Genomic DNA, 114816 nt, shown 5'->3' on the forward strand with positions numbered 1-114816 from the left:
TCCATGGCACGCCGGCCGAGTTGACCAGCGGGGTGCCGGCGCCGTACAGCACCTGGGTGATGTGGCTGTCGTTGCCCGGGCCGGTAATCGCCTTGTACATGTCGGCTTCGCTGTCGACGGCTTCCGCCAGGCGGCCCTTGGCGCCCTTGTTCAGCATGGCGACGATGTGGCCGATCACCTCGAGGTGGCTGAGCTCCTCGGTGGCGATGTCGAACAGCATGTCCTTGCGGCCTGGATCGTCTTCCGATACGGCCTGGGTGAAGTAGCGCATGGCCGCGGCGAGTTCGCCTTGCGGGCCGCCGAACTGTTCCAGCATCAGGTTGGCCAGAGCCGGGTTGGGTTCGCTGACGCGGACCGTGTACTGCAGGCGTTTATTGTGTGCAAACATGGACAATTCCTCCCGTTGTGAGTCATTGGACGCCGGGGCGACGCCATTCCTTGGCTGCCTGCCGTGGCCGGCAACCGCATGTCTCATGTTGGCAGTTTGACCCTGCAGTGAGGATCAGGTGTTCGCGCGTGCCCTTGTAGGAATAGAGCGACAATTAATGAACTTGATGGAAATGTTGAAATTGATAAATAAGAGTATTTATCGGGCTGCTTTTGCCGGCGCTGACAGGATGCGGGCGGGCACGCGCGCTGGCCTGCGCTGCCGACCGACAGGTGCGCGGCGCGTACTCCTACAGTAAAGACGAGTGGCGCGGCACTACCATGTTGAATAACTGACCATAAAGGGGGTAACGATGTTTAACCTGAATAAGCTGAGCCCGACGATTACCAACATGATCCGCTTCGACCATTCGCACGTGATGGTCACCTTCCACCAGTACGAGAAGGACAAACCGGCGCGCGTCAAAAAGGCCCTGGCCGATACGATCTGCGACGCCCTCGAGATCCACGCAACCCTCGAGGAAGAGATCTTCTATCCGGTGATGCGCCAGCGCGACTCGGGCGAGCCCTTCATGCACAAGGCCGAACCCGAACACATGGAAATGCGCCGCCTGATCGCCGAACTGCGCCGCACCAGCGGCTCCGACCCGCGCCACGACAAGCTGGTGATGGAACTGATGCGCGACGTGATGCACCACGTGGCCGACGAGGAAACCACCCTGCTGCCGCATGCCGAGGCCAAGCTGAGCCGCGAGGCCCTGTCCGAGCTGGGCGCCCAGATGACCCGCCGCCGCATGCAGCTGGTGGGGCCGAAGGCCGGCAAGCTGGCCAAGGAGCACGCGGTCGGCTTCGGCGGCAGCGGCGCCGCCCTGGTGGTGGGCCTGGCCAGCGCGCTGTTTGCCGTCAAGGCCTTCGGACCGAAGAAGACCTGGAAGTCGAATCCGGCCTGACCGATCGGGCGCTACCCGCGACCGGCAGCCAGGCCGGTCTTTTTTTGCAGCCGGCGCCAGTGCGAAGCATGTTCGGCTTGCTCAGCCGAGCCAGCGCATCACCGCCGGCACCAGCCCAGGGGCGACCAAGGCCGTCAGCGCCCCGTTCAGTCCCATCGCCAGCCCGGCAAAGGCGCCCATCTCGGCGCTGGATTGGAACGCCCTGGCGGTGCCGATGCCGTGCGAGGCCAGGCCGAGGGCGAAGCCGCGCGCGGCGGGCGAGGCAATGCGCAGGCGGTCGAACAGCCAGGGCCCGGTGATCGCCCCGAGGATGCCGGTGCCGATCACCAGCGCCGCCGTCAGCGCCGGAATCCCGCCCAGGCGCTCCGACACCGCCATCGCGATCGGCGAGGTGGCCGATTTCGGGCCCAGGGTGGCGGCCAGCTCGGGACTGGCGCCCAGCAGCAGCGCGATCGCCACGCTGGAGACGATCGCGGTCACCGATCCGAGCACCAGGGCGAACGCCAGCGGCACAAAGGCGCGGCGCAGGCGCGGCAGCTGGCGCACCAGCGGCAGCGCCAGGGCCACGGTGGCGGGACCGAGCAGGAAGTGGACGAACTGGGCGCCGGCGAAGTAGCGCTGGTAGGACATGCCGGACAGCCACAGCACCAGCACCACCAGGGCGATCGAGATCGCCACCGGATTGGCCAGCGGGGCGCCCTTGAAGAAGGCGGTGATCCGGTGGGCGAGCAGGTAGGCGCACAGGGTCATGGTCAGGCCCAGCAGGGGCGAAGCCGACAGGTAGACCCAGAACTGGGAGAAATCGCTCAGCTCAGGCATCGCCGCCCTTCTTGCCGAGGCCGCGCAGCAGCAGGCCGGTGACGGCCAGGGTCAGCGCGGTGCTGGCGACCAGCGCGGCGAGGATGGCGAACCAGTGGCCGCTGCCGCTGGCGGCGGTGGCATAGACGCCGACGCCGGCCGGGACGAACAGCAGGGACAGGTGCGACAGCAGGGTATTGGCGGCGTCCTCGATGCGCTTTTCCAGCGCCGGCCAGGCGAGCAAGGCGGCCATCAGGAGCAGCATGCCGGCCACCGGGCCGGGAAGCGGAAGTTTCAGCAGGAAGACGATGCCTTCGCCGAGGCACTGGAACAGCAGGAGGATGGTGAAGGCGGCGAGCATGAGGCTTCTAGACGAGGCAAAGCGCTCAGGATAGCAAAACGGGGCGGACGGCGTGCGCCGCCCCGCCCCGCTTACGGAACTCAGGCCGGTGCGGTGGCGCCGGCGATCGCGCCGCGGCGCAGCTGGTCGCGCTCGATCGATTCGAACAGTGCCTTGAAGTTGCCTTCGCCGAAGCCGTCGTCGCCCTTACGCTGGATGAACTCGAAGAACACCGGGCCGAGCTGGGTTTCCGAAAAAATCTGCAGCAGCAGGCGCGCATTGCCGTCCTTGACCGCGCCGTCCAGCAGCAGGCCGCGGGCCTTCAGCTCTTCCGGATTCTCGCCGTGACCCGGCACCCGGCCGTCCAGCATTTCGTAATAGGTGTCGGGCGGCGCCTTCATCAGCGGCACGCCGGCTTCGCGCAGGCTGTCCACGGTCTTGATCAGGTCATCGGTGAGCAGCGCGATGTGCTGGATGCCTTCGCCGTTGAACTGCATCAGGAATTCCTCGATCTGGCCGCCGCCGGCCTTGCCCTCTTCGTTCAGCGGGATGCGGATCATGCCGTCCGGCGCGGTCATGGCTTTCGAGGTCAGGCCGGTGTACTCGCCCTTGATGTCGAAATAGCGGATCTCGCGGAAGTTGAACAGCTTCTCGTAGAAACCGGCCCAGAAGGCCATGCGGCCGCGGTAGACGTTGTGGGTCAGGTGGTCGATGATCTTCAAGCCGTGGCCGACCGGGTTGCGCTCGACGCCCTCGATGAATTCGAAGTCGATGTCATAGATCGACTTGCCGTCCTCGAAGCGGTCGATCAGGTACAGCGGCGCGCCGCCGATGCCCTTGATGGCCGGCAGGCGCAGCTCCATCGGCCCGGTCGGGATCTCGACCGCCTGGGCGCCCAGTTCGAGCGCGCGCGCATAGGCCTTGTGCGCATCCTTGACGCGGAAGGCCATGCCGCAGGCCGAGGGTCCGTGTTCGGCGGCGAAGTAGGCGGCGTAGCTCTTGGGCTCGTTGTTGATGATGAAGTTGATGCCGCCCTGGCGGTACAAGGCCACCTGCTTCGAGCGGTGCACCGCCACCTTGGTGAAGCCCAGCTTCTCGAACACTTCTTCCAGCACGCCCGGCGTCGGCGACGCGAACTCGACGAACTCGAAGCCCATCAGCCCCATGGGGTTCTCAAACAGGTCTGCCATTTCTTCTCTTCCTTGTGTCTCGTTGGTCAGGTGGGCCATGTGTCTCGGCATGGCCGCTCAATCAAACTAGGTCCTACTCTGCAAATACTTCCGCCAGTAACCCGCGCAGCCACTGGTTGCCCGGATCCTGGTTGTAGCGCCGGTGCCAGAACACATTGGTCTGCAGCGCGGGCAGTTCCAAAGGCGGCACGATCCATTCCAGGCCGAAGGGGACCGCCGCCCGCTCGGCCAGCTTCTGCGGCACCGTGACCACCAGGTCCGACGTTGCCGCCATATACGGCACCGCCGTGAAGTGCGGCACCCGGAACCGCACCGCGGGGCCGATGCCGGCGCGCGCCAGCAGCGCATTGATCCGGTCGTACGGGCTCTCGTTCGCATCGACCAGCATGTGCTCCGCCTTCACGAAGCGCGCCAGCGTCACCTCTCCCTTCCCCAGCGGATGGCCCTTGCGGAACATCGTCACGTAGGGCTGGCGGAACAGCTGGCGTTGGTACAGCGCTTCCGAGATATCCTCGAACGGCCCGACCGCCAGGTCCACCCGTCCGCCTTCCATCTCCTCCTTCAGCGACAGGCTGCCTGCGCGCACCGAACTGATCTCGACGAGCGGCGCCAGCAGCTTGCAGCGCTCGATCAGCGTCGGCATGAAATAAATCTCGCCCACGTCCGTCATCGCCAGCACGAAGCGCCGGCTGCTGGTGGCCGGATCGAAGCGGCTGCGCTGGTTCAGCGCCAGGGCCACCTGGGCCATCGCCACGCCGATCGGCTCGGCCATCTGCGCCGCCAGCGGCGTCGGCTGCATGCCCGAGGCGGTGCGCACGAACAGTTCGTCGCCGAAGGCGCGGCGCAGCCGCGCCAGCGCATTGCTGACCGCCGACTGGCTCAGCCCCAGCCTGCGCGCGGCCGAGGAAATCTGGCGCTCCCGGTAGACTTCCTGGAAAACCGAGAGCAGGTTCAGGTCGATGTCGTGCGGTTCGATCATGGCGCTTTCTGCCTGGGCTGCATTGTGGGCGCGGCCGCAGCGCGCGACCAGTAGTATTTAGATGGTGAATAGTCTACATTTTTCTATTCATCTCGTAAAACATGCGGGATTCTTCTAGAGTAGCGGCATCCAACCACCATGAGAGTGAGCATGAGCCAGTCCACCGCAGACATGAGCGCATACATGAGCGGATTCGGCAACGAGTTCGCCACCGAGGCCCTGCCCGGCGCCCTGCCGCAGCACCGCAATTCGCCGCAGCGCGTGGCCTATGGCCTGTATGCCGAACAGATCTCCGGCACCGCCTTCACCGCCCCGCGCAAGCACAACCGCCGCTCCTGGCTATACCGGATCCGCCCCGCCGCCGTGCACGGCAGCTTCACGCCGATCGACGCCGGCCGCATCGTGTCGCGCTTCGACACCCCGGCGCCGCCCAACCAGCTGCGCTGGAGCCCGCTGCCGATGCCCGACGCGCCGACCGATTTCCTGGAGGGCTGGGTCACCATGGCCGGCAACGGCTCGCCAGAAAGCATGAGCGGCTGCGCGATCCACCTGTACGCCGCCAACCGCGACATGGTAGGACGCTACTTCTACAGCGCCGACGGCGAACTGCTGGTGGTGCCGCAAGCCGGGCGCCTCGCGATCGCCACCGAGCTCGGACTGCTGGAAGTTGAACCGCAGGAGATCGCCGTGATTCCGCGCGGAGTGCGCTTCCAGGTGAGCCTGCCGGACGGACAGGCGAGCGGCTACATCTGCGAGAACTTCGGCGCCCTCCTGCAGCTGCCCGACATGGGCCCGATCGGCTCGAACGGCCTGGCCAATCCGCGCGACTTCCTCACGCCTTGCGCGCGCTACGAGGACCTGGAAGGCGACTTCGAGCTGGTGGCGAAGTTCTGCGGCGGCCTGTGGCGCGCCTCGATCGGCCACTCGCCGCTGGACGTGGTCGCCTGGCACGGCAACTACGCTCCTTACAAGTACGACCTGCGCCACTTCAACACCATCGGCTCGATCAGCTACGACCATCCGGACCCGTCGATCTTCCTGGTGCTGCAGTCGCCCAGCGACACGCCCGGTGTCGACACGCTCGATTTCGTCATCTTCCCGCCGCGCTGGCTGGTCGGCGAAGACACCTTCCGTCCGCCCTGGTTCCACCGCAACGTGGCCAGCGAATTCATGGGCCTGATCCACGGCGCCTACGACGCCAAGGCCGAAGGTTTCGTCCCGGGCGGCACCAGCCTGCACAACTGCATGAGCGGGCACGGGCCGGACGCCGCCACGTTCGAGAAGGCCAGCAGCGCGAACACCGCCGCGCCGCACAAGGTGGCGGACACCATGGCCTTCATGTTCGAGACCCGCCACGTGCTGGTGCCGACTGCGCATGCCCTGTCCTCGCCGCAGCAGCAAGCCGACTACCAGCAGTGCTGGGCCGGGATCGGCAAGCATTTCCGCCCCTCGGGGCAATGATGACAGCCTGACAATTCGTGTGGCGCAAACCCCTGCCGGCATGCGATGATGTGGCATACGCCATGTTCGCGCGTGACCGGTCGCGGCCCGGATAGTCCGACGGAGGCCCCGCGCCAGTGTTGACCGACATATTGATCATCTCCTTCCTCATTCTGATGAATGGAGTGTTCGCCATGAGCGAGTTGGCACTAGTCTCGGCCAAGCGCATGCGCCTCGAGCGGCGCGCCGAAGAAGGAAGCCGCGGGGCGCGCGCCGCCCTCAACCTGGCCGACGACCCCAGTCACTTCCTCTCGACCGTGCAGGTCGGGATCACCCTGATCGGCATTTTCAACGGCGCCTTCGGCGAGGCCTCCCTGGTCAGCCACCTGACGCCCGAACTGGCCACCCTCCCCGTCATCGGACCCTATGCGCGCGAAGCGGCGCTCGCCGTGGTCGTGATCGCGATCACGGTGGCCTCGATCATCTTCGGCGAACTGGTTCCGAAGCGCATCGCGATGGCCTTCCCGGAATTGGTAGCCACCCTGATCTCGCAGCCGCTGCGCATGCTGTCGGTGCTGATGGCGCCGTTCGTGAAGTTCCTGTCCCTCACCACCAACGCCATCGTGCGCGTGCTCGGCATCCGCGAAGCCAAGGAAGAGCCGCCGACCGAGGAAGACATCATCGGCTCGATCAAGGAAGGCGCCGACACCGGCGTGTTCGAGAAGACCGAATACGACATCGTGCAGCGCGCCCTGCGCCTGGACGACCAGCACCTCAAGTCCCTGATGACGCCGCGCGTCGACCTGGTGATCCTCGACCTCGAGGACGAGCGTCAGAAGAACCTGGAGGCGATCGCGACCAATCCCTACAGCCGCTACCCGGTCTGCCGCGGCGACCGCTCGCACATCCTGGGCTACGTGATGGCGCGCGACCTGTTCGCGCAGGCCGTGCGCACCGGCTCGCTCGACGGGGTCGACCTCGACGGCGCGGTGCAGGAACTGCTGTACGTGCCCGAGACCGTGAGCGCCATGGCCCTGCTCGAGATGTTCAAGAAGAACCGCGCCGAGCTGGCCCTGATCGTCGACGAGTACGGCGACATCCAGGGCATGGTCACGCTCAGCGACGTGATGAGCGCCCTGGTGGGCGACGTCAGCGTGGCCGGCGAGGAACACGACGCCGACGCCGTGCGCCGCCCGGACGGCAGCTGGCTGCTCGACGGCGGGGTCTCGCTCGACCGCTTCCGCGACGTGCTGGAAACCGCCTGCGAGTTTCCCGGCGAGGACGAAGGAGCCTATCACACCCTGGCCGGCTTCCTGCTGTACCAGCTCGGCTACATCCCCAAGCCGGCCGAGATCGTCGACTGGGAGGGCTTGCGCTTCGAAGTCATGGACATGGACGGCAACCGCATCGACCGCATCATGGTCTCGCGCTACGTGCCGGTGGAGCCCGAGCCCGAGCGGGATTAATCTTCTGTTAAGCCTGTTACGGTATCGTCGCGCTATCTCAACCAGGAAACGCGCGCAATGGACGTTCTCACCCTAGGCCCTCTGGTCCTGCCCACCGCCGTGCTGCTGGTCGTGGGCGGCATCCTGCTGGCCAACCTGCTGGCCGAGTGGTTCCGGCGCCGCCGCGGCCTCGATCCCGGCCCGATCCTGTGGAAGATGCTGCTGGCCGGCTTCGTGGCCGCGCGCGCCGTGTTCGTGCTGCGCCACCATGACCTGTTCGCCGACCATCCCTGGCGCGCGCTCGACTTTCGCGACGGCGGCTTCGACGCGACCGCCGGCCTGGTAGTCGCCTGCGTGGTGGGCGCCGAGCTGACCCGCCGCGCGCCGGCCCTGCGCCGCCCGCTGCTGGTCTCGAGCCTGGCCGGGATCGCGCTCTGGATGGGCGGCGCCATGCTGCTGCCGGCCTTCGCGCCGGCGCACGCGCCGTTGCCGGAACTGAGCGTGCGCCGGCTCGACGGCAGCGAGCTGCCCTTGAGGAGCTTCCAGGGCAAGCCCCTGGTGGTCAACCTGTGGGCCACCTGGTGTCCGCCCTGCCGGCGCGAGATGCCGGCGCTGGCGGCGATGCAGCGCAAGCGGCCGGACCTGGGCTTCGTGTTCGTCAACCAGCGCGAGAGCGCGGGCACGGTCCAGGCTTTCCTGACGGCCCAGGGCCTGCGCATGGAGAACGTGGTGACCGACCCGGCCGGACAGCTGGCCGCGCGCACCGGCTCGGTGGGCTTTCCCACCACGCTGTTCTACGACGCCCGGGGCGTGCTGAGGTTCCGGCACGTGGGAGAGCTGTCGGAGGCCACGCTCAGGGAAAAACTGGCGGCGCTGGAGCGCTAGGCGCCTTCCCCTGCGCGCGCCGCTGTGGTAAAACACAGGCCGCAACCAGGAGAGCCCATGCAAGTGAACCCGATCCAGCTGTTCGACGCCGAATCCTCGACCTACACCTACCTCCTGTCCGCGCCGGACAGCCGGGACGCGGTGATCATCGACCCGGTCGACCGCCACTGGCAGCGCGACCTCGCCCACATCGAGCGCCTCGGATTGAAGCTTACCCACGTGCTGGAAACCCACGCCCACGCCGACCACGTCACCTCGGCCGGCAAGCTGCGCGCCCTGACCGGCGCCAAGGCCTGCGTGCCGAGCGGCTGCGGCATTCCGCCGGCCGAGGTGCAGCTGCAGGACGGCGACCTGATTTCGTTCGGCGAGCGCGAGCACATCGCCGTGATCCACACGCCCGGCCATACCGCGGGCAGCATGTGCTACCTCTGGCGCGGCAACCTGTTCAGCGGCGACACCCTGCTGGTGGACGGCTGCGGGCGCACCGACTTCCAGGGCGGCAGCGCGGAAAACCTGTACGACAGCGTCACCCGCAAGCTGTTCGTGCTCGACGAGGCCACCCGGGTCTGGCCCGGCCACGACTATCGCGGCCAGTCGGTCTCCACCATCGGCTGGGAAAAGCGCCACAACGCGCGCCTGGCCGGCCGCTCGCGCGAGGACTTCGTGGCCCTGATGGCCGCGCTGAACCTGCCGCGCCCGACATTGATGGACGTGGCGGTGCCCGCCAACCGCAACCTGGGCCTGGCGCACAGCGTGTAAGGCGGCGGCTGAACTTTACTTCTAAAAAGCAACAAGCGAATTCGTCAGTTCCAGATATAATCTTGCATCCACAGAAACGATATTGCACCCACGGCAATTTTCTTGCCGGTGCACCAAGGCGGATGCATGAAACAGTTTGACGACCTGGCCCACTGGCGCGCGCGCATTTTCTCGACCCTGATGTCGGCCGTGCTGGTGCTCGGCCTGGCGGCGGCCGTGCCCAGTGCGATCCTGGCCATGGCCGACGGCATCTGGCAAATCGCGCTGATGGACGTCGTGGCCCTGGGCTGGGTCTTCGCGATCTGGTGGTTCGACCGCCTCCCCTACACGCTGCGTGTCCTGAACTTCCTCTCGATGCTGTTCCTGGTGGGCGTCGGCCTGATGCTCGGCGTCGGCGCGGTCAGCCAGATCTTCCTGATGGCGCCGCCGGTGCTGGCCGTGATCCTGCTCGGCACCCGCCAGGCTCTGACGGCCCTGTTCCTGAGCGGCCTCACCATCCTCGGCCTGGGCCTGGCCGGCCACGCCAAGCTGTATGTCGCCGGCCTAGGCCAGGATCAACTGCTGTCCTCGCTGGTCGTCACGCTCAACTTCCTGTGCGTCGGCGCCCTGATCACCATCACCTGCGGCGCCCTGGTCAAGGGCCTGGCCGCGACCCTCGGCGAGCTGCACGGTTTCGCCGAAACGCTCGAAACCAAGCAGGACAAGCTGCACGCGCTGAACGCCGAACTGCGCCTGACCTCGGCCGCGGTGGCGCGCCTGAACGACATGGTGCTGATCGCCCAGGCCATCGACGAACCCGGCGCGCAGCAGCCGATCATCTCCGCCAACGAAGCCTTCGAACGCCGCACCGGCTACCGGCGCGACGAGATCATCGGCCAAAGCATGCGCCTGCTGCACGGCCAGGACACCGATCCCGACGAAGTGGCGCGCATCCTGCGCGCAGTCGCGTGCAACGAACCGGTCAAGGCCGAACTGCTGCTGTACACCAAGGCCGGCGAGCCCTTCTGGGCCGAGATGGAGCTGGTGCCCTTCGCCAGCGACGGCGGGCGCAGCACCCACTGGGTCGTGGTAGGGCGCGACATCACCGAGCGCCGCAACTCGGCCAAGGCGATCCATCACCTGGCCTTCTACGACGTGCTGACCGGCCTGCCGAACCGGCGCCTGTTCACCGAGCGGCTCGACGCCCTGGTGAACGCGCGCAATGCCGGCGGCGCGCTGGGCGCCGTGCTGTTCATCGACCTCGACAACTTCAAGTACGTCAACGACGCCCGCGGCCACGCCACCGGCGACGCCCTGCTGCGCAGCGCGGCCGCGCGCCTGCTGGCCACCGTGCGTGCGCGCGACACCGTGGCGCGCCTGGGCGGCGACGAATTCGTGATCCTGCTGAACGACCTGGGGGACGATCCCGACACCGCGGCCGGCGCCGCGCTCAAGGTGGCGCACAAGGTGCTGGCGGCGCTGGGCGAGGAAGTCACGATCGACGAGCACGTGTACCGCTCGACGGGCAGCATCGGCGTGGCCCTGCCGCTGCGCGCCGGCCAGACCGCCCACGACCTGCTGCGCGAAGCCGACACCGCGATGTACCAGGCCAAGGCGAGCGGACGCAATGGCGTCGCCTTGTTCGAGTCCACCATGCTGGCCGAGGCCGAGCAGAAGCTCACGCTCGAACGCGACCTCGCCAATGCCCTCGAGCGCGGCGAACTGGCCATGCACCTGCAGCTGCAGGTCGACCGCGCGCAGCGGCCGGTCGGCGCCGAGCTGCTGATGCGCTGGCGCCGCGCCGACGGGATCCTGGTGCCGCCCGACGTGTTCATTCCGATCGCGGAAAGCACCGGCCTGATCGTTCCGCTGGGGACCTGGGTGCTGCGCCAGGCCTGCGAAGCCTGGCTGCGCCTGGAGGCGGCAGGCCATCCGCTGCCGCTGTCGATCAACGTCAGCCCGGCGCAGTTCCGCCAGCCGGACTTCGTCGAGACGGTGGCGCGGGTGCTGCAGGAAACCGGCGCCCCGGCCGGGCAGCTGATCTTCGAAGTCACCGAGGGCCTGCTGGTGTCGAACCTGGACCAGACCATCGCGCGCATGGACGAGCTGGCGGCCCTGGGCATCCGCTTCTCGGTGGACGACTTCGGCACCGGCTACTCGAGCCTGGCCTACCTCAAGCGCATGCCCCTGTACGAGATCAAGATCGACAAGAGTTTTATTCGCGACACCCCGAACGACGTCAACGGCACCGCCATCGTGCAGTCGATCCTGGCCATGGCCGACCACCTCGGCCTGCGCGTGGTGGCCGAGGGTATCGAGACCGCACAGCAGGCCGACTACCTCAGCGACAACGGCAGTCCGCTGATGCAGGGCTACCTGTTCTCGCGCCCGGCGCCGCTGGACGAGCTGCTCGCCGTGCTGGACGCTCCAGACTCCGCGCGCAGCGCCGCCTGATGCTAAGCTGTGCCTTGACGCAGACCCGGAGCACAGCGTGGCGCACCAGAGCATCCTCGACATCCATACACCAGGGCGCGGGACCCGCGACATCACCGAAGCGGTCGCCGAGGTGGTGCGCGCCGCGCAGGTCCAGTGCGGCCTGGCCCACGTGTTCGTGCAGCACACCAGCTGCTCGCTGCTCATCACCGAGAACGCCGACCCCGACGTGCGGCGCGACCTCGAGACCGTCCTGCGGCGGCTCGCGCCCGACGGCGACCCGGCCTACCGTCACGACGCCGAAGGGCCGGACGACATGGCGGCCCACGTGCGCACCATGCTGACCGGGTCCGGCCTGAGCGTTCCGGTCGGCGCCGGCCGCCTGCTGCTCGGCACCTGGCAGGGCATCTACCTGTACGAGCACCGCAGCGCGCCGCATCGCCGCAAGGTGGTCGTCACCGTCCTCTGAGTTTTGCGTGGACAGCATCGGCCGCTGCGGCTAGTCTGGAGCCTCGCGCTTTCGCAGGAGGTCTCCCGATGTCCCGCCTGTTCGCCCGGCTGCGCCTGAGCGCCGCCCTGCTGCTCGCCCTGCCCGCCAGCGCGTTCGCCGGCCAGGCCGCGCTCGTGGCCGCCGCCGACCACCACCAGCACCTGTTCAGTCCCGCCATCATCGCCTTCATCGCACCGGCGCCCGGGCCCGATGCGCTGCGCGAGATCCCGGTGACGACATTGATCTCCCTGCTGGACGAGGCCGGCATTGCCCGCGCCGCCGTGATGTCGACGGCCTACATGTTCGGCCGCCCCTCGCGCGTGGTCGAGGACGAGTATGCCAAGGTCAAGGCGGAGAACGACTGGACCGCCGCCCAGGTGGCCAGGTACCCCGGGCGCCTGCGCGCCTTCTGCGGCTTCAATCCGCTGAAGGACTATGCGCTGGCCGAGCTGGAGCGCTGCGCGGCGCACCCGCAGCTGCGCACCGGCATCAAGATGCATTTCGGGAATTCCGACGTCCAGCTGGACAAGCCGGAACACCTGGCCCGCCTCAAGGAAGTGTTCCGCGCCGCCAACCGGCACCGCATGGCGATCGCGGTCCACCTGCGCGCCTCGATCTCGCTAAAACGCCCCTACGGCGCAGCGCAGGCGCGCGCCTTCCTGGAACAACTCATGCCCGAGGCCACCGACATCGTGGTGCAGGTGGCGCACCTCGCCGGCAGCGGCCCCGGCTACGAGGATCCGCCGGCGCAGGCGGTGATGCGCACCTTTGCCGAGGCGGCCGTGCGCAAGGACCCGCATTCCCGCAATCTCTACTTCGACGTGGCCTCGATCGCCACGCCCGACATGAGCCCGGCGCAGGCGCGCGAGATGGTCGAGCGCATCCGCCAGGTGGGCGTCGACAAGATCCTGTACGGCTCGGACGCGGCCAAGCCCACCAACATGACGCCGCGCCAGGCCTGGGCGGCCTTCCGCGCGCTGCTGCTGACCGAGGCCGAAATCAAGCGGATCGCGGACAACGTCGCCCCTTACCTGCGCTGATGTTTCGCGCTCGTCCGGATGAGCAAACGGCGGTGTTGCCGTCCTCCCAACACAGCCTGCCGATATGTTGTATGATGTCAGATGACATTGAAACAGGACCGATTACGCATGTTCCCCGCATCATCCCTCGGCCGCGCCGCGCCGCGCGACACCGTCTTCTTTTCTCGCCCCCTGGTCGTGGTCTTGCTGGCCACGCTGTGCTGCCTGTTGTGGGGTAGCTCCTACCCCGCCATCAAAACCGGTTACGCCCTGCTGGGCATCACGCAGCAGGATATTCCGTCCAAGCTGGTCTACGCCGGCTACCGCTTCCTGCTGGCCGGGATCGGCGTGGCGCTCGCCGCCTGCCTGCTGCAGAAGAAGTTCCCCCTGCCGTCCCGCGACGGGATGCGCCAGGTGGTCGTGCTGGGCATCGCCCAGACCAGCCTGCAGTACGTGTTCTTCTACATCGGGCTGGCCTACACCACGGGCGTGCGGGCATCGATCCTGAACGCCAGCACGACCTTCTTCAGCGTCCTGCTGGCGCACTTCCTCTACAAGGATGACCGCCTGTCCGCGCGCAAGGCCATCGGTTGCTCGCTTGGCCTGGCCGGCGTGCTGGCGGTAAATGCCGACGCCAGCCTGCTGGGCGGCGGCATCAGCCTGCAGGGCGAGGGCTTCATCGTCCTGGCCGCCTTGGTGCTGTCGGCGGCCTCGATCTACGGCAAGCGCGTCTCGCAGCGCATGGATGCGATGACGATGACCGCCTGGCAGCTGGCGATCGGCGGCCTGGTCCTGCTCGTGGCCGGCTACGTGCCAGGCGGCAGCCTGGGGCGGCTCGACCTGGTTTCAAGCCTGCTGCTGCTCTACCTCGCCGCGCTGTCGGCGATCGCCTTCACCCTGTGGAGCCTGCTGCTCAAGCACAATCCGGTGGGACTGGTCAGCATGTTCGCCTTCCTGGTGCCGCTGTTCGGCGCAGCCCTGTCCGGCATCTGGCTGCACGAGGACGTCCTGACCTGGACCAATCTCGCCGCGCTGGTACTGGTATGCGGTGGCGTACTGCTGGTGACGCGCGGCCCGCGCACCAGCGCATCCGGTCCGGATGGGCGGCCTTAGGCCGGTCCTGGCGCGCTAGGGTGAAACGGTCGGCCACGAGCGCAGGCGATCGGATCATGAGGCATGCATATTTCCGCACGTCCGTGATTTTTGTTGAATTTCGGAGCCAGGCAGCGGTGGTATTCTCGCCGCCTTGCTTCCGATTCGACACGATGACTCCCAAGAATACCCTGTGGGCGCTGCTGGTGCTCATGTTTGCCTGCGGCATGACCGACGCCCTGTACGCCGCCACCCACGTGCGCATGCCCGCCTGGTGGATGGTGCTCTCCGCCTTCCTGCTGAGCTTCCTGCCCTATTACTGGTACCGGCTCGACAGCGAGGCGCGCCTGTACCGCCGTCCACGCTGGATGAGCATGGCCGTCGTGACGATCGCGCCGATCGGCATTCCACTCTACCTGCTGCGCAGCCGGCCCCAGGGCGGGCGCCTGGTGTCGCTGGCGCGCATGTCGGGCTTCCTCTTGATGATGCTGGGAGCCAGCGTGGCAGGCGTGCTGGCGTTCTTCATGATGCCAGGCTGAGCGGTTCATCCGAAGGCGGCGTGAGCCCTTCGGCTCAGGCTCGCGCCGCCTGAGACGTCCTTTTGTTAAGCTGGCTCTAATGCCACGCCAGGCGTGGCCCGTCCACTTTCATCGATGGGAGAACAGCGATGCGCAAAATGATCATGATGGCCATTGCAGGCCTGCTCTGGAAAAAATTCGGCGGCAAGATGGCGCAACGCTATCCGATGGGACGCCGCAGCTACCGCCGTTACTAAGCCTGCCGCGCGGCGGCCAGCGCGCTTTCGTCCGGTCCGCCGTCCGCAGCAGCCTTGCTTGCAGTAAAATCGCTGGCTTTAGGCAAATACGCTGAAGGCCGACGATGGACACCGCCAAGCATGAACTCAAACGTGGCTTAAAGAACCGCCACATCCAGCTGATCGCCCTCGGCGGCGCTATCGGCACCGGCCTGTTCCTGGGCGTGGCCCAGACCATCCAGCAGGCCGGCCCCTCCGCCCTGCTCGGCTATGCGATCGCCGGCCTGGTCGCCTTCCTCATCATGCGCCAGCTCGGCGAAATGATCGTCGACGAGCCGGTCGCCGGTTCCTTCGGCTATTTCGCCAGCAAGTATGGCAGCCCGATGGCCGGCTTCGTCTCGGGCTGGAACTACTGGGTGATGTACATCCTCGTCAGCATGGCCGAGCTGTCCGCGCTCGGCATCTACGTCCAGTACTGGTTCCCGGGGATCCCGACCTGGGTCTCGGCGCTCGGCTTCTTCGTGCTCGTCAACTCCCTCAGCCTGCTCAACGTGAAGGCCTTCGGCGAGCTGGAATTCTGGTTTTCGATCATCAAGGTGGCGGCCGTGGTCGGCATGATCGTGTTCGGCCTCTACCTCTTGATCAGCGACACCGCGGGGCCGCAGGCCGGCGTGGCCAACCTGTGGCAGCACGGCGGCTTCTTCCCGAACGGCCTGGTCGGCCTGGCGCTGTCGATGGCGGTGATCATGTTCTCCTTCGGCGGCCTCGAGATGATCGGCATCACCGCCGCCGAAGCCGACAACCCGGGCCGCACCATCCCGCGCGCCATCAACCAGGCCATCTGGCGCATCGCCATCTTCTACGTCGGCGCCCTGGCGGTGCTCCTGATGCTCTACCCGTGGCAGAAAGTCGTTACCGGCGGCAGCCCCTTCGTGCTGATCTTCGCGGCGCTGGACAGCAACATCGTCGCCAACATCCTCAACCTGGTGGTCTTGACCGCCGCCCTGTCGGTCTACAACGGCTGCACCTATGCCAACAGCCGCATGCTGTTCGGCCTGGCGGAACAGGGCAATGCGCCGCGCGCCCTGCTCAAGGTCAGCAAGCGCGGGGTGCCGCTGGCCGCCCTGGGCGTGTCGGCAGTTGCCACCGGCATCTGCATCTGCGTTAACTATTTCCTGCCGCGGGACGCCTTCGGCATGCTGATGGGACTGGCCGTGGCGGCGCTGGTCATCAACTGGGGCATGGTGTGCTGGAGCCACCTGCGCTTTCGCCGCGCCAAGCGCGCCGCGGGCCAGGCGACCGCGTTCCGCAGCCCCTTGTTCCCGCTCACCAACTACCTGTGCCTAGCCTTCCTGGCCGGCATCATCGTGGTGATGTACCTGACGCCGGGCCTGCAGTTGTCGGTGTTCATGATTCCGGCCTGGCTGGGCCTGCTGGCGCTGGGCTACTGGCTGCGCCAGCGCCAGCGCGCCGGCGCCGCGGCCGCCCCGGTGGTGTAAAGACGCGCCAAAACGACAGCCCGCCCCCGTTTCCCGACCGGGCTGCCGATTTCTCATGTTGCGCTAGCTCAACAGCCAGACTGTTGATAAAGTATTACTCCAGTGGAGGCCGCGTTCGCCCACCTGTCCGGGTAGCGACGCGCCTCCGGCCATTCCTTATCCATGAGCCGAAGGAGTCAACTTGAAGAAGATTGTCGCCAGTGTCGTCGCACTCGCCCTGTTCGCGACCGACGCCCACGTCGTCGTCGCCGCGCAGGACTACAGCAAATACAGCCAGGAAGCCCTGGAAAAGGAACTGGCGCTGATCGCCACGTCCCGCCTCAGCGTGATGGTGCCGATGCGCGACGGCGTCACGCTGTCGACCGACATCTACATGCCGAAGAACGCCAGGGGCAAGCTGCCCGCGATCCTGTGGAAGACGCCCTACAACGAAGGCAAGCTGAGAGGATCGACCCAGCGCTACGTGCTCGAATCGGTCAAGCGAGGCTACAGCTTCATCGTCCAGAACGAACGCGGCCGCTATTTTTCGGGCGGCAACTGGGAGATCCTGGGCAAGCCGCAAACCGACGGCTACGACACCCTGAGCTGGATCGCGGCGCAAGACTGGTCGAACGGCAAGGTCGGCACCCTGGGCTGCTCGTCCTCGGCCGAATGGCAGCTGGCGCTTGCCGGCCTGAACCACCCGGCGCACGCGGCGATGGTGCCGATGGCGGCCGGCGCCGGCATCGGCAAGGTGGGCCGTTTCCAGGAACAGGGCAACTGGTACACCGGCGGCGTGCCGCGCAACCTGTTCTTCGTCTGGCTGTACGGCGTCGACAATCCGCTGCGCGCCCAGCTGCCGGCCATTGGCGACGACAAGCTGCGCGCCCGCGTCGAGGCCTACAATGACCTCGATCCGGCCAAGCCGAAGGTCGACTGGAACAAGCAGATCAAGCACCTGCCGGTGGACCAGCTGCTGTCCTCGCTGGGCGAGCCGGCCGGCACCTTCGAGCAGCTCATCAAGCGCACGCCCGCCGACCCGGCCTGGCGCCAGGGCGGCCTGTACCACGAGGGCATGGGCTGGGGCGTGCCCGCGCTGTGGTTCAACAGCTGGTACGACGTGTCGATCGGCCCGAACCTGGAACTGTTCAACCATGCGCGCGCGGCCGGCACCGACAAGGAAGCGAGCAGCAACCAGTACGCGGTGGTGGCGCCGAACGTGCACTGCGCTTTTTCCCGCCTGGGCCCGAACAACACCATCGGCGAGCGCAACATGGGCGACACCAGTTTCGACGTCGACGGCGCCATCTACGGCTGGTTCGACCGCTGGCTCAAGGGCGATGCCAAGGCCTTCCCGGCCTCAACCCCGCACGTGCGCTATTTCGAGATGGGCGCCAACCGCTGGCAGAGCGCCGGCACCTGGCCGCCGGAAAAGGCCAAGCCGATGCGCCTGTACCTGCGCTCCGGCGGGAAGGCGAATTCGCTCTACGGCGACGGCCGCTTGACGACCGAAGCGCCGGGCGCGAACGAAGCGGCCGACCGCTACCGCTACGACCCGATGAACCCGGTGCAGACCATCGGCGGCGGCGACTGCTGCAATGGCGGCATCGTTGTGCCGGGCGCCTTCGACCAGCGTCCGGTCGAGGCGCGCAGCGACGTGCTGGTCTACACCAGCGACCCGCTGCCGACACCGGTGAGCGTGGCCGGCTTCGTCGATGCGGTGCTGAAGGTCTCGTCGAACGCCAGGGACACCGACTTCGCGGTGAAACTGGTCGACGTGGCGCCGGACGGCACCGCCTGGATCGTCGGCGACACCATCTTCCGCGCGCGCTACCGCAACGGCTTCGACCAGCCGGCGCCCTTGACGCCGGGTGAAGTCGTGACCATCCGCCCGAGCCCGATCGCCACCGCGATCCAGTTCGGCGCCGGCCACCGCATCCGGGTCGAGGTGAGCTCGTCGAACTTCCCGAAATTCGTGCGCAACCTGAACACGGGCGGGCCGAACGAAAGCGAGAAGACCGGCGTGGTGGCGGACAACGCCGTGCACCACGACAGCACGCACCAGAGCTACATCGAGCTGCCGGTCGTGCAATAAGCGGCGATCGTGTCAGCCCGCGGCGGGTTCAGTCGCTTCCCGCCGCGCCATCTGCTCCATGTAATGCACGACCTCGGCAAAGGACATCGGCCGGCCGAACAGCCAGCCCTGCGCATACTGGACGCCATGGCGCAGCAGGAAGTCGGCTTGCGCCTGGCTCTCTACCCCTTCCGCAATCATGCGCAGCCCCAGGTCCCTGGCCATCGAGATGATGTGCCCGACCACCTGGCTGGTCGGCGCACCGGTGCCGATCGCCTCGATGAAGCTACGGTCGATCTTCAGGTAATCGAGCTCCAGCGATTCCAGATAGGACAGGCTCGAATAGCCGGTGCCGAAGTCGTCGATCGCGATCGCGAAGCCGTGGCGCCGCAGCGTGCCCGAGGTTTCGCGCGCGACCACCGGGTCGAGCAGGCCGCGCTCGGTCACTTCGAGGATCACGCTGGAGGGATGCGCGCCCATCCGGTCGAGCGTGGCCTGCAGCTTGTCGTGAAAATCGGGCGAATGGAAGTCGGCGGGCGCGACGTTGATCCCGATATGAAAGCCGGGATGGGTTTCGAGGTAGAAACCGACATCGCGGCAGACCAGGTCCAGCACCTGGTGCGTCAGCCTGGCGATGGTGTCGTCCTGCTCGGCGATGGGGATGAACAGCTCCGGCATGACGACCTCGCCGGTGGAGCGGCGCCAGCGCACCAGCGCCTCGACGCCCATCCAGCGCCCCGTGCGCAGCTCCACCACGGCCTGATACTCGAGGAAGAATTCGCGGCGCCTGAGCGCCGAGCGCACCGCATAGGGCAAGGCCATCTGCTGGCGCGCCAGGTACAGGATCGCAAAGCTCAGCGCCGCCCCGGCCAGCATGCCCGCCGGCACCAGCCGGACCGCGAAGTTGCGCGAGCGGTCCGCCAGGTAATGCATGGGCACGGCCGCAATGCCGACCGTCTGGAAGGCCGAGGAACGCACCACCGCCACCACATGGCCGTCATCCTCGAACACCGCCTCGCGCGCGCTGCCCAGACGCTTCGCCCAGCCCGGGTCGATATGGCCGCGGGCACTGATCGGGGCGGCGAAGTCGAGCGGCATCACGGCCAGCGACACATCGGGCTCGCTCTTGGCCGTGTCGATTGGTAATTGCGCATGCAAAATGGCGGCAAAATTACCGTACTGCACAACGAGGAAGGCATACTCGGGCGCGAACGGAAAATGCACGTCGATGCGTATCAAGGCGCCGGATGCGCTGCGGTAAGTCGGTTCGCCCAGCTCGAGGACGCGCGCACTGCCGACGATGGACGAGCACAGCATCCGGTTGCCCTCGACGTAGCCGACCGCCTGGATATAGGTCGATCCCAGGTCGATCTCGCGCATGAGGTCGATGCTGGCCGGCACGCAAGGTGTCGCCGTATACGGCGCGAAGCGCCTGACGGCCGCGGCCACCTGCGCCGCCGTCTCGTCCCCGCGCATCACGACGTCGCGCGCATAGCCGAGCGCATGCGCACTTTCCGCCTTGAATGCCTGCCTTTGGGCCTCGTGGATGGCCAGCCAGATAGGACCGCCGATCGCAACGATCGCCAGCAGGAGCGTAAGCAGAACGACGCCAGTTTTTTTCATGATTCCCTGCGAACGGGCATGAACGGGATGCTGCGCCAGTCCATACTACAGACGCCGCCCGCGGCCCGCAATCCGAAGGCGTCGCCTGACACGGCCTTGTACCGCCTCCGCGACAAGCGCCGGGGCGCCGATCCGGCCGCCGCCATGGCCCGCTATGCTGCATAGCAATATGAAAATAGTTCGCCAGGGGCTTCGTGTGCGCGACGGTTCGCCTTATCATGCTTGCCGCAAGTCACCTTACAAAGGGGAAGCGTTTATGAGTCAGAGTAAGCCTCTGTCGCTGCATGTACCGGAGCCTACCGGCCGCCCGGGCTGCAAGACCGATTTTTCGTACCTGCAATTGAGTCCCGCCGGCGCCGTCCGGCGTCCGCCCGTCGACGTGGCGCCGCTCGACACGAGCGACATCGCCACCGGCCTGATCCGCGTCCTGGACGAGAACGGCGATGCCGTCGGTCCCTGGGCGCCCGAGGCCGATCCCGAACTGCTGCGCTTCGGGCTGCGCACCATGATGAAAACCCGCATCTTCGACGCCCGCATGGTCATCGCCCAGCGCCAGAAGAAGATGTCCTTCTATATGCTCTCGCTCGGCGAGGAAGCCCTGGGCACCGCCCAGGCCCTGGCCCTCGAAGACGGCGACATGCATTTCCCGACCTACCGCCAGCAGAGCCTCCTGATCGCCAAGCAGGTGCCGCTGGTCGAAATGATCTGCCAGCTGCTGTCGAACGAGCGCGATCCGCTCAAGGGCCGCCAGCTGCCGGTGATGTACTCGGTGCGCCGCGCCGGTTTCTTCTCGATTTCCGGCAACCTCGCCACCCAGTACCCGCAAGCGGTGGGCTGGGCGATGGCCTCGGCGATCAAGGGCGATACGAAGATCGCCTCGGCCTGGATCGGCGACGGCGCCACCGCCGAATCCGACTTTTCCACCGCCCTCACCTTTGCTCACGTGTACCGCGCGCCGGTCATCCTCAACGTGGTCAACAACCAGTGGGCGATCTCGACCTTCCAGGCCATCGCCGGCGGCGAGAGCGTCACCTTCGCCACCCGCGGCGTCGGCAGCGGCATCGCTTCCTTGCGCGTGGACGGCAACGACTTCCTGGCAGTGCTTTCCGCCTCGCGCTGGGCGGCCGAACGGGCCCGCTCGAACCTGGGTCCGACCCTGATCGAATGGGTCACCTACCGCGCCGGCCCGCACTCGACCTCGGACGACCCCTCGCGCTACCGCCCGGCCGACGACTTCCAGCACTTCCCGCTGGGCGACCCGGTGGCCCGCCTGCGCCAGTACCTGACCAAGCAGGGCTGGTGGTCGGACGAAGAGCACGAGCGCGTGCAGGCCGCGCTCGAGGCGGAAGTCCTCGCGGCCCAGAAAGAGGCCGAGTCCTACGGCATCCTGGGCGACGAGCGCGCCCCGAGCGCGGCCACGATGTTCGAGGACGTGTACAAGGACATGCCGGAGCACCTGCGCCGGCAACGCCAGGAACTGGGAGTATGAAGATGGCGCGAGACGATATCCCAAAAGAAACGGCAACCATGCCGATGACCATGATCCAGGCGCTGCGCTCGGCCATGGACGTGATGATGGAACGCGACAACAACGTCGTGGTGTACGGCCAGGACGTCGGCTATTTCGGCGGCGTGTTCCGCGTCACGGATGGCCTGCAGGCGAAATACGGCAAGTCGCGCGTGTTCGATGCGCCGATTTCGGAAGGCGGCATCGTCGGCACCGCGGTGGGCATGGCGGCCTACGGCCTGCGCCCGGTGGTCGAGATCCAGTTCGCCGACTATTTTTATCCGGCCACCGACCAGATCGTGTCGGAAGCGGCGCGCCTGCGCTACCGCTCGGCCGGCGAGTTCACCGCCTCGATGGTGATCCGCATGCCCTGCGGCGGCGGCATCTACGGCGGCCAGACCCACAGCCAGAGCCCGGAAGCCTTCTTCACCCACGTGTGCGGCCTGCGCACGGTGATGCCGTCCAACCCCTTCGACGCGAAGGGCTTGCTCATCGCCTCGATCGAGAACGACGACCCGGTGATCTTCCTGGAGCCCAAGCGCCTGTACAACGGCCCCTTCGACGGCCACCACGACCGTCCGGTGGTGCCCTGGTCCGGCCACGCGCTGGGCAACGTCCCGACCGGACACTATACGGTGGACCTGGACAAGGCCAACATCGTCCGCCCCGGCAACGACGTGACCGTGCTCGCCTACGGCACCATGGTGTGGGTGTCGGAGGCGGCGGCGCGCGAATCCGGCGTCGACGCCGAGGTGATCGACCTGCGCAGCATCTGGCCGCTCGATCTCGAGACCATCGTCAACTCGGTCAAGAAGACCGGCCGCTGCGTCATCGTGCACGAAGCCACCCGCACCAGCGGCTTCGGCGCCGAGCTGGCGGCCCTGGTGCAGGAACACTGCTTCTACCAGCTGGAGGCGCCGATCGAGCGCGTCACCGGCTGGGATACCCCGTATCCGCATGCGCAGGAATGGGCTTATTTCCCGGGTCCCGACCGTGTCGGCGCGGCCCTGAAACGTGCGCTGGAGGGTAAATAACATGGGCATTCATGTCATTAAAATGCCAGACCTGGGCGAAGGCATCGCCGAGGTCGAGGTCGTGGCCTGGCACGTGCAGCCGGGCGACACGGTCAAGGAAGACCAGGTGCTGGCCGACGTCATGACCGACAAGGCCACCGTCGAGATCCCCTCGCCGGTGGCGGGCACCATCACCAGCCTGGGCGGCGCGGTCGGCCAGTCGCTGGCCGTGGGCGCGGAGTTGATCCGCCTCGACGTCGAAGGCGCCGGCAATTTCTCCGGCGAGAAGGCGAAACAGGAACCGGTGAAATCCGCTGCCGCCACGGCGCCCGCCGAAGAAGTCGCGGAACCGCAGCTGGAAGCGGTGGCGCAGGCCGAAGCCACGCAGGGCGCGAGCGCCAAGGCGGCCGCGCCGGCCGCGCCGGCGCCCAGGGCAGCTGCCCCGCAGGCCCGCAGCTACCAGAACGGTCCGGCGCCGATGCGTGCCGACGGTGAAAAACCGCTGGCCGCGCCGGCCGTGCGCCAGCGCGCCTGGGACCTGGGCATCGAGCTGCAGTTCGTGCACGGCAGCGGCCCGGCGGGACGCATCCTTCATTCCGACCTCGACGCCCATGTGGCGGGCCGCCGCGCCAGCGCGCCGGGCGCCGGCCGCGACGAGCGCTACGCCAAGCGCGACGGCGAGCAATCGGCCCCGGTGATCGGCCTGCGCCGCAAGATCGCCGAGAAGATGCAGGAAGCCAAGCGCAACATCCCGCACTTCACCTATGTGGAAGAAGTCGACGTCACCGAGCTGGAGGCGCTGCGCACCCAGCTCAACGCCAGGTATGGCGCCGAGCGCGGCAAGCTGACCTTCCTGCCGCTCCTGATGCGTGCGGTGGTGCTGGCGCTGCGCCAGTATCCGATGATGAATGCGCGCTACGACGACGCCAACAACCTCCTCACCCAGTTCGAAGGCGTGCACCTGGGCATCGCCGCCCAGACCGAGGCCGGCCTGATGGTGCCGGTGGTGCGCCATGCCGAGACGCTCGACCCGTGGGCCGCTGCCGCCGAGGTGGCGCGCCTGGCCGATGCGGCGCGCGCCGGCCGCGCCACGCGCGAGGAGCTGACCGGCTCCACCATCACCATCACCAGCCTGGGCCCGCTGGGCGGCATCGTCACCACCCCGGTGCTGAACCGTCCGGAAGTGGCGATCATCGGCCCCAACCGCATCGTCGATCGCCCGATGATCCGGGATGGCGCCATGGTGGCGCGCAAGATGATGAACCTGTCGTCCTCGTTCGACCACCGCGTCATCGACGGCCAGGTGGCGGCCAAGTTCGTGCAGACCATCCGCGGCTACCTCGAAACCCCGGCCACCATCTTCGTGGAGTGAGCATATGGAGACACTGAACACCACACTCCTGATCATCGGCGGCGGACCGGGCGGCTACGTGGCCGGCATCCGCGCCGGCCAGCTCGGCGTGCCGACCGTGCTGGTCGAAGGCGCCGCCCCCGGCGGCACCTGCCTGAACATCGGCTGCATCCCGTCCAAGGCGATGATCCACGCGGCCGAGGAGTTCTGCAAGGCGCGTAGCTATGCGGCCGAAACCTCGCCGCTGGGCATCAGCGCGGCCTCCCCGCACATCGACCTCGAGCGCACCGTGGCCTGGAAGGACGGCATCGTCAAGAAGCTGACCGGCGGCGTCGGCGCCCTGCTCAAGAAGAATGGCGTCAAGCAGGTAGCCGGCTGGGCGACCATCCTGGACGGCAAGACCGTCGAGGTGCGCGCCGACGGCGACAGCCAAGCCTCGGTGCGGATCCGCTGCGAGCACATGCTGCTGGCCAGCGGCTCCGAGGCGGTCGAACTCCCCTTCATGCCCTTCGGCGGTCCGGTCATCTCCTCGACCGAGGCGCTCTCGCCCGATGGAATTCCACAGCGCCTGGTGGTGGTCGGGGCCGGCTACATCGGCCTGGAGCTCGGCACCGCCTACCGCAAGCTGGGCGCGCAGGTGACGGTGGTCGAAGCGGCCGACCGGATCCTGCCCGCCTATGACGCCGACCTGGTCAAGCCGGTGGCCGCCAGCCTGGCGCGCCTGGGCGTCGAGCTGCGCCTGGCGACCTCTGTGCTGGGCATGGACGGCGACGACGGCCAGCAGCGCGTGCGGGTGCGCGATGCGTCCGGCGTCGAAGCCCTGCTGGAAGCGGACCGCGTCCTGGTGGCGGTCGGCCGCAAGCCGCGCACCACGGGCTGGGGCCTGGAAAACCTGATGCTCGACATGAACGGGCGCGCGGTCAAGGTGGACGACCAGTGCCGCACCTCGATGCGCAACGTGTGGGCGATCGGCGACCTGACCGGCGAGCCAATGCTGGCGCACCGCGCCATGGCCCAGGGCGAGATGGTGGCCGAGATCGTGTCCGGCAAGCGCCGCCACTTCGCACCCGCCGCGATTCCCGCGGTGTGCTTCACCGATCCGGAAATCGTCGTGGTCGGGATGTCGCCGCTGGACGCCGACAAGGCCGGCATCGAGATCGTCACGGCCAACTTCCCGTTCAGCGCCAACGGACGCGCGATGACCATCGAAAGCACGGACGGCTTCGTGCGCGTGGTGGCGCGCAAGAGCGACCACCGCATCATCGGCTGGCAGGCCGTGGGCGGCGCGGTGTCGGAACTGACGGCCGGCTTCACCCAGTCGATCGAGCTGGGCGCCCAGCTCGAGGACATCGCCGGCACCATCCACGCGCACCCGACCCTGGGCGAGGCGGTACAGGAAGCCGCGCTGCGCGCACTGGGGCACGCGCTGCATATCTGAGCGCTGCTCCCCGCTACCCAAGCCGCCCACTCGGGCGGTTTTTCTTTCCCGCCACAATTTTCACCGGGGTCAGGTCTGACATTCAGACACGAACTCGACCGTAACTCTATCGTCTTGCTCAGCCCGTGTCCAAATGTCAGACCCGACCCTCGCTGCTTACTACGCGCGCTGGGGCATGCATTGCACGTCTGAGCGCTGCTTCTCCCTACTTAAGCCGCCCGCCCGGGCGGCAGATCTTATGTGCACTCGCCGAGTACGATTTGACCAAATTGAGCACAAGGCAAACAAAATATGCATACATAGTTACATTTGCAAACATTATTTGCACATTTGTGCATAGTGAAAAATTGCAGTTAACGTATCTAAGCTGCAATAATTGCGCCGTGCTCGGGAATCGCCCCAGCGCATCAACGACAGAAAGAGGCACATAATATGTTCAAGAAAATCGCAGCTGCCAGCGCCCTGCTCATCGCTTCCTCGGCCGCTTTTGCCGCCCAACCGAATACGTTCTACGCCGGTGGCGACGTCGGCAAGACCAAGGTCGACGACGTTTCCAAGCGCGACACCAGCGTCGGCGGCTTCGTCGGCTACAACTTCCACCAGAACTTCGCCGTGGAAGCCGGCTACCGCCGCCTGGCCGACTACGACATCTACGTCGGCACCCCGTCCATCGGTTTCGTGGACGGCAGCGCGAAGGTCGACCAGGCGCACCTGTCGCTGGTCGGCAGCCTGCCGGTGGCCCAGAACCTCAGCCTCTACGGCCGTCTCGGCCTCAACCGCCTGGAAGCCAAGGTCAGCTCGGCCGGCTACAGCGCCAAGGATTCCACCACCAAGGCCCTGTACGGCGTCGGCCTGAACTACGCCTTCACCCCGGCCGTGTCGGCGCGCCTCGAAGTGCAGAAGCCTGCCAGCGACGCGACCAACCTGAGCGCCGGCGTCGCCTTCCAGTTCTAAGCAGGAGATATGTCCATGTTCAAGAAGATCGCCCTCCTTGCCGCCCTGTTCGCAGCTTCCTCGGCCAGCTTCGCCGCGCAACCGGGCAGCTTCTATGCCGGTGCCGACCTCGGCCGCTCCAAGATCACCGATCTCGGTGGCCACGAGACCAGCTTCGGCGGCTTCGTCGGCTACAACTTCCATCCGAACGTTGCGGTGGAACTGGGCCAGCGCCGCCTGTTCGAGCGCGACTATGGCTGGGGCAACGGGAATGCGAACCTGCGCGCCGACCAGACCTCGCTCTCGCTGGTCGGCAGCATGCCGGTCGGGGAAAGCTTCAGCGTCTATGGCCGCCTCGGCGCCGCCCGCATCCAGGAGCGCTTCAGCACCGGTGGCTTCACCCACAAGGACTCGACCACCAAGGCGCTGTACGGCATTGGCCTGAGCTACGCGATCACGCCGGCGGTGACGGCACGCGTCGAAGTGCAGAAGATCTCCCAGCAGGCGACCAACCTGAGCACCGGCCTGTCCTACCAGTTCTGAGCGGCTCCGCCCTCGTCCAAAGCCCGGCACTGCCGGGCTTTTTTTTGGTTCTTCACGGATTTCCGGGAAACGCGGCTTTGATCTTCAGAAAGAAGAAGTCGCTGTCCCGGTAGCCGTAAGCCATTCGCTTCATCACTTTGATACGGTTGTTGATGCCTTCGAGCTGGCCGGTATGCATCGGCCAGCGCAGCCGTGCTGCGATGCCTCGCCAGTAAGGCTTGAGTTTCGCAGCGAACTTTCTTAACGGCTCGATGCCGCTATCGCGCGCCATCTTGAGCCAGCTGCGCCAGGCGAGGAGCCACTGCCACCCACCAGATGTCTGCCATAGTTCCTTGAGTGCCGTCTTCATCACGTACACCGTCATCAAGGCCTGGTTGGCAGCGAGCAGCTCGTCCAGATTGGCCTGCTGGGCCGGCGGGACGTTTTCCCGGTTGCGCAGCAACAGCCAACGAGAACGCTTGACGACTTTGCGCTGGGGCCGGTCGTCTCGCAAGCGGTTCGCCTCGTCGACGCGTACCCGGTCGATCACCTCTCGGCCGTACTTGGCGATAACGTGGAACAGGTCGTAGACCACACGCGCCTTCGGACATTGCTGACGAACTTCCAGGTCGAACGCAGTGTTCATGTCCATCGCGACGGCCTCGATGTTGGCGCAGCGTTCAGGGCCGAGCCATTCAAAGAATGGGCGGATGGCTTCGCGGCTGCGGCCTTCGCCAACCCACAAGACCTGCCTGCTGTCTGCATCGAGCACGACAGTGGCGTAACGATGCCCCTTGAACAGTGCAAACTCGTCCATGACGAGCCGAGTTGGTTGTGCTGCAGGCAAAGCGGCCAGTTCACGTTCCAGCTTGGCACGCTCGATATTGCGCACCGTTTCCCAGTGCAGCTGCACCAGTTTGCATACGTGGGCAACGGGCAGCTTCTCGCACCACAAGCCTACAAACTCGGCCAGGGAACGAGTCACCCGGGCATGGCGATCCAACCAGGCCACGCGCTCCGTACGAGTACCGCATTGACCGCAGCGCAGGCGCCTCAAAGGTACACGCAGCCACACAGGTAAGCCGAACATCGGCATGTCGCGGACGATGCGCACGCCTGCTTCATGTACCTGATGGCAGTGATGGTGACAGCCGCCACATACCATCGGCGCTGCCGGGTCCCGGCGTAGATCGATCCATACCGCGCCAGCCCGGCGCTCCAGTTTCGATGCAATGAACCCTTCCCAGAACGGGAGGGCGAGATTATGATTCGTCATGAAAGCGGTGGGAAAAGCAGGTTTTGTTGATCGCACAACAAGTCTAGCTCTTCTTCACCGCTTTCTTGTTTTTAGGATTGCTTCCCGCTAATCCGTGATGAACCTTTTTTTTTCGGGAGAACTAGGTGGCAGCCCGGCGCGTCCTGCGCTGCGGCGCCGACAGCACGGTGCCGAGCCGCAGCGCGGTATCGACCACGCTGTCGATCGCCGGCGCATAGCCGTCGTCGATCCAGCGCAGCGCGATGTGGATCACGCCGCCGACCACCCCGGCCTGCAGCAGCTCGTCGTCCGGCGCGCCCGGCGCGGCCACGATCCGGGCCACCTCGTGCCCGATCGCGCGCAGCGCGCCATCGAAGGCCAGGTCGACCGCGCGGCTGACGCCGCGGATCTCCAGCAGGAACACGCGCGCCGAGCGCGGCTCGCGCTGCAGGGCGGCGAAATAGGCATGCAGCATGGCGCGCGAGCGCGCGATGCGCCCGCGTCCGGCGTCCTTCGCCGCGCGCGTGATCTCCCCCAGCACGGCATAGGTGACGGCGTTGAAAGAGGCGATCAGGAGCGCCTCGCTGTTCGGGAAGGATTCGTAGAAGTAGCGTTCGGTAAGGCCGGCCGACTCGCAGACCGCCTTCACGGTGGCCTGGTGGTAGCCGCGCTCTCCATACACGGCAATGGCCGCGGCAATCAGGCGCGCGCGGCGGTCGGCGCGCCGCTCTTCCTGGGACAGCCCGCGGTAGGAACGGCTGGTGGTGAGCTCTGCTTTCATGACTACATTCTACACAGAAACTTCTTTCCAAACTTGCCACCGAGTTTCTGACAATGTACAGTGTCAAGATAAGAAAAGATCCCGAGACACCATGCATCCACCCGCGTCAACTTCTCCTGCGGCAGACGCCGCGCAGGAAGCCCCGCTGGACGTGCTCATCGTCGGCGCCGGACTGTCCGGCATCGGCGCCGCCAGCGCCTTGCAGCAGGGCTGCCCCGGCAAGCGCTACGCCATCCTCGAGGCACGCGACGCCATCGGCGGCACCTGGGACCTGTTCCGCTATCCCGGCGTCCGTTCCGATTCCGACATGTACACGCTCGGCTATGCCTTCCGTCCCTGGCTGGATGCCAAGGCGATCGCCGACGGCGCCGCCATCCTCGACTACGTGCGCGGCACCGCGCGCGAGCACGGCATCGAGCCGCACATCCGCTACGGCCACAAGGTGATCGGCGCGAGCTGGTGCTCGCAGGACGCGCTGTGGACCGTACAGGCGCGCCTGAAGGATGGCGGCACCCGCATCCTGCGGGCCCGTTTCCTCTACCTGTGCAGCGGCTACTACAGCTACGACGACGCCTACCGCCCGCGCTTCGAGGGCGAAGAGGAGTTCGCCGGGCGGATCGTGCAGCCGCAGTTCTGGCCCGAGGACCTCGACTACGGCGGCAAGCAGGTGGTGGTGATCGGCAGCGGCGCCACCGCCGTCACGCTGGTGCCGGCCATGGCCGGGCGCGCCGCCCACGTGACCATGCTGCAGCGTTCCCCAACCTACGTGGTGGCCCGGCCGTCGCGCTACCGCTTCGCGCAGCGCATGCAGGCTTTGCTCCCGCGCGATCTGGCCTATGCGCTGACGCGCTGGCGGGTGATCAGCGAAAGCATGTTCCTGTACTGGCTGGCGCGCCGCAAGCCGGAACTGGTCAAGCGCAAGATCGTCGAGATGGCCGGCCGGCAGCTCGGTTCGCCGCAGGCCGCGGCGGCCCACTTCACGCCCCGCTACAAACCCTGGGACCAGCGCATCTGCGTGGTCCCGGACGGCGACCTGTTCGAGGCGATCCGCGCCGGGCGCGCCTCGGTCGTCACCGATCACATCGTCCGCTTCACCAGGACCGGCATCCTGCTGCGGTCCGGGCGCGAGCTGGCGGCCGACCTGGTGGTGATGGCCACGGGCCTCAGCCTGAAGCTGTTCGGCGGCGCCACCCTGGTGGTGGACGGGCGCACGCTCGACCCCAGCCGCGCCATGTCCTACAAGGGCGTGATGCTCAGCGGCGTACCGAACTGCGCGCTGGCCTTCGGCTACACCAATGCGTCCTGGACCCTGAAGGCCGACCTGACCGCCGCCTGGGTCTGCCGCCTGCTGCGCCACATGGACGCGCGCGGCCAGGCCATCGCGGTGGCGCAGCGCGACCCGGCCGTCGCGGAAGCGCCCTTCCTCGACTTCAATTCCGGCTACGTCGAGCGGGCCCGCCACCTGCTGCCCAGGCAGGGCGCGCGCAAGCCCTGGCGGGTTCACCAGAACTACCTGCGCGACCTCCTGACCATCCGCTTCGGCCGCATCGACGACGGCGTGCTGCGCTTCGGGCGGCCGGGAGGCATGCCATGAAGCTCGCCAACCGCGTGGCCGTCGTCACCGGCGCCGGCGGCGGCATCGGGCGCGCCACCGCCTTCGCGCTGGCGCGGCGCGGCTGCCACCTGGCCCTGGCCGACATCGACGGCGCCGCCGCGGATGCTGCCGCCATGGAAGCCCGCGCGCTCGGAGTGCGCGCCTCCAGCCACCGGCTCGACGTTGCCGACCGCGGCGCCGTGCGCCTGCTGCCGGCCGCGGTACTGGACCTGCATGGCCGCGTCGACCTCCTGGTAAACAATGCCGGCGTCGCCCTCGGCGGCAGCTTCGAGCAGCTCGCCGAAGAGGATTTCGACTGGCTCATGGAGGTCAATTTCAACGCCGTGGTCCGGATGACGCGCGCCTTCCTGCCCCACCTGAGGCAGAGCGACGAGGCCCGCATCTTCAACCTGTCCAGCATCTACGGCATCGTCGCGCCGCCGGGCCAGAGCGCCTACGCGGCCAGCAAGTTCGCGGTGCGCGGTTTCAGCCACGCGCTGCGCCACGAACTCGAGGGCAGCACGGTGGCGGTCAGCGTGGTCCATCCCGGCGGCGTGGCGACCGCGATTGCGCACAACGCCCGCGCGCCGCGCGGCGCCTCCGAGCAGGAAGTCGCGCGTGGCCGCGCCGGCGCGCAGCGCCTGCTGCGCATGCCGTCCGAGCGGGCCGGCGAGCTCATCGTGCGCGGCATCGAGGGCCGCAAGGCGCGCATTCTGGTCGGCGCCGACGCGCGGCTGCTCGCCCTGCTCGAGCGCCTGAGTCCCGTCCATTACTGGCAAGCCCTGAAGAAAGCGAGTCCACGATGAAGTTGCACGCCCTGCTGGCTGTGCTTGGCGGCGTCGCGCTGCTGCTGCTCCTCTTGGGGGCGTTCAGCCGCCGCACGGCGCGCCGCATCGAAGCCTTCCTGCCGCCCGCCGGCAGCTTTGTCGAGGTGGACGGCGTGCGCCTGCACGTGCGCGACGAGGGCAGCGGCCCGGCGATCCTGATGATCCACGGCCTTGGCGGCCAGATGGCGCATTTCAACTATGGCGCCGTACGCGCGCTCTCAAGCCGCTACCGCGTGGTGGCGCTGGACCGGCCGGGTTCCGGCTACTCGACGCGCCCGGACGGCGTTCCTGCGGACCTGGCCGCCCAGGCGCGCGCCATCGCCGCGCTGATCGACAAACTGGGGCTGGAACGGCCGACCGTGGTCGGCCATTCGCTGGGCGGCGCCACCGCGCTGACGCTGGCGCTGGAACATCCGCATCGAGTGGGCGCCCTGGCGCTGCTGGCGCCCCTCAGCCACGCGCCCGATGCCGTGCCGCCGGTGTTCCGCTCGATGACGATCGAAACGGCCTGGCTGCGCCGGCTGTTCGCGGCGACCCTGGCGGTGCCGCTCGGAATCCTGGGCAGCAAGGCGATCTTGCGCGACGTATTCGGTCCGGAGAGCGTGCCCGCTGACTTCGCGACGCGCGGCGGCGGCCTGCTCGGCCTGCGCCCGCAGGCATTCCTGGCCGGCTCGGCCGACGTGCAGGCCCTGGCCCCCCACATGCGGGTCATCGAAGGCCGCTACGGCGAACTGGGCATGCCGGTCGCGGTGCTGTTCGGCCGCGGCGACCGCCTGCTCGACTGGCGCGCCAACGGCCAGGCGCTGGTGGACAAGGTCGCCGGCGCGCGGCTGGAACTGGTCGACGGCGGGCACATGCTCCTGGTAACGCAGCCGGATGTCACGGCAACGTTCATCGAGGACGTGGTCGCGGCGCGCATGACACTGGCAAGCTAGCATGCCCGCCATGAACCTCATCCAGACTCCACGCCTGCGGCTGCGCACCTGGGAGGCGGGCGATGCCCGTGCCTTCTGGGAACTGAACCAGGACCCGCGCGTGACGGAATTCCTGCCCGGCCCGCTCACGATGGCGCAGGCGCAAGCCTTCATTGCCTCCCAACAGGAACTGTACGCGCGCAGCGGGGCCTGCTATTTTGCCGTGACGGTCGCCGCGACCGGTGAGCTGGCCGGCTTCGTCGGCCTGAAGAAGCATGACGCAGGCCTGCCTTTCGCTCCCTGCACCGACATCGGCTGGCGCCTTGCGGCCAGGCACTGGGGCCAGGGGATTGCCAGCGAAGCGGCGCGCGCCTGCCTGCGCTTCGGCTTCACCCAACTGGGGCTCGAGGAAATCGTCTCCTTCACCGTCCCGGCCAACCTGCGCTCGCGTGCGCTGATGGAAAAGCTCGGCATGCGCGAAGACGTCCGGGGCGCGTTTGCGCACCCGGCCTTGCCGGCGGAACATCCGCTCTCGCAGCACGTGTTGTACCGCCTCCGCCGTACGGAGGCGCAGGCCGGCGCCTGAAGCGCCGCTCAGCGCTCGCGCGGCGCAGTCCCCTGGTCGTACTGGTCCGCATCGGTCTGGCCGCTGGGCACGTTCCCCTGTCGGCCCGCCTGCTGGCCGGACTGCTGCCCCGATTGCTGACCCGACTGTCGGTTGCCGGCGCTGCCCTTGCCGATTCCTTCCATCCCGGTCTGGATCTGCCCGCCCTGGCTGCCGCCGCTGAAGGCCTGGTCGGCCTCCTGGTGGGTGGTGTCGCCGGCGAGCAGGTCGTCGGAGCGGCTGGCCGACTGCTGGCCGTCCTGGTGTTGACTGCCCATGGCGCCGATGTCGCCGGTGCCGCCGGTGCCCATGCTGCCGGCGCTGCTGCTGCCGTCGCGGGTCACCTGGTCGTAGTTGCGTCCTTTGGCGTCCTTGCCTTCGCTCTGCATCGACATGCTGGTCTCCTTGTCATGAAATAGGCATCCCATGATAGCCGCGCCGGAGCCGCGCACGGATAGGCCCGCGCCGACGCGCGCTGTAGGACCCTGACCTGCCTTCAGGCAGCGACGCCCTGCCCGCCCAGCACCTGCACCAGGCTCTGCAGATCGTAGGGCTTGCGCAGGACCGCGGCATCCGGCCAGTTCGCCACTTCGCCATGGCCGGTGGCGAACACGATGCGCACGCCCGGCGCATTGCAGCGTGCCTGGGCCGCAAGGGCATCGCCCCACATCCCCGGCAGCTGCACGTCGGTGATCAGGATGTCGGTCCCGGCGCTGATCAAGGGCAGCGCCGTCTCGGCATCGGGCGCGGTCCGGACCCGGTGGCCGAGGTGTTCCAGCAGGGCCGCGGTATTGGCGCGGATGTTGTCTTCGTCCTCGACCAGCACGATCGACAGGCCGCCCGACTGCTGCGGCGTGGAGTCCACTGGCGCCGGCACTTGCGCCGTCCCCCGCTTCTGGCCGGCCAGCACCTGGCGGATCCGCCGCGCCAGGCGCTCCCGGGTGTAGGGCTTGCCCAGCAATTCCACGCCCGGGTCGAGGCGCCCGCCATGGACGATGGCGTTTTCGGTATAGCCGGAGGTGAACAGCACCGCCAGGTTCGGCAGGCGCTCGCGCGCCATCCGCGCCAGGTCGGGACTGCGCAGGTGGCCCGGCATGACCACGTCGGTGAACAGCAGATCGATCGGCACGCCGCTGTCGATCACCGCCAGCGCACTGGCGGCGTCGGGCGCCTTCAGCACCCGGTAGCCCAGGCCGGACAGCATCTCGACCACGGTGGCGCGCACCGCCTCGTCGTCCTCGGCCACCAGGATGGTTTCGGTGCCGCCCACCGCCTGCTGCGACTCGACCGGGCCGAGCGGCTCCTCGGCCGCGGTCGAACGCGGCAGGTAAAGCTTGACGGTGGTGCCCTGCCCGACCTCGCTGTAGATCTTCACGTGGCCGCCCGACTGCTTCACGAAACCGTAGACCATCGACAGGCCCAGTCCCGTGCCCTTGCCTTCTTCCTTGGTCGAATAGAAGGGCTCGAAGGCGCGGCTGACCACTTCCGGCGGCATGCCGCAGCCGGTATCGCTCACGGCCAGCATCACGTACTGGCCCGGAATCACGTCGCCATGGGTGCGGCAGTACAGGTCGTCGAGCACGGCGTTGGTGGCTTCGATCGTCATGCGGCCGCGCCCGAGCATCGATCCGCTCATCGCATCGCGCGCATTGATGGCCAGGTTCAGCAGCGCGTTCTCGACCTGGGCCACGTCCACCGCCGTATTCCACAGGCCGCCCGAGATCACCATCTCGATCTCGATCTCTTCGCCCAGCGAGCGGCGCAGCAGGTCTTCCATGTTCGCCACCAGGCGGCTGATCTTGATGACCTTGGGCTCGAGCGGCTGGCGGCGCCCGAAGGCCAGCAGGTAGCTGGCCAGCTTGGCGCCCTTGTCCACCGCCGAACGCGCGCTCTCGATCCAGCGCGCGCAGTCGGGCTTTGCCGCGCCGCGCGCCTGCTCGGCCATCTGCAGCAGCTGCAGGTTGCCCGAGATGATCTGCAGCAGGTTGTTGAAGTCGTGCGCCACGCCCCCGGTCAGCTTGCCGATGGTTTCCATTTTCTGTGCCTGCTGCAGCGCCAGCTCGGTGCGGCGCATGGTTTCCAGCTGCTCGCGGTCGGCCGTGATGTCGCGCCCGATCGCATGCACGTAGCGCTCGTCCGGGGCCGCGGTCCAGGACAGCAGGCACCAGTTGCCATCCTTGCGCCGGTAGCGGTTCTCGAACTTGTTGACGTAGGAGCCGCGGCCCAGCGCCGCCATCTGGGCCACCGTCGCGGTGCGGTCCTCGGGATGCACCAGGTCGAGGAAGTTCTTGCCGATGATGTCGGTCTCCTGCCAGCCCAGCAGCGCGCCGAAGGCCGGGCTGACCGCCTCCACCCGGCCGTCGAAGGCGCACACCAGCAGGATGTCCTTGGAGAGCCGCCACATGCGGTCGCGTTCGGCCGTGCGCAGGGCCACCTGGCCCTGCAGGTCGTCGTTCAGGGCGGCGTAGCGCTGCGCCGTGTTCTTCTGTTCCTCGATATCGGTGTTGGTGCCGACCCAGCCCGTCACCAGTCCGTCGGCGCCGCGCAGCGGCAGCGCGCGGTTCAGGTGCCAGCGGTAGCTGCCGTCGGCCCGGCGCAGCCGCGCCTCGGCCTCGAACAGCACGCCGGTGGCGACCGATTCGGTCCAGCGGGTGCGCAGCGCATGCAGGTCGCCCGGGTGGATCATGCGTCCCCAGCCGTCAGCAAGCAGATCCTCGTGTCGATAGCCGCTGTAGGCGAAGATCTTCTCGTTGAACCAGTTCAGCTGCCCTTTCGCGTCGGCGGCCCAGACCTGGGCCGGCATGGCCTGGGCAAAGGTGCGGAAGCGCGCCTCGCTCTCGCGCATCGCCCCTTCCGCGCGCACGCGCTCGGTCACGTCGTTGCCCTGCACGAAAATCCCGATGACGGCGCCGGCGTCGTCACGCACCGGCTGGAACACGAAGTCCAGGTAATGCTGGCGGTTCTCGCCGTCGGCGCCGGTGAGCCAGATCTCGGTGGCGGCGCCGGTATGCGGGCGGCCGGCGGCATACACCTGGTCGAGCAGCCCCAGAAAGCCCTGCGCGGCCACTTCCGGCAGCACCTCGCGCACGCTGCGGCCGATGATGTCGGCGCGCTCCACCAGCCCGAGGTAGGCCTCGTTGACCAGTTCGTAGCGGTGTTCGGGGCCGGTGAGCATGGCCATGAAGCCCGGCGCCTGGGCGAACATGGCGCGCAGGCGCTCCTGCTCGCCGGCCTGGTAGCGCTCGGCGCGCACCTTGTCGGTGGTTTCCACCACCAGTGCCAGCACGCCGGCAATGCTGCCGTCGGCGGCGACGATCGGCGAGTAGTCGAGGCTGAGCCAGACCTGCTCGGGTTCGCCGTGGCGGCACAGGCGCAGTTCGGCGTCGCGGTAGGACAGCGTGCCCCCGGCCATGCAGACCCGCATCACGTTGTCGTTGAAAGCCGCTTCGTCGGGCCAGCTCTCGCGCACCGGCACGCCCAGCTGCTGCGGATGGCGCTCGGCGGCGATGCGGGCGTAGCCGTCGTTGTAGATCATGACGCCGTCCTGGCCCCACATGGTCACCATCGGCGCCGGCGAGCGCAGGATCAGGTCGACCGTATTGCGCACCACCGGCGGCCATCCGCCGATGGGGCCCAGACTGGTGGCGCTCCAGTCGAATTCATCGATGAGTTTGCCAAGTTCGCCTCCGCCCTGGGCGAAGGGCCTGGTTACTGCAACTTCCGGGTGCGCCATGCTGATCCGACTCCATTTGTAGAACAGCAATTGTAATATCCCGGCACACACAATGAAACACGAATGTGTCCTGTCATTACGCACGCAAGACACAACTCCTTCAGTTATGAAATGTACAATCCTTCCATCGCCCCGCCGCCACTGCAGGAAGCATGCATGACAACCGATCTCCGCGCCCTGGTCGTGTTCGCCGACCCGTCCCTGCACCGCTCGCGCACCAGCCGCCGGGTGGCCGACGCCGTGGCCGGCCTGCCCGGCGTACTGGTGCGCGACCTGTACCAGCTGTATCCTGATTTTTACATCGACGTGCGGCGCGAGCGCGAACTGCTCAAGGCCGCGCCGCTGCTCGTGTTCGTGTTTCATCTCGACTGGTATGCGATGCCGGCCCTGCTCAAGGAATGGTTCGACAGCGTGTTCAAGCCCGACTGGGCAGAGCGGCAGCCGCGGCGCCTGGCAGGCAAGCGCGCCTTCGCCGCCGTCTCCTGCCCGGGCGGCGCCCTCGATTACCGGCCCGGCGGCGCGCACGGACGGCCGCTGGAAGACTACCTGGCCCCGCTCGCGCAGAGCGCCAGCGTGTGCGGCATGGAATGGCTGGCCCCGCAGGTGTTCCACGAAGCCGATGCGCAAGGCGGCAGCGCCGCCGACGGGCACGCGGACGCGCTGCGCGTGCGGCTTGCCCGACTGGCCGCCCTCGACATCGACACCCAGGGAGGCAGGAATGGAACATGACATGCTGCTCAATGCGCTGGTCTACCTGGCCGCGGCGCTGGTCGCGGTGCCCGTCGCCAAACGCCTCGGCCTGGGCGCGGTGCTCGGCTACCTGCTGGCCGGGATCGCCATCGGCCCCTGGGGCCTGGGCCTGATCCGTGAAGTCGAGGACATCCTGCATTTTGCCGAGTTCGGCGTGGTGCTGCTGCTGTTCGTGATCGGCCTCGAGCTCGAGCCGCGCCGCCTGTGGTCGCTGCGCCGCTCGATCTTCGGCTGGGGCACGGCCCAGGTGGCGGGGGTGGCGGCGCTGCTGCTGCTGGCGGCGCTCGCGGCCGGCGTCCCTTGGCAGACCGCCCTGATTGCCGCCCTCGGCCTGTCGCTGTCCTCGACCGCGATCGCGCTCACCACCATGCAGGAACGCAACCTGATTCCGACCCCGGCGGGCCAGGCCGGCTTCGCGATCCTGCTGTTCCAGGACATCGCCGCGATCCCGATGATTGCCCTGCTGCCGCTGCTGGGCGTGCCCGATTCCCACCCCGGCGCCGGCTGGAGCGGGGTCTTGCTGCCCATCGCCGTGATCGGCGGCCTGGTGCTGGCCGGGCGCTTCCTGGTGCGCCCGCTGCTGCGCTTCATCGCCCGCACCGGCATGCGCGAGATCTTCACCGCGTTTGCCCTGTTCCTGGTCATTGCGATCTCGCTCCTGATGGCATGGAGCGGCATGTCGATGGCCCTGGGCGCCTTCATGGCCGGCGTGCTGCTGGCCGATTCCGAATACCGCCACGCGCTCGAAGCCGACCTGGAACCCTTCAAAGGCCTGCTGCTCGGGCTATTCTTCATCGCGGTCGGGATGTCGGTCGACTTCGGCGTGCTGCTGGCCCAGCCATGGCGCATCGTCTTCATGGCGGCCGCTTTCCTCTCGATCAAGCTGGCGGTCCTGTGGCTGCTGGCGCGTTTCTTCGGCATGGCGGGACGCCAGCGGGTGCTGTTCGCCTTCCTGCTGTCGCAAGGAGGCGAGTTCGCCTTCGTGGTGTTCGGCGCGGCGGTCACGAGCCGGGTGTTCGCGCCCGAGACGGCGTCGGTGCTGGTGCTGATGGTGGCGCTGTCGATGCTGGCCACGCCGCTGCTCCTGATCCTGTACGACCGCGTGCTGGAGCCGCGCTGGCAGCGCCTGCGCCGGCGCGAGCCCGACGCCATCGACGCCAACCAGGGCCACGTGATTATCGCCGGCTTCGGCCGCTTCGGCCAGATCGTCGGCCGCCTGCTGAACGCCAACCAGGTGCCGCTGACCATGCTCGACCACGACCCCGACCAGATCGACACCCTGCGCCAGTTCGGTTTCAAGGTCTTCTACGGCGACGCCACCCGGATCGACCTGCTGCACGCGGCCGGCGCCGACCACGCGCGCGCCCTGGTGCTGTCGGTCGACGGCGTCGAGGACAGCCTGAAGCTGGCCGCCGCCGTGCGGGCCGAGTTTCCCGACCTGCCGATCCTGGCCCGTGCCCGCAACGTCACCCATTATTACGAGCTGATGGACCTGGGCGTAACCGTGATCGAGCGCGAAACCTTCGAGTCCGCGCTGATGCTGGGCCGGCGCGTGATGGAGGAACTCGGCTTTGGCGCCTATTTCGCGCGCCAGGCGGCCATGCGCTTTCGCGAGCATAACCTCAAGAGCGTGCTCGACGTTTACCCGTATTACAAGGACCGCGAGCAGTACGCCTCGATGGCGCGGCGCGCGCGCGGGGAGCTGCATGCGATGTTCGAACGCGACTTCGTGGCGATGCGCGAGCGCGAACCGGACGAATAGCCGGACACGGCGTTTTCCATCAGGCAAGGCGAACAGGGTATGATGGCGGCTTCCCCACCGCCGCGCCAGCGCCACCGAACCGCCATGAACAGGACCGCAGGCAGGACCCGGATCTCCACCCAGCTGATGCTGCTGTTCGTCGGGCTGGCCCTGGCGATCGTGCTGGTGCTCGCGCTGGTACTGAACCGGCTTGCCACCGAACGCTCGGAAGAAGAACTGGGACACCAGTTCGCCGAAATCGCCCTCCAGACCACCGACAAGCTCGACCGCACCCTGTTCGAACGCTATCGCGAAGTGCGCTTGCTGTCCACCCAGGCCGGGCTCGCCGGCCGCGCCGTCGACGTGCCGGCCAGGCGCCGCTTCCTCGAGGAGATGCAGAAGACCTACCCCTACTATGCCTGGCTCGGCATCACCGACACGGACGGGCGCGTGCTGGTCTCCGCCAACGGCCTGCTGGAGGGGGTGAACGTCGGCGCCCGCCCGTGGTACCTGAATGCACTCAAGGGCAAGCACCTGACCGACGTGCACGAGGCGGTCCTGCTCAGCAAGCTGTTGCAGCCCGCGGGCGGCGAACCGATGCGCTTCATCGACATCGCCTTTCCCTACCGGGATGCGGCCGGCCGGGTCGCCGGCGTGCTGGGCGCCCACCTGAGCATCGACTGGGCGCACGACATCGAGCAATCCGTCATGCGCCCACTTCTGATTCGCCGGCGCCTCGAGGCGCTGGTGGTCGGGCCCGACATGAACGTCATCATCGGGCCCAGGCACCTGGTCGGCACCCGGCTGGCCCCAAGTGGCAAGAGCCTGGCCGGCGCCGGCCGCAACGGCCATGCGGTCGACAGCTTTGGCGACGGCAAGACCTACCTGGTCGGCTACAGCAGGAGCCAGGGCCACAGCTTCGCGCCGGGCCTGGACTGGACCGTGCTGGTGCGCCAGGAAGTGGACCAGGCCTACGCCCCGATCGCCGAGTTCAGGCGCCAGGTGATCGTCATCGGCCTGGCGATCGCCCTGCTGGCGGCGCTGATCGCCACGCTGCTGGCGCGGCGCATCGCCGGGCCGCTGCGGCTGCTGGCCGAATCGGCGCGCCGCATCGAGGCCGGCGAGCTGCAGGACATCGAGGAGGTGCGCGGCGGCTACCGTGAGATCGCCATGTTGCGCATCGCGCTGCGTTCGCTGATCGGCAAGCTGCAGGCCAACGAAGGCGCCATGCGCCAGGCGGCACGCCGCAAGGATGAATTCCTCGCCACCCTCGCGCACGAACTGCGCAACCCGCTGGCGCCGATTTCGGTCGCCGCCGAACTGCTGTCGCTGGCGCCGCCCGACGCCGCCCAGCAGAAGCGCTACGGCGCCATGATCGGACGCCAGGTGCGTCACATGACCGACATGATCGACGACCTGCTCGACGTCTCGCGCGTCACCCGCGGCCAGATCAAGCTGGAACGCCGCCCGATCAGCCTGCAGGAAGTGGCGGCGGAAGCGGTCGAGCAGGTGATGCCGCTGGTGGCGTCCAAAAAACACCGCCTGGCGCAGGCGATCCCGGCGGCGCCTGTCATGGTGCAGGGCGACCGTACCCGCCTGGTGCAGGTGGTCGCCAACCTGCTGAACAACGCAGCCAAGTACACCCCCGAGGGCGGCCGGCTCGACCTGGTCCTGTCGACCGAGGGCGGGCATGCGCGCCTGAGCGTGCGCGACAATGGCATCGGCATGACGCCCGATCTGATCGAGCACGCCTTCGAGCTGTTCACCCAGGAAACCCGCAAGACCGACCTGAGCATGGGCGGCCTGGGCGTGGGCCTGGCCCTGTCCAGGCAACTGGTGACGCTCCACGACGGCGTGCTGACGGTCAGCAGCGCGGGACCGGGCATGGGCAGCGAATTTACCGTGGTGCTGCCCATGCTGGAAGCCGTTCCCGCTTGCGCCCCGGCTCCCGGCGCGCCGCTCGCTCCCGCCGCGGCGCCTTCCCGCGGCCTGGTGCTGGTCGTCGACGACAATACCGATGCCGCCGATACGCTCGGCCTGCTCGCCTCCTCGCTCGGCCATGAGGTGCTGGTCGAATACGGCCCGCTGGCGGCGCTGGAGCGCGCGGGCGTCCGTCCCCCGGCGATCTGCCTGCTGGACATCGGCATGCCGGTCATGGACGGTTACGAACTGGCCCGGCGCCTGCGCGCGCTGCCCGCGATGGAGGATGCCCTGCTGGTCGCCGTCACCGGCTACAGCCAGGACGAGGACCGCCGGCGCGCCCTCGCCGCGGGCTTCGACGCCCACCTCGCCAAGCCGGTCGACGTCGAGCGCCTCGCGGCCCTGCTGACGGCGCGCTCGCGGCCGGCAGCGCAAACCGTGTAGGATGCGCAGCTCGCAAACACGAACAGGATGAGGATGAAACCCGACATCGCGGTGTATGGAAATGTGTGGCCGCTCGATGCCTTGTCGGCGCTGCAGACCGAGTTCAACTGCCATGTGATGGGAAGCATGAGCGCGGCCGAACAGGCGCGCTTCTTCGATGAGGGGGCGCCACGCGTGCGCGGCGTCTTGAGCACCGGCATCCATGGCATCGACGCCGCCACCGCGGCGCGCTTCCCGCAACTCGAGATCGTCGCCGTGCACGGGGTCGGGCTGGACGCGGTCGACCTGCCGGCGCTGGCCGCGCGCGGCATCGTCGTCACCAGTACGCCGGAGGTGCTGACCGAGGACGTGGCCGACCTCGCCGTGACACTGCTGCTCGCGGCGTCCCGGCGCCTGCCCCTGCTCGACCGCTACGTGCGCGCCGGCCACTGGCTCGACAAGCGCCCCTTGCCGCCGGCGCGCAGCCTGCGCGGCAAGACGGCGGGCATCTACGGCTACGGCCGCATCGGCCAGGCCGTGGCCAGCCGCCTGCGCGCTTTCGGCATCGGGATCCGCTATTTCCAGCGCAGCGCCGGGCCGGAACCGCAGCTGCGCTGCGCCTCGCTGCGCGAACTGGCGGCCGCCAGCGACTACCTGGTCGTGTGCACGCCGGGCGGCGCCGCGACCCTGCACGCGGTCGACGCGGCGGTGCTGGACGCGCTTGGCCCCGAAGGCATCCTGGTCAACATCGCGCGCGGCAGCGTGGTCGACGAGGCGGCGCTGGCCGAGGCGCTGGCCGCCGGGCGCCTGGGGGCGGCCGCCCTGGACGTGTTCGAGGACGAGCCGCACGTCCCGGCCGCGCTGCGCGCCCTCGACAATGCGGTGCTGAGCCCGCACGTCGGCAGCTTCACCGTCGAGGCGCGCGAGGCGATGCGCACGCTGTGCTTCGACAACCTGCGCGCGCACTTCGCCGGCAGGCCGGTCCTGACTCCTGTCCTGACATAAACCAGGGCGCTAGAGCACCAGTCCCGCCGGCGCCGGCTGGCGGGTGAAACTCGGGCCCGCCGTGGTGGGCCGATCGCCTTCCCACACCAGCATGTCGATGCACATGCGCCGCCCCGTCATGGCCGGGTCCCAGGCGTGGTACACGATCCAGTCCTGGCTGCCGTCCGGCGAGGTGGTGAAGGAATTGTGGCCCGGTCCGATCACCTGGCCCGGCCGCGAACGCATCAAGAGGGCCTGGTCGCTGCCCCCGGGCCGCGTGAACGGCCCCAGCGGATGGTCCGCCACCACGTAGCTCAGCCCGTAGTTTTCCTTTTCCCAGGCCCCGCCGCTGTAGAAGCAGTAGTACCGGCCGCCGTGCACCAGCACCGAGGCGCCCTCGACCGTGTGCCAGTCGTAGACCGCGTCGTACATCGCGCGCTGCTTCTTGAACAGGTGCCAGTCGGCGTGCGGGCGCGCCACCGTGCGCGGCGCGCCCGCCAGCCGGTCCATGGTCACCAGGCGGTCGACCACGATGCCGGTGCCGATGCGGTGGTCGTCCTCCAGCGCGAGGAAGTCGACGCAGTAGTACAGGTACCACTGGCCGTCGTGGTCGCGAAACGGGTGGGCGTCGATCGAGAACGCCAGGTTCGGCACCAGGAGCACGCCCTGGTCGACGAAGGGCCCGACCGGATTGTCGGCCACCGCCACCCGCAGCTTCTGGTGTTTGCCCTCGGCGTCGCCGCGCGAATAGTACATCCAGAACTTGCCTTCGCTATGGGCCACTTCCGGCGCCCAGAAGTGGTCGTTGCCCGGATCGGCGGGCGCCGTCAGCGCGAAGCCCGCGCGGTGCCAGTCGACCAGGTCGTTCGACACCAGCACCGGGAAGCGCCCGCCCCCGGGGCCGTCGGGGGCGGTGCCGTAGGCGTAGTAGCGGCCTTCGTGCTTGAGCACGAAGGGGTCTGCCATGATTTCCGGATAGACCGGGTTGCAGTAGGTCTTCAGCATCGGGCCCTCTTACATTTGATAGCGCAGGCTCAGGCCATAGGTGGTCGGGTTGTAGCGGATGTCGCGTGGCCGGATCGGGTCGCCCAGGTAGCTCTCGTAACGTTCCTTAGTCAGGTTGATCGCGTCGAAGTTCAGCGTCAGGTTCGGCGTGAGCGCGTAGCCGAGGCTCAGGTCGACGTAGGTCGATGCCTTGACGATGCGGTCCTGGCCGAAGCGCGGCTCGGCGATCTGCTCGACGTACTTGCCGCGCCGGGTCGCCGCCAGGCGGCCGGTCCAGCCGCCGTACTCGTAGAGCAGCGTGAAGTTGTAGCTGCTCTTGGCCACGTCGATCAGCGCCGTGGTGCGGTACTCGCCGGTCGCGTTGCGGGTCTGGTTCTCGCCGTCGGTCCAGGTGTAGTTGAACTGCGCGCCCAGGCCGCTCCAGGCGCCCGGCAGGAAGTCGAAGAACTTCTGGATCCCGAATTCGGCGCCCTTGAGCGTGCCCTTGCCCGAATTCTGCGGACGCAGCACGCGGTAGTTGACGCCGTTGATCGATTCGTTGCCCTCGATCCGCTGCAGGTAGCCGTCGATATCGCGGTGGAACAGTGCGATCTGGGCGAAGCCGTTGTTCTCGAAGTAGTACTCGAGGGTGGCGTCGCTGTTGATCGACTCGGTCGGCGCAAGCCGCGGATTGCCCGCCGAGCCGGTGCCGGGCGCGTTCACCGTCGGCGGAATCAGTGACAGCGCCGGGTTCAGGTCGGTGAATGCCGGCCGGGTGATGGTCTTGCCGACGCTGAGGTGCGACTGCAGGCGGTCGGTCCAGTTCAACACGGCCGACACGTTCGGCAGGAAATTGGTTTCGTCACTGTCCTCGTTGATCGGGGTGATCGTGTCGCCGACCCGCAGGTTGCCTTCCAGCTTGCGGTCGACCTTGACCAGGCGCCCGCCGAGGTTGCCGGTCATGCCCACCGTGCCGAGCTGCGCCTTCCAGCGCGCGCCCAGGTGCAGGGTGGCGGTGCGCTCGCGCTGCTCGAACAGGCGCATCGGGTCGTCCGCGACCCGGCCGGCCGGCTGGCCATAAAAGGCGCGCACGGTGTCGGCCTGGTCGATCAGGAAGTCGCGCGAAGGCGTGTACCACGGGCCGCCCAGACGGTCCAGGCCCGACACCAGGCTCTGGAAAGATGGGCCGAAGGCGGCCACCGGCGACGGCCGTACGGCGCCGGGCAGGTCGTTGGCGCGTTCTCCGCCATGGAAGCTGACGTCGCGGCTGGACAGGCGGATGCCGCCGGTCAACGCGTTGATGAAGCCGTCCCCCAGGCGGTACACGGCGTCGGTACGGAACTGGGTCTGCTTGCCGCGCGACTCGCCCCAGTTCTGCACCATGCCGCGCAGGACGAACTGGCTGGGGTCGCGCAAGGCATTGCCACTGCTGGCCGTGGTAATGGCGTTGTAGCCGCCGTGACCGTCGCGCCCGTAGGTATAGACCGAGGAGCTGGCGCCCGGGATCTGCTGGTCGACGATCACGGTGTCGTTGACGTAGTCCGAACGGCTGAGCGCCAGGTTGCTGTCCACCGACAGCGGGCCTTCGCGGTACTTGGCGGCGAAATTCAGGTAGTGGGTGGCGGTATGCTCCTTCACGCCCCAGGTGCTGGTGGCGGTGTAGGGGTCCCAGTCGTAGGGGCCGCCGAAGCGGGCGGCGGGCGCGCTGGCGGCCTGGATCGGGCAGATCACGCCAACCGGCGTATTGCAGTAGTCGCCCTGCGGCGCGAGCACCACGTTGGTCAGGCGCGGCGTCCAGGTGGCGATGTTCAGGATGTAGTCGACTTCGTTCCGGGTGCCGTAGCCGGTGCCCAGGTACTGCGCGGACGCTTCGAGCCGCGGATTGACTTTCCACTGCAGCGCGGCATGGACGCTGCCGCGCTCGCGGTCGCCCGCGTTGTAGATGCCGCCGATGTTGGGCAGTTCGCCCAGCCGATCGCCCGGGCGCAGCGGCGCGATCGGCTGGTCGTCGTTCAGGCGCGTGGCGGTGCCGTCCGGGCTGACCGAAAAGATGCGGTCCGGGCGGTCCACCCATTGCACCGGCATCGCCCAGTTTTCCTTGTTGTAGGCGATGTCGACCAGCACGCCGATCTCGCCGATGCCGGTCTGCCAGCGGTTGCTCATCAGGATGCCGCCGCCCGGATTGGTCTTCTCCTTGCGTGCTTCGCTGCCCTCGACGTACTGGCGGCGGCCCTCGAGGAAGCCGCTGAGGGTATAGCCCTTGAAGTCGAAAGGCGCGCGCAGGCGCACGTTGACGGCGCCGGCGATGCCGCCCTCGAACTGGTTCGCGGTGGCCGACTTGTACACGTCCAGCCCGCCGATCGACTGGACCGGCAGGTCCTGGTAGGACAGGCGCCGGCCGGTGCCGGTGAAGATCTCGTTGCCCTCGAAGGTGGTGGCGACGTCCGGCAGGCCGCGAATGATCACGCTGCTGGTCTCGCCGCGGTCGCGGCCCACCTGCACCCCGGCGATGCGCTGCAGGGCGTCGCCGGCGGCGCGGTCGGGGAACTTGCCGATGTCGTCGGCGTTGATCGAGTCCACCACCTGTTCGCTGTCGCGCTTGATCTGCTCGGCGGAGCGGATGCTGCTGCGGATGCCGGCCACCGTCACCGTGGCGATGCCGCCCGCCGGCGCGGCCTGCTCCGCTGCTGCGCGCGCCGCGCCGTCGGCGTCCGGCCCGCTGGCCTGGCCGGGTGGGGGTTCCGAAGCGGATGGTGTCGTGTCCTGGGCGGCGGCGAGGCCGATGTGGGCGCACAGCAGCATGACGGCCGCGCAGACCGGCCGAACTTTCAAGGTGCTCATCGAGGTCTCCTGGGTCGATGGCCGTGCCTGCATCCCGGGTGGACGGGCCGGCCGATATTCGCGTTCTTATTAGTCATAATTTATGACCAATATGACAAAAGCTATCCGATTTCGCACCGCCATGGCGCACTCGAGACCGCCTTAAACCGGGCCGCGCAGAGCCACCGAATCACGCTCCACCAGAGGGCAATCCATCTTGAGGGCGGTCGGTCGGGAGATGCCTCCGTGCACTTGCGCAATCAAATTTTCTGCCGCCCAGCGGCCCATTTCGTAGTTTGGTAACAACACTGTGGTGAGCGGCGGCTGGGTGTAACGCGCAATATCCTGATCGTCGTAGCCAACCACCGACACCTGGTCCGGCACCTCCATGCCCAGTTCGCGTGCCGCTCCGATGGCGCCGACGGCCATCAGGTCGTTGGCGCAGAACAGCGCGCTGGGCGGATCGGGCAAGGCCAGCAGCGCGCGGGCGTGGGCATGGCCGCTGCTCACCTGCCAGTCGCCCTCGCGCACCAGCTGCGCGTCGAACGGGATGTCGCGGCTCGACAGGGCCTGGCGATAGCCCTTCAGGCGCTCGCCGGCGGCCTCGATCCAGCCTTCGCCATTGATGAAGCCGATGCGCCGGTGGCCGGCCTCGATCAGGTGCATGGTGGCCGCATAGCCGCCCAGCACCTCGCTCGGCACCACCGAGGAGCAGCCGCGCTCGCGCCGCTCCTTCTGGTGGCAGTTCAGGAGCACGGTCGGCACCTGCGCCAGCAGCGCGGGGACGGTGACCGCGCGCGTGAAAATGGTCGCGTAGATCACCCCCAGCAGCGTGGGGTCGGCCAGCACCCGGGCCAGGAGCGCGCCTTCATACTCGGGATCGTTGCGGGTGGCGTACACCGAGAGCAGGCAATCGTGCTCCCAGGCGCCGTCGCGGGCGCCGTCGATGGTGGTCATCGCATGCGGGCTGGTGGACAGCTCGTCGGTGAGGTAGACCACCAGATTGCGGGCCTGGGCCGCTGCCGGGCCGCCGTGGCCCGGGCGTTGCACCGGATAGCCCAGCTCGCGCGCGATGCGCAGCACCTTGTTGCGCGTCGCGCTCGACACCTTGGCGCCGCTCATGTGGTTGATCACCAAGGACACCGTGGACTGCGACACCCCGGCCAGCTTGGCGATGTCGGTCATGGTGGGCCGCCGCGTGCGGCCCGGATCGCTCATGCCGGCAAGGGCGCGCGCGGCAGCGCGGCGCCGTCGGCATCGAACAGGTGGCCGTGGCCCGGCTCGAAGGCGAGCGTCACGCGATCGCCGCGCGCCAGGCGGGCGCCGCCGGGGCGGTCCTTGAGCGAGACCATCTCCGCCACGCCGTCCACCTGGGCATGGACGATGGTCGAATCGCCCAGGTACTCGACCAGGGCCACCGTGGCCGGAATGCCGCCCCGCTCCACCGCTTCGACGCGCAGGTGCTCGGGGCGGATGCCCAGCGTCACGGCCGCGCCGGGCGCGGCGCGGGAGGCGTCCGCGGCCACGTCGACGAGGGTGCCGCCGGCCAGGCGCACGTGCACCGCCGGCCCCTCCTCGCCGGCCAGCATCCCGGGCAGGAAGTTCATGCGCGGCGAACCGAGGAAGCCGGCCACGAAACGGTTGGCGGGCCGCTCGTACAGCTCCAGGGGCGTGCCGGCCTGCTCGATGCGCCCGCCGTTGAATACGACGATCCTCTGGCCCAGGGTCATCGCCTCGACCTGGTCGTGGGTCACGTAGATCATGGTGGCGCCCAGCTCCCGGTGCAGGCGCGCCAGTTCCACCCGGGTCTGGCCGCGCAGCGCCGCATCCAGGTTCGACAGCGGCTCGTCGAACAGGAACACCTCGGGTTTGCGCACGATGGCGCGCCCGATCGCGACGCGCTGGCGCTGCCCGCCCGACAGCGCCTTGGGGCGGCGCTCGAGCAGGTGTCCGATCTGCAGGATCTCGGCAGCGCGTCCCACCCGCTCGGCGATCTCGGCGCGCGGGACGCCGGCCAGCTTCAGGGCGAAGCCCATGTTCTCGGCCACGGTCATGTGCGGGTACAGCGCATAGCTCTGGAACACCATGGCGATGCCGCGCCTGGACGGCTCGACCTCGTTGCAGATCCGGCCGCCGATTTCCACCGTGCCGTCACCGACGTCTTCCAGTCCGGCGATGATGCGCAGCAGGGTCGACTTGCCGCAGCCCGAAGGGCCGACCAGCACCACGAACTCGCCGTCCGCGATCTCGAGGTCGACGCCCTTGATGACGGGGTTGTCCTCGTATTGTTTGGTGATGCCCTGCAGGCGCACTGATGACATTAGCTCTCCGTTATTATCCTTTTAGTCCCGTGGCGGCCAGGAAGCCGTGGGTGACACGCCGCTGGAACAGCACGTAGGCCAGCGCAACCGGCAGCGCGCCGATCAAGGCCGCCGCCATCAGCTGGGCATAGCGCACCCCGAAGGCGTCGTAGGTCTGGGTCAGGCCCAGCGGGATGGTCATCATGTCGTTCGAGGTGACGATGATGAAGGGCCACAGGAAGTTGTTCCAGGCGCCGATGAAGGTGACGATTGCCATCGCCCACACGATGTTGCCGGAGACCGGCAGGTAGACGCTCCACAGGATGCGCAGCGGCCCGGCGCCGTCCATCACGGCCGCTTCGCGGAAATCGGCGGGGATGGCGTCGAAGAACTGCTTGAACACGTAGATCACCACCGGCGCCACCACCTGGGGCAGCACGATCCCGGCGTAGCTGTTGATCAGGCCCAGCTGGTTCATCATCCGGAACAGCGGCACCAGCAGCGCCTCGAAGGGCACCAGGAAGGCCAGCATGGTGATGCCGAACACCAGGCCGCGGCCCTTGAAGCGCAGCTGGGAAAACGCATAGGCCGCCATCAAGGACAGCGCCATGGTCACCAAGGTCACCAGGAGCGCCACCAGGGCGCTGTTGAACAGCCAGCGCCCGACGTTGCCGGCGGCCAGCACCTTGGTGAAGGCTTCCAGGGTCCAGTCGCGGGGCAGCCAGTGGAATACCGCGGACACCGTCTCGTGCTCGGGCCGCAGCGCGGTGCTCATGGCCCACAGCAGCGGGGCCACCCACATCGCCGCCAGCAGCAGCGCGGCGATGGCGCCGGTGACGGTCCAGGCGAGATTCGAACGAGAGCTCATGCATCCCTCCGCGCCAGCCAGCGCACCAGGCCCGCCTGGGCCAGCGACAGCGCGATCACGATCACCACGAAGGCCACCGCGATCGCCGCCGCGTAGCCCGCGTCGCTCTGGGTGAAGGCGGTCTCGTACATGTAGTGCAGGGTCACCCGCGTGGTGTTGAACGGTCCGCCTGTGGTCATGATGTAGGTCTGGCCGAAGATCTTCATCGAGGCGATCAGCTGCAGCACCAGCGCCATCCAGACCACCGGGCGCAAGGCCGGCCAGGTAATGCTGCGAAACAGGGTGAAGCCGCGCGCGCCGTCCAGGCTGGCCGCCTCGTACAGCTCGGCCGGAATGTTGCGCAGGCCGGCCAGGAACATCAGCATGTTGAAGCCCACGGTCCACCAGATGGTGCCGATGGCAACCATCGGCATGGCCCAGGTGAGGTCGGCGAGCCAGGCGCGCTGCATGCCCAGCACGTGGTTGACCACGCCCGACGAGGGCTGGAGCATCCAGTCCGCGATCAGGGTCATGACCGAGATCGGCAGGACATACGGCAGGAAGAAAGCGCCCTGCAGCCAGCCGCTGGCCCGGGTAAAGCGGTTCACCAGGAGCGCCATCAAGAGGCCGAGCGCGGTGAGCGGAATCACCGTCAGCAGCGCGAAATAGAAGGTGTTGCCGACCGCGGCCCAGAACGACGGGTCCTGCACCAGCGTGACGTAGTTGTCGACGCCGATGAAGGCATTGGTGCGCGTCAGGCTGCTCTCCGTCAGGCTCATGTAGAACGTGTCGAGCGCCGGCAGGAAGAAGAACAGCAGGAAGGCGAGCCCGAAGGGCGCCAGCAGCATCGCCGCCGGCACGCCATCGCCGCGCCGCGCTCCCCTCGAACGGACCAATGCCATGCCTTCCCCCCTTAGTAGCGCGGCGCGCGTTTCTTGATCATGCGCGCCGCTTCGGTTTCGAACATGCGCAGGGCTTGCGCCGGCGTGAGCTGCGACGACAGCGCCGCCGGCAGGTATTTCGAGGCCATCGCCTCGAGCGGCCCGGCGGCGCCCATGTACCAGGCGTCCGGGTCGTAGACCACGTGGCGCGGCACCTCGGCGTACAGCCGGTTCGGCATCAGGGCCAGGGCGGCGGGGGATTCCGCCACCGGCCGGTAGGCCGGCACGTGCCCGCCCTCGGCCCAGCCGAGCGAATGCTTGCTCACGAACGCAATGAAGCGCATCACGGCGCGCGCTTTTTCGGGCGAGAGCGGCCGCCCCTCGTTGGCGGGCATGGCGAAGGCGTGCGAATCGGCCCAGACGCTGTCGTTGCCGAACATGCGCGGCAGCGGCACGATGCCGTAGTCGAAGCCGAGAGTGCCGCCCTTGGCGGCGCGCACCATCTCCGGCACCTCCCACACGCCGTTGATCATGAAGCCGGCGTTGCCGCCCATGAACTGGCTGGTGGAGGCCGCGTAATCCAGCCCCGGCTGGGCGTAGCCCTGCTGGAACCAGCGCGCCACGCGCGCCAGCGAATCGACGCCGGCCGCGCCGTAGGCGAAGCGTCCGTTCTGGATCAGGGGCGCGTTGCGCTGCGCCAGCATCGAGATCCACAGGCGCCAGATCGCATAGGAGCTCTGGCTGCTCTCCATGGTCATCCCTGGCCGGCCGGTGGCCTCGCGCACCGCGCGGAAGGCGTCTGTGAGCGCGTCGATTCCCCGGATCGGCTTGAGGGTGCCGCCGGCGTCCAGCAGGCCGGCCTTCCCCACCAGTGTCTTGTTGTAGTACAGGACCAGCGGATGCAGGTCGAGCGGGATCGCGTAGGTCCGGCCGGCATGCTGGGATTTCTGCCATTGGCGCGGATAGAAGTCGGCGGGATCGAGTCCGCTTGCCGCCAGCGCCGAGGGCGCGATGGGCCGCAGCACGCCGCCGCCCGCCAGGTTGGTGATGCGCGACAGGTGCACGGTGGCGATGTCCGGCCCGGCCCCCACCACCGACGAGGTGATCAGCTTGGTGTAGAACGGCTCGCCCCAGTTCAGCGTGGTGCTGGTCACGCGCACGTCGCGCTGGCTGGCGTTGAAGCGCTCGACCAGCGCCGCCATGCGCGCGCCGTCCCCGCCGCTCAGCAGCGTCCACATGCGCACCTCGATCTGCGCATGCGCGGACGTGGGCGCGCACAATGCGCTGGCTAGCGCCGCGCCGGCGAGGCGCACCGTGAATGGGGTCAAGCCTGTCTCCTGGGTCGTTCTGGTGGGGCTGCCACTGTTTTATCATTAATACTAGCAAATAATTATTAACAAGGGCTGTCCTGTAGGCATCAGAGCCCAGGGTGTAGAATCGCTCCTTTGCTTGTGGATCGGATATGTGGATCGGGGTGTTGTGCGGCCTGCTGGCCGGGGCGATGTGGGGCCTGGTATTCATCGTGCCGGAGATGCTGGGCGCCTTCTCGCCGCTGGAGCTGGCGGTCGGGCGCTACCTCGCCTACGGCGCGATGGCCTTCGCCCTGCTGCTGCCGCGCCTGAAGTCCCTCTTCGGCACCCTGGTTCCCGGCGACTACGCCGCGCTGGTACGGCATGCGCTGGCCGGCAACATCGTCTACTACATGCTGCTCGCGGCCGGCGTGAAGTACGCCGGCCTGGCCCCGACCTCCCTGATCATCGGGATGGTGCCGGTGGTGGTCACCCTCATGGGCCGCAAGGACCACGGCGCGCTGCCGCTGCGGCGCCTGGCGCTGCCGCTGCTCCTGGTAGCCGCGGGCATCGCCTGCATCAACGTCGACAGCTTCCTGCATGCCGGCCCGGCGGCTTCTAGCGGGGAGATCGCGCTGGGCGTGGCCTGCGCCGCCGGCGCCCTGCTGTGCTGGAGCTGGTACGCCCTCGACAACGCGCGCTACCTGAAGCGCAATCCGCACTTCTCCAGCGCCCAGTGGTCGGCGCTGTACGGCCTGTCCACCGGTGCGATCGCCCTCCTCATCGGCATCGCGAGCTGGCTGTTGTCCGACCCGGTTCCGGCCACGCCCGCACGCGACTGGTCTTTGTTCTGGACCTGCAATGCCCTGCTGGCGCTGGGCGCGTCGGTGATCGGCAACCAGCTGTGGAACGTGGCGAGCCGCCGGGCCCCGGTTACCCTGTCCGGCCAGCTGATCCTGTTCGAGACCCTGTTCGCCCTGCTCTACGGCTTCCTGTACCGCGCCCAGGGCCCGCGCCCCCTGGAGCTGGCGGCGATCGTGCTGCTGGTGGCGGGCGTGACCTGGTCGGTGCACGCCCATTCGGCCGGGCGCGATGCCTCAGGGCGGGAGGCGCTCGACCCGGACTTCGGCGAAGGTGACGGCATGGCCGGCGCCGCCCATCGCCACCAGTCCTAGGCGCGCCTTGCCGCCCAGGCGGTGGGTCCAGGTGCTGCCTCCCACCCAGCCTCCGCCCTGCCCCATCGACCAGGCGGTATAGCGTTCTTCCTTCCCTTCACGCCGGATGTCGATGCGCAGCCAGGTCCATTCGCCCGGCGTGCCCACCACCGTGTTGCCGTAGCGCGGATAGCCGCGCGCCACCGGCGCCAGTTCCTTGCCGAATTCCACCTGGCGCAGGCCGTCGTGGGCCAGTTCCACCAGCTTCACGTAGTTATCGTCGTCGCGCATCACGACCAGCCCGCCCTGCACCGGTTTGGCGCAGCAGTCGAGGGGCGCATCGAGCCGGATGCGCGCCAGGATCCGCAGGTCGCCCTCGGGCAAGGCTGTGCTCAGCAGCGCCGCGTTGTTGGTGTCTTCATGCAGGTCGGTCTGCCGGGTGGCCATGCGCAGGCCCGGATGCCCGGTGGACCAGCTGCCGGCGGCCTGTGGCCGGATCCAGCGCCAGCGCGCATCGAGGTGCGGCTGCGCGAAGCGCTCGCTCCAGAGTGGCGTCGCGGCCACGGTCGACGCCTTCGCTGGCGACGGCGCCGGCGCCGGGGCCGGGGCCGCGACGATGCTCGGCGCGCGCTGCGGGGTGTCCGACGGGCCCTGGCCGCGGTTGATCACCGGCCAGCCGTCCACCCAGTCGATGCGGTCGAGCAGCAGCGGACGGCGGGTCAGCTTGTCCTCGACGCTGAAATAGCCCTGGTGCCGGTCGACCGCATGGTAGAAGGTCCACCATTGGCCGGCGGCGTCCTGGAACACGGTATTGTGGCCGGCGCCCACCCAGCGGTTGCCGTTCTGCGCCAGCACCGGCGTGCCGCCCACGCGCGCCGCCGCCATGTCATTGCCTTCACGGTCGAGGAAAGGCCCTTCGGGACTGGTGGCGCGTCCGACGAACAGGGCGTAGCCGGTCAGCGGCCCGCGGCAGCAGTCGGTGCTCGAAGCGAACAGGTACCAGTACTTGCCGGCCTTGACCACCTCCGCGCCCTCGTAGCGGTTGGCCGCGCCGATCCGCACCGGGTCGCCCTCGACCCGCAGGCCGTCCTTCGACAGGCGCTGCACGAACAGGCCGCCGCCATAGCTGCCGTAGTACAGGAAACGGTCGCCCTGTTCGTCCTCGACCACGTCGGGGTCGAAGGTCCAGTGGAAGTTGCAGCCCGCGCCGGCACGGCGCGGCGGCACCACCAGCTGCTCGGCCGGGCGCCAGGGCCCGGCGGGCGAGGCGCTGGTGGCCACCGCGATCCCGCTGTCCGACGCGCAGCCTGGTTCCGGGCTGTGGCGGTCGGCCACGTCGGTGACCGTAAAGTACAGGTAATAGCTGCCGTTCTGGTAGACCGGCTCGGGCGCCCACAATCCCGAGGTCGGACCGGCCAGACCAGCCGGGCGCTGGTCGAAGGAATCGCGCACGAAATACCAGTTGACCAGGTCCACCGACCGGTAGACCGGCATCATCCGGAACTTCCAGCCCTTGCCGTCGCGCTCCTTGTGGCTGACCGGGTCCATGGTGCAGTACATGTACCAGACCGTCGGGGTCGAGGTGCGGTCGCGCAGCAGGGACGGGTCGGCGCAGCTTTCGGCCAGGCTGCCGTCGGCCAGGCGCAGCGGCAAGGGATTGGTATAGGTGGCGGCTCCAGCCGCCGCCGGGGCCAGCGCCCGTGCCGACGGCGGCGCGGCCAGCTGGGTCGCGGCGAGCAGCAGCATCCCTGCCCAGCCTGGAAAGGATCGTGTCATACGGTCTCCTTGGTATGCGCCGAGCGCCGGCGAGTATGTTGTTGGCTGAAAATTAAGCCAAAACAAGTGCCCAGCGGCGCACGTGTGGACACGGCGTCCGGCAGGACATTGCCGAATGTGCCATAGATGAACGCCAAGCGTTGTAACAGCCTGATATTTTCGTTCAATTACGTTTTGTAGGACTATTGCCCGTGATCACTACCTGCTAGACTTCCCGAGCCGCATCCCATAGCGCAACTAAGTTGCCAGAATATAACAATAGGGCTGCGCGGCGGGATAATCCGCCAATAAGGAAACCAGGGGAAGTATTTCATGAAAGTGAAGCAGGTCTGTCCAGCGCAGAAGCTGCTGGCCGTTGCAGTATCGGGCATCGCCTGGAGCCTGGGCTGTGCCCATGCCGTCCAGGCGCAGGAAGCCCCGGCCGTCCAGGCACACAACAACGCCGTGCCGGAAGTCGTGGTCACGGCCCAGCGTACCGCTTCCGCCGCCTCGCGCACGCCGGTGGCCATCAGCGTGCTGTCCGGCGAGCAGCTGCGCGAGCTCGGCGCCGACAACCCGGCAGCGTTGGGCGCGCGCCTGCCGAACGTGCACCTCGACCAGGCTTTCTCGGGCCTGCGCGTGACCATCCGCGGCATCAGCAACAACGACACCACCGACAAGGGCGACCCTTCGGCCGCCTTCATGCAGGACGGCGTGTATATCGCGCGCCCTGCCGGCCAGGCCGCCAACTTCCTCGACGTCGAGCGCATCGAAGTGCTGCGCGGACCGCAGGGCACCCTGTACGGCCGCAACACCACCGCCGGCCTGGTCAACGTGATCTCGCATGCGCCGACGGCGCAGCTGGAAGGCCGCGTCGCTGTCGAAGCCGGCACCTACGGCAACCGCAAGCTCGAAGGCGTGGTCAACGTTCCGGTGAACCATGCCCTGGCGCTGCGCGCCGCCGTCAGCACCCGCAAGCAGGACCCGTTCCTGCGCAACGGCCAGGGCACGCGCTTCAAGCCCGGCATGGACCGCGACGACCGCGATGCGCGCCTGAGCGCCAGGCTGGCGATCGGCCGCGATGCCGCGCTGCTGCTGCGCTACGACCATAGCGAAGCGACCAACAACAATGACCGCTTCGTCCCGGACACCAATTTCTACAGCGGCGTCGCCGCCGGCGCGCCGACATGGCGCGACACCTCGACCGACGAACGCCTGACCATGGGCTTCCGTCCGGTGAACATCGCTCCGGTGCAGGGCATGCAGGACCGCCGCGCGCGCGGCCTGTCGGCGGACCTGAGCTGGAACCTGGGCCCGGCCACCCTCTACTACCTCGGCTCGCACCGCGAACTCGACCAGCAGATGGTGAACAACTACTATTACCGGATCTCGCCGGCGATCGCGCTTGGCGTGATCAACAGCTACGATGGCGCCAACATCCAGGACTCGCACGAACTGCGCCTGGCCACCGGGGGCGGCGGGCCGCTCAGCGCCCAGGCCGGCCTGTATTACTTCAGCGAGCAATCCGATACCCGCTACGCCTTCCAGGGCCTGCGCCCGGTCGGCCTGCCGCCGTATTACGCCTTCCCGCTGGTGACCGAGGCCGCCAGCCGCGCCGTCTTCGGCCAGCTCACCTGGCGCGCGGCCGGGCGCCTGCAGCTGACCGCCGGGGCGCGCCGCACCCTCGACCACAAGTGGCGCGTGGGCTCGACCGATTTCCAGCAGGCCCCCAGCTTCAATCCGGCCACCGACCGCCGCCTGCTGAACGCGGCCGACCTGTCGACCTCGCGCACGACCTGGCGCCTGGGCGCGCAGTTCGACCTGGCGCCTGCCAGCCTGGCCTACCTGAGCCTGGCGACCGGCTACAAGGCCGGCGCCTTCAACGACGGCTGCGTGGCCGGCACCTCCGCCCTCGGCATCCCCTGCCCCGCAGCCGCCGCGGTCACGCCCGAGTTCCTGTACTACCAGCCGGAAGAACTGCGTGCCTGGGAAGCCGGCCTGAAGTCGCGCCTCATGCAGGGCCGCTTGAGCGTGAATGCCGCCGTCTTCCACTACGACTACACCAATCTGCAGCTGACCGGCAATGCGATCGTCGCCGGCGCCCCGCGCCTTCTGACGCGCAATGCGGGCGCGGCGCGCAGCCGCGGCGTCGAACTCGATGGCGAATGGCGGGTCGGCAGCGGCGGCCGCCTCAACTACGGCCTGACCCTGCTCGACGCCCGCTACGTGACCTACATGGCAACGCCGACCGTATCCTGGGCCGGACGCAAGCTGGACCGGGCGCCGAGCCAGGTGTTTACGCTCGGCTACCAGCAGCGCGTCCCGCTGGCCGGCGGCCAGCTCACCGGCGGCCTGTTCGCCCGCGCCAGCGGCGCCTACGTGCTGGCGGTCCCGAGCCAGCTCTTGAGCTACCGCGTGCCTTCGCATACGAGCACCGACGCCACGCTCGCGTGGGCGCCTGCGAAAGGCAGCTGGAGCGTGCTGGCGCGCGTGCGCAACATCGAGAACAAGGTGCGGCCGTCCGTCATCGACAGCTTCGGCATGACCACGCCGACCGCGCCGCGCACCGCCGATCTGCGCCTCGACCTGCGTTTCTGAGGAAAGGCCCACACGCGTCCGGACTTTCTTTTTCGTGAACCATTTGCTGGAGCCTGAATGACACGCGATGCTGCGCACCCGCTGCCCCCGACGCTGCGGGCCGCCATGAGCGAAGCGGCCGAACCGCTGCGCGCCGCGCCCGCGGCCTGGCGCCGCGTCATGCTCCTTGTCGTAACGGCCCTGCTGGCCCTGGCGCTGGTGCTGGCTTCCCAGGGCGTCCGGGCGGCGGCTGCCGGGCCGCTCGTGCTCGGGCCGCAGACGCGCAGCATCGATGCCTGGCCCGCCGTCACGGTGCTGGTCGACGAAGGTGGCAGGCTCGACGCCGCGGCCGCGCTGGCCCGCGCTGGCGGCTATGCGCCGCCCGACACCGCGCACGGCGTCCTGAAGCTGATCCAGGAGCCGCACTGGGTGCGCATCCCCTTGCGCGTCGCACCGGATGCGCCGCACGACTGGGTGGTGCAGATCGACTTCGGCATCCTCGACCAGGTCGAGTTCTACCTGGAACACGGCGGCCGCCTGCGTAAACTTGCCAGCAGCGGACGCCGCCTGCTTGAGGACGGCGCGCTCAAGGGACGGGTGCCGGCCGTGGCGCTCAGGCTCGAGCCAGGGGCCGACTACACGCTGCTGGTGCGGGTGTTCGCCAGGGGGCCGCGCATTGCCCCGATCAGCATCATGCAGCCCGACGCCTACCAGCGCGCCGCGCTGGGCGAGCAGATGCTGCAGGGCCTGCTGCTCGGCATCGCCCTGTGCCTGGTCGCCTACAGCCTGGGCCAGTGCGTCGCCTTGCGCGAGCTGCTGTACGGCAAGTACGCCATGTACGTGGGTGGCCTCACCCTGTATGGCCTGGTCTGGTTCGGCCTCGGCGAGCAGTTCCTGTGGCGCGGCCACGAATGGTTCAGCAAGCACGTGATGGGACTGTCCTCGCAGATCGCCTCCGCCGGCGCCTACCTGTTCGTCGAGCAGATCCTGGCGCGCCCCGGGATGGACCGCCGCTTCAGCCGCATGATGAAGGGCGGCGCCGCCTTGTGCATCCTGGCCGGCCTGCTGTGGTGCCTGGGCCTGCTCGACCACCGCATCCTGATCGTGTTCACCATGACGGTCGGCGCCGCCCCGATGTTCCTCGGCCTGCCCGGCGCCTGGCGCCGCATGCGAAATGGCGACCGGATCGGCTTCTATTTCCTGTTCAGCTGGTTCTTCAGCGCCGGCGGCGCCGTGGTGCAGGCCCTCTTGAGCGCCGGTGTCGTGCCGGCGAACTTCTGGACCATGCACTCGCTGCAACTGGGCGTCACCATCGACATGCTGATGTTCATGCGCATGATCAGCCTGCGCAGCCAGGCGACCCGGCAGGCATTGCAGCGCGCCGAAGCGGAAGCGCGCATGAAATCGGCGTTCCTGGCCAACATGAGCCACGAGATCCGGACCCCGATGAACGCCATCATCGGCATGAGCCGCCTGGCCCTGATGGGCGAGACGCCGCCCAGGCTGCGCAATTACCTGAGCAAGATCCTGGGCGCCGGCGAACACCTGCTGGGCGTGACCAACGACATCCTCGACCACGCCAGGATGGAAGCCGGCAAGCTGTCGATCGAGAAGCTGCCCTTCGACCTGAACGAGATGCTCGAGCACCTGGCGAGCGTCATCAGCGTCAAGAGCGACGCCAAGGGCGTGGAACTGGTCTTCCGGATCGGCGCCGGGGTGCCGGAGCAGCTGGTCGGCGACCCGCTGCGCCTGCGCCAGGTGCTGGTCAACCTGGCCGGCAACGCCGTCAAGTTCACCGAGCGCGGCGAGATCGTCGTGGCGGTCGCGCTGCTGGAGCGCCACGACACCGGCGTGACCCTTGAATTCTCGGTCACCGACACCGGCATCGGCATGAGCCCGGACCAGGTGGGGCGCCTGTTCCAGTCCTTCACCCAGGCCGACAGCTCGACCACCCGCAAGTACGGCGGCAGCGGCCTGGGCCTGTCGATCTCGCGCCAGCTGGTCGAGCTGATGGGCGGCCGCATCGACGCCGCCAGCACGCCGGGCGCCGGCAGCCGCTTCGCCTTCACGGTGCCGCTGGGGGTGCACGACAGCGCGGCCGCCGCCCTGCGCCGCGGCGGCTTGCAGAACGTGCGCGCCCTGGTGGCGGACGACAGCGCCACCGCGCGCGCCGCGCTGGCCGACATGCTCGACAGCCTCGGCGTGCGCGTCGACACCGTGGCCTCCGGGGAAGCCTGCCTGGCGGCGCTGGCGCGCGCCGCGCAGCTTGGCCAGCCGTATGACATAGTCCTGATCGACTACCTGATGCCGGGCCTGGACGGGGTCGCGACGATTCGCCGCATGCGCCAGGGCGTGCGCGATGGCGGCCGTCATGTGCCGCCGGCCATCCTGATGGTCTCGGTGTGCACGCGCGACACCGTGCTGGGGCAGGAAGGCGAGCTGCCGGTCGATGCCTTCCTGCACAAGCCGGCCGGCCCGGCCCTGCTGTACCACAGCATGCTGCAGGCGCTGCGCCCGCAGCTGGCCGCGGCGGACGCGGACGCCATGGCCGCCGCAGGCATTGCCGCGCTGGCCGAGATCCCGCGCCTGGACGGGGCCCGCATCCTGCTGGCGGAGGACAATGCCGACAACCGCGAGGTGGCCCTGGATTTCATGGCCGCGGCGCGCATGCGGGTGGACGTCGCCTTCAACGGCGCGGACGCGGTGCGCATGGCCCTGGCGGGCGACTATGACCTGGTGCTGATGGACATCCAGATGCCCGGACTCGACGGCCTGGATGCGACCCGCGAGATCCGCAAGGACCCGCGCATGCGCGCGCTGCCGATCGTGGCGATGACTGCGCACGCCCTGCCGGGCGATCGCGCCAGGAGCCTGGCAGCCGGGATGAACGACCACGTCACCAAACCGATCGATCCCGACCTGCTGTTCTGCACCCTGCTCAAGTGGATCGATCCGGCGCGCCTGGCCGGCCGCCCCCTGCCGGACCGGGCAGCCGCGCAGGCCGGGAACGAAGCGTTCGAGGGCGCGGCGGCGCTGCCCGCCGTCCCCGGCCTGGACTGGCGCCAGGCGCTCGACAAGGTCGACGGCCAGCGCGGCCGCCTGGTAAAACGTGCCGCCAGCTTCGTGCGCGAATATGCCGAGGCCCCGCGCATGCTGCGTGAAGCGCTCGGCGCCGGCGACCACCAGGCCCTGGAGTCGCTCGCGCACAACCTGAAGTCGAGCGCCGCCTATGTCGGCGCCTTCGAGCTGGCATCCGCCGCCCACCGCCTCGAGCAGGACCTGCGCGGCGGCCAGGCCGAGCAGCTCGCGGCCCAGGTGCCGGGCCTGGTCGGCGCGGCCCAGACCGTGCTGGCGGCCCTGGCCGAGTTGGCCGATGCGGCGCAGCCGAGCCCGGGCATCCCAGCCGAACCGGGCGGACCGGCGCTGGGCGCTTTGGCGCTGCGCCTGCGGCTGCTGCTCGAGGCCGACGACGCCCGCGCCGAGGACGCGCTGGGCGAATTCGAGGCACTGCTCGCGGGCCGCGGCCACGACGCCATCCTGGCCACGCTGCGGCGCGCGGTGCAAGACCTGGAATACGAGGCCGCCCTGGCGCCGCTGGCGCAACTGGTCGCCGGCCTCGCGCTGAACATGGAGGACGCGGCATGAACGGTGTGGAGATGCAGAAGGTGCTGGTCGCCGACGACGACGCGATCAACCGCGACGTGCTGGGCGAACTCCTCAAGCCCGAGTACACCGTGCTGCTCGCGAAAAACGGCGCCCAGACCCTGGAGCGGGCCATGCGCCACCTGCCCGACCTGATCCTGCTCGACGTCCTGATGCCGGACATGGACGGCTACGAGGTGCTGCGCCGGCTGCGCGCCGACCCGCTCACCGAGCACATCGCCGTGATCTTTATCTCCGGCCTGGACCGGCCGGAAGACGAAGCCAATGGCCTGAAGATGGGCGCCTCGGACTACATCACCAAGCCGTTCAACCAGACCGTGGTGATGGCGCGCGTGGCCCTGCACCTGGAGGTGGTGCGCCAGCGCCGCATGCTGGAGCGGCTCGCGAACATCGACGGCCTGACCGAACTGGCCAACCGGCGCCGCTTCGACGAGGTCTTCGCGCTGGAATGGCAGCGCGCACGCAGGTCGGGCCGCCCGCTTTCACTGGCCCTGCTCGACGTCGACGCCTTCAAGCAGTACAACGACCGCTACGGGCACCCGGCGGGCGACCGCGCCCTGCGCGCGGTGGCGCGCCTGGCTGCCGCCGCGATGCGCCGGCCGGGCGACCTGGCGGCGCGCTACGGCGGCGAGGAGCTGGTGCTGCTGCTGCCCGAGACCGGCGCGGCCGAGGCATGCGCGCTGGTGTCGCGGCTGCTGCTTGCCGTGGCCGGCCTGTCGATCGCCCACGAGGCTTCCGGCGTGGCGCCGGTGCTGACCGCCAGCGCCGGCGGCGCCACCCTGGAGCCTGGCGGCACCGAGACCGCTTCTAGGCTGTTCGACGCGGCCGACGCCGAGCTGTACCGGACCAAGCAGGCCGGCCGCAACCGCGTCGCCTGGCGCGAGAGCCGGTACGACAGTGCGGAGTACGCGCACCCGCCCCACGCGCTGTAAGACCACCCTACCGACCTGCCCCACCCTTCGTCTCTTTACGTTTATGCAACACGCATACCGCACACTCTGCACCCTGCTGGCGCTCTGTCTTTCCCTGCTGGCAACGCTTCCCGCGCACGCCGCCACGGTCGTGCTCACCCGCGACCTCGAGCGCGCCGATGCCTGGCCGGCCCTGAGCATCCTGCGCGACCCCGATGGCAGCCTGGACGCGGCCGGCGCGCTGGCGCGCGAGCGCGAGTTCGCAGCGCCGGGCACGGCCTACGGCACGCTCGGCATGCAGCCCGGCACGACCTGGGTGCGGATCCCGGTCTCGGTCGCGCCGGACGCCGCCGAGGGCTGGATCATGCAGATCGACTTCGCCTTGCTGGACGAGGTCGACGTGCACCTGGCCGGCCCGCGGGGACTGCGCCGTGTCGCCAGCATGGGCCGGATGCAGGTGCCGGCCGGCGACAGCCTGAAGGCTCGGGCCCCGAGCGCGGTGCTGCGCTTTGCACAGGGAGGCGAGTACACGGTGCTGCTGCGGGTCGCCTCGCAAGGGCCGAAGATCCTGCCGATCAGCTTCCTGCGGCCGCACGCCCTGCTGTCGGACGCGCTCGGCGAGCAGATCCTGCAAGGCTTGCTGCACGGCCTGCGCATCACCCTGTTCCTGTATGCGATCGCCCAATGGTTGTCGCTGCGCGAGCCCCTGTTCGGCAAATACGCCCTGCAGGCGGGCGGCGTGACCGTGTATTCGGCCTGCTGGTTCGGCACCGCCGGCCAGTACCTGTGGCCCGGGAATGCCTGGTTGCTGGAGCACGGCGCCGGCCTGGCCTCCATCCTCGCGTCCTGCGGCGCCTACCTGTTCGTCGAACAGTCGCTGGCGCGGCCGGGACGGGACCGCATCTTCAGCCGGCTGATGAAGCTGCTCGCCGGCCTGTGCCTGGTGACGGCCGCGGGATTCGCGCTCGGCCTGATCGACCATCGGCGCCTGGTGCTGATCGTCGGCACCCTCGGCATCCTGCCGATGCTGTGCGGCTTGCCCGGCGCCCTGCGCCGGGCCCGTGCCGGCGACCCGGTGGGCGGCTATTTCCTGGTCGGCTGGGGTGTCGCCTTCGCCGCCGCTTTCGTCACCGCCCAGCTCATCAACGGCAAGCTGCCGGCCAACTTCTGGACCATGCACGCCCTGGTATTCGGCAGCACCTTCGACATGCTGGTCTTCATGCGCATCCTCGGGCTGCGCACCAAGGCCATGCAGACCGCGATGCTGCGCGCCGAGGAAAGCACCCGCATGAAGTCGGAGTTCCTGGCCAACATGAGCCACGAAATCCGGACCCCGATGAACGCCATCATCGGCATGAGCCGCCTCGCCCTGACGCGCGATCCTTCCCCGGCCCTGCGCAACTACCTCGACAAGATCCTGGGCGCGAGCGAGCACCTGATGGGCGTCATCAACGGCATCCTCGACTTCTCGCGCATCGAGGCCGGCAAGCTGGCGATCGAGAAGCTGCCCTTCGCGCTCGACGACCTGCTCGACCAGCTGGCCAGCCTGATCGAGGTGCAGCTGGACGCCAAGGGCATCGAGCTGGTGTTCCGGGTCGGCTCCGGCGTGCCGCAGCAGCTGGTGGGCGATCCGCTGCGCCTGGGCCAGATCCTGATCAACCTGGCCGGCAACGCGGTCAAGTTCACCCAGCAGGGCAAGATCGTGGTGGCGGTCGAGGTGGAGAGCCGCGGCGCGCAAGGCGTGACCCTGGCATTTTCCGTGACCGACACCGGCATCGGCATGACGCTCGAGCAGACCACGCGCCTGTTCCAGTCCTTCAGCCAGGCCGACAACTCGACCACCCGCAAGTATGGCGGCACCGGCCTGGGTCTGTCGATCTCGCGCCGGCTGGTGGAGCTGATGGGCGGCGAGATCACGGTCAGCAGCACGCCGCAGGCCGGCAGCTGTTTCCGCTTCACGGTGCCGCTGGGCCTGGACGCGGGCGATGCCCACACGCATGCGCCGCGCCAGGGACGGGCCCCAGGCAGGGCCGAACTGCCGCGCCTGGATGGCGCGCGCATCCTGCTGGCCGAAGACAATGCCAACAACCGCGAAGTCGCCCTCGACTTCATGGCCGCCGCGCGCATGCAGGTGGACGTCGCGTTCGACGGCGCCGAAGCGGTGCGCATGGTGCTGGCGGGCGACTATGACCTGGTGCTGATGGACATCCAGATGCCGGAACTGGACGGCCTGGGCGCCGCGCGCGAGATCCGCAGCCATGCGCGCCTGCGCGCGCTGCCCATCGTCGCCATGACCGCGCACGCGCTGCCCAGCGACCGCGCACTGAGCCGCCAGGCCGGCATGGACGACCACGTCACCAAGCCGATCGATCCGGACCTGCTGTTCTGCACCCTGCTGAAGTGGATCGACCCGGCGCGCACGAAGGGCCGCGCGCTTGCGTCCCCGGCTGCCGCCATGCCGCCGCCCCGGGCCGCGCCGGCGGATCCGGCCCTTCCCGCGCTTCCCGGCCTCGACTGGCGCCTCGCGCTGGACAGCGTCGCCGGCAGCCGCACCCGCCTGCACAAGCGCGCCGCCAGCTTCGTGCGCGAGTACGCGAGCGCGCCCGCCATCCTGCGCGAATCGCTGGCGCGGGGCGACTCCCGGCGCCTGCAGTCGCTCGCCCACAATCTGAAGTCGGGTGCGGCCTATATGGGCGCGGTCGACCTGGCGGACATCGCCAACCGCCTGGAACAGGACCTGCGCAGCAGCCAGCCAGAGCGCCTCGGGGCGCAGGTGGCGGCACTGGCGGCGGCCATCGAGACGGTGCTGGCCGGCCTGGCTCCGGTGGCCGCGGCCGCGTTGCCGGAATCAGGCGTACCAGGCGCCCTGGCCGCCCTGGTCGGCCGCCTGGAAGGCTACCTGCGCACCGACGATGCGCGCGCCGAGGATGCGCTGGCCGAACTCGAATCGCTGCTGGCCGGGCGCGCCCGGACAGCGCCGTTGGCCGAGACGCTGGCCGCGCTACGGCGTGCGGTGGCGGACACCGAGTACGCGGCGGCGCTGGCGCCGCTCGACGTGCTGGCGGCGCAACTGGTGCCGGACGCGGCCTGATGGCGGGCGCGGCTCAGCCGCGACAGACCAGCCCGAAGCGGGTCGCCTCGCAGCCGCGCTTGAGACAGGCGGTGGCGTGGTAGCCGGCCGCGCGGCACATTCGCAGGGTTTCGGCCAGCGGGCTTTCCGGATCGGGCTGATCGGCCGACACGCTACGTGCGGGCGGCGCCGGGGCACGGGCCACGGCCGGCTCGCGCACTGGCTTGCTCGGCGGCTTCTTCGTTTCCGGACGCGTCGACTTGGCGGGCGCGCTGGTAGCCACGCGGCGTTCCTGCACCCGTTTGGCCGCGGGCTTTGCCGCACGCTGCTGAGCGGCGGGTTTCGACGGTGCAGCGGCCGGTGCCGCTTGTTCCGGCGTTGTCGCCTTGTTCCCGGTACCGACTGGCGCTGCTGTCACGGGCGCATCGTTCAGCGTGGCAACGGCCGCGCCCGCAGCAATCGGCGGCGTGGCCTCAGCGGCGGGAGAAAGCAGCTTCAGCGGCGGCAAGGCTTCGCTGTCGGGTTCCGGCACGGGCACGGCTGCCGGGACCGCCGGCGCCGGCGCATCCATCCGGGGCGGCGTGTGATCGGCCACCACCGCCAGCGTGGTTTCCACCCGGGTTTCCTGCACCATCCACGCCGCCGTACCGGCCACTGCCACCACCGCGGCCAGGCCGACGGTCCAGCCCACGGCCTTGCGGCCCCAGCGCTCGGTCCAGGGCGGCGGTTCCGGCTGCAGCGGGATCGGCCAGTCCGGCTCACGGCTGGAGAACGAGGCGAACTCAGGTGAAACCCGGGGCGCCGCGCGCGGCGGTTCCGGTGCCGGCGATGGCGCCATGCTGGGTTCGACACGGGGCGGCACGACGCGCTGCGCCGGCGTTCCCTGGGGCGGTGGTGACGGCGGTGGCGCCAGTGACGGCAGCGGCGCCGGCGCTTCGGCTCGCGCACGGCTGCGCCAGACGCCGGCGCGCCGGCGAACGGACGTCGCCGCTGCGCCGGCCGGCGCCGGGACATGGGGTGGCGCGGCCTGGGGCGGCGGCGCCGGCGGCGCGGCCGCCTGGGCGCGGCGCACCGGGCGTAGCGGCACAGCCGACTGGCTGTCGCCGAAGTCTTCCAACAATCGGTTCTTCATGAGCGGGACCTGCTTGCGAACAGGCCGAGTGTAGCCGAATCGCTCGAATCCTGCGTGCTGCAGTGCGGCATGCGCACCACAGCCGTCCCGGCTGGCGCTCAGGCCTTGGCAGGCCTGTGCGTGATCACCCGGTAGAGGTACCAGGCCAGCAGAATGCCGAAGATACCCTTCGATACCGGATCGACGTACTTGCCCACCTGTTCGTAATTGCTTTCCAACACAAATCCCGCGCCGGTGAGGATCCCGGTCCAGGCCAGCGAACCGATGGTCGAGTACAGCAGAAACTGCCCCCAGGACATGCATGCCAGCCCGGCCGGCACCGAGATCAGGGTCCGGATCGCCGGGATCAGGCGCCCGAACAGCACCACCGAGCGGCCGTGGCGGTCGAAGGCGGCAATCGCCTTGTCGATGTCCTGGCTGCCGACCGTCATCCAGCGCGCGTGCCGGTCGGCAAATGCCTTCAGGCGTTCCTTACCATACTTGCGCGCGCCCCAGTACCAGGGCAAGGCCCCGGCGATCGAGCCCGCCGTGCCGGCGATCAGCACGCCCACCAGGTTCAGGTCGCCCCGTGCGACGACGAAGCCGGCAAAGGGCATGATCAGCTCGGACGGAATGGGCGGAAAGATGTTTTCGAGGGCCATCAGCAGGAATACGCCGATGTAGCCGCTCTTTCCCAGGAAGCTGGTGATGAACTCGAACATGGTAGATGGCCGGTGACGGGGTTGGATTTCACCCTACCATGTTGTCAAGAACCCTAGCGCTCGCCTGCGGCCAGGGACGCTACAATTGCATTAACAAAATAAAAGGACCGCAATTGCTCAAGCTCAGCCTGGACGCGCTCGACATCGTCGACACCATCGCCCGCAAAGGCTCCTTCGCCGGCGCCGCAAAGGAACTGTTCCGCGTTCCCTCCACCATTTCCTACACGGTGGCGAAGCTCGAGGAAGACCTGGGCGTGCGCCTGTTCGACCGCTTCGGCCCCAAGGTCGCCCTGACGGCCGCCGGGCGGGAACTGCTCAAGGAAGGCCGCTACCTGCTGCGCGCCGCGGGCGACCTGGAGTCGCGCGTGCGGCGCGTCGCTTCCGGCTGGGAGACCGAGCTGGCGATCGGCATGGATTCGATGCTCGCCCCGAGCGGCCTGCAGCCCGACATCGAAGCATTCTACGAAGTGGCCGACCAGACCCGGCTGCGCCTGGTAAGCGAAGTGCTGTCCGGCACTTGGGACGCGCTGCTCGACCGCCGGGTCGACCTGCTGGTGGGCGCGGCCGGCGAAGGTCCCTCGGGCGGCGGCTACACCGCCGAGCCCCTGGGCAGCAGCCGCTTCGTGTTCGCGGTGGCGCCCGGACACCCGCTGGCAGCCATCGACCGCCCGCTGCAGAAGGCCGACCTGCTCGACTACCGCGCGGTCGCGGTGTCCGATTCGGCGCGCCAGCTCGGTCCGCGCACGGTCGGCCTGCTGTTCGGCCAGGACACGCTGGCGGTACCGGACATGGAAACCAAATTCGCCTTCCAGCTGCGCGGCATCGGCTTCGGCTTCCTGCCCGAACCCTGGGCCCGGCCCGCCATCGAGGCCGGGCTGCTGGTGGAAATGGAAGTGGTCGAGCCCAAGCCGGACGAGACCTTCTACCTGGCCTGGCGCAGCGGCGAGGAAGGCGCCGCCCTGGCCTGGTGGCTCGAGCGCGTGCGCGCGCAATCGCCGTTCGCGCGCCTGATCGCGCGCCACTGCCATGAGGCGCAGATGAGACTTCAGCTTGGCGCTCAGGCCGGTCGGGCAAAATAGACGAAGGTACTCTTCGGGTACAGGTGGCGATACACCGGGCGCGCCAGGGTCTTGAGGGCCGTCTTCGCTTCCATCCAGCCGCTGCTGGCGTTGTACAGCTTGCGCAGCGAAGGGCGCAGCGGCACCAGGCCGGCCTCACAGCCCAACGCGCTCAGCGAGTCGCAGGTGAAGGCATTGATGTGTTCGAATGGGGCGATGGGCATGATCTCGCCCGGGCTCAAGGCCCCGAAGTTCCTGGCGCCGAGCAGCTTGCGGATCGACTTTGCGCAATTCGGCACGCTCACCTTCACCAGGCCGCCCGGGCGCAGGGCCCTGGCCAGCGTCGCGAGCGTGTCGCCCGGCTCGAGCAGGTGTTCAAAGACCTGCTCCGTGTTGATGAAGTGAAACTCTCCCTGCGGCAGCGCAGCGCCGTCGACCACCGGGATGCCGACCAACCTGGCATACTCGATCCGGACCTGCGACAGCTCGGCCCCGCACACGTCGACCCCGTAGGCGCAGGCCATCTTCGCCCATTCGGCCCAGCCGAAGCCGAAATCGAGGGCCTTGATGCCGGCGGGGCGCACGCGGAAATGGTCGAGCATGAATTGCACCTGCTCGGCCAGGTAGCGGTAGTCGTCCCGGCCCCAGCGCGCCGCCACCGCTTCGCGCTCGGTGGCCGGCAGCCAGTGGTCATAGATTTCCTCGAGCAGCGCGGGCGCCGGCACCTGGGCCTGGAAGGTCAGACCGCAATGCCCGCACTGGGCCAGTTCGTACTCGTAGCCGCTGAAGTCGCGCTCGACCCGGCGCCCGTAGTGCTCCTGGAGATAGCGGCTGATGCCCGGACTGTCCAGGGGTTCGTTGTACAGCCTCCGGGTGGACGTGCGCCGGCAAGCCGGGCATTGCCCGCGCTTGACCAGCAGGGGACGGGACGAATCGGGCATGGAGGCCTCCGCTGTCGGAACAGGTTGACTGCTGACAGCCGGATGGTATGCCAAACGCCGGGGCGCCGCCACGATGCGCCAATCGTGCGCGCCGGTTCAGGCGGCGCCGGTCACCTTCGTTTCACGGCAACTCAGCGGGGCAGGTCGAACACCAGGATCTCGGCCGCTTCGGCCTGCCCGAGGCGCACCGCATCCTCGTCGGTGATCTTGAGCGCGTCGCCGCCCTGCAGCTGCACGCCGTTCACGGTGGCGCGGCCGCGGATCACGTGGACGTAGGCCTGGCGCCCAGGGGCCAGTGGATGGTCGAGCGCATCGCCGCCGTTCATGATGGTGGCGTAGATCGACGCATCCTGGCGCATCGACACCGAGCCTTCGCGTCCGTCGTTGGAGGCGATCAGGCGCAGCCGGCCCTGCTTCGAGGCGGCATCGAAATGCTGTTCCTCGTAGCCCGGCGGCTCGCCGGTGGTGTTCGGCTCGATCCAGATCTGCAGGAAGTGCACGCCTTCTTCCTTCGAGTGGTTGTACTCGCTATGAACCACGCCGCTGCCCGCGCTCATGCGCTGCACGTCGCCGTAGCGCAGCACCGAGCCGTTGCCCATGCTGTCCTTGTGTTCCAGTGCGCCTTCCAGCACATACGAGATGATTTCCATGTCGCGGTGGCCATGCGAGTCGAAACCGCGGCCGGGCGCGACATGGTCCTCGTTGATGACGCGCAGCGGGCCGAAACCCATGTGCTTCAGGTCGTAGTAATGGCCAAACGAGAAGCTGTGCTGGGAGTTCAGCCAGCCGAAGCTGGCGGCGCCGCGTTCATTGCTTTTACGTACGTTCAACATGGTGTGCTCCTTTTTTTGGGTGAACATCGAACAGCTTGATGATAGCCACATTGCTCCCTGCGGGCCTTTGCGCTGCTGTCATTCGATGCGATGGAGCCATTATGCGCGCTCGCTTGGGGATTGAAAAACGAGTAATTTACCGCCCAATCATCGAAGTTTTCGAACCTTGCCGGGCGGGCGTGCTCCCCGTCTCCTCCCTATATGGTCTAATCGCAGGAGAACACGCCCTGGAGCCGACCATGCAGACTGCCCGCCCCGATCCGAACTCGCTGGACGACGCCACGCTCGCCTTCGTGCGCACGGTTTTCCAGCACGCGCGTGCCGGCGAAACAGATCCGTTGGCCACGCTGCTGGCCCAGGGCCTGCCGCCAAACCTGCGCAACGAACGGGGCGACAGCCTGTTGATGCTGGCCTGCTACCATGGCCACGTCGACACGGCGCGGGTCCTGCTCGGGCACGGCGCCGATCCGGAATTGACGAATGACGCCGGCCAGACGCCGCTCGCCGGCGCCGCCTTCAAGGGCGACCTGGCCATCGCCACCCTGCTGCTGGACCACGGCGCCGGCGTGGCCAGTGCCGGCCCGAGCGGCAAGACTGCCCTGATGTTTGCCGCCATGTTCAACCGCACCGAGATCGCCCGCCTGCTGCTGGCGCGCGGCGCCGATCCGCATGCGCGCGATGCCGACGGCATCAGTGCGCTGGCGGCGGCGCAGCGCATGGGCGCGCAGGACACGGCGGCCCTGCTCGCCAGCCTGGCCTGAACCTCGCAAGACAATGGAACGCCCCCGCATTCCGACCGACGAAGCACAGCGCCTGGCCGCCCTGCACGCCACCAGGCTGCTCGGCAGCCCACCCGAAGAAAGCTTCGACCGCATCACCCGCACCGCTGCGCGCCTGCTCGGCGTGCCGATCGCCCTGGTGTCCCTGATCGACAAGGACCGCCAGTGGTTCAAGTCGCGCACCGGCCTGGACACCTGCGAAACCCCACGCGCGATTTCCTTCTGCGGCCACGCGATCCTCAGCGACGAACCGCTGGTGGTGCCGGACGCCGCCCAGGACGCCCGCTTCGTCGACAACCCGCTGGTCACCGGCGACATGCATCTGCGCTTCTACGCCGGGGTGCAGCTGTATTCGGTGGAGCGCAAGAAGATCGGCACCCTGTGCGTCATCGACCGCAAGCCGCGCCGGCTCGGCCCCGGTGAACTCGAAGCGCTGCGCGACCTGGCGCGCATGGTCGAGCAGCTGATCTACCACCGCCAGCTGGCGATGGCGGCGCAGTCTCTCAGCGAGCGCCTGCGGGACTGCCCGCCGGCAGCGGGCGATGCGTCGGCCTCGGGCGAACTGGTCTGGCTGGTGGCGCACGACCTGCTCACCGGGCTGCCGAACCGCCAGGCGATGCTGCGCGCCATCCAGGGCAGCATCGCCGGCTGGCGCGCCGACGGCACGCCGGCCCTGGTGGCCTGCATCAACATCGACCGCTTCAAGCGCTTCAACGAGACGCTCGGCCACCGCGCCGGCGACGAGATCCTGGTGGGCCTCGCCACCAGCCTGCAGGCGCTGCTGCGCGAAGGCGACATGCTGGCGCGCGCCGGCAGCGACGAATTCCTGCTCCTGCTGCACGCGCGCGGCGAGCATCCGGAGCCGGAGCGCGCGTTCGACCGCATCATGGCAGCAAGCAACCGCGCCATCCCGACGCCGGACGGCGAGATCGCCCTCACCTGCAGCATCGGCACCGCCTCGCTGCCGCAGGACGGCGACGACGCCGACGCCCTGCTCAACAATGCCGTCACCGCGATGCGCCATGCCAAGGCCCAGGGCCGTGGCGAGATCGTGCGCTTCACCCCGGAGCTGCGCACCGAGCACGGACGCCGTCTCACCCTCGAGAGCCACTTGCGGCGCGCCATCGCCCAGGACGAGCTGTTCCTGCAGTACCAGCCGAAGGTCGACCTGCGCAGCGGCGCCCTGGCCGGCCTCGAGGCCCTGGTGCGCTGGCGCCATCCGGAATACGGCGTCATCCCGCCCGACGAGTTCATTCCGATCGCCGAGGAAAGCGGCATGATCGTGCCGATCGGCGAGTGGGTGCTGCGCAGCGCGGTCGGACAACTAACCGCCTGGCGCGCGCAAGGCCTGCCGCTGGCGCCGGTGGCGGTCAACCTGTCGGCGCGCCAGTTCCTGCAAAGCGACGTGGTTGCCATGGTGGCCGGACTGCTGGCCCAGTCGGAGCTGGCGCCTGGCCTGCTGGAACTGGAGCTGACCGAAAGCGTGTCGATGGCCGACCCGGAACGCAGCGTGGTGGTGATGCGCGGGCTGGGCGAACTCGGGGTCATGCTGAGTATCGACGACTTCGGCACCGGCTATTCGAGCTTCGGCTACCTGCGCCGCCTGCCGCTCGACAAGCTCAAGATCGACAAGTCCTTTGTGCAGGACATGGCGCACAGCGCCGAGTCGTCCGCCATCGTGCAGGCGATCGTCGCCATGGCGCACCGCCTGCAACTGGCCGTGATCGCCGAAGGCGTCGAGACGGCGGACCAGGTGGCGGCCCTGCGCAAGGCCGATTGCGACGAGATCCAGGGATACTATTACTCGCGGCCGTTGGCGGTGCAAGATTGCGCCGCCTTCATCCGCCAGTATGCGGCCGAGCCGGCCTCCGGATCATCCGCTTTGGCAAAGGCGTGACGGCGGCGGGCTTGCCGATATAATCCGACGCTTGCGTAACCACACCAAAGGATGACGATGAAAGCCCTGCCCCTCTCCCTGCTGCTGCTGTCCGGCGCCGCGCTCGCGGACGACGCCGCCATTGTGCAATGCCGGACGCTCGCCGACACCGGCGCCCGCCTGGCCTGCTACGACGCGATCCAGGTCGGCGCCCGGCCGCAGGTGGCGGCTGCGGCGGCCGCGCCGGCGCGCAGCAAGGAGGAAAACTTCGGCATCGAAGCGAAGAAGCAGCGCGAATCGGAACCGCAGTCGATCAGCTCGACCATCGCCGGCGACTTCCAGGGCTGGGGCCCATCCTCGCAGATCCGCCTGGCCAATGGCCAGGTGTGGCGCATCGTCGACGGCAGCGAAGCGGTGCTGGCGCCGATGCGCAACCCCAAGGTCAGGATCGAGCGCAACGTGTTCGGCACCCTGTTCCTGAAGGTGGAAGGGACCAACAGTTCGGCCAAGGTGCGCCGGGTCCAGTAGTCAGGAATCGAGGGCGCGCACCATGTAGCGCGCCTGGCCGGGATAGCTGGCCAGCGCGGCGCGCCCCGCCGGCCCGTCCGCCTCGGCTACCCGGTAGCCCAGGCCAGACCAGAACGCGGCGGTGTCCTGCACCGATACCAGGGCCGATGCGCTGAAACCCTGGCGCCGCGCCTGCGCCAGCAGGTGGCTGACCAGGCTGCGCGCCAACCCGCGTCCGTGTGCGCGCGGCGCCACCGCCAGGTCGTGCAGGTAGAGCGTGTCCGCGTCCGCAGCCGGGTCGAACTGCGCGCCCAGCGGCGTCACCTTGCCCAGCCTGCTCGGATAGGCGAACAGGTAGGCGCACACCCCATCCTCGTCTTCCGCCAGGACGCAGCTGTCGCCGGCCAGCGCCATGCGCGCCAGCACCACCCCGGCCGCTTCCTGCATCGCCGGCGGGTAGCAGGCCGCCTGCACGGCGAGGATGGCATCGAGGTCGGCGGGGCGCATGGCGCGGATCGCATGGTGATAGGCGAACTGCATGATCAACGTGGGATGAAAAACCCGGGATGGTAGCACGCTGCCGGGCGTCTCGTCGTTCGTCGCACCGCCTTCGTCGTTCGTCGCCGCGCGCTGTCGCGCCACGGCCGGCTTTCCTAGACTTGCCACATTGCCTTATATTGAACAACAAGGAGAACGACATGTGGCGCAAGATCATCGACTGGTACCAGGACCTCGAACGCGAACACCTGGCCATCCTGGAGCGGCCGGAACTGGCTGCGCAGGTGGCGCCGGGCTACCGCCGCAAGATTGCCGACAACATCGCGAGCATGTCGCCGGTCGAGCGCCAGCAATTGCGCGAGTTCTCGCTGACCTACCGCGGACGGCGCTTCTGGCTTGCGCTCGCCAAATTCGCCCTCGCCTTCACCCTGGTCGGCCTCCTGATGGAACTGGCTCTCGACAAGGGCAGCTGGATTGCTCCGGTCATGGTTGCCAACCTGTTGGGATTCGGCTTGCTGATGGGCGGGGTCGGCATCTGGTTCAACGCCACCCAGTCGTTCAAGAATACCCGCAAGGTCGCCGTCGGGATGGTCCTCGGCGTGCTGGGCGCCTTCGTCGGCATCGCCCTCGGCGACGGGCGCCCGCTGGTGGAGCAGATGCCCAGGCTCATGCGCATGGTTCCCTTCGTGGCCCTGATCAGCGCACTGGCCTTCGTACCCTTGATCGTCCTGGCGTTCTTCCGCCGCCGCCAATATGCCGCGCTAATGGAGCAGCTGCAGCGCGATGCCGAGCGCGAACGCCTGGCGCGCGAGCTGAGCGAGTCGAAGCTGCGCATGCTGCGCGCCCAGATCGAGCCGCACTTCCTGTTCAATACGCTCGGCGCGGTGCAGCAGCTGGCGGCGGACGGCGCCCCGCGCGCCGCCGCGCTCACCGCCGACCTGATCGCCTTCCTGCGCGCCAGCTTCAGCGACATGCGCTGCGAACAGGTCGGCCTGGCGACCGAGTTCGCCACGGTCGAGGCCTACCTGCGGGTGATGCAGGCCCGGATGGGCGCCCGGCTGCGCTTCGAACTGGTGCTGCCGGCGCCGCTGGCGCAGGTCGAGGTGCCGAGCATGATCGTGCTGACGCTGGTGGAGAACGCCATCAAGCACGGTATCGAACCGGCGCTGCGCGGCGGCGAGATCCGCGTCACCGCCGAAACGGATGGGGCGTGCGTGCTGGTCCGCGTCCACGATAGCGGGGTCGGCATGGGCGCCACGCCGGGCGATGGTGCCGGCCTCGACAACGTGCGGCGCCGGCTGGAACTGGCGTATGGTGGGCGTGGGGGCCTGAAGCTGCGCGATGCCGAGCCGGGACTGGTGGCCGAACTGAGCATCCCCGCCGCGAAGGAGTGCGCATGACCCGGGTCCTGATCGCCGAAGACGAACCGCTGATGCGCGAACGCCTGGCCGGCTTGCTGGCCGCGTGCTGGCCCGAAGCCGAGGTGGTGCTGCAGGCCGAGAACGGCAACGATGCCTGGGACGGCTTCCTCGAGCACGAACCCGAGGTGGCGTTTTTGGATATCCGCATGCCGGGGCTGTCCGGCCTGGAGGTGGCCGAGCGCATCGGCGACAGCGCCCACGTGGTGTTCGTCACGGCCTACGACCAGTATGCGGTCGAGGCTTTCGACGCCGGTGCGGTCGACTACCTGCTCAAGCCGGTCCAGGCTGACCGCATGGAACGCGCCGTGGCGCGCATCCGCGCAAAACTCAGCACGCCGCCGGCCGACCTGGGCGATCTGCTGCGCCACCTGAAGACCGCCCTGCCCGGCGCCCGCACCGAAAAGATGAAGTGGATCAAGGCCACCGTCGGCAAGCAGATCCGCCTGATCGACGTCGACGAGGTGCTGTTCTTCCAGTCCGACAGCAAGTACACGCGCGTGGTGCTGCCCGGTTCCGAAGCGCTGGTGCGGATCCCGCTGAAGGATCTGCTGGGCGGCCTGGACCGCGACCGCTTCTGGCAGATCCACCGCGCCACCCTGGTTAACGTGGGCGCCATCGCGGCGGTCGAACGACTGGACGCCGAACGCATGCAGGTGCTGCTGCGCGGCTGCGCCGAGAAACTGCCGGTGAGCCGGACCTTCACCCACCTGTTTCGTGATTGAGCGTCCGCGATTTCGTCACTTTTAGACTTGTAAAATTTCCTCTGTTATATAATTCACACAAGAAGTCCGGCCCGCGCGGCGTAATACCGTTCAGTTAGCGTAAAAATGTAGGGTGGTCGGCTTCGCCGACCGCGCGTCCAAGTCACCAATGCACTGTGGCAGAGCAAAATGGAGTCGAACGCGCGGCCGGGAAACCCGGCCACCCTACGCTTAACTGAACGGCATTAGCCCGCGCGTCGTTCTTTTCTTTGAACAGGGGGGTACATGGCAACTGGCAGCAGCAAGGAAGAACGGGAGCGCCTCCCGCACGACGACGCGTCCAGCCATGGCCAGAGCGAAGGCGTGCCCAGCGTGGGCCAATTGGAAGGCAGCGCCTTCAATCCACTGGGCGATCCGGGCATGCGCCACTGGCAGGCCAGCCAGATCTCGCGCCCCGGCTTCGAAGAGCGCGGCAACATCTTCTTCGCCGCCATCGAGATGACCCGCATGCCGATGGTGGTGACCGACCCGAATCAGCCAGACAACCCGATCGCGTTCGTGAACCGTGCCTTCCTCGACCTGACCGGCTACGAGGAAGAGCAGGTCCTCGGCCGCAACTGCCGCTTCCTGCAGGGCGAGCAGACCGACCCGCACACCGTAGAGGAAATCCGCGGCGCCCTGCGCGAGCAGCGCGCGGTGGCGGTCGACGTTCTCAATTACAAGGCCGACGGCCGGCCGTTCTGGAACGGCCTGTTCATCGGCCCGGTGTTCGATGAGGGCGGCAAGCTGCTCTACTATTTTGCCTCGCAGATGGACATCACGCGCCGGCGCGTTTCCGAGCAGTCCTACCTGCAGGCCCAGAAGATGGAAGCGATCGGCCAGCTGACCGCCGGCCTGGCGCACGATTTCAACAACCTGCTGCAGGTGGTCGCCGGCAACCTCGAACTGGCTGCCTCCGACCTGAACGACCGCGTCACCGTCGGCCAGGCCATCGACCGCGCGCGCCTGGCCAGCGAAAAGGCCGCCAAGCTCACCCAGCAGCTCCTGACCTTCGCGCGCAAGCAGCGCCTGGAGCCCAGGCGCCTGAACCTGAATTCGCTGGTGGTGGAATTCAGCGAGATGCTGGTGCGTACGCTGGGCGACAAGGTCGACCTGCACCTCGACCTGAAGCCCGGCCTGCCCTCCTGCACGCTCGACCCGACGCACATGGAGATGGCGCTGCTGAACGTCCTGATCAACGCGCGCGACGCCATGCCGGCGGGCGGCAAGGTCACGGTCGCCACCTCGACCATGGACGACCCGGAAAAGCTCGAACGCCTGCACCTGGCGCCTGGCCGCTATGTGGTCCTGTGCGTGATCGACCATGGCGAAGGGATGTCGCCGGAAGTCGCTGCGCGCGCCACCGAGCCCTTCTTCACCACCAAGGGCCCCGGCACCGGCCTGGGCCTGGCGATGGTGCACGGTTTCGTGCAGCAATCGCATGGCCGCCTCGAGATCGAGAGCGCGCCGCAGCAGGGCACCACCATCCGCATGGTGTTCCCGCAGGCCTCCAAGTCGGCGATGGAAATCATGGGCGAGCGCTCCGGTAATGGCGCCAAATGGACGCCCGAGGCGATCCTCGGCAAGCGCACCGTGCTGGTGGTGGACGACAGCGAAGAAGTGCGCGAACTGGCCGAAACCCACCTGCGCGCGAACGGTTACCGGGTCCTGGGCGCCCCGAGCGGCGAAGCGGCCCTGGAGATGATCGAGCGCTACGGCAGCGTCGACCTGCTGTTCACCGACATCATCATGCCGGGCGGGATGAACGGCCTGCGCCTGGCCGAACTGGTGCGCGAGCGCCAGCCCGACGTGCCGGTGCTGCTGGCCACCGGCTACATCGACGCGCTGCCGGCCGTCCAAGGCGAAGCCGCATCCTTCCCGATCCTGACCAAGCCCTACCGGCTGAACGAACTGACCGAGCGCATCCGCCAGGCGCTGAAGGTCGAGCTGCGCGTGAACCCGGCATCCGGCTTCACCCACGAAGGCTGAGGCGACCCATGACGGCGATGCACATCCTGCTGGTCGACGACGAAGAAGCGATCGTCTATGTGTTCAAGCGCTACCTGGAGCGCGCCGGCTACCGGGTGACGGCCGTGATCGATCCGAACGATGCGCTGGCCATCGGCAGCGCCGGGGGCATCGACATGCTCGTGACCGACTTCCGCATGCCCGGCATGACCGGCGCCAGCCTGCTCCAGCGCCTGCGCGCGCTGCATCCCGGGCTGCCGGCCCTGATCGTGACCGGCTATGGCGCCGAGGTCGGCGCGGCCGGCGCCGATGTGCGCGTGCTGAACAAGCCCTTGCCGCCGCAGCAACTGGTCGACGCGGTGGCCCTGGCCCTGGCTCCCGCCCAGCCGTCCTGAGGGAGCGTCACGCGCTGGGTCGCGCCGGCGCCTCGCATCGGTCGTGCGCTCCTTGACGGCGCGGGCCGCATCGGCCATGCTGTTAGAATAACAACGTCTGCATCGTCCACGAGGCTTGCACGGCGGCGCCACCGGCATGCGTCTACCCTTCGCACTGCTTGCCACGCCGCCGGCAACAGCGCAGGCGTCACATTGAAGACCGCTTCATCGTACCCAAGGACGACCGCATGACCCCGAACTCGACTCCCAACGAAGGCGCCAGGGCGCCGCACGCGCCAACCGAATACATCCTCAATGCCAGCTGCCGCGCCGGCATCGGCATCGTGGCCGCCGTCGCCACCTTCCTGGCCGAGCGCGACTGCTACATCTGCGCGCTGGAACAGTTCGACGACGATTCCACCGAGCGCTTCTACATGCGCGCCGTGTTCCGGCTGCAGGCCGGTTCCCCCAGCATCGAGAACATCCGCGAGCAGTTCGGCGAAGGCTGCGCCGCCCGCCTCGAGATGCAATGGAAGATCCACGACCCGCTCGATCCCGTCAAAACCGTGATCATGGTGTCGAAGGACGACCACTGTCTCGACGACCTGCTCTACCGCCGCCGCAACGGCGAACTGAACATGTCGATCACGGCGGTGGTGTCGAACCACCTGGACCTGCGCCCGATGGTCGAGCGCGAAGGCATCCGTTTCATCTTCCTGCCGGTGACCAGGGATAACAAGGCCCAGCAGGAAGCCCGGCTGCTGGAAGTGGTCGAGGAAACCCGCGCCGAGCTGGTGATCCTGGCACGCTACATGCAGATTCTCTCGGACGAGCTGGCGCGCCGCCTGGCGGGCCGCTGCATCAACATCCACCACTCCTTCCTGCCCGGCTTCAAGGGCGCCAAGCCCTACCACCAGGCCTTCGACCGCGGCGTCAAGCTGATCGGCGCCACCGCGCACTACGTGACGCCGGACCTGGACGAAGGCCCGATCATCGAGCAGATGGTCACCCGCGTCGACCACAACTTCCGCCCGGAACAGCTGGTGCGCGTGGGGCGCGACAACGAATGCATGGCGCTGGCGGCGGCGGTGAAGTTCCACATCGAGCGCCGGGTTTTCCTGCACGGAAATAAGACCATCGTCTTCCGCGGACCCTGATCAGCGCCCGGCATCCTTGTCCATGCGTTGCTGCAACAGCCACAGCCGCGCATACGTCCCCTTGCGGCGCAGCAGTTCGGCATGGCTGCCCTGCTCGACGATGCGGCCGCGGTCCATCACCACGATGGAATCGGCGCCCACGATGGTCGACAGGCGGTGCGCGATCACCAGGGTGCTGCGGCCGCGCGACAGCCGGTCGAGCTCGCGCGTGATCGCGTGTTCCGAGTCGGCGTCGAGCGCGGAGGTGGCCTCGTCGAAGATCAGGATCGCCGGATTCTTGAGGATCGCACGCGCGATCGCGATGCGCTGTTTCTCGCCGCCCGACAGGTTCACCCCGCGCTCGCCCACGGGCGTGTCGTACTTTTGCGGCAGCGATTCGATCACCTCGTGCAAGTGGGCGGCGCGGCAGGCCGCCACCACCTCCTCGCGGGTGCTGCCGCTGCGGCCGTAGGCGATATTGTTGCCGATCGTGTCATTGAACAGCGCCGTCTCCTGCGGCACCACGCCGATCGCCATGCGCACGCTCGCGGCCGTGCACTGGCGGATGTTCTGGCCGTCCACCAGGATGCGGCCACCCGCCGGATCGTAGTAGCGCAACAGCAGCCGCGCCAGCGTCGACTTGCCCGAACCGCTGCGTCCGACGACGGCCAGCGTGGTGCCGGGCGCGATGCGCAGGCTGACGTCGACCAGCACCGGCCGCGCCGGCTCGTAGTGAAAGCTGACGTGCTCGAACACGACTTCGCCGCGGCTCGGGCGCAAGGGCGGCGCGCCCGGCGGATCGAGGATCTCGGGCCGCTCGCGCAGCAGCTCGAACAGGCGCTCCGTGTTGACCCAGGCGTCGCGCGCTTCACGGTAGACGAAGCCGAGCGCGTTCAGCGGCAGGCAGACCTGCAGCGCGTAGGCATTGATCAGCACCAGGTCGCCGACGCTCATGCTGCGCGCCAGCACGGCCTGGCCGGCCAGCACCATGATGGCCGCCACCCCCAGCGCGATGATGGCGCTCTGCCCCACGTGCAGGGTGAACAGGGCGCGCTGGTTGGCGCGGCCCGCCTCCTGCCAGTCGCCCATGATGGCGGCGAAGCGCGCCGCCTCGCGCGCCTCGCCGCTGAAATACTTGACCGTATCATAGTTGATCAGGCTGTCCGCCAGGCGTCCCTTGGCGGTGGAGTCGAGCTTGTTGACGCGCCGCTGGTAGACCACGCGGCGCGCCGTGAACACCAGCGTGAAGCCGGCGTAAACCAGGAAGGTCAGCAGGATGATGCCGGCGAAGCCTGCCGCATAGCGGTTCAGCATGATGGCCAGCACCAGACCGATCTCGACCAGGGTCGGCACGATGGTGAACAGGCCGACGCCGAGCAGGAAGGCGATGCCGCTGGTGCCGCGGTCGATGTCGGGCAGCAGGCTGCCGAGCTTGCGCCGGGCGTGGAAGCGCGGCCCCAGCGCATGCAGGTGCGAGAAGGTCTTTTGCGCATAGGCCGACACGGCCTGAAGGGTGACCCGCACGAACAGCAGGTCGCGCCATTCGTTGAACAGGGTGGACGAGAAGCGCAGCAGGGCGTAGCCCACCAGCAGATACAGCGGCAGCGTGGCCGGCATGCTGACCTGGGAGAAGGCGTCGATGATCCGCTTGAGCAGCAGCGGCACCGCCACGGTGGCGAGCTTGGCCGCGAGCAGCAGCACGACCGCCGCCACGATGCGCCAGCGGTGCCGGCCCAGCACCTGCCACAGCTCGGCGCCGATCCGGGCGCCGCCGCCCGCTTCCCTGCTACCGCCCGCCATCCCGGCCCCTCCTGAACCCCGATGGCGATTGGACCGGGCGCGCCGCCACATCGTTCCGATACCGCGCCGGCGCCCTGCGGTATCGCAGGCCGATACTGGAGCGCCTGGCCGATGCTACTTCGCGCGGCATCCTTGCGCGCACGCGGGCGGCTGGAGATCATGCCCCCACATTCACCACGGAGAGCACCATGAAACGCCTGTTCCTTGCCGCCCTGCTCGGCCTGGCATGCACCGCCACCCAAGCGACCGGCCATGCCGGCCAGTCGGAACTGTCGAACGCCAGCGCCGACCTGTCCGGCGTGGTGGTCGGCGGTTCCATCCTGACCCTGGCCGCGACCGGCAGCGTCGTGGTGGCCAGCGTCAGGACGGTCGGCGACGGCATCGAAGTCGTCCTGGAGAGCGCGGCCGACGCCAGCCGCGCCACGGTGCGGCTGTCCGGCCGGCTTGCTGCCGGCGTCTCGCTCGCCGCCGGCACCGCGCTGGAAGTGGTGACGGCGTCCACCGGCTACGTGCTGGTGATGGCCGGCAAGGCGATTGCCTTCCTGCCGAACGAAGCGGGCAAGGCCCTGCTGCACCATTCGAGGGCAGGCTGATGGACCGCCGCATCTGCGGGGTCCTGGTCCTGGCCCTGGCCATCGCGGCGCCGGCCAATGCCGGCCAGGCCTGCGAAGAGCGCCCGCTCGCCGCCCACGAAGTCGTGCTCTCGATGGACCTGGCCCAGCGCACGGTGCAGGCTTTGGAGGCCAGCGGCGCCCAGGCCGCGCTGGTGTCGCGCGCCGGCCAGGACCTGAGCCGCTATCGCCTGCGCTACTCGCACATGGGCATCGCGCTGCGCGACCATCCCAAGGGCCGCTGGACCGTCGTGCACGCGCTCAACGACTGCGGCAGCGCGGTCTCCAAGCTGTACGACGAGGGCATGGGAAACTTCTTCCTGACCGACCTGTACCGCTATGAGGCCCATCTGGTGATTCCCGGTCCCGAGCTGCAGGCCAGGCTGGCGAAGCTGGCGGCCACCCGCACGCTGCTGCGCCTGCACGAACCGAACTACAGCATGCTGTCGTATGTGTACGCGACCAAGTACCAGAATTCGAACCAGTGGGTGCTCGAAACGCTCGCCGCGGCCGCCGCCCCGCCCGGCCAGGTCGAGTCCCGGGCCGAGGCCCAGACCTGGCTGCGTTCGATCCGCTTCCAGCCGCCCACGGTCGAGGTGCCGGCGACGGTGCGCCTGGGCGCGCGCATGTTCCGGGCCAACGTCGCCTTCGACGACCATCCGTTCGAGCGCCGCATGGCCGGGCACATCGACACGGTCAGCACCGACGCCGTGCTGCGCATGGTGCGCATGGTCGCCCCGCAGGCCCGGACAGTGACCATCGATTGACACGCGTCTTGTTGCCGTAGGTGTGTGAACTAACCGAACGGGATCGGGCCGGCGGTTAAGGTAGCAGCTTCGCACATGAAAGGACGGCCATGGACCACTACCAGGAATACCCGATCCGGCTGCGCATCAATGGCCAAGACCGCGAATTCGCGGTCGGCGCCTGGGTGACGCTGCTCGACCTGCTGCGCGAGCGCGCGGGCCTCACCGGCACCAAGAAGGGCTGCGACCACGGGCAATGCGGCGCCTGCACGGTATTACTGGACGGCAAACGCATCAACGCCTGCCTGACGCTGGCGGTGATGCACAACGACCATGAGGTGACCACGGTCGAGGGCCTGGCCAAGGGCGAGGAGCTGCATCCGCTGCAGCAGGCCTTCATCGCGTGCGACGCCTTCCAGTGCGGCTACTGCACCCCCGGCCAGCTGTGTTCCGCCGCCGGGCTGATCGCGGAGGGCCAGGCCAGGAGCGTCGACGACGTGCGCGAACTCATGAGCGGCAACCTGTGCCGCTGCGGCGCCTATCCCCAGATCACCCAGGCGGTGGTGCAGGTGATGGGCATCGAGAGCAAGCCCGGAGCGGCCGCAGCCGAGCCGAAGAAGCCGTTCACGACCGGCCCGGTGCTCGCATGAATCCGTTCACCTTCACCCAGGCCAGCGACGTGGACGCCGCGCTGGCCCGCCTGGCCCAGCCGGGCGTGCGTCCGATCGCGGGCGGCACCAACCTGCTCGATTTGATGAAGTCGGGCGTTCCGCCCGACGGCGTCATGCATCCGGGCGAGCTGGTCGACATCAACGGCCTCGGACTCGACCAGGTGGAAGAAGCGGATGGCGGCGGCCTGCGCCTGGGCGCCCTGGCCCGCAATGCCGACACCGCCTACCATCCGAAGGTCGCCGAGCGCTACCCGCTGCTGCGCGCCGCGATCCTGGCCGGCGCGTCGCCGCAGTTGCGCAACATGGCCACCAACGGCGGCAACCTGCTGCAGCGCACCCGCTGCTACTACTTCTACGACGTCGGCACGCCCTGCAACAAGCGCGAACCGGGCAGCGGCTGTCCCGCCAAGGACGGCCTGAACCGCCTGCATGCAATCCTCGGCACCAGCGAGCACTGCATCGCCACCCACCCTTCCGACATGTGCGTGGCCCTGCGCGCCCTCGACGCCGTGGTCCACGTGCGCTCCCAAGACGGCGCGCGCGAGATCCCGTTTGCCGACTTCCACCGCCTGCCCGGCGAGCACCCCGAGCTCGACAATACGCTGGCGCCGGGCGAACTGGTCACCCACATCACGCTGCCCGAGGCCGGCCGCTTCGCCGCGCATTCCACCTACCTGAAGGTGCGCGAGCGCCTGTCGTATGCGTTCGCGCTGGTGTCGGTGGCCGCCGCGCTCGATCTCGAAGGCGGCAAGGACGGAAAAATCCGCGCCGCCCGCATCGCACTGGGCGGCGTGGCCCACAAGCCGTGGCGGGTCGAGGAAGCCGAGGCTTCGCTCGAAGGCAAGACGCCAAGCCTGGAAGCTTTCGGGGCCGCCGCCGACATCGTCCTGCGCGGGGCGCGCGGCTACGGCCAGAACGACTACAAGCTCACGCTGGCACGCAATGCCATCGAGCAGGCCCTGAGCACCGCCGCGCGCGGCACCGATTATGCGGCCGGAGAACGGCGAGGAGAACCCACATGACCGACCTGATTCCAGAACTGCGCACCCCCAGCGCGTCCGAGGGCACCGGCCGGGTCCGCAGCGGCATGCCGGTCTCGCGCGTCGACGGCCGCGCCAAGGTGACGGGGGCGGCGAAGTACGCCGCCGAGCACGAAGCCGAAGACCTGCGCTACGGCGTGGTGGTGAGCGGCACCGTCGCCCGCGGGCGCATCACGCGCATCGACACCCGCGCCGCCCTGGCCACGCCCGGCGTGGTGGAGGTGCTCACCCACCTGAACCGGCCCAAGGTGCGCTCCTGGGACCTGGCCTACAAGGACATGACGGCTCCGGGCGGCTCGCCGTTCCGGCCACTGTTCAGCGACCGCATCTTCTACAGCGGCCAGCCGGTCGCGTTGGTGATTGCCGAGACCTTCGAGGCGGCGCGCCACGCGGCCCAGCTGGTGGAGCTCGACTACGAGGAAGAAGCGCACGAAACCGATCTGCTGGCCTCGCTCGACCAGGCCTACAAGCCGCGCGCCCTGAAGGCCGGCTTCACGCCGCCCAGCTCCACGGGCGACGCCGACAAGGCGTATGAACAGGCCGAGGTCAAGATCGAATCGCAGTTCTACCACGGCGTCGAGCACCACAACCCGATGGAGATGCACGCGACCACCGTGGTCTACGGCGAAGACGGCCACCTGACCATCTACGAGAAGACCCAGAGCTCGCAGAACAACCGCTGGTACGTGTCGCGCGCCTTCGGCATCAAGAAAGAAAAGGTCACGGTGCGCAATCCCTACGTGGGCGGGGCCTTCGGCTCCGGCCTGCGTCCGCAGTACCAGCTGCCGCTGGCGGTGATGGCGGCGCTGAAGCTGAAATGCTCGGTGCGGGTGGTGCTGACGCGCCAGCAGATGTTCAGCTTCGGCCACCGTCCCGAGACCTGGCAGAAGGTCAAGCTGGCCGCCAACGGCGACGGCAAGCTGCAGGCCATCGTCCACGAGGCCATCCACGAGACTTCGCGCCTGGAAGACTATGTCGAGGTGGTGGTCAACTGGTCCGGCCAGCTGTACGCCTGCGACAACATCAAGCTGGGCTACAAGCTGGTGGCCCACGATCGCCATTCGCCGATCGACATGCGCGCGCCCGGCGCGGCCCACGGCATGCACGCGCTGGAAGTGGCGATGGACGAACTGGCCTACAAGCTGCGCATGGACCCGCTGGAATTGCGGCGCCTGAACTATGCCGACCGCAACCCGATGGACGACAAGCCCTATTCCACCAAAGAGCTGAGCCAGTGCTACGACAAGGGCGCCGCGCGCTTCGGCTGGCAGGCGCGGCCGATCGAACCGCGCTCGATGCGCGATGGCGAGGAACTGGTCGGCTGGGGCATGGCCACCGGCATGTGGGATTCGCTGGTGATGCTGGCGCGCGTGAGCGCCGTGCTGCATGCGGACGGACGCCTGGTGGTCAGCAGCGCGGCCTCGGACATCGGCACCGGCACCTACACGGTGATGTCGATGATCGCGGCGGAAGCGCTGGGCCTTCCCATGGAACGGGTCACCTTCCAGCTGGGCGACTCGACCCTGCCCTTCGCGCCGGTCGAAGGCGGCTCCTCGCACGTGACCACGGTCGGGGGCGGCGTGCATGGCGCCTGCGACAAGCTCAAGAAAACCCTTGTCAAGATGGCCAAGGGCATGCCCGGGTCGCCGCTTGCCAAAGCGCGCACCCAGGACCTGGAATTCGTCGACGGCACCGTGCGCCTGCGCCACCGGATCGAGACCGCCGTGCAGCTGCGCGAGGTGCTCGCCGCAGCAGGCGTCGACCGGGTCGAGGAAAAGTTCTTCATGAAGCCCTCGATGCTCAAGCAGCGCAAGTACACCCGCGCCGTGCACTCGGCCGTCTTCTGCGAGGTGCGGGTCAACGAAAAGCTCGGCATCGTGCGCGTGACGCGCGTCGTGAACGCCGTCGCGGCCGGCCGCATCATCAGCGCCAAGACCGCCGCCAGCCAGGTGATCGGCGGCGTGGTGTGGGGCATCAGCCAGGCGCTGCACGAAGAGAGCTTCACCGATCACCGCTTCGGTCGCTTCATGAACCACAACTACGCCGAGTACCACGTGGCGGTGAACGCGGACGTGCACGACATCGAGGTGATTTTCGCCGATGAAGACGACCGCATCGTCAGCGAGCAGCTCGGGGCCAAGGGCGTGGGCGAGATCGGCATCGTGTCGGTGGCGGCGGCGATCAGCAACGCGATCTTCCACGCCACCGGCAGGCGCCTGCGCGGCACCCCGATCACGCCCGACAAGCTGCTGCTGGGCGAGCATGAGATTCCGGTGCCGGAGCCGGGGCAGGCTCGATAGCCGGCCATTTCCTGTCGTCCAGCCACTATTCAGCCGTGCGCTACGGGTTTCCACGTAGTTGCTAACCCGTCTATTTACTGGTACAACAAGGCCTGCGTATGCACATGCTCAGTGTACGCAGGCCTGCTGGCTGGTGGCCTGCGTCCCGGCTTTTCGAGTGTGTTCCAGCATCGCCCATACTAAAAACCTGGCTCAACGAGTTTAGAGGACGACACATGAAAACCACCTTCCTGCGCAGCGTCGCGGCCATCGCCCTGGTCGGCGCGGCCTGCGCGGCCCACGCACAGAACTACCCCGCCAAGACCATCACCATGATCGTGCCCTTCGCCGCCGGCGGGCCGACCGACACGGTGGCGCGCCTGGTGGCCCAGTCGATGGGCAACACCCTGAAGCAGCAGATCATCATCGAGAACGTCGGCGGCGCCGGCGGCACCATCGGTGCGGCGCGCGTGGCCAAGGCCGCGCCGGACGGCTACACCATCTTCCTGCACCACATCGGCCACTCGACCGCCCCAGGCCTGTACCGCAAGCTGAGCTACAACGCGATCACCGATTTCGAGCCGATCGGCCTGGTCACCGACGTGCCCATGACCCTGATCGCCAAGAAGGACTTCCCGGCCAAGGACTTCAAGGAGCTGCTCGCCTACGTGAAGGCCAACCAGTCCAAGGTCACCTATGCCAACGCCGGCCTGGGTTCGGCCTCGCACCTGTGCGGCATGCTGTTCCAGACCGCCATCGGCGTCGACCTGACCACCGTCCCGTACAAGGGCACGGGCCCGGCCATGAACGACATGCTGGGCGGCCAGGTCGACCTGATGTGCGACCAGACCACCAACACCACCAGCCAGATCAAGAGCGGCAAGGTGAAGGTCTACGGCGTGACCACCAAGCAGCGCCTGGCCTCGATGCCGAACGTGCCGACCATGAGCGAAGCCGGCCTGCCGGGCTTCGAAGTGGCCGTGTGGCACGGCATGTACGCGCCGAAGGGCACCCCGAAGCCGGTCGTCGACACCCTGTCGAACGCCCTGCGCACCGCCCTGAAAGACCCGACCGTCAAGCAGCGCTTCGCCGACCTCGGCACCGAACCCGTGGCCGACAAGCGCGCCACGCCGGAAGCCCTGCGCGCCCACCTGAAGTCCGAGATCGACCGCTGGGGCCCGATCATCGCCAAGGCCGGCCAGTACGCCGACTGATCGCGCAACACAGACGCGGCGGGCTGTGCGGGTCGCGATCCCGCACAGCCTGTTCGACACCAGACAACAACAAGCAACAAGGGGTTCGCAGTGGCTTTCACCGTTCGCCATCCGAAGAATTTCTGGATCGGCCTGATCTTCCTGTGTTTTGGCCTCGCCGCCATCGCCCTCATCGGGGACAACGAGATGGGCAGCGCCGGCAAGATGGGTCCGGGCTATTTCCCGACCGTGCTGGGCGGCCTGCTGGCCATCGTCGGCCTGGTCGGCATCATCCGCGCCTTCATCGGCCGCGGCTCTGGCGCGCATGACGCGATCGGCACCTTCCACATCCGGGACATCGTCATCATCCTCGGCGCAGTGGTCCTGTTCGGCATCCTGATGCGCGGCGCCGGCCTGGCCGCCGCCGCCTTCGTGCTGGTCATGCTGAGTTCCTACGCCAGCAAGCAGTTCAGCCTGAAAAGCGCGCTGCCGCTCGCCATCGGCCTGGCCATCTTCGCCGTGCTGCTGTTCGTGAAGCTGCTCGGCCTGCCCATGCCGATCGTCGGTCCCTGGCTGGGAGGCGCATAAGACATGGAGATCTTTACCAACCTGGGACTGGGCCTGGAGACGGCCTTTACCCTGACCAACCTGTTCTACTGCCTGATCGGGGTTTTCGTGGGCACCGCGGTCGGCGTGCTGCCGGGCCTGGGGCCGATCGCCACCATCGCCATGCTGCTGCCGGCCACCTTCGGCCTGCCGCCGGTCTCGGCGCTGATCATGCTGGCGGGTATCTACTACGGCGCCCAGTACGGCGGCTCGACCACCGCGATCCTGGTCAACCTGCCGGGCGAATCGTCCTCGGTGGTGACCGCCCTCGACGGCTACAAGATGGCGCGCAACGGCCAGGCCGGCAAGGCGCTCGCCACGGCGGCGCTCGGTTCCTTCTTCGCCGGGACCGTGGCCACCGTCCTGCTGGCCCTGTTCGCGCCGCCGCTGGCCGACCTGGCGCTGAAATTCGGTCCGGCCGAGTACTTCTCGCTGATGGTGCTGGGCCTGGTGGCCTCGGTGGTGCTGGCGAGCGGCTCGCTGCTCAACGCGATCGGCATGGTGATCCTCGGCCTGCTGCTCGGCCTGATCGGCACCGACGTCAACTCCGGCGCGCAGCGCTATACCTTCGACAAGCCGGAACTGGCCGACGGCATCAACTTCGTGATCGTCGCGATGGGCATGTTCGGCATCGGCGAAATCATCCGCAACCTCGAGCACGGCGAAGACCGCAACGTCCTGATGAAGAAGGTCCAGGGGCTGATGCTGAGCAAGGACGACTTCAAGCGCATCGTTGCGCCGGTCCTGCGCGGCACCTTCCTCGGCTCGGCGCTCGGCATCCTGCCCGGCGGCGGCGCCATGCTCGCCTCGTTCGCGTCCTACTCGATCGAGAAGAAGGTCTCGCCCAATGCCAGGAACTTCGGCAAGGGCGCGATCGAAGGCGTGGCGGCCCCGGAAGCGGCCAACAATGCCGGCGCCCAGACCTCCTTCATCCCGATGCTCACGCTGGGCATCCCGTCCAACCCGGTGATGGCGCTGATGATCGGCGCGATGATCATCCAGGGCATCCAGCCGGGTCCGGCCGTGATGTCCGAGCAGCCGGCGCTGTTCTGGGGCCTGATCGTGTCGATGTGGTTCGGGAACCTGTTCCTGGTGGTGCTGAACCTGCCGATGATCGGCCTGTGGGTCAAGATGATCCTGGTCCCCTACCACCGCCTGTACCCCGCGATCCTGATGTTCTGCGCGATCGGCGTGTTTAGCCTGAACAACAACGAGTTCGACATCTGGCTCATGGCCCTGTTCGGCCTGTTCGGCTACATCTGCGCCAAGCTGGGTGCGGAGCCGGCGCCGATGCTGCTCGGCTACATCATCGGACCGATGATGGAAGAGTACCTGCGCCGCGCCCTGCTGCTCTCGCACAGCGACCCGATGGTCTTCGTGCGCAGCCCGATCAGCGCCACCATGCTGGCGATGGCGGCGATCGCGCTGATCATCGTGATGCTGCCGGCGCTGCGCAAGAAGCGCGAGGAGGCGTTCCAGGAAGAGTGATAGCAACCAAGGGGCGCGAATACGCTGCCCGCGCCATGAAAGCCGCCCAGCGATGGGCGGCTTTTTCGTCTGCGGCCATGCCGGCCGCATGAACTTTCCATCTTCCTTGTCGGTCTTGTCGGGCATCCCTATACTCGTTGCATTCGTGCAAACTTTGATGGAGCAACGATGCGTTCCAGCCAACCTCCCCTGTCCCGCTTCAAGCGCCAACTAGCATGGGGCGCTTGCCTGGCAACCCTGGTGTCGCCGTGCTCGCGCGCCGCGGACGACGCGGCCATTACCCGCATCGAGGCCGGCCTGCGTCCGGCGGTGGCGCTGGCGAACGCGCCGCTCAGGACCGAACGCCTGCAAGACGCCATGGCGCGCCTGAAGGTGCCCGGGGTGAGCGTCGCCGTGATCCACGATGGCAAGCTGGCGTGGACGCGGGGCTATGGCGTCGCGTGGGCGGGTGGGCCCGCGGTCACCCCTGAAACCCTGTTCCAGGCCGCATCGGTCAGCAAGCCGGTGGCGGCCATGGCGGTGCTACGCATGGTGGAACAGGGCAGGCTGGAGCTCGATGCGCCGATCGAACGCGCGCTGACCGGCTGGAAGCTGCCCGAGGGCGCTGGCAAGCCAAGCGTGCGCCAGTTGCTGTCGCATACCGGCGGCACGAGCGTCTCCGGCTTTCCCGGCTACGCCGCCGGCACGCCGGTGCCGACGCTGGTTCAGCTATTGGATGGCAAGGCTCCGGCGAATACCGGGCCCGTGCGGGTCGAGGCCGCGCCGGGGTCGGCCTGGAACTATTCCGGCGGCGGCTACAGCGTGCTTCAGCAAGCCATGACCGATCGTTACGGCCAGCCCTTCGAGGTGTTGGCGCGCGACCTGGTGCTGGGACCGCTGGGCATGACGGACAGCAGCTTTTCCCAGCCGCTGCCGGCGGCACTGGCAGCCAAGGCGGCCCGTCCACACGACCGGAACGGCAAGCCTTTCCCGGGCGGTCCCTTTGTCTATCCGGAGCTGGCCGCCGCCGGGCTGTGGACCACGCCGCGCGACCTGGCGAAGTTTGCGATCGCCCTCCAGCAAGGGGCGACGGGACGCGACAACGGCGTCCTGTCCCCCGCTATGGCGCGCACCATGCTCACGCCCGTGGTGGACGACTACGCGCTGGGCCTGCAGATCAACCAGGGCAAGACCTTCGGCCATGGCGGAAGCAACAAGGGCTTCAAGGCGCAACTGGTCGTCTTCTTCGAGGGCGGCAATGGCGCGGTGGTCTTGACCAACAGCGACAATGGCTGGGAGCTCGCGGCCGGGCTGATGCGCGCCATCGCCCACGAGTACAAATGGACCGCGATCCAGACCGTGCTGCGTCCGGCCGTCGCCCTGGCCCCGCAGGTACGCCGGGGCCTGGCCGGCCAGTACAAGATCGACGGCATGGGCGGCTTCCAGATCGCCGAGCGCGATGGCCAGCTCATGCTGGCCCTGAGCCCGGGTCAATGGGAGACGCTGTATGCCGAATCCGACAAGCTGCTGTTCATCCTGTCGCGCAAGCTCGAAATACATCCCCGCGATGCCGACAGCGGCCATACGGTCGAGGGGCCGTCCTCGCACCCGTATACGCGGGTGTCCGCTCTGGACTGACGCTGTTGCCAAGCCGGGTGCGCTAGAACAGCGCGCCCTGCGGGCTGGTAAGCCGCGCAAAACTGTCGCCCAGAAAAGGCAGGATCGCGTCGGCAATCGGCTCGAGTTGCTTGGTCAGGTAGTGTTCGTAGTCGATCGGCGCCGAGTTTCGTCTACCCAGCAACTCCAGCGGCTCCGGCCCCGCGGTGGTCATCACGTAGCGGATCCAGCCGCCGCGCCGGTATTGCGCCGGCCGCCCCTGGGCGGTATGGAAATCGTCGGCCATGCGCGCCGCGCGCACGTGCGGCGGGACGTTGCGTTCGTAGTCGTCCAGGGGGCGGCGCAGGCGCTTGCGGTAGACCAGCAGCGCGTCCAGCTCCCCACGCAGCGTGCGCGCCACATAGTCGGCCACCCAGGCTTCGTACGGCTGCCCCTTGAACACCCGAAGGTAGAGCTCTTGCTGGAACTGCTGCGCCAGCGGCGACCAGTCAGTGCGCACCGTCTCCAGTCCCTTGTACACCACTTCCTCGCTACCGTCGGTGTTCAGCACCAGGCCGGCATAGCGCTTCTTGCTTCCTTCGTCCGAGCCGCGTACGGTCGGCATCAGGAAGCGCGCGTAGTGGGTGTCGAACTCGAGTTCCAGGCTGGATGCGAGGCCATACTCGGTCTCTAGGTGATCGCGCCACCAGCCGTTGACGTGGTCCACCAGCGCCTGCCCGATGCGCTCGGCGTCCGCCTGCGCATGCGCCCTGCCGAGCCAGACGAAGGTGGAATCCGTGTCGCCATAGATCACCCGGTAGCCCTGTTCCTCGATCAGGGCGCGGGTGCGGTGCATGATCTCGTGCCCGCGCATCGTGATCGACGAGGCCAGGCGCGGGTCGAAGAAGCGGCAGGCGGTGGTCCCGAGCACGCCGTAGAAGGCGTTCATGATGATCTTGAGCGACTGCGACAGCGGCGCGTTGCGTTCGCGCTTGGCCGCTTCGCGCCCTTCCCACACCTGGCGCACGATGCCCGGCAGGCAGTGGCGCGTGCGCGAAAAGCGTGCGCCGCGAAAGCCCGGCACGGTGTTCTCCTCGGGTTCGGCCAGGCCGGCCACCAGGCCGACCGGGTCGATCAGGAAGGTGCGGATGATGGACGGGTACAGGCTTTTGTAGTCGAGCACCACCACCGAATCGTACAGGCCTGAACGCGAATCCATCACGAAGCCGCCGGGACTGTCCCCCGCCGCCACGTCGCCGATGTTGGGCGCGACAAAACCCTGGCGGTGCATCAGCGGCATGTAGCGGTGCTCGAAGGCCGCCACCGAGCCGCCGCTGCGGTCCACCGCCAGCCCGGTGACGCTGGCGCGCTCCAGCAGGAAGCGCATCAGCTCGGTCTTCTCGAAGATGCGGGTGACCAGTTCGCAGTCCTTCAGGTTGTAGAAGGCCAGCGCCGGCTTGTCCTCTGCAAACATGCGGTTGATCTCGTCCATCCGGCTGTAGGGATTGTCGATCGCCTTGCCTTCGCCCAGCAGGCTTTGCGATACCGACTCCAGGCTGAAGGAGGAAAAGCTGTAGGTGGCCGAGCGCAGCGCCTCGATGCCGTCGATGACCAGGCGGCCCGCGATCGACACGAAATAATGCTCCGAGCGCCCATGTTCGCGGGTCTCGATGGCGCTACCGTCGCGGCCCAGGCGCAAGGGGCGTCCCAGCTGCTGCGCCGCCTGCACCAGCATGCGCAGGTCGAACTGGACCACGTTCCAGCCGATGATGGCGTCGGGGTCGTGCACGCGGACCCATTCTTCCAGGCGCTCGAGCAGCTCGGCGCGCCTGGCGCAGTAGTCGAGCCGGAAGTCCAGTTCCCTCGGCGCGCCAATCGGCTCGCCCAGCATGTAGACCTGGCGCTGCCCGCAGCCTTCCAGACCGATGCAGTACAGTTCGCCGTGCTGGTTGGTCTCGATGTCGAGCGAGACCAGGCGCAGCGCCGGCCGGTAGTCGCCGTCCGGCTTGAGCTGGGCGTCGCGGATCAGGGCCGGGTCGTGCGGATCCGGCGTGCCGTGCACCAGCACCGGCGCGGTGATGAAGCGCTCCATCAGGTAGCGCTCGGGCGGGCGCACGTCGGCCTCGTAGACGGCGACGCCGAATTCGCGCAGGCGCTTTTCCAGCCGCAGCAGCTGGCGGTACTGGCGGCAGTACAGGCCGAGCACCGGACGGTGGTGGAAGTCCGACAAGGACAGCTCGCGCAGTTCCCAGCCCTTTCTTTCACTGTGCAGCGCGAGTTCGGCCGCCTCGCGCTGCTCGAGCGGGACGAAGGCGACCGGAGTCTGGACCGGCAGCCGTACGCGGCGCGGCCCCTGTTCGGTGGCAATCCAGAATTCGACCTCGAGGCCGGCGTCCAGGTCGCGCCAGTGGCGGGTCAGCAGGAAGCCCTGCAGTGGTGTGGAATCCATGCCGGGTCTAGCTCAAGCGCGCCAGCTCCGCCTCGCTGAAGCCGGCCTGGCGCCGCGCCGCGATGTTGAAGGGACCCTTGAGCACCGGCGCCTTGTAGCGCACGGTCAGCTCGGCGTAGGTCGACACCGGTTCCAGCGCGCGCAGGGCGCACAGGTGCAGGTACCAGCGGTTGCCGATCTCGACGTGCCCGACCTCGTCGACTAGCAGCACGTCGAGGATGGCGGCGGCTTCCAGGTCGCCGGCCTGGGCCAGCTTGGCGCGCAGCGGCGGAATCGCATCGAGCCCGCGCGCTTCCAGCGTGCGCGGCACCAGGGCCATGCGCGCCAGCACGTCGCCGCGGGTCTTCTCCACCATCTCCCACAGGCTGTCGTGGCCCGGGAAGTCGCCGTAGGCGTAGCCGAGCGTGGCCAGGTGGCCGCACAGCATGTTGAAATGCAGCGCTTCTTCGCCCGCCACCCGCAGCCAATCGAGGTAGTAGTCCTGCGGCATGCTAGGAAAGCGCCACAGCGCGTCGAGCGCCAGGTTGACCGCATTGAACTCGATGTGGGCGAGCGCGTGCACCAGCATGGCGCGTCCCTCCACGGTCGCCATCGAGCGGCGCCCGACCAGGCGCGGCGGCACCAGTTCGGGCCGGGCCGGACGGCCGGGGATGCCGGCGGGCGCATCCAGCCCGGCGTCGACGTCGACGCGCCAGTCGCCACGGCGGTGCGCGGCGACCATGGCCGCCACGCCCGCCGTCTTGGCGGCGGGGTCGGTTTCAAGCAGTGAGTGCAGAGCGGATGCGCGTAGCTCCAGCGGTTGCGCCATCGTCAAGCCCAAGGTGGATCGAAAAGCGCTAGTGTACCAAAGCCGGACGGCCGTCATCGGCTGGGTTACCATGATGGCATTGCCATTTTCCTGAATGCCGATGCGACCCGACCACCCCGCCCTCCTGATCATCGACATGCAGCAGTGCATGGCCAGCCCGGATGCGGGCGCGCGCAATAATCCGCAGGCCGAAGCCAACATCGACAGGCTGCTGGACGCCTGGCGTGCGCGCGCCGCGCCGGTGGTCCACGTGCGCCACATCTCGCGCGCGCCAGGCTCCGGCTTCGCTCCCGGGCAGCCGGGCGCCGCGTTCCAGCCGGTGTTCGCGCCGCGCCAGGGCGAGCATGTGGTCGAGAAGAACGTCCCGGACGCCTTCATCCTGTCGGGACTGGAGCGCTGGCTGCGCGCGCGCGGCATCGAGCGCCTGGTCGTGGCCGGCGTCAGCACCAACATCTCGGTGGAGTGCAGCGTGCGCAGCGCCGGCAACCTCGGCTTCCAGGTGAGCGTCGCCGGCGACGCCTGCTTCACCTTCGCCCGCCGCGATCATGCGGGCGCGCTGCGCAGCGCCGACGAGGTGCATGCGATGTCGCTGGCGAACCTGGCGGGAGAGTACGCAAGGGTGGTGACGACCGCCGAGGCACTTCGCTTGCTGGAATGAGGCGCCGCCGCCACACGCTACCCATTTGACATTGTGGCAAGCTGGTCAAGCTTGCTACACTGGCCGGCCGGACTCTCCCTCCATCGCCAGGCCCACCGCAAAGGAAGCGTGCCATGTTCGCCCGTCCTGACCTGCAGTCCCGCCTCATCCTCGCCAGCTGCGCCCTGGCCGCCGAAATCCTCCACCTCGGCTGGGAGTACAGCCACGGCGGCGTGCCGGCGCACCACCTGCTGAACAACCCGGAACTGCCCGCCGTCTCCAACTGGTGGGGGCTGCTGGTGGTGCCGCTGCTGAGCTGGTTCCTGGTCGGCCGCATCCAGCGCCGCGCCGCCACCCTGGTGCAAATGGGAAGTCGGGAGCGCTTCCGTACCCTTGCCCGGGCCCGTTTCGCCGTGGCTTTCCTGTGGGCCGGGGCGCTCTCCCTGGCATTCACGATCGGGCACCCCGCTTCTCAATGGATCTTCTTCGGCGCCTTCGGGGCAGCCCTGTGCGCAGGCGCCTGGCGCGCAGAATACGTGCTCGGTTTCGCGCTCGGAATGACCTACACCTTCGGCGCCGTGCTGCCGGTCCTGGTGGCCTCGGTCATCGCGGCCTGCGCGTTTGCCGTGCACCTGCTGTTTGGCGCCGTGCTGCGGCTGGCGCGCGGCGGACGGGTGCGCGGAGCCGGCTTGCCCTAGTCCGGCCCGCAGCGCCCGACGCACATTGCTTACACCACGGCGGCGCTGAACGACGCGGGCCGCCGCGCAAGCAGCTGCGACAGCCGCTGCAGGCCCGCCTGCAGGCGTCCCCGGTCCCGGATGCTGCCCAGCGAAATCCGGATCGCATTCACCGATGCGCTGCCGGTCGCGAATGCCTCCGCCGGGGTGACCGCGATGCCCTCGCTGTCGGCCGCACGCGCCAGCTGCGAAGAATTCCAGTACGCCGGCAGCGCGAGCCAGACATGCAGGCCGTCGCCGGCGCCGCTGTAGCGCCCCGCCAGGATGTCGCGCGCCATCCGGTGGCGCAGGCCGGCCTCCTTGCGCACGCCCGCCAACAAGCCCGCTGCCGAACCGTCGAGGATCCACTGGGTGGCCAGTGCCGCGCTCAGGGGTGCGGCCATCAGCGCGAATGACCTGAGGGCGGCCAGGAAGCGCTCCCGTTCGCGCGCGGCGCGGATGAGCACGAAGGCCACACGCAAGCCGGGCGTCAGGCACTTCGACAAGGTAGAGATGTACACCACCTGTTCCGGGGCGAAGGCGGCAATCGGCGGCGGCGGGGCGGCGGCAAGCAGCCAGTAGGGGTCGTCCTCGACGATGCGTACGGCGCAGCGCTGCGCGATGGCGGCGAGCTCCTTGCGCCGGTGTTCCGGCATGGTGGCGGCGGTCGGGTTCTGCAATGTCGGATTGAGGTAGACCAGCGCAGGCTGGTGCTGCACGCACGCCTGTTCGAGCAGCGCCGGCAGCATCCCGTGCTCGTCCGTTCCCACGGCAACGAGACGCCGGCCGAATTCGCCCGCGGCGGCGCGCAAGCCGGGATAGGTCGTCGGCTCGGCCAGGATGACGTCGCCCGGCTCGGTCAGCGCAAGGATCAGGGCAGCGATCGCCGCTTGCGCCCCCGGACAGACGACCAGCTGCCCGGCATTCAGGGGACCGAACATCGGCGCCAGCCAGCTGGCGCCAGCCTTGCGGTCGGCCTCGCTTCCTCCACCCAGGTGGTAGGTCATCAACGCCGCATTGTCCGCCCTCATCAGTACTTGCGACAGGCCTTGCTTCAGCAGGTCCTCGAAGTCCACGCCATCCGGCGGTGGCGGCGTATTCATGCTCAGGTCGAGGACCGGGCTCAATTCGACTTTCGGCGCCGCGACATAGGTGCCGCGGGCGCCGCGGCCTTCCAGCAGGCTGCGGCGCCTGGCTTCGTCGTAGGCGCGCGTCACCGTGGTCAGGTCGACCTGCAGCTGTGCCGCCAGGCGGCGCTGCGGGGGCAAACGGTCGCCCGGCCTCAAGCTTCCGTCGGCCACCGCCGCCTGCAAGGCATCCGCGATCTGCAGGAAGCGCGGCCCGCCGTGCACGGCCAGGCCGGGCAGCCAGATTGGCAGCTCGTCATCTTGTATGGATCTCAACTGGGACATTTTGTCTCAATGTATGGATATTGTTTTTAAGTAGAATGCCCCAGAACCTGCAGCAACGCCGTCCCGGTACGGCAGACGCTGCGCTTTTTAGCCTCTTTCATCACCATTCGGCAGACGGCGCGCCGGATGCACCCGCTCAAGATTATGGAATGGACCCCTGTAATATTCTACGTGTTCAAGTTTGTCGTGTTAGGCATAGGCATGTTCTACGCCGTCAAGTGGCATTACGACCAAGGTGAAAAGAACCAGGACAAGCAGCAGGAGAAGCGCGCCGTGCTGCGCGCGGCCGGCAAGCTGGCGCTCCTGTTCGTGCTGCTGCTCCTGGTGCTGGGCACGGCCACCTTCTTCCTTGCCAGGACGCTGGGCCTGGACCTGACCATGCCTTGAGGGCATACACGCGCCTTACATCTGCCGGAACTGGTGGGCGTACACCGGACTCACGCGCGGCCTCTCGGGCCGGTTGCGCAGGTTGAGCATCACCTTGCCCATCGCATCGCGCCCGGCGCTGGCCACGCAGCCCATGTTCACCACGGTGCTGCGGTTGACCTGGCGGAACTTGTCCGGGTCGAGCTGGGGGAGCAGTTCCTTGAGCGGCACCCGGATCAAGGCTTCGCTCTCGGCCGTGGCGACGTTCACGTACTTGTCGGTCGCCTGGAAGAACACCACGTCGGCCACCGGGATCATGCGCACCATGTTGCCGACCGCCGCGCGCACGATCGTCAGGCGCTGCGGGGCCGGGGCGGCTGGCATCAGGGCCTGCAGCCGTCCGACCAGCTCGGCGAGCGGATCGCCCCGCTCCGCTTCCTCGGGCCGCCCCAGCAGGCCCTGCAACCGCTCGACCGTGCGCGCCAGGCGCGCCTCGTTCACCGGCTTGAGCACATAATCGGCCGCCGCCTGCTCGAAGGCCTGCACCGCATAATCGTCGTAGGCGGTCACGAACACGATATGCGGGAACGGCCCCGGGCCTTCCCAGCGCTCGGCCAGTTCCTCGGCCGCCTCGATGCCGGTCTGGCCGGGCATCTTGATGTCCATGAACAGCACCTCGGGCCGCATCGCGAGGGCCTGCTCGACCGCGGCCACGCCGTTCGGGGCGGTCGCGACGATCTCCAGTTCGGGCCACAGTGTCGTCAACAGGCGGGCGAGCGTCGCCGCCAGGATCGGTTCGTCTTCTGCAATCAGGGCACGGATGCTCATGCGGTCTCCAGAGGTAAGGTAAGGCGGACAAGGGTGCCTTGCGGCTGCGCCGGCATCAAGAGGACGCCGGCGCCCTCGCCGTACAGCACGCGCAGGCGTTCGCGGGTGGTGGCGACGCCGACGCCAGCGCCGCCGTGGCCGGACTGGCCCAGGCCCAGCCCGGTATCCAGGATGCGCAGGTCGAGCAGGCCGTCGCGCGCTTCGGCCGCGATCCGGACTTCGCCGCCCTCGATCTTCGGCTCCAGTCCGTGCACGATGGCGTTCTCGACCAGGGGCTGCAACAGCATCGGCGGCAGCCTGGCCCGGCGCAGCGCGGCGGGCAGTTCCAGGCGATAGGACAGGCGCTCGCCCATGCGTACCTGCATGAGGCCGAGGTAGGCGTCCATGGCGGCGAATTCGTCGGCGAGCGTGGTGCTCTCCGAGCGCGCGGCGCCCAGCGTGGCGCGCAGGTAGCGGATCAACTGGTCGAGCATGGTGTTGGCGCGATCGGGATCGATCGCGATCAAGCCCTGCAGGTTGGCCAGGGTATTGAACAACATGTGCGGCTCGATCTGGGCCTGCAGCAGGCGCAGTTGCGCCTGCAGGGCCTGGCGCTCGACGGTTTCGGCGCGCAGCCTTGCCGCGTTGTGCGCTTCCTTGATGCGCTGGACCCGCTCGCGGTGCGTCACCAGGAGGGTCATGGCGACCAGGCCGGTGAAAGTAAACACGATATAGCTGAGCCGGCCGACGGTGGGATAGCTGGCCAGGCTCGGCACCTCGTGGCCCAGCAAGGCGCCGGCAAGGTGAATGCCGGAGAAATGCGCCGGCCCCGCCACCAGCAGCATCAGGCCGACCAGGGCCAGCCAGCGGCGCGGATGGCCATCGAGCACCGGCCACAAGCGCAGCCGGGCCAGGTCCACGACGAAGAAGCCGGGGACCCCGATGCAGAGCGAATACACCAGCTGCTCGGGCAGGGTCTCGGGTTTGGCGATCAAGAGCACGATCATGACGGCGGCGAGCACGCTGATCAGGGCCGCGAGGCGCAGGTCGCGCACCAGCGTGGGCAGGACCGGTGCGGCCATAGGCGGCAGGGACATGGTGGAAGGGCTTAGGCTGCTCATGCGGATGCGTTCGTGTCGTTGCAAGGATGACCAGCATTCTGCCGAGCCGATGCCGGTCCGGCAAGCCGGCAGCGATGAAGCGCCGTTTCCATAGCGCGAACCGGCTTGCCGGTCGACCGGATCGCCGCCTGCGCACCGCGAAATGCCTCCAGGATATGTCGCCAGCGCTTCCTTTCCTGTAGGATAGCGCCTTTGCCCGGTACAGCCCAGCCGGCTGACCCGGCAGCCCACCAATACGATAACCAGTGTCGCGACCGGCCCAGCCCGGCTCGCCGGAAGTGTATGGAACGATCTCCGCCAGCGCGCCGCAGTGCGCGCAGCCGTACCACTATTGCCTGCGCTGCCGTGGTGCTGGCGATCGCTTGCGCCGAGACGGTGCGCTGGGCCCGGGCCCGGGCCGCCGCCGCTCCCTCCACGGTGCAAGCCGTCGTGCCGGGACGGGTCGCCCTGTCCGAACTGTCGCGCTCCCTGATCCCGATGCCGCGCAATACGCCCTCGGCCCATGCCAGCGCGATGGCGACGCTCCCCGGCGACCGATTGATCAGCTTCTGGTGGGCCGGCAGCCGCGAGAGCGGGCCGGACGTCAAGGTCTATGCGGCGCAGTGGCAAAACGGCAAATGGGGCCAGCCCTGGATGGTCGCCAGCCGCGAAACGCTCGGCAAGGCGCTCGGCTTCGGCGTGCGCCGCATCGGCAACCCGGTGGCCTGGACCGGCCCGGACGGGCGGATCCACCTGTACGTGGTCGCCACCGGCCTGGGCGGCTGGGCGGCCTCGCGCGTGGCGCACCTGGTCTCCCACGACGAGGGCGCCAGCTTCGCCATGAAGCGGGTGCTGCCGATGTCGCCCTTGTTCAATACCAGTGTGCTGGTGCGCACCAACGCGGTCGGCCTGGTCGACGGCGGCTGGTGGCTGCCGGTGTATTTCGAGATCGGCATCAAGTACCCGATGATGATGGCCTTCGGCCCGGACGGCGAGCCGACCGGCCTGGGACGCATCGGGGAGCGCACCACCACGCTGCAGCCGGCCATCGTCCCGGTCTCGCAAACCGAGGTGCGGGCCTGGATGCGCGACGCCAGCGACGAACGCCGGGTGCAGCACGCCCTGAGCCGCGATGGTGGCGCCAACTGGGAAGACTTGCCGGCCCTCGACCTGAACAACGAGAACACCTCGATGGCGGTGCTGCGCCTGGCCAATGGCGAATTCCTGATGCTGCACAACCACATCCGCGCCGGCGGCGGCGCGCGCAGCCTGCTGCGCCTGTCGGTCTCGAAGGACGGCCACACCTGGCGCACCGTGGCCGACGTGGCCAGCGGCGGCAAGAGCGACGAGTTCTCCTATCCCACCATGCAGCAGGTGGGACGCGAACTGCACGTCACGTATACCTTCCAGCGCCAGGCGATCGCGCATCACCGGTACCGGATCAGCATTGGAGAGAGCATTTGATGACCCTGCCCGACCTTTCGCTCCAGTTCGTGTATGCCCGGCTGGCATGGGCACTAGTGCTGGCCGCCATCCTGGTCGGCCTGTGGCCCGCGTCCCGGCGCCTGCCGCGGCGCGCCCTGGGCGCGACCCTGGCCGGCTGCCTGCTGCTGATGGCCCTGCCCGGCGCGGCCTCGCCGGCCTGGCACGTGGGCCTGGCCTTCCAGTACCCGAGCGCCCTGCTGGCCGGCCTTTGCCTGCTCAAGCTGCATGCGCGCTGGCGCAAGGCCTCGGGCCCGGTCCCGGCCGCGCTACCGGTCCCGCTGGCGGCGGCGCTGGGCGTGACCGGCCTGCTGCTCTACCTGGACGCCTTCGGCCTGATCGCCGGCGGGTATTACTACGCGGGCTTCGGCGGGCGCGCCGCGCTGGGCGCGGTGCTGCTGGCGGTCATTTGTGCGCTGGCCGCCACGCGTGGCCGCACTCGGTCCCAAACCGCCGCGGTCCTGGGCGCCCTGGCCCTGTTCTCCCTGGCGCGCCTGCCGAGCGGGAACCTGTGGGATGCGCTGCTCGACCCGCTGCTGTGGGGCTGGGCCCTGGTCACCCTGCTCGGCGCCGCCCTGCGCGCCCTGCTGCGCGCCCGCGCGCACGGAGCGCTGGCCTGCGCCGACGATGCGCTGCCTGCGCTGCATCGCGCCGGCGCCGAACCGATTTCATCAATGAAGGAGTAGTCTGTGGCAAACAAGAAGTGGTATCTCCATCCCGTCATCGCCACCGGGATCGTCATCAACGCATTCGTGCTGCTGCTCGCGGTGGCGCTGGCGGGCAACCCGGCCAGCATGGATCGCCTGCTGGTGGAAGACGGCATCGTCGAATGGATGCAGTTCCTGTGCTTCATGGCGCTGGCCGGCCTGCTCGGCTTCGCATTCAGCGAACGCCTCAAGCGCAGCGACCGCGGCGTCATGGAATTGCTGACCCTGGGCGGCCTAAGCCTGCTGTGCCTGCTCGCCGCGATGGAAGAAATCAGCTGGTTCCAGCGCGTTCTGAACATCCAGTCGTCGGAATTCTTCCTGCAGAATAACCGCCAGGGCGAGACCAACATCCATAACCTGGCCATGGGCGACGGCAGCCTGCACAAGAACGTGCTGCTGAAACTGATCTTCATCACCGGCATGGTCCACAACCTGATCCTGCCGCTGGTGGCGCGCTTCAAGCCGGGCGTGCAGGACTGGGTCGAGAAAATGGGCCTGTACCTGCCGCCGCTGTCGGCCTCGGTGCCCTACCTGGTGCTGGTGGCGCTGTCGCACCTGCTGGTGGACCACCCGCGCAAGGGCGAGCTGGGCGAGATGTTCGGCGCGGTGCACTACATGGCAACCGTGTTCGGCGCCTATTTCGTGGGCGTGGCCTACAAGCGTGCGCCGCTGTTCGAGAACCCGGCCGACATGCGCCGGGTGTCGACGCTGTTCGCCCTGTGGATGCTGTTCCTGTTGATGAACGGCTGGATGCTGAGCGCGGGTGCCGGGGCCATGGTCGACTGATCTAGCCTGGTTTGAACGCGTGGGCGGGAGACCCGCCCACCCTACGACAGCCTAGAAGCCGTAGTTCATGCGGGCATAGATGAAGCGCCCCGCACGCCCGAACGGCGCATAGTTCGCGAACGGCGTGTTGCCCGTGGTGTTGAGCGCCGGCGGCTGGGTCTCCGGGTACTGGTCGAACAGGTTGTCAGCACCCAGCGCCAGGCTCAGTTTCGGCGTGAACGCATAGCGCGCTTCGATGTCGACCAGGGTCTTCGGGTCCATCCAGAAGTCCAGCGCCGCGGTGGTGCCGGGCGAGAGCACCTTGCCGTAGCGGGTCGCGCGGAAGGTCGCGCCCCACTGGCCCAGGCGCCAAGCCACGTTCGCACTGAGCTTGTTCTCCGGCTGGCCCTTTTCCAGCGACAGCACGTTTAGGCGGTCGAACAGCACCGGCGCCGGATTCAGGGCCGACAGTTGCGCCGTCACCGGCACCTTGGTCACCTCCGTATCGGTGAAGTTGCCGGCCACGGTGATGTCGAAGTTGCCGGCGTTGGCCGTGCGCATCGGCCAGCTCACCACCACGTCCACGCCCTGGGTGCGGGTATCGACGCCGTTGATGAAGAAACGTCCGCCGCCCACGCCCGTGATCCCCTGCGAGATGATGTAGTTGCGCACGTTCGCCTGGGTCAGGTTTTCGGACAGGATGATGCGGTCCTCGATATCGATGCGGTAGGCGTCGATCGTGATGCTGAATGGATCGAAGCGCATCACCGCGCCGAGCGAGGCGTTCACCGATTTCTCCGCCTCCAGCGGTTTGGCGCCGAGGGCCACCGCGACCCGGTCGGTCGGACGGAAGGTGGTGATCTCGAACGGCACGCCGTTGATGAAGTTGGTGGAGGTCGCGGTGAAGTTCTGCTGCTGCGGCGAGGGCGCGCGGAAGCCGTTCTGGATGGCGCCGCGCAGGGCGAATGCGCGGCTGAAATCGTAGCGGCCGGAGAGCTTGCCGGCCAGGCTGTTGCCGAAGTCGGTATAGTGCTCGCCGCGCACCGCCACCGAGGCCAGCAACTGCGGCGTGATGTTCGCTTCCAGGTCCACGAAAGCGCCGATCGCGCTGCGGTGGGCATCGACCTCGTTGGACGGACGGAAGCCCGGGAACACCTGGGCGCCCGGCGCCGCCGGGGTGCCGTTCGGCAGGATCTCGGGACCGGCACGCCAGGAATCCGGCTCGCCCGCGAACAGCTCATAGCCTTCGCGGCGGGCTTCCACGCCGAGCGCGACGTTCAGCGGCGAGGCGAAGCCCGTCACGTCCAGGCTGCGCACGCCGGTCAGGTTGAACACCAGCTGGTCGTAGGCGTAACCGCCGGCATAGAAGCTGCGCTTGCTGCTCGGGCCGATCGAGCGGTTCAGCGTGTTCTCGATGTCGTACTCCATCTTGTTCTTGCCGTAGCCGAGCGAGGCGTCCATGTCCCAGTTGCCGGCCTGCCAGGTGGCCCCGCCCGTGGCGGAGAAGTCGTTCACCGTCGGCGCGATGATCGGCAGGAAGCCGTCCGGATAGATCGACGGGATGTTGCGCGCATCCTGGGCCGGGCGGAAGAAGCCGCCCGAGCGCGCGAAGCGGTTCTGGTAGCTGGTCCAGCCGTACAGCTTGACGCCGCCGCCCAGGTCCTTGCCGGCATTGGCGAAGAAGGTGACCTGCTCCATTTCCGGCTCGCCGTACCAGGCATTGAAGCGGTTGATGCTCAGTTCGCGCGGATCGAAAGCGCCATTGGCCAGGCGCGGGTATTGCTGGCGCATGTCGTAGCCGCTGCGCTCGGTCCGCTCCTGCTTCTTGTATTCGCCGGCCAGCGTCAGGTGGCCGGTCTCGCCCAGGGCCAGGCCCTTCCAGATGCTGAGGGTGCCGGTCTGGCCGTCGGTGCGTTCGCGCTTGGCGGGCGCGGTCCAGGTCGCGCCAGGCGGGGCGACGTCGTTCCACAGTTCGTATTCGGTCTTGCGAGCGCCATAGGTGAGGCTGGCTTCGCCGCCCTCGCGGTCGGTGCGCAGGCGCAGGTTGACCACGCCCGAAATGGCGTCCGACCCGTACTGGGCGGCGGCGCCGTCGCGTAGCACCTCGACGCTTTTCACAATCGCGGTCGGGATGGTGTTCATGTCCACCGCCGCCGAACCGCGGCCGATCGAGCCGTTCACGTTCACCAGCGAGGACGCATGGCGGCGCTTCGAATTCACCAGCACCAGGGTCTGGTCGGGCGCCATGCCGCGCAAGGTGGCCGGACGGATGGTGTCGGTGCCGTCGGTGATGGCCGGGCGCGGGAAGTTCAGGGACGGCAGCGCGATCGACAGGGCCTGGTTCATCTCGGTGGTGCCGACGTTCTTCAGCGTCTCCGACGAGATGATGTCGACCGGCGCGGCGGTGTCCAGGGCGGTGCGGTTGGCGACGCGGGTGCCGGTGACCACCACCGTGGCGGCGCTTGCCGGGTCGCTCGCCGCGGGCGTTCCCGTGGCGCTGTCCTGCGCATAGGCGCCGGAGAACAAGGAAGCGATTGCAAGGGCCAGGACCGTCTTTTCGGTTGCGTGTTTCTGCATCTTGGGTTTCCTCTTGTTGTCGTTACCGCGCCGGAACGGGGCGCCGCGCTTGCTGCTCATACATTGCTCATCGATACTGCTGGGCACACAATAGGATGTCAATTCGTAAAGCTTTCAGTTGGGCATATTTACAACAGCCGCCCCGTGTCAGGCTGCTGTAAGGCCGCGCTGCTATTCGCTGTTACACTTTTCTCTTTTCCAGTCCGGACCCGCGCATGCACGACTCCCTGTTTCCCGGTTTTCGCCCCTTCCAGGCACAGACCGACGACGGCATCACGATCGCCGGCGTGCACGGCGGCGCCGGTGCGCCGCTCCTGCTGCTGCACGGCCATCCGCAGACCCGTGCGATCTGGCACAAGGTAGCGCCGCAACTGGCCCGGCACTTCACCGTGGTCGCCTGCGACCTACGCGGCTACGGCGACTCGTCCAAGCCGCCAGGCGCGCCCGGCCACGCGAACTACAGCAAGCGGGTCATGGCGGCCGACATGCTCGCAAGCATGCGCCGGCTCGGCTTCGAACGCTTCCGGGTCATGGCCCACGACCGCGGCGCGCGCGTGGCGCACCGCCTGATGGCCGAGCACCCGCAGGCGGTGGAGCGCGCCGTGCTGCTGGACATCGCGCCCACCCTGGCCATGTACGAAGGCACCACGGAGGCTTTTGCGCGCGCCTACTGGCACTGGTTCTTCCTGATCCAGCCGGCGCCGCTGCCCGAGCGGCTGATCGAGGCCGACCCGGGCGCCTACCTGCGCGACGTGATGGGCCGGCGCAGCGCCGGCCTGGCCCCCTTCGATGCGCGCGCGCTCGCCGAGTACGCGCGCTGCCTGGCCCTGCCCGGCACGGCGCACGGCATCTGCGAGGACTACCGGGCCGCCGCCGGGATCGACCTGGAACACGAGCGCGCCGAGCGCGATGCCGGCTACCGGCTCGACACGCCGCTGCTGGCCTTGTGGGGCGCACAAGGCGTGGTGCAGCGCTGCTTCGATCCGCTGCTGGAGTGGCGCAAGGTGGCGTCGAATGTGGAGGGCGAGGCCCTGGGCTGCGGCCACTACATCCCGGAAGAAGCGCCGGAAACATTGCTGGCGCGGGCGCTGCCTTTTCTGCTGGCTTGACCGGTTCAGGCGCGCGCCACGCCGAAAAACACGTCCCTATAATTCCCGGCGCAGGTCCATGCGCTTTGCTGCCGGCCCTGTGCACGATGCGCCAACGGCCGGCATGCTCCTTGCCGGCAAAGTTCCCTCTATCACTTTGATCGGCACCATATGGACCGCACAGATGAGGACTTGTTTGCATCGACCGGCGACGGCGCCGCGCCGCGCCGGCTGCTGGGTTTACGCCAGGCAGTTGCCCTGATCGTTGGCGTGGTGATCGGGGCCGGCATCTTCAAGTCGCCCTCCATCGTTGCCGGACTCAGCGGCAGCGCCGACTGGATGTTTGCCATGTGGATCCTGGGCGGCCTGGTCTCGCTGATCGGCGCCCTGTGCTATTCCGAACTCAGCACCGCCTACCCGCATCCCGGCGGCGACTACCACTTCCTGCACCGCGCCTACGGCCGCGCCACCGCCTTCCTGTTCGGCTGGGCCCGCTTTGCGGTGATCACCACCGGCTCGATCGCGCTGCTGGCCTTCGTGTTCGGCGACTACATGCAGCAGGCGCTGCCGCTCACGGTGCTGCCCGAGGGCTGGGGCGCCACCGCCTACGCCTGCGCGGTCATCGTCGTCCTGTCGATCGTCAACCTGCAGGGACTGCGCACCGGCGCCGGGGCCCAGATGTGGCTGACGCTGGCCGAGATCGGCGGCCTGCTGCTGCTGGTGACCGCCGCGGCCTTCTTCACCGACGCGGCCCCCGCGGCCGCACCGGCGCTTGCCGCGCCCGACACGGCGGTACCGGTCTCGTTCGGCATGGCCATGGTATTCGTCCTGCTCACCTACGGCGGCTGGAACGAGGCGGCCTACATCAGCGCCGAAATTTGCGGCGGCGCCGCCAGCATGGTGCGCGCCCTGACCCTGTCGATCCTGATCATCACGACCCTTTACTTGATGGTCACCTGGGCCTGCCTGCAGGTGCTCGGCATGCAGGGCATGGCCAGGTCCGAGGCGCTGGCGGCCGACGTCATGGGCATCGCCTTCGGCGCCTCCGGCGAAAAAGTGATCTCGATCCTGGTCGCCATCTCGGCGCTGACCTCCATCAACGCCACCATGATCGTCGGCGCGCGCACCGGTTTCGCCATGGGCCGCGACTGGCGCGCGCTGCGCAAGCTCGGCCAGTGGAACGAGGCCAGCAGCACGCCGACGGTGGCGATGTCGATCCAGTGCGCCGCCGCCCTGCTCCTGGTCGGCATCGGCACCGCCTTCGGCAGCGGCTTCAAGGCCATGGTCGAGTTCACGGCGCCGGTGTTCTGGCTGTTCTTCCTGCTCAGCGGCGTGTCGCTGTTCGTGCTGCGCCGGCGCGAGCCCGACCTGCCGCGGCCGTTCCGGGTGCCGCTGTATCCCCTGCTGCCCCTGCTGTTCTGCGCCACCTGCGCCTACATGCTCTGGTCCAGCCTGTCCTACGTGTACAGCCAGTCGCTCGGCGGGCTGAACGCGGCCTGGATCGGGGTGGCCGTCCTCGCCAGCGGTTCCCTGTTGCTGCTCTGCCTGGACCGCAAGGACGGCGCCAGTGCTGTCACAACACGACCCGTTCCCTAGTCCCACCTGAAGGAGTCCACATGCAAACCGACGAACGCCGCCGTACCCTGCTGCTGTCCGCCGCCGCCGCCGCGGGCACCATCCTGCTGCCGACCCATGCGCATGCGCAAGCCCTGGCAGAGCCCGATCGCCTGGACGTGCCCTACGTGCCCACACCCCAGGAAGTGGTCGAGCGCATGCTCGAGATGGGCCGGGTCGGCAAGAACGACGTGCTGTACGACCTCGGCTGCGGCGACGGCCGCATCGTCGTGACCGCGGCCAGGAAGCGCGGCGCGCGCGGCACCGGCATCGACCTGAACCCGGTGCGCATCGCCGAGGCGAAGGAAAACGCCAAGACGGCCGGGGTGGCCGAGCGCGTCAACTTCAAGGTGGGCGACCTGTTCCAGGCCGACGTGTCGCCGGCGACGGTGGTGACGCTCTACCTGCTGCCTTCGGTAAACGTCAAGCTGCGCCCGCGCCTGTGGCAGCAGCTCAAGGTCGGCACCCGCGTGGTGTCGCATGCCTTCGACATGGGGCCGGAATGGCCGCCCGAGAAGAAGGACGAGGTCGACGGCCGCACCATTTATTTCTGGACCATCACCGACGCCCACAAGAAAGCCCTGAAAGTCTGAGCGGCCGCGGGTCGATGCTCAGGGAGGCGTTACCGCGGTTGCCGCCGCCTCCCGCGGCGGCACCCGGTAGGTCTCGCCGATGCGCAGCACGCCGAAGGCTCCCTCGCTCACGCCCTGGGCCTGGCGCGCGAGCGCGAGATCGCGCGGGGCCTGGTCGATGCGCTCCTGGCCCATCGGGAAGGTGCCCCAATGCATGCCGACGCTGCGCCGCACACCCAGTTCGCGGTGGATGCGGACGGCCTCGTCCGGGCTGACGTGGGAATTGCGGTACCACACCGGCTGGTAGGCGCCGATGCCGATCGCGGCCAGGTCGAAGCCTGCGGGATAGCGGGCGGCGATGTCCCGGATGTCTTTCGAATAGCCCAGGTCGCCCGAGAAGAAGAAGGAGAAGCCGGGGCGTGTCACGGCCCAGGCGCCCCACAGGGTTTCGTTGCGGTCATACAGCCCGCGCGCCGACCAGTGGTGCACCGGCAGGAACTGCAGCTCCAGGCCGCGCAGCCGCGCCTTGTCCCACCAGTCGACGCGGACGATGCGCGAGCGCTCGCCGCCGGTCACGTGCCGCGCCAGCCACAGGTCGACGCCCAGCGGCGCGTACAGCATGGGCGCGCCGCCCTTCTGGCGGTACAGGGCGCGCAGCGAGGCGAGCGACAGGTGGTCGTAGTGCGAATGGCTGATCAGGATGGCGTCGATGTGCGGCAGTTCGTGCAGCGCCACGCCGGGCGCCTGCAGGCGCTTCGGGCCGGCAAAGGACAACGGCGAGGCGCGCTCGTCGAACACCGGGTCGAGGAGGATGTTCACGCCGTTACCGGTCTGCAGCAGGAAGCTCGCGTGGCCGATCCAGGTGAGCGCCGGCTCGGTCTTGTTGGCATGCAGGTAGGCCAGGTCGGCGCGCACGGTGGGCACCGGCGCCAGGGGCAGGCGCTCGGAGCCGTCCGAGGTCCAGTTCCTGATGCGCCCGGCCCAGCCCTCGAAGAAGCCGGCTTTCGGCCGCTGGTAGGCCGGATTCGGCGGGTAGTTGTTGGCGAAGCCCTCGGGCCGGTGGTGCGGCTTGCCCGCGTCATAGTAGGGGTTCACTTGGGCGCAGCCCGCAAGCAGGGAAGCGGCAAGGACGATACTCGGCAGGGCAAGGCGGGCTGGCAGGGGCATGGAGGACGCGGGACGGTGGAAAACGCCGAGTATAAGGGATCGCCCGCGCGGCCTTCGGCGCGGTAGCAGAAGTGTCCCGGGCGCTGCAAACAAGATTTGCAAGAAAGCCTCCCGATGCAAATTTTATTTGCATAAAATGCAAGAAATGCACATCTGGTCGTCCCCGCGAGAATCCGCATCGCCATTTTGCCATTTCCTTATTGTTGCCCAGGATGTAAGCTATGGGGCCCAGCGCACACGCTGGCGACGCCCGCGGCCCGTACCCATCCCGCGGGCTCCCGTCTGGCCACAAGCGGGACGTCCCGTGCGCATCCGCTGTCGTTCTGCTACCGTAGCGAAGCAGCGGCGGCGCACCAGCCCGGCACCATGCGCCGGTGCGGCAGCGACCTCTTTAACTTTTCCGGCACCTTATTTGGCTGTTCACTATGACTTCTTCGACCGATCTCGACAACGCGCTCCCCCTCGACATGATCATCTTCGGCGGCATGGGCGACCTGGCGATGCGCAAGCTGCTCCCCGCGCTCTACATGGCCTACCTGCACGGCAACCTGCCGCCGCAGACCCGCATCATCTCGACCGGGCGCCAGGAGTTCGACCGCGACGCCTACCTCCGCTTCGTCGAAGACAATTCGCGCTCCTTCATCGCGAGCGCCAACTTCAACGACAAGACCTGGGACGGCTTCCTGCAGCTGCTCGGCTACGTGCGCCTCGACGTCCAGGCCGCGCCTGACTTCACCACCCTGGCCAATGCCGCCCACCCGGGCGCGCAGCGCGTGTTCTACCTGTCCACCTCGCCCAGCCTGTTCACCACCATCTGCGCCAAGCTGGCCGCCGCCGGCCTGGTCGACGCCAACGCGCGCGTGGTGCTCGAAAAGCCGCTGGGCCATGACCTCGACTCGGCCATCGAGATCAACGAAGCGGTGGGCAAGCACTTCGCCGAATCGCAGATCTACCGGATCGACCACTACCTCGGCAAGGAGACCGTGCAGAACCTGATGGTGCTGCGCTTCGGGAACTCGATCCTGGAACCGCTGTGGCGCGCGCCGAACATCTCGAGCGTGCAAATCACGGTGGCGGAGGAAGTCGGCGTCGGCAGCCGCGCCGGCTTCTACGACAGCACCGGCGCAATGCGCGACATGGTCCAGAACCACCTGCTGCAGCTGCTGTGCATCGTCGCCATGGAGCCGCCCACCTCGCTCTCGCCGGACGCGGTGCGCGACGAGAAGCTGAAGGTGCTGCGCTCGCTGCGCCGCCTCAAGCTGGCCGACATCGCGCGCGACACGGTGCGCGGACAATACGTCCACGGCGTCAGCGGCAACCAGGAAGTGGGCGGCTATCTCGAAGAGAAGAACGTGCCGGCGGACAGCAAGACCGAGACCTTCGTGGCCCTGCGCGCCCACATCGACACCTGGCGCTGGTCCAAGGTGCCGTTCTACCTGCGCACCGGCAAGCGCATGGCGCGCCGTTCCTCGAAGATCGTGGTGGAGTTCGCCAATCCGCCCTTCCCGCTGTTCCCCGACATGCCGGGCGGCGTCGCCAACCGCCTGGTGATCGAGCTGCAGCCGGAAGAAGCGATCAAGCTGCAGATCATGGCCAAGCAGCCCGGCAGCGGCATGCAGATGCAGCAGGTGGCCCTGAACCTCGACCTGCAATCGGCCTTCCAGCAGCGCCGCGCCGAAGCCTACGAACGCCTCTTGATCGACGTGGTGCGCGGCCGCCTGACCCATTTCATGCGCCGCGACGAACTGGAGGCTGCCTGGGCCTGGGCCGACCCGATCATCGAAGGCTGGAGCACGCTTGACGAAAAGCCGCATCCCTACGCGGCCGGCTCCTGGGGACCGGCGGAGGCTTTCGCCCTGCTGGCGCGCGACGGTTTCGCCTGGGTCGAGTAAGTCCTACGACGGCATGGACCTGCGCCGCGCGCGCAGGATCCAGGCATACAGCAGGCCGTTGATGACGAGCACGCCTGCGGCGAGGCCCAGTTGCAGGCCGCGCGTCATCTCCCCCGGATAAATCAGCGGCAGCAGGTAACGGTCGATGAAGCCGCCGCTGTAGCCGGACTCTCCCGCCAGCAGGCGCACGCGGTATTCTAGATAAGTCAGCGGGCAGACGCCGCCCAGCACCTCGATGCCGAAGCCCCAGGCGGCGGCCGCCAGGTGGAGCGGCAGCAGGCGCGGCCGGCGCAGCACCGCCAAGGCGCCGAACACGACGAACAGGATGAAACCGAGGTGCACGAGCAGCACCGCATCCGCCAGGAAACGATAGACCATGCTGAATCGATCCTCCGGGAAAAGGCTTGATCGCACAGTTTAATACGTCGCAAAGCCCCATGACATCCAACGCGTGCACGATTGAAGCCTGGCGCCGGGCGGCGTAGAGTAGCTGGTCTTCGAACCCGGTGAGAACGCCATGCACGCCATGAATCAGCAAGCCTTTGCCCTGCCCTCGTTTGCTTCGCTCGGAGCAAGCATATTGAAGAACATGGACCGCAGCCGCCAGGCGCGCGGCAAGCTGTTTGAGCGTGCCGGCTACGGTCCGCAGGAAACCCCGTTCACCATCCTGCACAGCGAACCGGGCCTGAACCTGCGCCGCTTTGGCGCTTCACACGAGGACGGCCCCGCCGTGCTGCTCGTTCCCGCGCCCATCAAGCGTTCCTACATCTGGGACCTGGCGCCCGAGATCAGCGTCGTGCGGCGCTGGATGGAGCGCGGCTACCAGGTCTACCAGGCCGAGTGGACGCCGCTTCCCGACGATGGCGCAGACGAGGACTTCGGCCTCGACGACTACGGCGAGCGCCTGCTGGCCGCCTGCCAGCAGGCCATCGCGCTTGACAGCGGCAAGGCCACCTTGACCATCGCCGGCCACTCGCTGGGCGGCATCCTGGCCGCGATCTACAGCTGCCTGCACCCCGACCGGGTCGACGCCACGGTGTTGCTGGAGTCGCCCCTGCATGTCGAGCGGGCGTCCTGCTGCTTCACGCCGCTGATCGACTCCACGCCGCATGCGCGCCCGATCGCGGACAGCTTCCGCCAGGTGCCGGGGGTATTCCTGAACATGATGAGCGCCATCGCCGAACCGCATGCCTTCCAGTGGGAGGGCATGATGGACCGTTACCTGTCGCTGGCCAGCCCGCAATTGTTCGCCACCCACATGCGGGTGGAGCGCTGGACCCACGACGAATTCCCCCTGCCCGGCCGGCTGTTCACCGAGCTGGTCGAACAGCTCTACCGCAAGGACGAATTCATGCAGGGCGAGCTGCGCATCGGCGCGCGCCGCATCGGTCCGCACGACCTGCGCGCGCCCCTGGTCAGCGTGCTCGATCCGCGCAGCAAGCTGATTCCCGAAGCCGCGATGCGGCCCTTCCACGAGGCCGCGGGCAGCGAACGCAAGTGCCTGCTGCACTACGGCGGCGACGTCGGCGTCAACCTGCAGCACGTCGGTGTGCTGGTCGGAAACAGCGCCCATGCGCGCATCTGGCCGGCGATCTTCGACTGGCTCGCGGGCATTCGGCATTAACAGGGCCGCCAGCGCATCTGCAGGCGGCCGCTTTCCTCCGCGTCGACCGTGAAGCCCAGCGCCGCGTACAGCCGGCGCGCACCTGGGTTGTCGGTGCGCACCGCCAGCGTCAGCGCCTGCCCATCCTGCGCGGCCTGACGCTGCAGGCGGCGCAGCGCCTCGCCGGCGACGCCGCGCCCGCGCGCTTGGGGCATCACAGCGATATCGACCACCCGGACGGCGCCCGGCACGCCCGCCGTCACCAGCCGGCCCACCGGCACGCCGTCCAGTTCCAGCACCTCCACCACCGCATCGGGATAGCTGCTGCGGTAGCCGGCCACCTGCATGCGCTGCTGCATGGCGACGATGCCGTCGATGTAGCGCGGGTCGGCGAGCAGGCCCAGCAAGTCATCGCGGGTGGAGCGGTACAGGGCGAGGAAGAAGTCATCGTCGGATGGCAGGGCGGGCCGGAGATGCAGGGCGGGAAGCGACATGGCGGGGATGCTGGGCATGGTGGAGGTTTCCCGGCAGTATATCCGGTTGCAAGCCCGGACACGGCCTCTGCAATCTGCGCTACCATGCCGGGCATTCTCCCGCCAACGCCAAGCAAGGATCCACGTGTTACCCGTACTCGCCCTCGACGTGGGCGCCGCCATCAAGACCCTGGTGCTGACCCTCGACCTGATCGGCACCTTCGTCTTCGCCCTCAGCGGCGCCATCGCCGGCGCGCGCCGCCGCCTCGACATCTTCGGGGTGCTGGTGCTGTCGTTTGTCGCCGCCACCTCGGGCGGCATCGTGCGCGACCTCCTGATCGGCGCCACCCCGCCGGCCGCGATCCGGGACTGGCGCTACATGGCGGTGTCGCTGCTGGCCGGCCTGGTCATCTTCTTCTGGTATCCGATCGTCAACCGGCTGCGCAATCCGGTGCTGATCTTCGACGGCGCCGGCCTGGCGCTGTTCTGCGTGGCCGGCGCGCAAAAGGCGCTGGTGTTCGGCGCCGACCCGTGGGCAGCCGCCCTGCTCGGCATGTTGACCGGCATCGGCGGCGGCGTCGCGCGCGACGTCCTGCTCAACGACGTGCCCGCGGTGTTCCGCTCCGACATCTACGCGGTCGCTGCGCTCGCAGGCGCCAGCGTCGTCGTGCTCGGCGACGCGCTGCGGCTACCCGCCGCTCCGACCGCCAGCGCCGGCGCCGCCCTGTGCTTCGGGCTGCGCGTGGCCGCGATCCGCTACGGCTGGCACCTGCCCACCGCCCGCCACCCCGACGGACCCGACGACGAAGCGAAGGATCCGAAACATGGCGAGTACCGCTGAAGCCGGCCTGACTTCACTCCAGTGCGCGGCCGCGCGGCCTTCAGCGATTCGAGCAGGAACATCTCCCCGGCTTCGGCAATGCCTGTCAACGCCGCTGGCCGATCGTCCCTGGCCGGGTGAAACGCTCACCCGGAGGTCGGCCCTCGAAGTAACTCCACAGGTCAAGATTGTCAACACGGAACGGTCCGCCACGCCTGTTTTTGTCCAGATGTAAATATATTTCTTGCATTAAATAAAATTTCGGCAATATGATGCAGCCCAAGCCATTGCATTTAATGCATGTGGCGGGGCGGCCAGCGCTGCGCGCCCGAGAGTCGTAATGTTGCATGAACGCCAACTGAAGCACGTCGGACTCCCTTACTACAATTAAAAGGAAACCGCATGAGCAAGAGAGCCTCGCCCCCGTCGGACCAACGCGGGTTGCAATCACTACGTAGCGCTTCCGGCAAGCCGCGCTTGCTGGCCCTGAGCATCGCCCTCGCCTTCTCGGCCGTGGTGCCGACCGCGGCGGCCGCCCCCGCCAGCGCACCGGCCGTCTCGGTCCAGCGCGCGGCCCCGTACTGGTAGGACGTCTCCCTGGCTGCCGATTCAGCCGGCGCCAAGACCATGCAAGGCGCCCAGGACGCGAAGACCGGCAAGCAGCCCGCCCTGCAGCTCAAGCGCGCGCGCACCGCCACGCTCGACCTGGGCGGCATGCAGACGCTGACCGCCGCCGCACCGGCCGAGAACAGGACGCGCGCGATATCCAGTCCGCTGACAATCTCCCTGCCGCACCCGGACGGCGGCTACCAGCGCTTCACGCTGGTCGAGTCCTCGATCATGGAGCCAGGCCTGGCAGCCAGGCATCCCGGCATCAAGACCTACCGGGGCCGCGGCATCGACGATCCGAACGCCACCTTGCGCATGGACATTACCCCGCTCGGCCTGCACGCCTCGGTGCGTTCTCCGAACGGCGGCTACTACGTCGATCCCTACTACCGCAACGACACCAGCGTCTACGTCAGCTACAGCCGCGCGGACCTGATCAACCCGCGCGCACCGCTGGTCGAACCCGCGCTGCCGGAAGCGCAACTGAGCCTGTCGCGCTCCTTCTACAAGGAAGGCGATGCCG

The 114816-nt window shown here is 68.3% G+C and carries 96 protein-coding genes (2 of these 96 running past the window's edge); 63 read left to right on the plus strand and 33 right to left on the minus strand.

All coding sequences use genetic code 11. The features are described 5' to 3' along the window. Positions 1 to 388, minus strand: the start of a protein-coding gene (locus tag MasN3_RS14305) for a manganese catalase family protein (RefSeq protein ID WP_281907966.1). 635 nt of this gene lie to the left of the window's left edge; 388 of the gene's 1023 nt are visible here — the first part of the coding sequence; its start codon is at positions 386 to 388; the stop codon falls past the left edge of the window. 352 nt (positions 389 to 740) lie between these two features. Between MasN3_RS14305 and MasN3_RS14310 the strand changes: the two genes are divergently transcribed. Continuing rightward, positions 741 to 1337, plus strand: coding sequence for a hemerythrin domain-containing protein (locus MasN3_RS14310; protein WP_281907968.1), 597 nt, complete (start codon positions 741 to 743; stop codon positions 1335 to 1337). Between the two features lie 81 nt (positions 1338 to 1418). On the opposite strand, the gene MasN3_RS14315 is transcribed toward MasN3_RS14310, so the two are convergent. The 4 genes from MasN3_RS14315 to MasN3_RS14330 form a co-directional block, all read right to left on the minus strand. Continuing rightward, entirely contained in the window at positions 1419 to 2156 is a 738-nt protein-coding gene (locus tag MasN3_RS14315) for an LrgB family protein (RefSeq protein ID WP_281907969.1), read from the minus strand. Further along, positions 2149 to 2496 (minus strand): CidA/LrgA family protein, encoded by a 348-nt coding sequence (locus MasN3_RS14320; protein ID WP_281907971.1) that lies wholly within the window; start codon positions 2494 to 2496, stop codon positions 2149 to 2151. Before MasN3_RS14320 ends, MasN3_RS14315 begins: the two co-directional genes overlap by 8 nt. Positions 2497 to 2576: 80 nt before the next feature. Beyond that, positions 2577 to 3665 carry a 4-hydroxyphenylpyruvate dioxygenase gene (gene hppD, locus MasN3_RS14325; RefSeq protein ID WP_281907972.1) on the minus strand — a complete coding sequence of 363 codons (1089 nt, stop codon included), beginning with the start codon at positions 3663 to 3665 and terminating at the stop codon, positions 2577 to 2579. A 73-nt stretch (positions 3666 to 3738) separates the two neighbouring features. Then, positions 3739 to 4644 (minus strand): LysR family transcriptional regulator, encoded by a 906-nt coding sequence (locus tag MasN3_RS14330; protein ID WP_281907974.1) that lies wholly within the window; start codon positions 4642 to 4644, stop codon positions 3739 to 3741. A 150-nt stretch (positions 4645 to 4794) separates the two neighbouring features. On the opposite strand from MasN3_RS14330, the gene hmgA reads away from it, so the two are divergent. From hmgA to MasN3_RS14385, 11 genes are all read left to right on the plus strand, one after another. Further along, positions 4795 to 6105 (plus strand): homogentisate 1,2-dioxygenase, encoded by a 1311-nt coding sequence (gene hmgA / locus MasN3_RS14335; RefSeq protein ID WP_281907976.1) that lies wholly within the window; start codon positions 4795 to 4797, stop codon positions 6103 to 6105. A 116-nt stretch (positions 6106 to 6221) separates the two neighbouring features. After that, on the plus strand, positions 6222 to 7550 hold the full coding sequence (locus tag MasN3_RS14340) for a hemolysin family protein (protein WP_307730355.1): 1329 nt from the start codon (positions 6222 to 6224) through the stop codon (positions 7548 to 7550). Positions 7551 to 7607: 57 nt separating this feature from the next. Beyond that, the gene (locus MasN3_RS14345; RefSeq protein ID WP_281907980.1) at positions 7608 to 8414 is read left to right on the plus strand and encodes a TlpA disulfide reductase family protein; all 807 of its coding nucleotides are present in this window, start codon (positions 7608 to 7610) and stop codon (positions 8412 to 8414) included. A gap of 57 nt (positions 8415 to 8471) precedes the next feature. Next, the gene (locus tag MasN3_RS14350) at positions 8472 to 9173 is read left to right on the plus strand and encodes an MBL fold metallo-hydrolase (protein ID WP_281907982.1); all 702 of its coding nucleotides are present in this window, start codon (positions 8472 to 8474) and stop codon (positions 9171 to 9173) included. A gap of 126 nt (positions 9174 to 9299) precedes the next feature. Further along, positions 9300 to 11606, plus strand: a complete 2307-nt coding sequence (locus MasN3_RS14355) for a putative bifunctional diguanylate cyclase/phosphodiesterase (RefSeq protein ID WP_281907983.1) — start codon at positions 9300 to 9302, stop codon at positions 11604 to 11606. 37 nt (positions 11607 to 11643) lie between these two features. Continuing rightward, on the plus strand, positions 11644 to 12054 hold the full coding sequence (locus tag MasN3_RS14360) for a secondary thiamine-phosphate synthase enzyme YjbQ (RefSeq protein ID WP_281907985.1): 411 nt from the start codon (positions 11644 to 11646) through the stop codon (positions 12052 to 12054). Between the two features lie 68 nt (positions 12055 to 12122). Beyond that, positions 12123 to 13115 (plus strand): amidohydrolase family protein, encoded by a 993-nt coding sequence (locus MasN3_RS14365; protein WP_281907986.1) that lies wholly within the window; start codon positions 12123 to 12125, stop codon positions 13113 to 13115. 108 nt (positions 13116 to 13223) lie between these two features. Then, entirely contained in the window at positions 13224 to 14207 is a 984-nt protein-coding gene (locus tag MasN3_RS14370) for a DMT family transporter (protein WP_281907988.1), read from the plus strand. A 152-nt stretch (positions 14208 to 14359) separates the two neighbouring features. Then, positions 14360 to 14725 (plus strand): hypothetical protein, encoded by a 366-nt coding sequence (locus MasN3_RS14375; protein ID WP_281907989.1) that lies wholly within the window; start codon positions 14360 to 14362, stop codon positions 14723 to 14725. A 340-nt stretch (positions 14726 to 15065) separates the two neighbouring features. Continuing rightward, complete coding sequence (locus MasN3_RS14380) at positions 15066 to 16439, plus strand: amino acid permease (protein WP_281907990.1); 1374 nt, start codon at positions 15066 to 15068, stop codon at positions 16437 to 16439. A gap of 181 nt (positions 16440 to 16620) precedes the next feature. Continuing rightward, positions 16621 to 18513 (plus strand): CocE/NonD family hydrolase, encoded by a 1893-nt coding sequence (locus tag MasN3_RS14385; protein WP_281907992.1) that lies wholly within the window; start codon positions 16621 to 16623, stop codon positions 18511 to 18513. Between the two features lie 12 nt (positions 18514 to 18525). On the opposite strand, the gene MasN3_RS14390 is transcribed toward MasN3_RS14385, so the two are convergent. Beyond that, entirely contained in the window at positions 18526 to 20115 is a 1590-nt protein-coding gene (locus MasN3_RS14390; RefSeq protein ID WP_281907993.1) for an EAL domain-containing protein, read from the minus strand. A 256-nt stretch (positions 20116 to 20371) separates the two neighbouring features. Here MasN3_RS14390 and MasN3_RS14395 point away from each other — a divergent pair, with 256 nt between their 5' ends. The 6 genes from MasN3_RS14395 to MasN3_RS14420 all read left to right on the plus strand — a co-directional run bounded on the left by MasN3_RS14395 (position 20372) and on the right by MasN3_RS14420 (position 26900). Then, the gene (locus MasN3_RS14395) at positions 20372 to 21604 is read left to right on the plus strand and encodes a 3-methyl-2-oxobutanoate dehydrogenase (2-methylpropanoyl-transferring) subunit alpha (protein ID WP_281907994.1); all 1233 of its coding nucleotides are present in this window, start codon (positions 20372 to 20374) and stop codon (positions 21602 to 21604) included. Positions 21605 to 21642: 38 nt separating this feature from the next. Continuing rightward, positions 21643 to 22656: an alpha-ketoacid dehydrogenase subunit beta gene (locus MasN3_RS14400; protein ID WP_281907995.1), complete on the plus strand. Its 1014-nt coding sequence runs from the start codon at positions 21643 to 21645 to the stop codon at positions 22654 to 22656. Position 22657: 1 nt separating this feature from the next. Next, positions 22658 to 24007, plus strand: a complete 1350-nt coding sequence (locus MasN3_RS14405) for a dihydrolipoamide acetyltransferase family protein (protein WP_281907997.1) — start codon at positions 22658 to 22660, stop codon at positions 24005 to 24007. A 4-nt stretch (positions 24008 to 24011) separates the two neighbouring features. Next, entirely contained in the window at positions 24012 to 25424 is a 1413-nt protein-coding gene (lpdA, locus tag MasN3_RS14410; RefSeq protein WP_281907999.1) for a dihydrolipoyl dehydrogenase, read from the plus strand. 432 nt (positions 25425 to 25856) lie between these two features. Next, on the plus strand, positions 25857 to 26378 hold the full coding sequence (locus MasN3_RS14415; RefSeq protein WP_281908001.1) for an outer membrane beta-barrel protein: 522 nt from the start codon (positions 25857 to 25859) through the stop codon (positions 26376 to 26378). Positions 26379 to 26393: 15 nt separating this feature from the next. Continuing rightward, positions 26394 to 26900 (plus strand): outer membrane beta-barrel protein, encoded by a 507-nt coding sequence (locus MasN3_RS14420; RefSeq protein WP_281908003.1) that lies wholly within the window; start codon positions 26394 to 26396, stop codon positions 26898 to 26900. 52 nt (positions 26901 to 26952) lie between these two features. Here the strand turns inward: MasN3_RS14420 and MasN3_RS14425 are convergent, their stop codons facing one another. Both MasN3_RS14425 and MasN3_RS14430 read right to left on the minus strand, forming a co-directional pair. Then, a complete protein-coding gene (locus tag MasN3_RS14425; RefSeq protein WP_281908004.1) occupies positions 26953 to 28155 on the minus strand; it encodes an ISL3 family transposase in 1203 nt (400 codons plus the stop codon). 121 nt (positions 28156 to 28276) lie between these two features. Continuing rightward, complete coding sequence (locus MasN3_RS14430) at positions 28277 to 28915, minus strand: TetR/AcrR family transcriptional regulator (RefSeq protein ID WP_281908006.1); 639 nt, start codon at positions 28913 to 28915, stop codon at positions 28277 to 28279. 91 nt (positions 28916 to 29006) lie between these two features. Here MasN3_RS14430 and MasN3_RS14435 point away from each other — a divergent pair, with 91 nt between their 5' ends. The 4 genes from MasN3_RS14435 to MasN3_RS14450 are packed head-to-tail and all read left to right on the plus strand — an operon-like array spanning position 29007 to position 32836. Beyond that, positions 29007 to 30509, plus strand: coding sequence for a flavin-containing monooxygenase (locus tag MasN3_RS14435; protein ID WP_281908007.1), 1503 nt, complete (start codon positions 29007 to 29009; stop codon positions 30507 to 30509). After that, positions 30506 to 31315, plus strand: a complete 810-nt coding sequence (locus tag MasN3_RS14440; RefSeq protein ID WP_281908009.1) for an SDR family NAD(P)-dependent oxidoreductase — start codon at positions 30506 to 30508, stop codon at positions 31313 to 31315. The genes MasN3_RS14435 and MasN3_RS14440 overlap by 4 nt, the downstream gene beginning before the upstream one ends. Further along, positions 31312 to 32271, plus strand: a complete 960-nt coding sequence (locus MasN3_RS14445; RefSeq protein ID WP_281908010.1) for an alpha/beta fold hydrolase — start codon at positions 31312 to 31314, stop codon at positions 32269 to 32271. The genes MasN3_RS14440 and MasN3_RS14445 overlap by 4 nt, the downstream gene beginning before the upstream one ends. Before the next feature lie 10 nt (positions 32272 to 32281). After that, positions 32282 to 32836, plus strand: a complete 555-nt coding sequence (locus MasN3_RS14450; RefSeq protein ID WP_281908012.1) for a GNAT family N-acetyltransferase — start codon at positions 32282 to 32284, stop codon at positions 32834 to 32836. Between the two features lie 8 nt (positions 32837 to 32844). Here the strand turns inward: MasN3_RS14450 and MasN3_RS14455 are convergent, their stop codons facing one another. Together MasN3_RS14455 and MasN3_RS14460 are read right to left on the minus strand one after the other, a co-directional pair. Next, entirely contained in the window at positions 32845 to 33249 is a 405-nt protein-coding gene (locus MasN3_RS14455) for a hypothetical protein (RefSeq protein WP_281908014.1), read from the minus strand. A gap of 101 nt (positions 33250 to 33350) precedes the next feature. Beyond that, positions 33351 to 36587 (minus strand): hybrid sensor histidine kinase/response regulator, encoded by a 3237-nt coding sequence (locus MasN3_RS14460; RefSeq protein ID WP_281908016.1) that lies wholly within the window; start codon positions 36585 to 36587, stop codon positions 33351 to 33353. A gap of 156 nt (positions 36588 to 36743) precedes the next feature. On the opposite strand from MasN3_RS14460, the gene MasN3_RS14465 reads away from it, so the two are divergent. From MasN3_RS14465 to MasN3_RS14480, 4 genes are all read left to right on the plus strand, one after another. Further along, entirely contained in the window at positions 36744 to 37316 is a 573-nt protein-coding gene (locus MasN3_RS14465; RefSeq protein WP_281908017.1) for an NAD(P)H-dependent oxidoreductase, read from the plus strand. Beyond that, positions 37306 to 39099, plus strand: coding sequence for a glutathione-regulated potassium-efflux system protein KefC (gene kefC / locus MasN3_RS14470; protein ID WP_281908018.1), 1794 nt, complete (start codon positions 37306 to 37308; stop codon positions 39097 to 39099). The genes MasN3_RS14465 and kefC overlap by 11 nt, the downstream gene beginning before the upstream one ends. Positions 39100 to 39183: 84 nt before the next feature. Beyond that, positions 39184 to 41442: a hybrid sensor histidine kinase/response regulator gene (locus MasN3_RS14475; protein WP_281908020.1), complete on the plus strand. Its 2259-nt coding sequence runs from the start codon at positions 39184 to 39186 to the stop codon at positions 41440 to 41442. A 33-nt stretch (positions 41443 to 41475) separates the two neighbouring features. Continuing rightward, on the plus strand, positions 41476 to 42426 hold the full coding sequence (locus MasN3_RS14480) for a 2-hydroxyacid dehydrogenase (RefSeq protein WP_281908021.1): 951 nt from the start codon (positions 41476 to 41478) through the stop codon (positions 42424 to 42426). Between the two features lie 9 nt (positions 42427 to 42435). On the opposite strand, the gene MasN3_RS14485 is transcribed toward MasN3_RS14480, so the two are convergent. The 7 genes from MasN3_RS14485 to MasN3_RS14515 all read right to left on the minus strand — a co-directional run bounded on the left by MasN3_RS14485 (position 42436) and on the right by MasN3_RS14515 (position 51565). Beyond that, a complete protein-coding gene (locus tag MasN3_RS14485; RefSeq protein WP_281908022.1) occupies positions 42436 to 43410 on the minus strand; it encodes a glycoside hydrolase family 43 protein in 975 nt (324 codons plus the stop codon). A 9-nt stretch (positions 43411 to 43419) separates the two neighbouring features. Further along, positions 43420 to 46230 carry a TonB-dependent receptor gene (locus MasN3_RS14490; RefSeq protein ID WP_281908023.1) on the minus strand — a complete coding sequence of 937 codons (2811 nt, stop codon included), beginning with the start codon at positions 46228 to 46230 and terminating at the stop codon, positions 43420 to 43422. Between the two features lie 141 nt (positions 46231 to 46371). Continuing rightward, complete coding sequence (locus MasN3_RS14495; protein WP_281908026.1) at positions 46372 to 47394, minus strand: LacI family DNA-binding transcriptional regulator; 1023 nt, start codon at positions 47392 to 47394, stop codon at positions 46372 to 46374. A gap of 29 nt (positions 47395 to 47423) precedes the next feature. Further along, complete coding sequence (locus MasN3_RS14500) at positions 47424 to 48530, minus strand: ABC transporter ATP-binding protein (RefSeq protein ID WP_281908028.1); 1107 nt, start codon at positions 48528 to 48530, stop codon at positions 47424 to 47426. A 13-nt stretch (positions 48531 to 48543) separates the two neighbouring features. After that, positions 48544 to 49377, minus strand: a complete 834-nt coding sequence (locus tag MasN3_RS14505; RefSeq protein WP_281908029.1) for a carbohydrate ABC transporter permease — start codon at positions 49375 to 49377, stop codon at positions 48544 to 48546. Beyond that, entirely contained in the window at positions 49374 to 50258 is an 885-nt protein-coding gene (locus MasN3_RS14510) for a carbohydrate ABC transporter permease (RefSeq protein WP_281908031.1), read from the minus strand. The genes MasN3_RS14505 and MasN3_RS14510 overlap by 4 nt, the downstream gene beginning before the upstream one ends. An 11-nt stretch (positions 50259 to 50269) precedes the next feature. Beyond that, a complete protein-coding gene (locus tag MasN3_RS14515) occupies positions 50270 to 51565 on the minus strand; it encodes an extracellular solute-binding protein (protein ID WP_281908033.1) in 1296 nt (431 codons plus the stop codon). 134 nt (positions 51566 to 51699) lie between these two features. On the opposite strand from MasN3_RS14515, the gene MasN3_RS14520 reads away from it, so the two are divergent. Beyond that, the gene (locus tag MasN3_RS14520) at positions 51700 to 52701 is read left to right on the plus strand and encodes a DMT family transporter (protein ID WP_281908034.1); all 1002 of its coding nucleotides are present in this window, start codon (positions 51700 to 51702) and stop codon (positions 52699 to 52701) included. Here the strand turns inward: MasN3_RS14520 and MasN3_RS14525 are convergent. After that, on the minus strand, positions 52624 to 54456 hold the full coding sequence (locus MasN3_RS14525) for a family 43 glycosylhydrolase (RefSeq protein WP_281908035.1): 1833 nt from the start codon (positions 54454 to 54456) through the stop codon (positions 52624 to 52626). The genes MasN3_RS14520 and MasN3_RS14525 overlap by 78 nt on opposite strands. Positions 54457 to 54768: 312 nt before the next feature. Between MasN3_RS14525 and MasN3_RS14530 the strand changes: the two genes are divergently transcribed. The 4 genes from MasN3_RS14530 to MasN3_RS14545 are packed head-to-tail and all read left to right on the plus strand — an operon-like array spanning position 54769 to position 64677. Then, positions 54769 to 57033 (plus strand): TonB-dependent receptor, encoded by a 2265-nt coding sequence (locus MasN3_RS14530; protein WP_281908037.1) that lies wholly within the window; start codon positions 54769 to 54771, stop codon positions 57031 to 57033. A 57-nt stretch (positions 57034 to 57090) separates the two neighbouring features. Continuing rightward, on the plus strand, positions 57091 to 60657 hold the full coding sequence (locus MasN3_RS14535) for a hybrid sensor histidine kinase/response regulator (protein ID WP_281908038.1): 3567 nt from the start codon (positions 57091 to 57093) through the stop codon (positions 60655 to 60657). After that, positions 60654 to 61607, plus strand: a complete 954-nt coding sequence (locus MasN3_RS14540) for a diguanylate cyclase domain-containing protein (protein WP_281908039.1) — start codon at positions 60654 to 60656, stop codon at positions 61605 to 61607. The genes MasN3_RS14535 and MasN3_RS14540 overlap by 4 nt, the downstream gene beginning before the upstream one ends. A gap of 43 nt (positions 61608 to 61650) precedes the next feature. Further along, a complete protein-coding gene (locus MasN3_RS14545; protein ID WP_281908040.1) occupies positions 61651 to 64677 on the plus strand; it encodes a hybrid sensor histidine kinase/response regulator in 3027 nt (1008 codons plus the stop codon). Positions 64678 to 64690: 13 nt separating this feature from the next. Here the strand turns inward: MasN3_RS14545 and MasN3_RS14550 are convergent, their stop codons facing one another. Continuing rightward, positions 64691 to 65494, minus strand: a complete 804-nt coding sequence (locus MasN3_RS14550; RefSeq protein WP_281908041.1) for a hypothetical protein — start codon at positions 65492 to 65494, stop codon at positions 64691 to 64693. A 392-nt stretch (positions 65495 to 65886) separates the two neighbouring features. Then, positions 65887 to 66489, minus strand: coding sequence for a DedA family protein (locus tag MasN3_RS14555; protein ID WP_281908042.1), 603 nt, complete (start codon positions 66487 to 66489; stop codon positions 65887 to 65889). Positions 66490 to 66602: 113 nt separating this feature from the next. On the opposite strand from MasN3_RS14555, the gene MasN3_RS14560 reads away from it, so the two are divergent. Further along, positions 66603 to 67568 (plus strand): LysR substrate-binding domain-containing protein, encoded by a 966-nt coding sequence (locus MasN3_RS14560; protein ID WP_281908044.1) that lies wholly within the window; start codon positions 66603 to 66605, stop codon positions 67566 to 67568. Here the strand turns inward: MasN3_RS14560 and MasN3_RS14565 are convergent. Beyond that, on the minus strand, positions 67547 to 68488 hold the full coding sequence (locus MasN3_RS14565) for a class I SAM-dependent methyltransferase (RefSeq protein ID WP_281908045.1): 942 nt from the start codon (positions 68486 to 68488) through the stop codon (positions 67547 to 67549). The two genes, MasN3_RS14560 and MasN3_RS14565, sit on opposite strands and share 22 nt — an antisense overlap. A gap of 131 nt (positions 68489 to 68619) precedes the next feature. Further along, complete coding sequence (locus MasN3_RS14570) at positions 68620 to 69321, minus strand: pirin family protein (protein WP_281908047.1); 702 nt, start codon at positions 69319 to 69321, stop codon at positions 68620 to 68622. Positions 69322 to 69560: 239 nt separating this feature from the next. Here MasN3_RS14570 and MasN3_RS14575 point away from each other — a divergent pair, with 239 nt between their 5' ends. Genes MasN3_RS14575 through MasN3_RS14585 form a run of 3 tightly spaced genes read left to right on the plus strand, consistent with a single transcriptional unit; the run spans position 69561 to position 72504 of the window. After that, positions 69561 to 70082 carry an ankyrin repeat domain-containing protein gene (locus MasN3_RS14575; RefSeq protein ID WP_281908049.1) on the plus strand — a complete coding sequence of 174 codons (522 nt, stop codon included), beginning with the start codon at positions 69561 to 69563 and terminating at the stop codon, positions 70080 to 70082. A 13-nt stretch (positions 70083 to 70095) separates the two neighbouring features. After that, positions 70096 to 71997, plus strand: coding sequence for a putative bifunctional diguanylate cyclase/phosphodiesterase (locus MasN3_RS14580; RefSeq protein WP_281908051.1), 1902 nt, complete (start codon positions 70096 to 70098; stop codon positions 71995 to 71997). Positions 71998 to 72054: 57 nt separating this feature from the next. Further along, entirely contained in the window at positions 72055 to 72504 is a 450-nt protein-coding gene (locus tag MasN3_RS14585; RefSeq protein WP_281908053.1) for a hypothetical protein, read from the plus strand. On the opposite strand, the gene MasN3_RS14590 is transcribed toward MasN3_RS14585, so the two are convergent. Then, positions 72505 to 73125, minus strand: a complete 621-nt coding sequence (locus MasN3_RS14590) for a GNAT family N-acetyltransferase (RefSeq protein ID WP_281908054.1) — start codon at positions 73123 to 73125, stop codon at positions 72505 to 72507. It lies immediately after the preceding gene. A gap of 56 nt (positions 73126 to 73181) precedes the next feature. Between MasN3_RS14590 and MasN3_RS14595 the strand changes: the two genes are divergently transcribed. The 5 genes from MasN3_RS14595 to purU all read left to right on the plus strand — a co-directional run bounded on the left by MasN3_RS14595 (position 73182) and on the right by purU (position 78641). After that, on the plus strand, positions 73182 to 74381 hold the full coding sequence (locus tag MasN3_RS14595; RefSeq protein ID WP_281908056.1) for a sensor histidine kinase: 1200 nt from the start codon (positions 73182 to 73184) through the stop codon (positions 74379 to 74381). Further along, on the plus strand, positions 74378 to 75124 hold the full coding sequence (locus MasN3_RS14600; protein ID WP_281908058.1) for a LytR/AlgR family response regulator transcription factor: 747 nt from the start codon (positions 74378 to 74380) through the stop codon (positions 75122 to 75124). Before MasN3_RS14595 ends, MasN3_RS14600 begins: the two co-directional genes overlap by 4 nt. Before the next feature lie 264 nt (positions 75125 to 75388). After that, the gene (locus MasN3_RS14605; protein WP_281908059.1) at positions 75389 to 77131 is read left to right on the plus strand and encodes a histidine kinase famiy protein; all 1743 of its coding nucleotides are present in this window, start codon (positions 75389 to 75391) and stop codon (positions 77129 to 77131) included. Between the two features lie 8 nt (positions 77132 to 77139). Next, positions 77140 to 77505 (plus strand): response regulator, encoded by a 366-nt coding sequence (locus MasN3_RS14610; protein ID WP_281908061.1) that lies wholly within the window; start codon positions 77140 to 77142, stop codon positions 77503 to 77505. Positions 77506 to 77732: 227 nt separating this feature from the next. After that, positions 77733 to 78641 carry a formyltetrahydrofolate deformylase gene (gene purU, locus MasN3_RS14615; protein WP_281908062.1) on the plus strand — a complete coding sequence of 303 codons (909 nt, stop codon included), beginning with the start codon at positions 77733 to 77735 and terminating at the stop codon, positions 78639 to 78641. On the opposite strand, the gene MasN3_RS14620 is transcribed toward purU, so the two are convergent. Then, a complete protein-coding gene (locus MasN3_RS14620; RefSeq protein ID WP_281908063.1) occupies positions 78642 to 80420 on the minus strand; it encodes an ABCB family ABC transporter ATP-binding protein/permease in 1779 nt (592 codons plus the stop codon). A gap of 188 nt (positions 80421 to 80608) precedes the next feature. Here MasN3_RS14620 and MasN3_RS14625 point away from each other — a divergent pair, with 188 nt between their 5' ends. From MasN3_RS14625 to MasN3_RS14665, 9 genes are all read left to right on the plus strand, one after another. Then, positions 80609 to 81013, plus strand: a complete 405-nt coding sequence (locus MasN3_RS14625; protein WP_281908064.1) for a hypothetical protein — start codon at positions 80609 to 80611, stop codon at positions 81011 to 81013. After that, positions 81013 to 81798 carry a DUF2145 domain-containing protein gene (locus MasN3_RS14630; RefSeq protein WP_281908066.1) on the plus strand — a complete coding sequence of 262 codons (786 nt, stop codon included), beginning with the start codon at positions 81013 to 81015 and terminating at the stop codon, positions 81796 to 81798. The genes MasN3_RS14625 and MasN3_RS14630 overlap by 1 nt, the downstream gene beginning before the upstream one ends. Before the next feature lie 89 nt (positions 81799 to 81887). Continuing rightward, positions 81888 to 82427 carry a (2Fe-2S)-binding protein gene (locus tag MasN3_RS14635; RefSeq protein WP_281908067.1) on the plus strand — a complete coding sequence of 180 codons (540 nt, stop codon included), beginning with the start codon at positions 81888 to 81890 and terminating at the stop codon, positions 82425 to 82427. Further along, complete coding sequence (locus MasN3_RS14640) at positions 82424 to 83470, plus strand: FAD binding domain-containing protein (RefSeq protein WP_281908070.1); 1047 nt, start codon at positions 82424 to 82426, stop codon at positions 83468 to 83470. The genes MasN3_RS14635 and MasN3_RS14640 overlap by 4 nt, the downstream gene beginning before the upstream one ends. Next, the gene (locus tag MasN3_RS14645) at positions 83467 to 85788 is read left to right on the plus strand and encodes a xanthine dehydrogenase family protein molybdopterin-binding subunit (RefSeq protein ID WP_281908072.1); all 2322 of its coding nucleotides are present in this window, start codon (positions 83467 to 83469) and stop codon (positions 85786 to 85788) included. The genes MasN3_RS14640 and MasN3_RS14645 overlap by 4 nt, the downstream gene beginning before the upstream one ends. Before the next feature lie 215 nt (positions 85789 to 86003). Beyond that, entirely contained in the window at positions 86004 to 86981 is a 978-nt protein-coding gene (locus tag MasN3_RS14650; protein WP_281908073.1) for a tripartite tricarboxylate transporter substrate binding protein BugD, read from the plus strand. A 90-nt stretch (positions 86982 to 87071) separates the two neighbouring features. Further along, on the plus strand, positions 87072 to 87548 hold the full coding sequence (locus MasN3_RS14655) for a tripartite tricarboxylate transporter TctB family protein (protein ID WP_281908074.1): 477 nt from the start codon (positions 87072 to 87074) through the stop codon (positions 87546 to 87548). Positions 87549 to 87551: 3 nt separating this feature from the next. Continuing rightward, on the plus strand, positions 87552 to 89054 hold the full coding sequence (locus MasN3_RS14660) for a tripartite tricarboxylate transporter permease (protein WP_281908075.1): 1503 nt from the start codon (positions 87552 to 87554) through the stop codon (positions 89052 to 89054). A gap of 168 nt (positions 89055 to 89222) precedes the next feature. Next, the gene (locus tag MasN3_RS14665; protein ID WP_281908077.1) at positions 89223 to 90671 is read left to right on the plus strand and encodes a serine hydrolase domain-containing protein; all 1449 of its coding nucleotides are present in this window, start codon (positions 89223 to 89225) and stop codon (positions 90669 to 90671) included. A 22-nt stretch (positions 90672 to 90693) separates the two neighbouring features. Here the strand turns inward: MasN3_RS14665 and MasN3_RS14670 are convergent, their stop codons facing one another. Both MasN3_RS14670 and MasN3_RS14675 read right to left on the minus strand, forming a co-directional pair. Then, complete coding sequence (locus tag MasN3_RS14670; RefSeq protein ID WP_281908079.1) at positions 90694 to 93078, minus strand: DNA polymerase II; 2385 nt, start codon at positions 93076 to 93078, stop codon at positions 90694 to 90696. Between the two features lie 7 nt (positions 93079 to 93085). Continuing rightward, entirely contained in the window at positions 93086 to 93886 is an 801-nt protein-coding gene (locus MasN3_RS14675; RefSeq protein ID WP_281908081.1) for a ferritin-like domain-containing protein, read from the minus strand. A 100-nt stretch (positions 93887 to 93986) separates the two neighbouring features. Here MasN3_RS14675 and MasN3_RS14680 point away from each other — a divergent pair, with 100 nt between their 5' ends. Then, complete coding sequence (locus MasN3_RS14680) at positions 93987 to 94544, plus strand: cysteine hydrolase family protein (protein WP_281908082.1); 558 nt, start codon at positions 93987 to 93989, stop codon at positions 94542 to 94544. Between the two features lie 113 nt (positions 94545 to 94657). Beyond that, positions 94658 to 95221: a hypothetical protein gene (locus MasN3_RS14685; protein ID WP_281908084.1), complete on the plus strand. Its 564-nt coding sequence runs from the start codon at positions 94658 to 94660 to the stop codon at positions 95219 to 95221. Between the two features lie 29 nt (positions 95222 to 95250). Here the strand turns inward: MasN3_RS14685 and MasN3_RS14690 are convergent, their stop codons facing one another. Continuing rightward, complete coding sequence (locus tag MasN3_RS14690; RefSeq protein WP_281908085.1) at positions 95251 to 96651, minus strand: aminotransferase-like domain-containing protein; 1401 nt, start codon at positions 96649 to 96651, stop codon at positions 95251 to 95253. A gap of 201 nt (positions 96652 to 96852) precedes the next feature. Between MasN3_RS14690 and MasN3_RS14695 the strand changes: the two genes are divergently transcribed. Beyond that, on the plus strand, positions 96853 to 97038 hold the full coding sequence (locus MasN3_RS14695) for a hypothetical protein (protein ID WP_307730359.1): 186 nt from the start codon (positions 96853 to 96855) through the stop codon (positions 97036 to 97038). 15 nt (positions 97039 to 97053) lie between these two features. Here the strand turns inward: MasN3_RS14695 and MasN3_RS14700 are convergent, their stop codons facing one another. Then, a complete protein-coding gene (locus MasN3_RS14700; RefSeq protein WP_281908088.1) occupies positions 97054 to 97845 on the minus strand; it encodes a LytR/AlgR family response regulator transcription factor in 792 nt (263 codons plus the stop codon). Beyond that, a complete protein-coding gene (locus MasN3_RS14705; RefSeq protein ID WP_281908089.1) occupies positions 97842 to 98921 on the minus strand; it encodes a sensor histidine kinase in 1080 nt (359 codons plus the stop codon). The genes MasN3_RS14700 and MasN3_RS14705 overlap by 4 nt, the downstream gene beginning before the upstream one ends. Positions 98922 to 99227: 306 nt before the next feature. Between MasN3_RS14705 and MasN3_RS14710 the strand changes: the two genes are divergently transcribed. Genes MasN3_RS14710 through MasN3_RS14720 form a run of 3 tightly spaced genes read left to right on the plus strand, consistent with a single transcriptional unit; the run spans position 99228 to position 101899 of the window. Then, a complete protein-coding gene (locus MasN3_RS14710; protein ID WP_281908090.1) occupies positions 99228 to 100388 on the plus strand; it encodes an exo-alpha-sialidase in 1161 nt (386 codons plus the stop codon). Beyond that, positions 100388 to 101092, plus strand: a complete 705-nt coding sequence (locus MasN3_RS14715) for a hypothetical protein (RefSeq protein ID WP_281908091.1) — start codon at positions 100388 to 100390, stop codon at positions 101090 to 101092. The genes MasN3_RS14710 and MasN3_RS14715 overlap by 1 nt, the downstream gene beginning before the upstream one ends. A gap of 3 nt (positions 101093 to 101095) precedes the next feature. Then, complete coding sequence (locus MasN3_RS14720) at positions 101096 to 101899, plus strand: hypothetical protein (protein ID WP_281908093.1); 804 nt, start codon at positions 101096 to 101098, stop codon at positions 101897 to 101899. Positions 101900 to 101950: 51 nt separating this feature from the next. On the opposite strand, the gene MasN3_RS14725 is transcribed toward MasN3_RS14720, so the two are convergent. After that, on the minus strand, positions 101951 to 104455 hold the full coding sequence (locus MasN3_RS14725; protein WP_281908095.1) for a TonB-dependent receptor plug domain-containing protein: 2505 nt from the start codon (positions 104453 to 104455) through the stop codon (positions 101951 to 101953). Positions 104456 to 104670: 215 nt separating this feature from the next. Here MasN3_RS14725 and MasN3_RS14730 point away from each other — a divergent pair, with 215 nt between their 5' ends. From MasN3_RS14730 to MasN3_RS14740, 3 genes are all read left to right on the plus strand, one after another. Then, positions 104671 to 105564, plus strand: a complete 894-nt coding sequence (locus MasN3_RS14730; protein ID WP_281908096.1) for an alpha/beta fold hydrolase — start codon at positions 104671 to 104673, stop codon at positions 105562 to 105564. Positions 105565 to 105714: 150 nt separating this feature from the next. Next, positions 105715 to 107139, plus strand: coding sequence for an APC family permease (locus MasN3_RS14735; protein ID WP_281908097.1), 1425 nt, complete (start codon positions 105715 to 105717; stop codon positions 107137 to 107139). 20 nt (positions 107140 to 107159) lie between these two features. After that, entirely contained in the window at positions 107160 to 107750 is a 591-nt protein-coding gene (locus tag MasN3_RS14740; protein ID WP_281908098.1) for an SAM-dependent methyltransferase, read from the plus strand. Between the two features lie 18 nt (positions 107751 to 107768). Here MasN3_RS14740 and MasN3_RS14745 read toward each other — a convergent pair whose 3' ends face one another. After that, on the minus strand, positions 107769 to 108896 hold the full coding sequence (locus tag MasN3_RS14745; RefSeq protein ID WP_281908100.1) for an MBL fold metallo-hydrolase: 1128 nt from the start codon (positions 108894 to 108896) through the stop codon (positions 107769 to 107771). A 425-nt stretch (positions 108897 to 109321) separates the two neighbouring features. On the opposite strand from MasN3_RS14745, the gene zwf reads away from it, so the two are divergent. Beyond that, the gene (gene zwf, locus MasN3_RS14750; RefSeq protein WP_281908102.1) at positions 109322 to 110788 is read left to right on the plus strand and encodes a glucose-6-phosphate dehydrogenase; all 1467 of its coding nucleotides are present in this window, start codon (positions 109322 to 109324) and stop codon (positions 110786 to 110788) included. Between the two features lie 3 nt (positions 110789 to 110791). Here the strand turns inward: zwf and MasN3_RS14755 are convergent, their stop codons facing one another. Further along, complete coding sequence (locus MasN3_RS14755; protein WP_281908103.1) at positions 110792 to 111166, minus strand: DUF2784 domain-containing protein; 375 nt, start codon at positions 111164 to 111166, stop codon at positions 110792 to 110794. Positions 111167 to 111305: 139 nt separating this feature from the next. Between MasN3_RS14755 and MasN3_RS14760 the strand changes: the two genes are divergently transcribed. Beyond that, complete coding sequence (locus tag MasN3_RS14760) at positions 111306 to 112412, plus strand: alpha/beta fold hydrolase (RefSeq protein WP_281908104.1); 1107 nt, start codon at positions 111306 to 111308, stop codon at positions 112410 to 112412. Here the strand turns inward: MasN3_RS14760 and MasN3_RS14765 are convergent. Then, on the minus strand, positions 112409 to 112903 hold the full coding sequence (locus MasN3_RS14765) for a GNAT family N-acetyltransferase (protein WP_281908106.1): 495 nt from the start codon (positions 112901 to 112903) through the stop codon (positions 112409 to 112411). The genes MasN3_RS14760 and MasN3_RS14765 overlap by 4 nt on opposite strands. 106 nt (positions 112904 to 113009) lie before the next feature. On the opposite strand from MasN3_RS14765, the gene MasN3_RS14770 reads away from it, so the two are divergent. The 3 genes from MasN3_RS14770 to MasN3_RS14780 form a co-directional block, all read left to right on the plus strand. Then, entirely contained in the window at positions 113010 to 113705 is a 696-nt protein-coding gene (locus tag MasN3_RS14770; RefSeq protein WP_281908107.1) for a trimeric intracellular cation channel family protein, read from the plus strand. Positions 113706 to 114086: 381 nt separating this feature from the next. Next, entirely contained in the window at positions 114087 to 114272 is a 186-nt protein-coding gene (locus MasN3_RS14775; RefSeq protein ID WP_281908108.1) for a hypothetical protein, read from the plus strand. 39 nt (positions 114273 to 114311) lie between these two features. Continuing rightward, positions 114312 to 114816 carry the beginning of a M12 family metallo-peptidase gene (locus tag MasN3_RS14780; RefSeq protein ID WP_281908109.1) on the plus strand. 1886 nt of this gene lie beyond the right edge of the window, so the window shows 505 of its 2391 coding nt (coding positions 1-505); its start codon is at positions 114312 to 114314; its stop codon lies beyond the right edge, outside the window.

This window comes from Massilia varians (assembly GCF_027923905.1).
GTDB lineage: Bacteria > Pseudomonadota > Gammaproteobacteria > Burkholderiales > Burkholderiaceae_D > Telluria > Telluria varians_B.

Bases quoted from the DNA above. Each gene is read 5' to 3' on its own strand.
- MasN3_RS14310 (WP_281907968.1), top strand. From the start codon at position 741: ATGTTTAACCTGAATAAGCTGAGCCCGACGATTACCAACATGATCCGC.
- MasN3_RS14315 (WP_281907969.1), bottom strand. From the start codon at position 2,156: ATGCCTGAGCTGAGCGATTTCTCCCAGTTCTGGGTCTACCTGTCGGCT.
- MasN3_RS14320 (WP_281907971.1), bottom strand. From the start codon at position 2,496: ATGCTCGCCGCCTTCACCATCCTCCTGCTGTTCCAGTGCCTCGGCGAA.
- hppD (WP_281907972.1), bottom strand. From the start codon at position 3,665: ATGGCAGACCTGTTTGAGAACCCCATGGGGCTGATGGGCTTCGAGTTC.
- MasN3_RS14330 (WP_281907974.1), bottom strand. From the start codon at position 4,644: ATGATCGAACCGCACGACATCGACCTGAACCTGCTCTCGGTTTTCCAG.
- hmgA (WP_281907976.1), top strand. From the start codon at position 4,795: ATGAGCCAGTCCACCGCAGACATGAGCGCATACATGAGCGGATTCGGC.
- MasN3_RS14345 (WP_281907980.1), top strand. From the start codon at position 7,608: ATGGACGTTCTCACCCTAGGCCCTCTGGTCCTGCCCACCGCCGTGCTG.
- MasN3_RS14350 (WP_281907982.1), top strand. From the start codon at position 8,472: ATGCAAGTGAACCCGATCCAGCTGTTCGACGCCGAATCCTCGACCTAC.
- MasN3_RS14355 (WP_281907983.1), top strand. From the start codon at position 9,300: ATGAAACAGTTTGACGACCTGGCCCACTGGCGCGCGCGCATTTTCTCG.
- MasN3_RS14365 (WP_281907986.1), top strand. From the start codon at position 12,123: ATGTCCCGCCTGTTCGCCCGGCTGCGCCTGAGCGCCGCCCTGCTGCTC.
- MasN3_RS14370 (WP_281907988.1), top strand. From the start codon at position 13,224: ATGTTCCCCGCATCATCCCTCGGCCGCGCCGCGCCGCGCGACACCGTC.
- MasN3_RS14375 (WP_281907989.1), top strand. From the start codon at position 14,360: ATGACTCCCAAGAATACCCTGTGGGCGCTGCTGGTGCTCATGTTTGCC.
- MasN3_RS14380 (WP_281907990.1), top strand. From the start codon at position 15,066: ATGGACACCGCCAAGCATGAACTCAAACGTGGCTTAAAGAACCGCCAC.
- MasN3_RS14390 (WP_281907993.1), bottom strand. From the start codon at position 20,115: ATGAAAAAAACTGGCGTCGTTCTGCTTACGCTCCTGCTGGCGATCGTT.
- MasN3_RS14395 (WP_281907994.1), top strand. From the start codon at position 20,372: ATGAGTCAGAGTAAGCCTCTGTCGCTGCATGTACCGGAGCCTACCGGC.
- MasN3_RS14400 (WP_281907995.1), top strand. From the start codon at position 21,643: ATGCCGATGACCATGATCCAGGCGCTGCGCTCGGCCATGGACGTGATG.
- MasN3_RS14405 (WP_281907997.1), top strand. From the start codon at position 22,658: ATGGGCATTCATGTCATTAAAATGCCAGACCTGGGCGAAGGCATCGCC.
- lpdA (WP_281907999.1), top strand. From the start codon at position 24,012: ATGGAGACACTGAACACCACACTCCTGATCATCGGCGGCGGACCGGGC.
- MasN3_RS14415 (WP_281908001.1), top strand. From the start codon at position 25,857: ATGTTCAAGAAAATCGCAGCTGCCAGCGCCCTGCTCATCGCTTCCTCG.
- MasN3_RS14420 (WP_281908003.1), top strand. From the start codon at position 26,394: ATGTTCAAGAAGATCGCCCTCCTTGCCGCCCTGTTCGCAGCTTCCTCG.
- MasN3_RS14425 (WP_281908004.1), bottom strand. From the start codon at position 28,155: ATGACGAATCATAATCTCGCCCTCCCGTTCTGGGAAGGGTTCATTGCA.
- MasN3_RS14430 (WP_281908006.1), bottom strand. From the start codon at position 28,915: ATGAAAGCAGAGCTCACCACCAGCCGTTCCTACCGCGGGCTGTCCCAG.
- MasN3_RS14435 (WP_281908007.1), top strand. From the start codon at position 29,007: ATGCATCCACCCGCGTCAACTTCTCCTGCGGCAGACGCCGCGCAGGAA.
- MasN3_RS14440 (WP_281908009.1), top strand. From the start codon at position 30,506: ATGAAGCTCGCCAACCGCGTGGCCGTCGTCACCGGCGCCGGCGGCGGC.
- MasN3_RS14445 (WP_281908010.1), top strand. From the start codon at position 31,312: ATGAAGTTGCACGCCCTGCTGGCTGTGCTTGGCGGCGTCGCGCTGCTG.
- MasN3_RS14450 (WP_281908012.1), top strand. From the start codon at position 32,282: ATGAACCTCATCCAGACTCCACGCCTGCGGCTGCGCACCTGGGAGGCG.
- MasN3_RS14455 (WP_281908014.1), bottom strand. From the start codon at position 33,249: ATGTCGATGCAGAGCGAAGGCAAGGACGCCAAAGGACGCAACTACGAC.
- MasN3_RS14460 (WP_281908016.1), bottom strand. From the start codon at position 36,587: ATGGCGCACCCGGAAGTTGCAGTAACCAGGCCCTTCGCCCAGGGCGGA.
- MasN3_RS14465 (WP_281908017.1), top strand. From the start codon at position 36,744: ATGACAACCGATCTCCGCGCCCTGGTCGTGTTCGCCGACCCGTCCCTG.
- kefC (WP_281908018.1), top strand. From the start codon at position 37,306: ATGGAACATGACATGCTGCTCAATGCGCTGGTCTACCTGGCCGCGGCG.
- MasN3_RS14475 (WP_281908020.1), top strand. From the start codon at position 39,184: ATGAACAGGACCGCAGGCAGGACCCGGATCTCCACCCAGCTGATGCTG.
- MasN3_RS14480 (WP_281908021.1), top strand. From the start codon at position 41,476: ATGAAACCCGACATCGCGGTGTATGGAAATGTGTGGCCGCTCGATGCC.
- MasN3_RS14485 (WP_281908022.1), bottom strand. From the start codon at position 43,410: ATGCTGAAGACCTACTGCAACCCGGTCTATCCGGAAATCATGGCAGAC.
- MasN3_RS14490 (WP_281908023.1), bottom strand. From the start codon at position 46,230: ATGAGCACCTTGAAAGTTCGGCCGGTCTGCGCGGCCGTCATGCTGCTG.
- MasN3_RS14495 (WP_281908026.1), bottom strand. From the start codon at position 47,394: ATGACCGACATCGCCAAGCTGGCCGGGGTGTCGCAGTCCACGGTGTCC.
- MasN3_RS14500 (WP_281908028.1), bottom strand. From the start codon at position 48,530: ATGTCATCAGTGCGCCTGCAGGGCATCACCAAACAATACGAGGACAAC.
- MasN3_RS14505 (WP_281908029.1), bottom strand. From the start codon at position 49,377: ATGAGCTCTCGTTCGAATCTCGCCTGGACCGTCACCGGCGCCATCGCC.
- MasN3_RS14510 (WP_281908031.1), bottom strand. From the start codon at position 50,258: ATGGCATTGGTCCGTTCGAGGGGAGCGCGGCGCGGCGATGGCGTGCCG.
- MasN3_RS14520 (WP_281908034.1), top strand. From the start codon at position 51,700: ATGTGGATCGGGGTGTTGTGCGGCCTGCTGGCCGGGGCGATGTGGGGC.
- MasN3_RS14525 (WP_281908035.1), bottom strand. From the start codon at position 54,456: ATGACACGATCCTTTCCAGGCTGGGCAGGGATGCTGCTGCTCGCCGCG.
- MasN3_RS14530 (WP_281908037.1), top strand. From the start codon at position 54,769: ATGAAAGTGAAGCAGGTCTGTCCAGCGCAGAAGCTGCTGGCCGTTGCA.
- MasN3_RS14535 (WP_281908038.1), top strand. From the start codon at position 57,091: ATGACACGCGATGCTGCGCACCCGCTGCCCCCGACGCTGCGGGCCGCC.
- MasN3_RS14540 (WP_281908039.1), top strand. From the start codon at position 60,654: ATGAACGGTGTGGAGATGCAGAAGGTGCTGGTCGCCGACGACGACGCG.
- MasN3_RS14545 (WP_281908040.1), top strand. From the start codon at position 61,651: ATGCAACACGCATACCGCACACTCTGCACCCTGCTGGCGCTCTGTCTT.
- MasN3_RS14550 (WP_281908041.1), bottom strand. From the start codon at position 65,494: ATGGCGCCATCGCCGGCACCGGAACCGCCGCGCGCGGCGCCCCGGGTT.
- MasN3_RS14555 (WP_281908042.1), bottom strand. From the start codon at position 66,489: ATGTTCGAGTTCATCACCAGCTTCCTGGGAAAGAGCGGCTACATCGGC.
- MasN3_RS14565 (WP_281908045.1), bottom strand. From the start codon at position 68,488: ATGCCCGATTCGTCCCGTCCCCTGCTGGTCAAGCGCGGGCAATGCCCG.
- MasN3_RS14570 (WP_281908047.1), bottom strand. From the start codon at position 69,321: ATGTTGAACGTACGTAAAAGCAATGAACGCGGCGCCGCCAGCTTCGGC.
- MasN3_RS14575 (WP_281908049.1), top strand. From the start codon at position 69,561: ATGCAGACTGCCCGCCCCGATCCGAACTCGCTGGACGACGCCACGCTC.
- MasN3_RS14580 (WP_281908051.1), top strand. From the start codon at position 70,096: ATGGAACGCCCCCGCATTCCGACCGACGAAGCACAGCGCCTGGCCGCC.
- MasN3_RS14585 (WP_281908053.1), top strand. From the start codon at position 72,055: ATGAAAGCCCTGCCCCTCTCCCTGCTGCTGCTGTCCGGCGCCGCGCTC.
- MasN3_RS14595 (WP_281908056.1), top strand. From the start codon at position 73,182: ATGTGGCGCAAGATCATCGACTGGTACCAGGACCTCGAACGCGAACAC.
- MasN3_RS14600 (WP_281908058.1), top strand. From the start codon at position 74,378: ATGACCCGGGTCCTGATCGCCGAAGACGAACCGCTGATGCGCGAACGC.
- MasN3_RS14605 (WP_281908059.1), top strand. From the start codon at position 75,389: ATGGCAACTGGCAGCAGCAAGGAAGAACGGGAGCGCCTCCCGCACGAC.
- MasN3_RS14610 (WP_281908061.1), top strand. From the start codon at position 77,140: ATGACGGCGATGCACATCCTGCTGGTCGACGACGAAGAAGCGATCGTC.
- purU (WP_281908062.1), top strand. From the start codon at position 77,733: ATGACCCCGAACTCGACTCCCAACGAAGGCGCCAGGGCGCCGCACGCG.
- MasN3_RS14620 (WP_281908063.1), bottom strand. From the start codon at position 80,420: ATGGCGGGCGGTAGCAGGGAAGCGGGCGGCGGCGCCCGGATCGGCGCC.
- MasN3_RS14625 (WP_281908064.1), top strand. From the start codon at position 80,609: ATGAAACGCCTGTTCCTTGCCGCCCTGCTCGGCCTGGCATGCACCGCC.
- MasN3_RS14630 (WP_281908066.1), top strand. From the start codon at position 81,013: ATGGACCGCCGCATCTGCGGGGTCCTGGTCCTGGCCCTGGCCATCGCG.
- MasN3_RS14635 (WP_281908067.1), top strand. From the start codon at position 81,888: ATGGACCACTACCAGGAATACCCGATCCGGCTGCGCATCAATGGCCAA.
- MasN3_RS14640 (WP_281908070.1), top strand. From the start codon at position 82,424: ATGAATCCGTTCACCTTCACCCAGGCCAGCGACGTGGACGCCGCGCTG.
- MasN3_RS14645 (WP_281908072.1), top strand. From the start codon at position 83,467: ATGACCGACCTGATTCCAGAACTGCGCACCCCCAGCGCGTCCGAGGGC.
- MasN3_RS14650 (WP_281908073.1), top strand. From the start codon at position 86,004: ATGAAAACCACCTTCCTGCGCAGCGTCGCGGCCATCGCCCTGGTCGGC.
- MasN3_RS14660 (WP_281908075.1), top strand. From the start codon at position 87,552: ATGGAGATCTTTACCAACCTGGGACTGGGCCTGGAGACGGCCTTTACC.
- MasN3_RS14665 (WP_281908077.1), top strand. From the start codon at position 89,223: ATGCGTTCCAGCCAACCTCCCCTGTCCCGCTTCAAGCGCCAACTAGCA.
- MasN3_RS14670 (WP_281908079.1), bottom strand. From the start codon at position 93,078: ATGGATTCCACACCACTGCAGGGCTTCCTGCTGACCCGCCACTGGCGC.
- MasN3_RS14675 (WP_281908081.1), bottom strand. From the start codon at position 93,886: ATGGCGCAACCGCTGGAGCTACGCGCATCCGCTCTGCACTCACTGCTT.
- MasN3_RS14680 (WP_281908082.1), top strand. From the start codon at position 93,987: ATGCGACCCGACCACCCCGCCCTCCTGATCATCGACATGCAGCAGTGC.
- MasN3_RS14685 (WP_281908084.1), top strand. From the start codon at position 94,658: ATGTTCGCCCGTCCTGACCTGCAGTCCCGCCTCATCCTCGCCAGCTGC.
- MasN3_RS14690 (WP_281908085.1), bottom strand. From the start codon at position 96,651: ATGTCCCAGTTGAGATCCATACAAGATGACGAGCTGCCAATCTGGCTG.
- MasN3_RS14695 (WP_307730359.1), top strand. From the start codon at position 96,853: ATGTTCTACGCCGTCAAGTGGCATTACGACCAAGGTGAAAAGAACCAG.
- MasN3_RS14700 (WP_281908088.1), bottom strand. From the start codon at position 97,845: ATGAGCATCCGTGCCCTGATTGCAGAAGACGAACCGATCCTGGCGGCG.
- MasN3_RS14705 (WP_281908089.1), bottom strand. From the start codon at position 98,921: ATGTCCCTGCCGCCTATGGCCGCACCGGTCCTGCCCACGCTGGTGCGC.
- MasN3_RS14710 (WP_281908090.1), top strand. From the start codon at position 99,228: ATGGAACGATCTCCGCCAGCGCGCCGCAGTGCGCGCAGCCGTACCACT.
- MasN3_RS14715 (WP_281908091.1), top strand. From the start codon at position 100,388: ATGACCCTGCCCGACCTTTCGCTCCAGTTCGTGTATGCCCGGCTGGCA.
- MasN3_RS14725 (WP_281908095.1), bottom strand. From the start codon at position 104,455: ATGCAGAAACACGCAACCGAAAAGACGGTCCTGGCCCTTGCAATCGCT.
- MasN3_RS14730 (WP_281908096.1), top strand. From the start codon at position 104,671: ATGCACGACTCCCTGTTTCCCGGTTTTCGCCCCTTCCAGGCACAGACC.
- MasN3_RS14735 (WP_281908097.1), top strand. From the start codon at position 105,715: ATGGACCGCACAGATGAGGACTTGTTTGCATCGACCGGCGACGGCGCC.
- MasN3_RS14740 (WP_281908098.1), top strand. From the start codon at position 107,160: ATGCAAACCGACGAACGCCGCCGTACCCTGCTGCTGTCCGCCGCCGCC.
- MasN3_RS14745 (WP_281908100.1), bottom strand. From the start codon at position 108,896: ATGCCCCTGCCAGCCCGCCTTGCCCTGCCGAGTATCGTCCTTGCCGCT.
- zwf (WP_281908102.1), top strand. From the start codon at position 109,322: ATGACTTCTTCGACCGATCTCGACAACGCGCTCCCCCTCGACATGATC.
- MasN3_RS14755 (WP_281908103.1), bottom strand. From the start codon at position 111,166: ATGGTCTATCGTTTCCTGGCGGATGCGGTGCTGCTCGTGCACCTCGGT.
- MasN3_RS14760 (WP_281908104.1), top strand. From the start codon at position 111,306: ATGCACGCCATGAATCAGCAAGCCTTTGCCCTGCCCTCGTTTGCTTCG.
- MasN3_RS14765 (WP_281908106.1), bottom strand. From the start codon at position 112,903: ATGCCCAGCATCCCCGCCATGTCGCTTCCCGCCCTGCATCTCCGGCCC.
- MasN3_RS14775 (WP_281908108.1), top strand. From the start codon at position 114,087: ATGAGCAAGAGAGCCTCGCCCCCGTCGGACCAACGCGGGTTGCAATCA.